Source organism: Bradyrhizobium sp. HKCCYLRH3073, assembly GCF_051167995.1.
Classification (GTDB): domain Bacteria; phylum Pseudomonadota; class Alphaproteobacteria; order Rhizobiales; family Xanthobacteraceae; genus Bradyrhizobium.
The window spans coordinates 1-111369 of the sequence record NZ_JBNPUD010000011.1 but is presented as its reverse complement, the minus strand read 5'-3'; the positions used below and the strand labels follow the sequence as shown (position 1 = coordinate 111369).

Annotated in this window: 111 protein-coding genes and 1 riboswitch (1 of these 112 only partly in view); of the genes, 58 read left to right on the top strand and 53 right to left on the bottom strand. The window is 66.2% G+C overall.

Annotation, left to right across the window (positions count from 1 at the left end):
- Positions 1-1051: the 3' portion of a GGDEF domain-containing protein gene (locus tag ACQR1X_RS24380; RefSeq protein ID WP_316182569.1), read on the top strand. It extends 161 nt beyond the left edge of the window; the window shows 1051 of its 1212 coding nt (coding positions 162-1212); its start codon lies beyond the left edge, outside the window; the stop codon is at positions 1049-1051.
- A gap of 135 nt (positions 1052-1186) precedes the next feature.
- Here the strand turns inward: ACQR1X_RS24380 and ACQR1X_RS24375 are convergent, their stop codons facing one another.
- A complete protein-coding gene (locus tag ACQR1X_RS24375; protein WP_316182567.1) occupies positions 1187-2590 on the bottom strand; it encodes a M20/M25/M40 family metallo-hydrolase in 1404 nt (467 codons plus the stop codon).
- A 158-nt stretch (positions 2591-2748) separates the two neighbouring features.
- Entirely contained in the window at positions 2749-4356 is a 1608-nt protein-coding gene (locus ACQR1X_RS24370) for a helicase HerA-like domain-containing protein (RefSeq protein WP_434899720.1), read from the bottom strand.
- Positions 4357-4691: 335 nt separating this feature from the next.
- Here ACQR1X_RS24370 and ACQR1X_RS24365 point away from each other — a divergent pair, with 335 nt between their 5' ends.
- From ACQR1X_RS24365 to ACQR1X_RS24300, 14 genes are all read left to right on the top strand, one after another.
- Positions 4692-4898, top strand: coding sequence for a hypothetical protein (locus tag ACQR1X_RS24365; protein WP_315804223.1), 207 nt, complete (start codon positions 4692-4694; stop codon positions 4896-4898).
- Positions 4899-4965: 67 nt separating this feature from the next.
- Positions 4966-5373: a DUF4332 domain-containing protein gene (locus ACQR1X_RS24360; RefSeq protein WP_316182561.1), complete on the top strand. Its 408-nt coding sequence runs from the start codon at positions 4966-4968 to the stop codon at positions 5371-5373.
- Between the two features lie 75 nt (positions 5374-5448).
- Positions 5449-6306, top strand: coding sequence for a dihydropteroate synthase (gene folP, locus ACQR1X_RS24355; protein ID WP_434899719.1), 858 nt, complete (start codon positions 5449-5451; stop codon positions 6304-6306).
- Positions 6303-6671: a dihydroneopterin aldolase gene (gene folB / locus ACQR1X_RS24350; protein WP_315804226.1), complete on the top strand. Its 369-nt coding sequence runs from the start codon at positions 6303-6305 to the stop codon at positions 6669-6671. Before folP ends, folB begins: the two co-directional genes overlap by 4 nt.
- A gap of 5 nt (positions 6672-6676) precedes the next feature.
- Complete coding sequence (gene folK / locus ACQR1X_RS24345; protein ID WP_316218106.1) at positions 6677-7168, top strand: 2-amino-4-hydroxy-6-hydroxymethyldihydropteridine diphosphokinase; 492 nt, start codon at positions 6677-6679, stop codon at positions 7166-7168.
- Positions 7169-7270: 102 nt separating this feature from the next.
- Positions 7271-9139, top strand: coding sequence for a methylmalonyl-CoA mutase family protein (locus tag ACQR1X_RS24340; protein ID WP_434899718.1), 1869 nt, complete (start codon positions 7271-7273; stop codon positions 9137-9139).
- Positions 9136-9600 carry a GFA family protein gene (locus ACQR1X_RS24335; protein WP_316218108.1) on the top strand — a complete coding sequence of 155 codons (465 nt, stop codon included), beginning with the start codon at positions 9136-9138 and terminating at the stop codon, positions 9598-9600. Before ACQR1X_RS24340 ends, ACQR1X_RS24335 begins: the two co-directional genes overlap by 4 nt.
- Positions 9601-9619: 19 nt before the next feature.
- Positions 9620-11776 (top strand): methylmalonyl-CoA mutase, encoded by a 2157-nt coding sequence (gene scpA, locus ACQR1X_RS24330; RefSeq protein ID WP_434887699.1) that lies wholly within the window; start codon positions 9620-9622, stop codon positions 11774-11776.
- A gap of 125 nt (positions 11777-11901) precedes the next feature.
- The gene (locus ACQR1X_RS24325) at positions 11902-12678 is read left to right on the top strand and encodes a DUF3298 domain-containing protein (protein WP_434899717.1); all 777 of its coding nucleotides are present in this window, start codon (positions 11902-11904) and stop codon (positions 12676-12678) included.
- 50 nt (positions 12679-12728) lie between these two features.
- Positions 12729-13043, top strand: coding sequence for a nucleotidyltransferase family protein (locus ACQR1X_RS24320; protein ID WP_434847190.1), 315 nt, complete (start codon positions 12729-12731; stop codon positions 13041-13043).
- 1 nt (position 13044) lies between these two features.
- Positions 13045-13386, top strand: a complete 342-nt coding sequence (locus tag ACQR1X_RS24315) for a HepT-like ribonuclease domain-containing protein (protein ID WP_434899716.1) — start codon at positions 13045-13047, stop codon at positions 13384-13386.
- Position 13387: 1 nt separating this feature from the next.
- Positions 13388-14371, top strand: coding sequence for a methylmalonyl Co-A mutase-associated GTPase MeaB (gene meaB / locus ACQR1X_RS24310; RefSeq protein ID WP_434899715.1), 984 nt, complete (start codon positions 13388-13390; stop codon positions 14369-14371).
- Positions 14368-15018, top strand: coding sequence for a pyroglutamyl-peptidase I (locus ACQR1X_RS24305; RefSeq protein WP_434899714.1), 651 nt, complete (start codon positions 14368-14370; stop codon positions 15016-15018). Before meaB ends, ACQR1X_RS24305 begins: the two co-directional genes overlap by 4 nt.
- A 111-nt stretch (positions 15019-15129) precedes the next feature.
- Positions 15130-16503: a TIGR03808 family TAT-translocated repetitive protein gene (locus ACQR1X_RS24300; RefSeq protein WP_434899713.1), complete on the top strand. Its 1374-nt coding sequence runs from the start codon at positions 15130-15132 to the stop codon at positions 16501-16503.
- A gap of 4 nt (positions 16504-16507) precedes the next feature.
- On the opposite strand, the gene ACQR1X_RS24295 is transcribed toward ACQR1X_RS24300, so the two are convergent.
- From ACQR1X_RS24295 to ACQR1X_RS24280, 4 genes are all read right to left on the bottom strand, one after another.
- Positions 16508-17134, bottom strand: a complete 627-nt coding sequence (locus ACQR1X_RS24295) for a TIGR03809 family protein (protein WP_434863779.1) — start codon at positions 17132-17134, stop codon at positions 16508-16510.
- A gap of 469 nt (positions 17135-17603) precedes the next feature.
- The gene (locus tag ACQR1X_RS24290) at positions 17604-19241 is read right to left on the bottom strand and encodes a S8 family serine peptidase (protein WP_316182540.1); all 1638 of its coding nucleotides are present in this window, start codon (positions 19239-19241) and stop codon (positions 17604-17606) included.
- Between the two features lie 33 nt (positions 19242-19274).
- Positions 19275-20105: a hypothetical protein gene (locus tag ACQR1X_RS24285; RefSeq protein ID WP_434899712.1), complete on the bottom strand. Its 831-nt coding sequence runs from the start codon at positions 20103-20105 to the stop codon at positions 19275-19277.
- On the bottom strand, positions 20102-20671 hold the full coding sequence (locus ACQR1X_RS24280; RefSeq protein WP_008961196.1) for a sigma-70 family RNA polymerase sigma factor: 570 nt from the start codon (positions 20669-20671) through the stop codon (positions 20102-20104). Before ACQR1X_RS24280 ends, ACQR1X_RS24285 begins: the two co-directional genes overlap by 4 nt.
- A 322-nt stretch (positions 20672-20993) precedes the next feature.
- On the opposite strand from ACQR1X_RS24280, the gene ACQR1X_RS24275 reads away from it, so the two are divergent.
- Together ACQR1X_RS24275 and ACQR1X_RS24270 are read left to right on the top strand one after the other, a co-directional pair.
- The gene (locus ACQR1X_RS24275) at positions 20994-22157 is read left to right on the top strand and encodes a GGDEF domain-containing protein (RefSeq protein WP_315804239.1); all 1164 of its coding nucleotides are present in this window, start codon (positions 20994-20996) and stop codon (positions 22155-22157) included.
- Entirely contained in the window at positions 22154-23263 is a 1110-nt protein-coding gene (locus ACQR1X_RS24270; RefSeq protein WP_434837897.1) for a DUF2336 domain-containing protein, read from the top strand. Before ACQR1X_RS24275 ends, ACQR1X_RS24270 begins: the two co-directional genes overlap by 4 nt.
- A gap of 5 nt (positions 23264-23268) precedes the next feature.
- Here the strand turns inward: ACQR1X_RS24270 and ACQR1X_RS24265 are convergent, their stop codons facing one another.
- On the bottom strand, positions 23269-23907 hold the full coding sequence (locus tag ACQR1X_RS24265; protein WP_434863778.1) for an NrsF family protein: 639 nt from the start codon (positions 23905-23907) through the stop codon (positions 23269-23271).
- Between the two features lie 2 nt (positions 23908-23909).
- Positions 23910-24455 carry a sigma-70 family RNA polymerase sigma factor gene (locus tag ACQR1X_RS24260; protein WP_434863777.1) on the bottom strand — a complete coding sequence of 182 codons (546 nt, stop codon included), beginning with the start codon at positions 24453-24455 and terminating at the stop codon, positions 23910-23912.
- Between the two features lie 336 nt (positions 24456-24791).
- Here ACQR1X_RS24260 and ACQR1X_RS24255 point away from each other — a divergent pair, with 336 nt between their 5' ends.
- From ACQR1X_RS24255 to ACQR1X_RS24230, 6 genes are all read left to right on the top strand, one after another.
- Complete coding sequence (locus ACQR1X_RS24255; protein ID WP_315804243.1) at positions 24792-25181, top strand: hypothetical protein; 390 nt, start codon at positions 24792-24794, stop codon at positions 25179-25181.
- A gap of 83 nt (positions 25182-25264) precedes the next feature.
- Positions 25265-26044 (top strand): enoyl-CoA hydratase, encoded by a 780-nt coding sequence (locus ACQR1X_RS24250; protein WP_315804244.1) that lies wholly within the window; start codon positions 25265-25267, stop codon positions 26042-26044.
- A gap of 471 nt (positions 26045-26515) precedes the next feature.
- On the top strand, positions 26516-27928 hold the full coding sequence (locus ACQR1X_RS24245; protein ID WP_434899711.1) for a TolC family outer membrane protein: 1413 nt from the start codon (positions 26516-26518) through the stop codon (positions 27926-27928).
- Between the two features lie 116 nt (positions 27929-28044).
- Positions 28045-28332 (top strand): DUF3303 domain-containing protein, encoded by a 288-nt coding sequence (locus ACQR1X_RS24240; protein ID WP_316182532.1) that lies wholly within the window; start codon positions 28045-28047, stop codon positions 28330-28332.
- Entirely contained in the window at positions 28329-28736 is a 408-nt protein-coding gene (locus tag ACQR1X_RS24235; protein ID WP_434887706.1) for a hypothetical protein, read from the top strand. The genes ACQR1X_RS24240 and ACQR1X_RS24235 overlap by 4 nt, the downstream gene beginning before the upstream one ends.
- A 127-nt stretch (positions 28737-28863) precedes the next feature.
- On the top strand, positions 28864-29871 hold the full coding sequence (locus ACQR1X_RS24230; protein ID WP_434899710.1) for a hypothetical protein: 1008 nt from the start codon (positions 28864-28866) through the stop codon (positions 29869-29871).
- Between the two features lie 36 nt (positions 29872-29907).
- On the opposite strand, the gene ACQR1X_RS24225 is transcribed toward ACQR1X_RS24230, so the two are convergent.
- Positions 29908-31107, bottom strand: a complete 1200-nt coding sequence (locus ACQR1X_RS24225; protein ID WP_315804249.1) for an adenylate/guanylate cyclase domain-containing protein — start codon at positions 31105-31107, stop codon at positions 29908-29910.
- Positions 31108-31302: 195 nt separating this feature from the next.
- Entirely contained in the window at positions 31303-32649 is a 1347-nt protein-coding gene (locus tag ACQR1X_RS24220) for a carbohydrate porin (protein WP_434899709.1), read from the bottom strand.
- 390 nt (positions 32650-33039) lie between these two features.
- Between ACQR1X_RS24220 and ACQR1X_RS24215 the strand changes: the two genes are divergently transcribed.
- Positions 33040-33546, top strand: coding sequence for a hypothetical protein (locus ACQR1X_RS24215; protein WP_434887708.1), 507 nt, complete (start codon positions 33040-33042; stop codon positions 33544-33546).
- 14 nt (positions 33547-33560) lie between these two features.
- Here ACQR1X_RS24215 and ACQR1X_RS24210 read toward each other — a convergent pair whose 3' ends face one another.
- The 4 genes from ACQR1X_RS24210 to alaS form a co-directional block, all read right to left on the bottom strand.
- On the bottom strand, positions 33561-33818 hold the full coding sequence (locus ACQR1X_RS24210; protein WP_434887709.1) for a hypothetical protein: 258 nt from the start codon (positions 33816-33818) through the stop codon (positions 33561-33563).
- Positions 33819-34152: 334 nt separating this feature from the next.
- Positions 34153-34359: a hypothetical protein gene (locus ACQR1X_RS24205; protein WP_434887710.1), complete on the bottom strand. Its 207-nt coding sequence runs from the start codon at positions 34357-34359 to the stop codon at positions 34153-34155.
- A gap of 764 nt (positions 34360-35123) precedes the next feature.
- Positions 35124-36353 (bottom strand): cyclic nucleotide-gated ion channel, encoded by a 1230-nt coding sequence (locus ACQR1X_RS24200; RefSeq protein WP_434848778.1) that lies wholly within the window; start codon positions 36351-36353, stop codon positions 35124-35126.
- Positions 36354-36355: 2 nt separating this feature from the next.
- Entirely contained in the window at positions 36356-39049 is a 2694-nt protein-coding gene (gene alaS, locus ACQR1X_RS24195; protein ID WP_434899758.1) for an alanine--tRNA ligase, read from the bottom strand.
- Positions 39050-39230: 181 nt separating this feature from the next.
- Positions 39231-39342, top strand: a riboswitch (glycine riboswitch).
- 146 nt (positions 39343-39488) lie between these two features.
- Here alaS and gcvT point away from each other — a divergent pair.
- The 3 genes from gcvT (at position 39489) to gcvP (ending at position 44043) form a co-directional block, all read left to right on the top strand.
- The gene (gene gcvT / locus ACQR1X_RS24190; protein ID WP_315804255.1) at positions 39489-40637 is read left to right on the top strand and encodes a glycine cleavage system aminomethyltransferase GcvT; all 1149 of its coding nucleotides are present in this window, start codon (positions 39489-39491) and stop codon (positions 40635-40637) included.
- A gap of 9 nt (positions 40638-40646) precedes the next feature.
- On the top strand, positions 40647-41012 hold the full coding sequence (gene gcvH, locus ACQR1X_RS24185) for a glycine cleavage system protein GcvH (protein WP_316238711.1): 366 nt from the start codon (positions 40647-40649) through the stop codon (positions 41010-41012).
- 157 nt (positions 41013-41169) lie between these two features.
- Positions 41170-44043, top strand: a complete 2874-nt coding sequence (gene gcvP / locus ACQR1X_RS24180) for an aminomethyl-transferring glycine dehydrogenase (RefSeq protein WP_434899708.1) — start codon at positions 41170-41172, stop codon at positions 44041-44043.
- On the opposite strand, the gene ACQR1X_RS24175 is transcribed toward gcvP, so the two are convergent.
- Together ACQR1X_RS24175 and recA are read right to left on the bottom strand one after the other, a co-directional pair.
- The gene (locus tag ACQR1X_RS24175; RefSeq protein ID WP_434899707.1) at positions 44022-45101 is read right to left on the bottom strand and encodes a DUF1835 domain-containing protein; all 1080 of its coding nucleotides are present in this window, start codon (positions 45099-45101) and stop codon (positions 44022-44024) included. The two genes, gcvP and ACQR1X_RS24175, sit on opposite strands and share 22 nt — an antisense overlap.
- A gap of 287 nt (positions 45102-45388) precedes the next feature.
- Complete coding sequence (recA, locus tag ACQR1X_RS24170; protein WP_315804259.1) at positions 45389-46477, bottom strand: recombinase RecA; 1089 nt, start codon at positions 46475-46477, stop codon at positions 45389-45391.
- Between the two features lie 574 nt (positions 46478-47051).
- Here recA and ACQR1X_RS24165 point away from each other — a divergent pair.
- Positions 47052-47345, top strand: a complete 294-nt coding sequence (locus ACQR1X_RS24165; protein WP_315804347.1) for a hypothetical protein — start codon at positions 47052-47054, stop codon at positions 47343-47345.
- Between the two features lie 1267 nt (positions 47346-48612).
- A complete protein-coding gene (locus ACQR1X_RS24160) occupies positions 48613-48852 on the top strand; it encodes a DUF6894 family protein (RefSeq protein WP_012045383.1) in 240 nt (79 codons plus the stop codon).
- A gap of 338 nt (positions 48853-49190) precedes the next feature.
- On the opposite strand, the gene ACQR1X_RS24155 is transcribed toward ACQR1X_RS24160, so the two are convergent.
- Both ACQR1X_RS24155 and ACQR1X_RS24150 read right to left on the bottom strand, forming a co-directional pair.
- Positions 49191-49436 (bottom strand): hypothetical protein, encoded by a 246-nt coding sequence (locus ACQR1X_RS24155; protein ID WP_315804260.1) that lies wholly within the window; start codon positions 49434-49436, stop codon positions 49191-49193.
- Between the two features lie 111 nt (positions 49437-49547).
- Positions 49548-49844 carry a hypothetical protein gene (locus tag ACQR1X_RS24150; RefSeq protein WP_316182504.1) on the bottom strand — a complete coding sequence of 99 codons (297 nt, stop codon included), beginning with the start codon at positions 49842-49844 and terminating at the stop codon, positions 49548-49550.
- A gap of 272 nt (positions 49845-50116) precedes the next feature.
- Here ACQR1X_RS24150 and ACQR1X_RS24145 point away from each other — a divergent pair, with 272 nt between their 5' ends.
- Both ACQR1X_RS24145 and ACQR1X_RS24140 read left to right on the top strand, forming a co-directional pair.
- Positions 50117-50557, top strand: coding sequence for a PaaI family thioesterase (locus tag ACQR1X_RS24145; RefSeq protein WP_315804262.1), 441 nt, complete (start codon positions 50117-50119; stop codon positions 50555-50557).
- Between the two features lie 147 nt (positions 50558-50704).
- Positions 50705-50956: a PilZ domain-containing protein gene (locus ACQR1X_RS24140; RefSeq protein WP_315716061.1), complete on the top strand. Its 252-nt coding sequence runs from the start codon at positions 50705-50707 to the stop codon at positions 50954-50956.
- A gap of 15 nt (positions 50957-50971) precedes the next feature.
- Here the strand turns inward: ACQR1X_RS24140 and ACQR1X_RS24135 are convergent, their stop codons facing one another.
- Both ACQR1X_RS24135 and ACQR1X_RS24130 read right to left on the bottom strand, forming a co-directional pair.
- Positions 50972-52945: a pyrroloquinoline quinone-dependent dehydrogenase gene (locus ACQR1X_RS24135; protein WP_434899757.1), complete on the bottom strand. Its 1974-nt coding sequence runs from the start codon at positions 52943-52945 to the stop codon at positions 50972-50974.
- A 279-nt stretch (positions 52946-53224) separates the two neighbouring features.
- The gene (locus tag ACQR1X_RS24130) at positions 53225-54709 is read right to left on the bottom strand and encodes a caspase family protein (protein ID WP_434899706.1); all 1485 of its coding nucleotides are present in this window, start codon (positions 54707-54709) and stop codon (positions 53225-53227) included.
- Positions 54710-54951: 242 nt separating this feature from the next.
- Between ACQR1X_RS24130 and ACQR1X_RS24125 the strand changes: the two genes are divergently transcribed.
- The 3 genes from ACQR1X_RS24125 (at position 54952) to ACQR1X_RS24115 (ending at position 57973) form a co-directional block, all read left to right on the top strand.
- Positions 54952-55341: a hypothetical protein gene (locus ACQR1X_RS24125; RefSeq protein WP_316182498.1), complete on the top strand. Its 390-nt coding sequence runs from the start codon at positions 54952-54954 to the stop codon at positions 55339-55341.
- A 210-nt stretch (positions 55342-55551) separates the two neighbouring features.
- Positions 55552-56598, top strand: coding sequence for an HD-GYP domain-containing protein (locus ACQR1X_RS24120; RefSeq protein ID WP_316182497.1), 1047 nt, complete (start codon positions 55552-55554; stop codon positions 56596-56598).
- A 139-nt stretch (positions 56599-56737) separates the two neighbouring features.
- The gene (locus ACQR1X_RS24115; RefSeq protein WP_434896030.1) at positions 56738-57973 is read left to right on the top strand and encodes a GNAT family N-acetyltransferase; all 1236 of its coding nucleotides are present in this window, start codon (positions 56738-56740) and stop codon (positions 57971-57973) included.
- Here ACQR1X_RS24115 and ACQR1X_RS24110 read toward each other — a convergent pair.
- Together ACQR1X_RS24110 and ACQR1X_RS24105 are read right to left on the bottom strand one after the other, a co-directional pair.
- Entirely contained in the window at positions 57951-58616 is a 666-nt protein-coding gene (locus tag ACQR1X_RS24110) for a DsbA family oxidoreductase (RefSeq protein ID WP_315804267.1), read from the bottom strand. The two genes, ACQR1X_RS24115 and ACQR1X_RS24110, sit on opposite strands and share 23 nt — an antisense overlap.
- A gap of 66 nt (positions 58617-58682) precedes the next feature.
- On the bottom strand, positions 58683-59501 hold the full coding sequence (locus ACQR1X_RS24105; protein ID WP_315804268.1) for a helix-turn-helix domain-containing protein: 819 nt from the start codon (positions 59499-59501) through the stop codon (positions 58683-58685).
- A gap of 100 nt (positions 59502-59601) precedes the next feature.
- On the opposite strand from ACQR1X_RS24105, the gene ACQR1X_RS24100 reads away from it, so the two are divergent.
- From ACQR1X_RS24100 to ACQR1X_RS24090, 3 genes are all read left to right on the top strand, one after another.
- On the top strand, positions 59602-59832 hold the full coding sequence (locus ACQR1X_RS24100) for a hypothetical protein (RefSeq protein WP_316218128.1): 231 nt from the start codon (positions 59602-59604) through the stop codon (positions 59830-59832).
- Between the two features lie 27 nt (positions 59833-59859).
- Positions 59860-60258 carry a hypothetical protein gene (locus ACQR1X_RS24095; RefSeq protein WP_316218129.1) on the top strand — a complete coding sequence of 133 codons (399 nt, stop codon included), beginning with the start codon at positions 59860-59862 and terminating at the stop codon, positions 60256-60258.
- A 118-nt stretch (positions 60259-60376) separates the two neighbouring features.
- Positions 60377-60994 carry a class I SAM-dependent methyltransferase gene (locus ACQR1X_RS24090; RefSeq protein ID WP_316182487.1) on the top strand — a complete coding sequence of 206 codons (618 nt, stop codon included), beginning with the start codon at positions 60377-60379 and terminating at the stop codon, positions 60992-60994.
- 26 nt (positions 60995-61020) lie between these two features.
- On the opposite strand, the gene ACQR1X_RS24085 is transcribed toward ACQR1X_RS24090, so the two are convergent.
- The 3 genes from ACQR1X_RS24085 to ACQR1X_RS24075 all read right to left on the bottom strand — a co-directional run bounded on the left by ACQR1X_RS24085 (position 61021) and on the right by ACQR1X_RS24075 (position 62970).
- On the bottom strand, positions 61021-61686 hold the full coding sequence (locus ACQR1X_RS24085) for an SET domain-containing protein (RefSeq protein WP_434883468.1): 666 nt from the start codon (positions 61684-61686) through the stop codon (positions 61021-61023).
- 237 nt (positions 61687-61923) lie between these two features.
- Positions 61924-62208 carry a hypothetical protein gene (locus tag ACQR1X_RS24080; protein WP_316218132.1) on the bottom strand — a complete coding sequence of 95 codons (285 nt, stop codon included), beginning with the start codon at positions 62206-62208 and terminating at the stop codon, positions 61924-61926.
- Positions 62209-62253: 45 nt separating this feature from the next.
- Entirely contained in the window at positions 62254-62970 is a 717-nt protein-coding gene (locus tag ACQR1X_RS24075; protein ID WP_434899705.1) for a TetR/AcrR family transcriptional regulator, read from the bottom strand.
- A 121-nt stretch (positions 62971-63091) separates the two neighbouring features.
- Here ACQR1X_RS24075 and ACQR1X_RS24070 point away from each other — a divergent pair, with 121 nt between their 5' ends.
- From ACQR1X_RS24070 to ACQR1X_RS24055, 4 genes are all read left to right on the top strand, one after another.
- Entirely contained in the window at positions 63092-64516 is a 1425-nt protein-coding gene (locus ACQR1X_RS24070) for a carotenoid oxygenase family protein (protein ID WP_434899704.1), read from the top strand.
- A 114-nt stretch (positions 64517-64630) separates the two neighbouring features.
- Positions 64631-65215, top strand: coding sequence for a hypothetical protein (locus tag ACQR1X_RS24065; RefSeq protein WP_434899756.1), 585 nt, complete (start codon positions 64631-64633; stop codon positions 65213-65215).
- A 25-nt stretch (positions 65216-65240) separates the two neighbouring features.
- Positions 65241-65792: a septation protein IspZ gene (locus tag ACQR1X_RS24060; protein ID WP_315804277.1), complete on the top strand. Its 552-nt coding sequence runs from the start codon at positions 65241-65243 to the stop codon at positions 65790-65792.
- A gap of 119 nt (positions 65793-65911) precedes the next feature.
- Entirely contained in the window at positions 65912-66208 is a 297-nt protein-coding gene (locus ACQR1X_RS24055) for a hypothetical protein (RefSeq protein ID WP_315804278.1), read from the top strand.
- Between the two features lie 800 nt (positions 66209-67008).
- Here ACQR1X_RS24055 and ACQR1X_RS24050 read toward each other — a convergent pair.
- The 3 genes from ACQR1X_RS24050 to ACQR1X_RS24040 are packed head-to-tail and all read right to left on the bottom strand — an operon-like array spanning position 67009 to position 69995.
- Complete coding sequence (locus tag ACQR1X_RS24050) at positions 67009-67707, bottom strand: DUF429 domain-containing protein (RefSeq protein WP_434837876.1); 699 nt, start codon at positions 67705-67707, stop codon at positions 67009-67011.
- On the bottom strand, positions 67701-68336 hold the full coding sequence (locus ACQR1X_RS24045; protein WP_434899703.1) for a hypothetical protein: 636 nt from the start codon (positions 68334-68336) through the stop codon (positions 67701-67703). The genes ACQR1X_RS24050 and ACQR1X_RS24045 overlap by 7 nt, the downstream gene beginning before the upstream one ends.
- Before the next feature lie 3 nt (positions 68337-68339).
- On the bottom strand, positions 68340-69995 hold the full coding sequence (locus tag ACQR1X_RS24040; RefSeq protein ID WP_315753126.1) for a fumarate hydratase: 1656 nt from the start codon (positions 69993-69995) through the stop codon (positions 68340-68342).
- 116 nt (positions 69996-70111) lie between these two features.
- On the opposite strand from ACQR1X_RS24040, the gene ACQR1X_RS24035 reads away from it, so the two are divergent.
- The 5 genes from ACQR1X_RS24035 (at position 70112) to ACQR1X_RS24015 (ending at position 73567) form a co-directional block, all read left to right on the top strand.
- Positions 70112-70792 carry an alpha/beta fold hydrolase gene (locus ACQR1X_RS24035; RefSeq protein ID WP_434899702.1) on the top strand — a complete coding sequence of 227 codons (681 nt, stop codon included), beginning with the start codon at positions 70112-70114 and terminating at the stop codon, positions 70790-70792.
- A 103-nt stretch (positions 70793-70895) separates the two neighbouring features.
- Positions 70896-71213: a Kazal-type serine protease inhibitor family protein gene (locus tag ACQR1X_RS24030; RefSeq protein WP_315804281.1), complete on the top strand. Its 318-nt coding sequence runs from the start codon at positions 70896-70898 to the stop codon at positions 71211-71213.
- A gap of 144 nt (positions 71214-71357) precedes the next feature.
- Positions 71358-71837, top strand: coding sequence for a hypothetical protein (locus ACQR1X_RS24025; protein ID WP_316238728.1), 480 nt, complete (start codon positions 71358-71360; stop codon positions 71835-71837).
- A 163-nt stretch (positions 71838-72000) separates the two neighbouring features.
- On the top strand, positions 72001-72225 hold the full coding sequence (locus ACQR1X_RS24020; protein WP_315804283.1) for a hypothetical protein: 225 nt from the start codon (positions 72001-72003) through the stop codon (positions 72223-72225).
- Between the two features lie 229 nt (positions 72226-72454).
- Positions 72455-73567, top strand: coding sequence for an IS4 family transposase (locus ACQR1X_RS24015; RefSeq protein ID WP_316216447.1), 1113 nt, complete (start codon positions 72455-72457; stop codon positions 73565-73567).
- Between the two features lie 305 nt (positions 73568-73872).
- Here the strand turns inward: ACQR1X_RS24015 and ACQR1X_RS24010 are convergent, their stop codons facing one another.
- The 9 genes from ACQR1X_RS24010 to flgB form a co-directional block, all read right to left on the bottom strand.
- Positions 73873-74577, bottom strand: coding sequence for a glutathione S-transferase (locus ACQR1X_RS24010; RefSeq protein WP_434899701.1), 705 nt, complete (start codon positions 74575-74577; stop codon positions 73873-73875).
- 107 nt (positions 74578-74684) lie between these two features.
- Positions 74685-75668 carry a Tim44 domain-containing protein gene (locus ACQR1X_RS24005; RefSeq protein ID WP_434899755.1) on the bottom strand — a complete coding sequence of 328 codons (984 nt, stop codon included), beginning with the start codon at positions 75666-75668 and terminating at the stop codon, positions 74685-74687.
- 166 nt (positions 75669-75834) lie between these two features.
- Complete coding sequence (gene cckA / locus ACQR1X_RS24000) at positions 75835-78402, bottom strand: cell cycle histidine kinase CckA (RefSeq protein ID WP_434899700.1); 2568 nt, start codon at positions 78400-78402, stop codon at positions 75835-75837.
- 155 nt (positions 78403-78557) lie between these two features.
- Positions 78558-79637 (bottom strand): flagellar biosynthesis protein FlhB, encoded by a 1080-nt coding sequence (flhB, locus tag ACQR1X_RS23995; protein WP_434848770.1) that lies wholly within the window; start codon positions 79635-79637, stop codon positions 78558-78560.
- A gap of 12 nt (positions 79638-79649) precedes the next feature.
- Complete coding sequence (gene fliR / locus ACQR1X_RS23990; RefSeq protein WP_315716025.1) at positions 79650-80417, bottom strand: flagellar biosynthetic protein FliR; 768 nt, start codon at positions 80415-80417, stop codon at positions 79650-79652.
- A gap of 218 nt (positions 80418-80635) precedes the next feature.
- Positions 80636-80899 (bottom strand): flagellar biosynthesis protein FliQ, encoded by a 264-nt coding sequence (fliQ, locus tag ACQR1X_RS23985; RefSeq protein WP_008965881.1) that lies wholly within the window; start codon positions 80897-80899, stop codon positions 80636-80638.
- Between the two features lie 133 nt (positions 80900-81032).
- A complete protein-coding gene (fliE, locus tag ACQR1X_RS23980; RefSeq protein ID WP_315738761.1) occupies positions 81033-81389 on the bottom strand; it encodes a flagellar hook-basal body complex protein FliE in 357 nt (118 codons plus the stop codon).
- Positions 81390-81405: 16 nt separating this feature from the next.
- Positions 81406-81831, bottom strand: coding sequence for a flagellar basal body rod protein FlgC (gene flgC, locus ACQR1X_RS23975; protein ID WP_315716023.1), 426 nt, complete (start codon positions 81829-81831; stop codon positions 81406-81408).
- Positions 81832-81861: 30 nt separating this feature from the next.
- Positions 81862-82269, bottom strand: a complete 408-nt coding sequence (gene flgB / locus ACQR1X_RS23970) for a flagellar basal body rod protein FlgB (RefSeq protein ID WP_315804287.1) — start codon at positions 82267-82269, stop codon at positions 81862-81864.
- A 356-nt stretch (positions 82270-82625) separates the two neighbouring features.
- On the opposite strand from flgB, the gene ACQR1X_RS23965 reads away from it, so the two are divergent.
- Positions 82626-83693 carry a flagellar biosynthetic protein FliO gene (locus ACQR1X_RS23965; RefSeq protein ID WP_315804288.1) on the top strand — a complete coding sequence of 356 codons (1068 nt, stop codon included), beginning with the start codon at positions 82626-82628 and terminating at the stop codon, positions 83691-83693.
- Complete coding sequence (gene fliP / locus ACQR1X_RS23960; RefSeq protein WP_316238731.1) at positions 83690-84445, top strand: flagellar type III secretion system pore protein FliP; 756 nt, start codon at positions 83690-83692, stop codon at positions 84443-84445. The genes ACQR1X_RS23965 and fliP overlap by 4 nt, the downstream gene beginning before the upstream one ends.
- A 131-nt stretch (positions 84446-84576) precedes the next feature.
- Here the strand turns inward: fliP and ACQR1X_RS23955 are convergent, their stop codons facing one another.
- The 5 genes from ACQR1X_RS23955 to fliL form a co-directional block, all read right to left on the bottom strand.
- Entirely contained in the window at positions 84577-88371 is a 3795-nt protein-coding gene (locus ACQR1X_RS23955) for a tetratricopeptide repeat protein (RefSeq protein WP_434899699.1), read from the bottom strand.
- Positions 88372-88474: 103 nt separating this feature from the next.
- On the bottom strand, positions 88475-89245 hold the full coding sequence (locus ACQR1X_RS23950) for a flagellar protein FlbB (RefSeq protein ID WP_315804291.1): 771 nt from the start codon (positions 89243-89245) through the stop codon (positions 88475-88477).
- On the bottom strand, positions 89242-89727 hold the full coding sequence (locus ACQR1X_RS23945) for a DUF6468 domain-containing protein (protein ID WP_434848764.1): 486 nt from the start codon (positions 89725-89727) through the stop codon (positions 89242-89244). The genes ACQR1X_RS23950 and ACQR1X_RS23945 overlap by 4 nt, the downstream gene beginning before the upstream one ends.
- Positions 89724-90926: a flagellar motor switch protein FliM gene (gene fliM, locus ACQR1X_RS23940; protein ID WP_315804293.1), complete on the bottom strand. Its 1203-nt coding sequence runs from the start codon at positions 90924-90926 to the stop codon at positions 89724-89726. Before fliM ends, ACQR1X_RS23945 begins: the two co-directional genes overlap by 4 nt.
- A 20-nt stretch (positions 90927-90946) precedes the next feature.
- A complete protein-coding gene (gene fliL / locus ACQR1X_RS23935) occupies positions 90947-91441 on the bottom strand; it encodes a flagellar basal body-associated protein FliL (protein WP_434899698.1) in 495 nt (164 codons plus the stop codon).
- Positions 91442-91817: 376 nt separating this feature from the next.
- On the opposite strand from fliL, the gene flgF reads away from it, so the two are divergent.
- From flgF to flgH, 4 genes are read left to right on the top strand one after another with little or no spacing between them, the layout of a single operon-like run.
- Positions 91818-92582 (top strand): flagellar basal-body rod protein FlgF, encoded by a 765-nt coding sequence (flgF, locus tag ACQR1X_RS23930; RefSeq protein WP_316238734.1) that lies wholly within the window; start codon positions 91818-91820, stop codon positions 92580-92582.
- Between the two features lie 22 nt (positions 92583-92604).
- On the top strand, positions 92605-93393 hold the full coding sequence (flgG, locus tag ACQR1X_RS23925) for a flagellar basal-body rod protein FlgG (RefSeq protein WP_315804296.1): 789 nt from the start codon (positions 92605-92607) through the stop codon (positions 93391-93393).
- A gap of 22 nt (positions 93394-93415) precedes the next feature.
- Positions 93416-94480 carry a flagellar basal body P-ring formation chaperone FlgA gene (gene flgA / locus ACQR1X_RS23920; protein ID WP_316180435.1) on the top strand — a complete coding sequence of 355 codons (1065 nt, stop codon included), beginning with the start codon at positions 93416-93418 and terminating at the stop codon, positions 94478-94480.
- A 5-nt stretch (positions 94481-94485) separates the two neighbouring features.
- Positions 94486-95265, top strand: coding sequence for a flagellar basal body L-ring protein FlgH (gene flgH / locus ACQR1X_RS23915; RefSeq protein WP_315804298.1), 780 nt, complete (start codon positions 94486-94488; stop codon positions 95263-95265).
- A 358-nt stretch (positions 95266-95623) separates the two neighbouring features.
- On the opposite strand, the gene ACQR1X_RS23910 is transcribed toward flgH, so the two are convergent.
- The 5 genes from ACQR1X_RS23910 to ACQR1X_RS23890 all read right to left on the bottom strand — a co-directional run bounded on the left by ACQR1X_RS23910 (position 95624) and on the right by ACQR1X_RS23890 (position 101194).
- Entirely contained in the window at positions 95624-96415 is a 792-nt protein-coding gene (locus ACQR1X_RS23910) for a 2-keto-4-pentenoate hydratase (RefSeq protein WP_434899697.1), read from the bottom strand.
- Positions 96416-96557: 142 nt separating this feature from the next.
- Positions 96558-97595 carry an SDR family oxidoreductase gene (locus ACQR1X_RS23905; protein ID WP_434899696.1) on the bottom strand — a complete coding sequence of 346 codons (1038 nt, stop codon included), beginning with the start codon at positions 97593-97595 and terminating at the stop codon, positions 96558-96560.
- 97 nt (positions 97596-97692) lie between these two features.
- Positions 97693-99750: a sensor histidine kinase gene (locus tag ACQR1X_RS23900; protein ID WP_434899695.1), complete on the bottom strand. Its 2058-nt coding sequence runs from the start codon at positions 99748-99750 to the stop codon at positions 97693-97695.
- A 238-nt stretch (positions 99751-99988) separates the two neighbouring features.
- Entirely contained in the window at positions 99989-100354 is a 366-nt protein-coding gene (gene dksA / locus ACQR1X_RS23895; protein ID WP_170323279.1) for an RNA polymerase-binding protein DksA, read from the bottom strand.
- 228 nt (positions 100355-100582) lie between these two features.
- On the bottom strand, positions 100583-101194 hold the full coding sequence (locus ACQR1X_RS23890; RefSeq protein ID WP_434899694.1) for an NAD(P)-dependent oxidoreductase: 612 nt from the start codon (positions 101192-101194) through the stop codon (positions 100583-100585).
- Positions 101195-101337: 143 nt separating this feature from the next.
- Here ACQR1X_RS23890 and ACQR1X_RS23885 point away from each other — a divergent pair, with 143 nt between their 5' ends.
- Positions 101338-101712, top strand: a complete 375-nt coding sequence (locus ACQR1X_RS23885) for a winged helix-turn-helix transcriptional regulator (protein ID WP_315804303.1) — start codon at positions 101338-101340, stop codon at positions 101710-101712.
- A gap of 16 nt (positions 101713-101728) precedes the next feature.
- Here ACQR1X_RS23885 and ACQR1X_RS23880 read toward each other — a convergent pair whose 3' ends face one another.
- Complete coding sequence (locus ACQR1X_RS23880; RefSeq protein ID WP_316180422.1) at positions 101729-102142, bottom strand: flagellar assembly protein FliX; 414 nt, start codon at positions 102140-102142, stop codon at positions 101729-101731.
- Positions 102143-102413: 271 nt separating this feature from the next.
- Between ACQR1X_RS23880 and ACQR1X_RS23875 the strand changes: the two genes are divergently transcribed.
- From ACQR1X_RS23875 to ACQR1X_RS23860, 4 genes are all read left to right on the top strand, one after another.
- A complete protein-coding gene (locus ACQR1X_RS23875; RefSeq protein WP_315738786.1) occupies positions 102414-103538 on the top strand; it encodes a flagellar basal body P-ring protein FlgI in 1125 nt (374 codons plus the stop codon).
- Positions 103538-103924: a flagellar assembly peptidoglycan hydrolase FlgJ gene (gene flgJ / locus ACQR1X_RS23870; RefSeq protein ID WP_316180420.1), complete on the top strand. Its 387-nt coding sequence runs from the start codon at positions 103538-103540 to the stop codon at positions 103922-103924. The genes ACQR1X_RS23875 and flgJ overlap by 1 nt, the downstream gene beginning before the upstream one ends.
- Positions 103925-103980: 56 nt before the next feature.
- Positions 103981-104466 carry a hypothetical protein gene (locus ACQR1X_RS23865; protein WP_316180418.1) on the top strand — a complete coding sequence of 162 codons (486 nt, stop codon included), beginning with the start codon at positions 103981-103983 and terminating at the stop codon, positions 104464-104466.
- Positions 104467-104678: 212 nt separating this feature from the next.
- Positions 104679-105065: a hypothetical protein gene (locus ACQR1X_RS23860; RefSeq protein WP_316180416.1), complete on the top strand. Its 387-nt coding sequence runs from the start codon at positions 104679-104681 to the stop codon at positions 105063-105065.
- Between the two features lie 91 nt (positions 105066-105156).
- Here ACQR1X_RS23860 and ACQR1X_RS23855 read toward each other — a convergent pair whose 3' ends face one another.
- The 4 genes from ACQR1X_RS23855 to ACQR1X_RS23840 all read right to left on the bottom strand — a co-directional run bounded on the left by ACQR1X_RS23855 (position 105157) and on the right by ACQR1X_RS23840 (position 109628).
- Positions 105157-105447 (bottom strand): hypothetical protein, encoded by a 291-nt coding sequence (locus ACQR1X_RS23855; protein ID WP_434899693.1) that lies wholly within the window; start codon positions 105445-105447, stop codon positions 105157-105159.
- Positions 105448-105543: 96 nt separating this feature from the next.
- A complete protein-coding gene (gene flaF, locus ACQR1X_RS23850; protein WP_315715999.1) occupies positions 105544-105909 on the bottom strand; it encodes a flagellar biosynthesis regulator FlaF in 366 nt (121 codons plus the stop codon).
- 371 nt (positions 105910-106280) lie between these two features.
- The gene (locus tag ACQR1X_RS23845) at positions 106281-107852 is read right to left on the bottom strand and encodes a flagellin (protein ID WP_316218152.1); all 1572 of its coding nucleotides are present in this window, start codon (positions 107850-107852) and stop codon (positions 106281-106283) included.
- Between the two features lie 231 nt (positions 107853-108083).
- Positions 108084-109628: a flagellin gene (locus tag ACQR1X_RS23840; RefSeq protein WP_434899692.1), complete on the bottom strand. Its 1545-nt coding sequence runs from the start codon at positions 109626-109628 to the stop codon at positions 108084-108086.
- Between the two features lie 388 nt (positions 109629-110016).
- On the opposite strand from ACQR1X_RS23840, the gene flbT reads away from it, so the two are divergent.
- Positions 110017-110442, top strand: a complete 426-nt coding sequence (gene flbT, locus ACQR1X_RS23835; RefSeq protein WP_315715996.1) for a flagellar biosynthesis repressor FlbT — start codon at positions 110017-110019, stop codon at positions 110440-110442.
- Positions 110443-110619: 177 nt separating this feature from the next.
- Here the strand turns inward: flbT and ACQR1X_RS23830 are convergent.
- Positions 110620-111369, bottom strand: a 750-nt coding sequence (locus ACQR1X_RS23830) for a flagellin (RefSeq protein WP_434899691.1), incomplete at its 5' end; no start/stop codon positions are given.

Here is a 111369-nt window from a genome sequence, read left to right as displayed (position 1 = left end):
CGTTGCTGCTGCGCTTGCGCTGCGCACGCCGAGCCCGCTGTTCATCACCTGGTTCGTGCTCGAGGTCGCGGTCTGCCTGTCGCGGCTGGTCGTGATGATGATCGCCTACCGCCGCGCGCGCGAGCGGCTGGCGACGCCGACCGACATCCACATCCTGCTGTCGGTGGCCTGGAGCGCCAGCGTCGGCTTCGGCGTCGGCATCAGCCTCGCGTCCGGCGACTGGGTGGCCGCGTCACTGACCTGCATCTCCTCGGCCGCCATGGTGGGCGGCATCTGCTTTCGCAATTTCAGCGCGCCGCGCCTCGTCGGCACGATGATCCTGTTCAGCATCGGCCCCGTTATCCCCGGCGTCGCGACGTCGCATGAGCCGCTGTTGTTCGCGATGTATCTGCAGATGCCGGTCTACTTCCTCGCCATGACCGGCGCGGCGTTCCGGCTCAACAGGATGCTGGTGGCGGTGATGCAGGCCAAACGCGAGAGCGACGAGCGGGCGCGGCTCGATCCGCTCACGGGTCTGTCCAATCGCGCCGGCCTGATCGATGCGCTGCAGAGCAGGCTCAACGCCGGCGGCGATCGCAGCTTTGCCGTCCTGTATCTCGACCTCGATGGCTTCAAGCCGGTCAACGACACCTTCGGTCATGCCGCAGGCGATGAGCTGCTGAAGATCGTCGGCCGGACGCTGCGGCAGACCGCCGCTCCCGACGACGTCATCGCCCGGATCGGCGGCGACGAATTCGTCGTGCTCGCCGGTGATCCGGCGATCGACCACGCGCTGGCGCTCGGCGAGCGCATCATCGAGGTGATGACCGCGCCGATGGCCATGCCGGGCGGCGCGCATGTCCAGATCGGCATCAGCATCGGCATTGCCGTCGCGCCCGAGCACGGCACCGATCCGGAAGCCCTGCTGTTCGCGGCGGACGCCGCATTGTATGAAGCGAAGTCGAGCGGCAAGTCCTGCTGGCGGCTGGCCTCCGCCGAGGCCAACCTCGCAGCGCTGCGCAAGATCGCCGGCAGCGACCCGACCGCGAGCTCGGTCGCCAGCGCTGCGTGAGCTCAGCCTCAGGACAAGGACCAGCGCCATCGTGGCCCGGATGAGCGAAGCGACATCCGGGTTCTCACACCCTGCTGCGTTGACCCCGCATGGCGCTTCGCTCATGCGGGCGACGGACAGCGAGCCCCTGTCGCCCTACCGTGGCATCTCCGCGAGCGCGGCGAGGATGCGGGCCCAGGAGCGGATGCCCTTGTGGTAGCTCTTCAGGTCGTACTTCTCATTCGGCGAATGAATGTTGTCGTCGTCGAGGCCGAAGCCGACCAGCAGTGAATCGAGACCGAGCGTCCTCTTGAAATCGGTGACGATCGGGATCGAGGCGCCCGATCCCATCAGAATGGTCTCCTTGCCCCACTCCTCGGTCAGCGCCTGCTTGGCAGCCGCCAGCGGCTTCATGGTCCAGTCGAGCGCGATCGCAGCGCCCGCCGAATGATCGCCGAACTCGACCGAGCAGTCGCCGGGAATGCGCGCCGAGACGTAGTCGCGGAACGCCTTGCGGATCTTCAGCGGGTCCTGGCCCTCGACGAGGCGGAACGAGACCTTCGCATGCGCCAGCGACGGGATCACGGTCTTGGAGCCCTCGCCGATATAGCCGCCCCAGATGCCGTTGATGTCGCAGGTCGGTCGCGACGAGATCTGCTCGATCAGCAGACGATCCTTCTCGCCGGCGGGAATCGACAGGCCGATCGGCTTGAGAAAGCTCTCGGGCGTCAGGTTCAGCTTCTTCCACTGCTCCAGCACCTCAGGCGGAACGTCCTTCACGCCATCATAGAAGCCGGGAATGGTGATGCGGCCGTCGGCGTCGAACAGGCCGCCAAGCACTTCGGTCAGCACGCGGATCGGATTGCGCGCGCCGCCGCCGAACACGCCGGAATGCAGGTCGCGATTGGCGGCCTTGATCTTGATCTCCTCATAGAGCAGGCCGCGCAACGAGGTGGTGATCGCCGGCGTGTTCGGGTCCCACATGCCGGTGTCGCAGACCAGCGCGAAATCGGCCTTGAACTCGTCCTTGTTGGCCTCGAGGAACGGCACGAAGTTCTTGGAGCCGACCTCCTCCTCGCCTTCGATCAGCATGGTGATGTCGAGCGGCAGCGCGCCCGTCACCTTCTTCCAGGCGCGACAGGCCTCGACGAAGGTCATCAGTTGGCCCTTGTCGTCCTCGGCGCCGCGCGCGACGATGATCTTGCGGCCGTCGGCGTGATCGGCGACCACAGGCTCGAACGGCGGCCGGTGCCACAGGTCGAGCGGATCGACCGGCTGCACGTCGTAATGACCATAGAACAGGACATGCGGCTTGGCGGCGCCATGACCGTTGCTCTTGCCGACCACGGCCGGATGGCCAGCGGTCGGGCGCACCTCGGTCGCAAAGCCGAGCGTCGCAAGATCCTTGGCGAGGTGGTCGGCCGCCACCCTGCAATCGTCAGCAAAGGCCGGATCGGCCGAGATCGACTTGATGCGGATCAGCGCAAACAGCCGTTCCAGGCTGTTGTCGAAATCGGCATCGATGTGATCGAGAACGGATTGAAGCTGCGCATTGGCCATGGCCACCGGATCCTTCGCATGTAACGGCTATTGGCCCGCTTGTAGCTCCGTTGCGCGGTCCGGGCCAGCCTCATGCAAAGGCAGTGAATGCCGCCTGCGTCCCAAGTCGGCCGATGACATGGCAAGGCCATCACGCCGACCGGAAACACGACATCATCTCAACGCCGCAGCAGTCCACCGAGCGCGCCACGCACGAGGGATCGGCCGATCGAACTGCCCAAGGAGCCACCGACCTGCTTGCCGAGATCGGCCGCGATCCCGCCCACCACCTTGTCGGAGACCGAGCGGGCGACGTTGCGCGCGATCACCTGCGTGGTCGAGAGCTGGCCGCGCTTGACGTTGGTGCCGAAGATCGTCGCGGCGATGTCGCCGATCTTGCCGAGCACGCCGCCGGAGGAGGCTGCCGTCGTCACGGCGTTTCCCGCGATCCGCTTCTGCAGCAGCTCGTAGGCGGACTCGGCGTCGATCGCGGTGTCGTATTTGCCCTTGACCGGGCTCGCGGCGATGACCGCCTTGCGTTCCTCCGGCGTCACGGGTCCGATCCGCGCCGAGGGCGGCCGGATCAGGACGCGCTCCACCATCGCCGGTGTGCCGTTGCCCTCCAGGAACGACACCAGCGCCTCGCCCTTGCCGAGTTCCGTGATCACCTTCGCGGTATCGAGCTTGGGGTTGGGACGGAAAGTGTCGGCGGCGGCGGCCACCGCCTTCTGGTCGCGCGGCGTGAAGGCGCGCAGCGCGTGCTGCACGCGATTGCCCAATTGCCCGAGCACCCGGTCCGGAACATCGAGCGGATTCTGCGTGACGAAGTAGACGCCGACACCCTTCGACCGGATCAGCCGCACCACCTGCTCGATCTTGTCCATCAGCGCCTTCGGCGCATCATTGAACAACAGATGCGCCTCGTCGAAAAAGAAGACCAGCTTCGGCTTGGCGACGTCGCCGACCTCCGGCAGTTCCTCGAACAGCTCGGACAGCATCCAGAGCAGGAACGTCGCGTAGAGTCGCGGGCTCTCCAGCAGCCTGTCGGCGACGAGGATGTTGATCATGCCGCGGCCGTCGCGGTCGGTCTTCATGAAGTCGGTGAGCGCCAGCGCCGGTTCGCCGAAGAACTTCGTGCCGCCCTGGTTCTCGAGCACGAGCAACTGCCGCTGGATCGTGCCGACGGTCGCGCGCGTGACATTGCCGAACGACTGCGCCGCCTTCCGGATCGGCGCCAGAGGGTCGGCGTCCGCATCCGCGCCCTTCTTGGCTTCCGGAATGATGGCGTCGAGCAGCGCGCGCAGATCCTTCATGTCGATCAGGGCGAGGCCGTTCTCGTCGGCCACGCGGAACGCGACGTTAAGCACACCTTCCTGGACATCGTTCAGGTCGAGCATCCGCGCCAGCAGCAGCGGTCCCATCTCGGTGACGGTGGCGCGCACCGGATGCCCCTGCTCGCCGAACACATCCCAAAATACCGTCGAGAACTGATCGGGTTGATAGGTGAGGCCGAGCTCGGTGGCGCGCTTGAGGATGAAGTCCTTCGCTTCGCCGGTTTGCGAAATGCCCGAGAGATCACCTTTGATATCGGAGGCGAAGACCGGAACACCGGCACGGGCAAAACCTTCGGCCATCACCTGCAGCGAGACCGTCTTGCCGGTGCCGGTCGCGCCGGTGACCAGTCCATGGCGATTGGCAAGCGCCAGTGTCAACCAGGCCGGCTGCTCGCCGGCACCCACGAAGATCTTGTCGTCGGTATCAGCCAGGGGTTTTCCGGATGGTGCCATGATGATCCATCTTTCGAGAGAGAATGTTTCGCATCACACGTGGTGCGGAGCATCGCGTACGATAACATAGTTGAGTTTCGCGAGCTGGAACCAGCGTCAGGGTGCCTCACCTCTTCGCACGGCACGCACTTTTCTTAGCATTGGTGCCGCGCGATGCGCACGTTTGGTACGTAGATTCAACATCCGGTCTTGCATCGCTGCAACAGTTCATCGTCGATCGCGAATCGATTCGCGCACCAAGCCGGCTCCTCGCTTGTAATTCACGGATCGTCCGATCAAGATGAATTCAGCGAGAGGACGTCCGGTCGTGGGGGACCGGATGAGACGGGGTTCACATGAGCGAGTTGATTGAGCCGCTGGCCAGAACGGCCGGCATCAGTAAAGTCGTGGCTGAAATCATCGGCATCGGGCCTGACCTCCTCAGCGATATTGGATGGCGACGGCAGGGGCAGCAGCCGTCAGCCGGTGAACTTTTTGCGTTCGGCCGCGACCAAATCGAAGCCGATCAGTTGGCACGATCGCGACAGGCACACCCGGCCTGAGCCGGTTGCCCCAAGCCCGACCGCCTGGGCCAGATCATCTGAAGCACCTTCGCGCGCGCCGAGTATCATGACATATCCGATCACCGAACTCGAAGGCATGACGACCTTCTATGCCGCCAAGCTGAAAGCTTTGGGCATCCGGACCACCGACGCATTTCTCGAAGCCGCCCGGACCGTGAAAGGGCGCAAGGCGCTGGCCGCCAAGACCGGCATCAGCGAGCAGCAACTGCTCGATTGGGCAAACGCCGCCGATTACATGCGCATTCCCGGCATGGGCAAGGCCAAGGTCTGCCTCGTCCGCGCAGCCGGCGTGACCACCGTGCGCGAGCTGGCGCACCGCAATCCGGCCCGGCTGGCGCAGAACATCAAGGAAGTGAACACCCGGCGGAAGCTGGTTCGCATCCTGCCGTCGGAGAAGTCGGTCGGCCAGCTCATCGAAAAGGCGCGGCGGCTGGAGCCGAAGATCAGCTATTGATCGCCCTCTGGATTGACCGCGCTTGTGCAGTGCGACACCTTGACTTGACGGTGCCAACCGCGCAAAGCGGCGCCCATGAGCGCCATTTCGCCGCACTCCGCCCCGGACCTCGCGTCGAGCCACCCGCTGCTGCGGCCGTGGCTTTCGCGTCCATTCCCGGCGGTGATGGGCATTCTCAACGTCACACCGGATTCGTTCTCGGACGGCGGCCGTTTCGATGCGCCGGAACGGGCGATCGCGCAGGCCGAGCGCATGATCGCGGCCGGCGCCGACATCATCGACATCGGCGCCGAGTCGACCCGCCCCTACAAGGGCGCGGTGCCGGTCACAGCCGAGGAGGAACTGGCGCGCCTGCAGCCGATCCTGCCTGCGATCGTCGCACTCGGCGTGCCCGTGTCGATCGACAGCATGAAATCTCAAGTTGCAGGTTACGCGCTGGACCATGGTGCCGCAATCGCCAATGATGTGTGGGGCCTGCAGCGCGATCCCGCGATGGCCGCGGTCGTCGCCGCGCATGGCGCGCCGGTCGTGGTGATGCACAACCGTGCTGCCGTCGATCCGGAGATCGACATCATCGAAGACATGCTGGGCTTCTTCACGCGCTCGCTGGACATCGCGGCCAAGGCCGGCATCTCCATTGGGAACATCGTGCTCGATCCCGGTATCGGCTTCGGCAAGACGCCGCAGCAGAGCATGACGGCGCTGGCCCGGCTCGATGCATTCGCACGCTTCGGGCTGCCGCTGCTGGTCGGCGCATCGCGAAAACGTTTCATCAGCACCGTGGTGGCGTCGGAGCCGCAGGAGCGGCTCGGCGGCTCGATCGCGGCGCATCTGATTGCGGCTCGGCGCGGTGCTGCAATCATCCGGGCGCATGACGTCGTCGAGACGGTTCAGGCCGTGCGCGTGACCGCGGCAATCGAGGCACTGCGATGACCGATACGATCTTCATCAAGGGCGTTCTCATCCACGCGCGTCATGGCGTGATGGAGCATGAGAGCGAGGTCGGCCAGCGCTTCGTCATCGACCTCGAACTCTACACCGATCTGTCGGACTCCTCGCGCAGCGACCGCCTCGCCGACACCGTGTCTTATTCCGACGTGGTGGAGACGGCGACGGCGGCGTTCAAGGACACCAACTACCGCCTGCTCGAACGCGCGGCCGGCGCGGTCGCCGATGCGATCCTGTCGACCTTCGCCCGCATTCGCGCCGTCAAGGTCACGGTGCACAAGCCGCATGCGCCGATCGCCGCCATCTTCGAGGATGTCGGCGTCGTGCTGACGCGCTCGCGACATCCGTGACGGCGATGGCAAGCGCGCTGGTTGCTCTCGGCGGCAATGTCGGCGACGTCAGGGCGACGTTCCGGCGCGCCATTCCGGAGATCTGCGCGCGTGCCTCGGCTGCGCTCGTTGCGCGGTCGTCCGACTACACCACGCCGCCTTGGGGCGAGGAGCAGCAGCCGCCCTTCATCAATGCCTGCATCGAGATCGCAACCGCGATGCCCCCACGGCGGCTGCTCAGCGCTCTGCACGCGGTCGAACGCATGTTCGGCCGCGATCGCGCGCAAGAGACGCGTTGGGGTCCGCGGACGCTCGACCTCGATCTGATCGCCTATGACGACATCGCGGTCGACACGCCCGATCTGACGCTGCCGCACCCCCGGCTGTTCGAACGCGGCTTCGTGCTGGTGCCGTTGTCCGAGATCGTGCCGGCGCGACGGATTGCCGGGCGCCGCGTCGACGAGGCCGTGCTCGCCGTTTCGCGCGACGGAATCCGGCCGCTGCCGTCAGCCGAATAGCTGACATCTCCGGCCAAACAACCGTTTGGCTTGGCCGCCCTGACGTGGCATTTTGCGCCACAACAATCGCGATAACAGACGCCCCGGGAGACGCGTGCCGACATGACGACCGAGACCGACGATCTGCGACTGGCGGCCGATTTCGCTCCGGCCGGCGAGGCGGACTGGCGCAAGCTGGTCGATGGCGTGCTGAAGGGTGCGGCCTTCGAGAAGCTGGTTGGCAAGACCTATGACGGGCTCGAAATCCAGCCGATCTATCCGCGCGCCAAGCATGCCGCGCCGGTCGCGGGCCGCGCACCATCAGCGCCGTGGCAGATCATGCAGCGCGTCGATCATCCCGATCCGGCCAAGGCCAATGCGCAGGCGCTGATCGACCTCGAGAGCGGCGCGACCGGTTTGTCGCTGGTATTTGCCGGCTCGAATGCCGCGCATGGCTTTGGCCTCGCCGCCAACGCCGACGCGGTGGCGCGCGCGCTCGACGGCGTGCATCTCGATGCTGCGATTGCAATCGAATTGCAGCTCGGTGACTCGCTCTCGCCCGCCTCGCTCGTCGCCGATATCGTCAAGCAGCGCTGCATCGCGGCCGCGGCCTGCGACATCCGGTTCGGCCTCGATCCGATCGGGGACGCCGCTGTTCGCGGCGCAAGCACGCATGACGCATCGACGCTCGGCGGCAATTCGGGCGCGCTGGTCAGGCAGCTGCACGAGGCCGGCTTCAAAGGCCCGTTCTTCGCCGCCGACGGCCGCGTCGTGCACGACGCCGGCGGATCGGAGGCGCAGGAGCTCGCCTTCGTGCTCGCCTCTGGTGTCGCCTATCTGCGGGCGCTCGAAGCCGAAGGCATCGCGCTCGAGACCGCGCGCGGCATGATCTATGGCCGGCTCGCCGCCGACACCGATCAGTTCCTCACGCTGGCGAAATTCCGCAGCCTGCGCCGGCTGTGGGCACGCGTCGAGGAGGCGTGCGGGCTGGCACCGAAGCCGCTCTTCATCTCGGGCGAGACGGCGTGGCGCATGCTCACCCGGCGCGATCCTTACGTGAACATGCTGCGCGCCACCATCGCCGTGTTCGCGGCCGGGCTCGGCGGCGCCAACGCCGTGACGGTGCTGCCGCATACGACCGCGCTCGGCCTGCCCGACGCGTTCGCGCGCCGCGTCGCCCGCAACACGCAACTGGTGCTGCTGGAGGAAAGCAACCTCGCCCGTGTGGCCGATCCGGCCGCCGGCGCTGGCGGCGTCGAGGCGCTGACCAGCGAGCTGTGCAGCGCCGCCTGGGCCCTGTTCCAGGAGATCGAGAAGGCCGGCGGCGTGGGCGCGGCTCTGCAGACCGGGCTGATCCAGTCCAAGGTCGCCGCGGTCAAGGCGGTGCGGGATGCCAACATCGCGAGGCGCCGCGACGTGCTGACCGGCGCCAGCGAGTTTCCAAATCTCAACGAGGCCGCGGTCGCGGTCGAAGCGCTCGCACCGGTGGCGCCGCAACCGATCGACAAGGCTTCGCTCACCTTCGCCGCGCTCGCGCCGATCCGTCTCGCGGACGGTTTCGAGAAGCTGCGTGATCGCTCGGACGCGCTGTTGGAGCGCCAGGGACAGCGCCCCTCGGTGTTCCTCGCCAATCTCGGCACCGCCGCCGACTTCACCGCGCGCGCCACCTTCGCCCGCAGCTTCTTCGAGGCCGGCGGTATCGCCGCGATCGACGGCCAGGGCGGCGCCGATCCGGCCGCGCTCGCAGATGCCTACCGCGCCTCCGGCGCCGCGATCGCCTGCCTCTGCTCGTCCGACAAGGTCTATGCCGACGCCGCGGTTCCCGCTGCCAAGGCCCTTCAGGCCGCCGGCGCGCGACATATCTATCTGGCAGGCCGCGGCGGCGAACAGGAAGCTGCGCTGCGCGAGGCCGGCATCGGCAGCTTCGTCTTTGCCGGCGGCGACGCATTGAAGACGCTCGCGGACGCCTACGCGCATCTGGAGTCAGCATGACCGACGAAAGCAAACCCGTCCTCACCGGCGGCTGCCAATGCGGCGCGATCCGCTACGCGCTGATGTCGGCGCCGAGCAAGGTCAGCATCTGCCATTGTCGGATGTGCCAGAAGGCTTCGGGCGCGCCGTTCGCGTCGTTCGCCGAAATCAACAATGAGAGCTTCGCCTGGACCCGCGGTCAGCCGGCCGCGTTCCATTCCTCCTCGATCGCGATGCGCGACTTCTGCAGCCAATGCGGCACGCCCCTGAGCTTTCGCCGTATCGACGGACCGCGCATCGAGATCATGACCGGGACCTTCGACCGGCCGGACCGGGTGGTGCCGACGCGGCAATATGGCTCGGAGTCGCGGCTCGGCTGGGTGGTCGCGATCGCCAACCTGCCGAGCCAGACCACGCAGCAGAACTACGGACCGGAGAAGATGGCTGGTATCGTCAGCCATCAGCATCCGGATCATGACTAAGCGATGAGGACACGAGGCCATGAGCCGCATTCCTGATTTCAGCGCCATCGCATTCGAACCCATCGCAGCTCCCGCGCCCGCCGGCGCCGCCGAGCCGTGGCTGACGCCGGAAGGCATCCCGGTGAAACCGGCCTATGGCGAGGCCGATCTCGCCGGCATCGACTTCCTCGATACCTGGCCCGGCATCGCGCCCTATCTGCGCGGTCCCTACCCGACCATGTATGTCAACCAGCCCTGGACCGTCCGGCAATATGCCGGCTTCTCCACGGCCGAGGATTCCAACGCCTTCTACCGGCGCAACCTCGCCGCCGGCCAGAAGGGCCTGTCGGTCGCGTTCGATCTCGCCACCCATCGCGGCTATGATTCCGATCATCCGCGCGTCGGCGGCGACGTCGGCATGGCCGGCGTCGCGATCGACTCGATCTACGACATGCGCACCTTGTTCGCCGGCATTCCGCTCGACCAGATGAGCGTGTCGATGACCATGAACGGCGCGGTGCTGCCGATCCTCGCGCTGTTCGTCGTCGCCGCCGAAGAACAAGGCGTGCCGCCGGAGAAGCTGTCGGGCACCATTCAGAACGACATTCTGAAAGAGTTCATGGTGCGCAACACCTACATCTATCCGCCCTCGCCCTCGATGCGGATCATCTCCGATATCTTCGCCTTCACCTCGCAGCGGATGCCGAAGTTCAACTCGATCTCGATCTCCGGCTATCACATGCAGGAGGCCGGCGCGACGCAGGACCTCGAGCTCGCCTACACGCTCGCCGACGGCGTCGAATATCTGCGCGCCGGCATCGCGGCCGGGCTCGACGTCGACCGCTTCGCGCCGCGGCTGTCGTTCTTCTGGGCGATCGGCATGAACTTCTTCATGGAGGTCGCCAAGCTCCGCGCCGCGCGGCTTCTGTGGGCCAAGCTCCTGAAGCCGTTCAATCCGAAGGACGCGCGCTCGCTGTCGCTGCGCACGCACAGCCAGACCTCGGGCTGGTCGCTGACCGCGCAGGACGTCTACAACAACGTGGTGCGCACCGCGGTCGAAGCGATGGCCGCCACGCAAGGCCACACCCAGTCGCTGCACACCAACGCGCTCGACGAGGCGCTGGCGCTGCCCACCGACTTCTCCGCGCGCATCGCCCGCAACACGCAATTGTTCCTGCAGCAGGAGAGCGGCACCACCCGGATCATCGATCCCTGGGGCGGCTCGTACTACGTCGAGCGTCTCACCCGCGATCTCGCCGCGAAGGCCTGGGGCCACATCCAGGAGATCGAGGAGCTCGGCGGCATGGCCAAGGCGATCGAGGCCGGCGTGCCGAAGCTGCGCATCGAGGAGGCCTCGGCCAAGACCCAGGCGCGGATCGACACCGGCCGCCAGTCCGTCATCGGCGTCAACAAGTACAAGCCGACCGACGAGCCGCCGCTCGACGTTCTCAAGGTCGACAATTCCACCGTGCGCCGGCTGCAGATCGACAAGCTGTCGCGGCTGAAGTCCGAGCGCAAGCAGGCCGAGGTCGACGCGGCGCTGGCGGCGCTGACGCGCTCGGCCGGCGACGGCAACGGCAACCTGCTGGCGCTCGCGATCGACGCCGCGCGCGCCAAGGCCACCGTCGGCGAGATCTCCGACGCGCTGGAAAAGGTGTTCGGCCGCCACCGCGCCGAGATCAAGTCCATCACCGGCGTCTACAAGCGGGAGATCGCCGCCATGTCCGGCAAAGCCGAGAAGCTGCAGGCGCTGATCGAGGCGTTCGAGGAGGCGGAAGGCCGCCGGCCGCGCATCCTCGTCGCCAAGATCGGCCAGGACGGCCACGACCGCGGCCAGAAGGTGATCGCGTCCGCTTTCGCCGACATCGGCTTCGACGTCGACATCGGGCCGCTGTTCGCCACCGCCGACGAGGCGGCGAGGCAGGCCGTCGAGAACGACGTCCACATTCTCGGCGTGTCGTCGCTCGCCGCCGCGCATCTCACCGCGGTGCCGGAGCTCAAGGCCGCGCTCAAGAAGCAGGGCCGCGAGGACATCATGATCATCGTCGGCGGCGTGGTGCCGCCGCAGGATTACGACGCGCTGTACAAGTCCGGCGCGGAAGCGATCTTCCCGCCGGGCACCGTGATCGCCGACGCCGCCGAGGAACTGATCCACAAACTCAACGCGCGGCTCGGCCACAGCCAGGCAGCGGAATAGTCTTTCGAATCCGCGAGCGCAGTTCTCCGGCGTACGATCGTCAGATCGTGCGCCGCTACGTTTTTGCAGATGAACCTCAGCATTCCCTGGCGATACGCATCTTCATCCGCTGGATATTGATAGCCATGACCCGTTCGACACTTTGCGTTGCTGCAATCCTTGGCCTGTTTTCGTTCGCACCCGCCCTTGCCGCCGATCCCAAGCCGGACGCCAGCATCAACACGAAGGCGGTCGAGGCGAACGTGACGCTCGATGCCCGGATCAGGGCGGACGCGCCGCTCGCCGCCTACTGCCTCGCCGACGGCAAGAAATGGATCGACAAGAACGCCGCCGACGCCGCCAAGGAGCGCAAGGAAGATCCGGAAACGTTCCGCGACGGCAAGTGGTCGTTCGAGCGCAGATATTCCGTGCGCTCGGTGGTCGCCGACCGCTACGTCAGCATCCTCCGGGACGACTACATGGACACGCGCGCCGCGCATCCCAACAGCGACGTCAACACCATCCTTTGGGACAAGTCCGCGGCCAAGCCGATCAGCATCCGCCCGTTCTTCACCGACACCGCCGACAACGGCCCCACGATGAAGGCGATGCTGAATGCGGTGATCACGTCGCTGAAGGCCGAGAAAAAGAAGCGCGACGCCACGGAGACGGCGACCGCCGAATGGTTCAAGGGGCTGGAGCCGAAGCTGCTGAAGATCGGCGCCGTGACGCTCGCTCCCTCCACGGAGGCCGGAAAGAGCTCCGGCCTGACCTTCCACTACCCGCCTTACGCGGTCGGCCCCTACGCCGAAGGCCAGTACGTCGCCTTCGTGCCGTGGGAGACGCTGAAGCCGTATCTGTCACCGGAGGGCCAGGCGATCTTCGGCGGCGCCAGGCCGAAGGGGGATGCGGAAGACCAGTGAAGCCAACCGGCGGCCGTGCAGCCGATGGCTGGATATGCTAGACTGTCCTCATGAACGACGTCGCTGACATTCGCCTCATGACGATCATCGGCCGGCTGCAGGCCCTTGCGCCGGCCCTGCGAAAGGCCGGCATCACGCGACTGTCGCTGTTCGGTTCGCGTGCGCGCGGCGACGCCCGTCCCGACAGCGACCTCGACGTTCTCGTTGAAACCACGCCCCCCGGATTCCCTCCCGCCTTCGATCACTTCAAGGCCCAGCACCTCATCGAGGACGACATCGGACTGCGCGTCCAAATCACGCAACGAGCGCGGTTAAAGCGGCGGATCGTCGATCGAATTGCCGATGACCTGATCGAGGTGTTTTGAGATGCCTCCGACCGTCGAAGACCGGCTACGGGACATTGCCGAAGCCATTGCGGAAATCGAACAGCTTGTCGCCGGTGTCGATCTCGCGGCCTTCAGCTCTGACCGCCTGTTGCGCCTGGCGACAGAGCGCCTGCTCGAGATCATTTACGAGGCCTCCCGCAACATTCCCGACAGCATCAAGAGCGAGAGTCCGACTATCCACTGGCGGAAAATGATCGACTTCGGAAACCTGCTGCGGCATGCCTATCACACCACCGACGTTGCCGTCGTTTGGGATGTCGTCGCCGGTGAGCTTCCGGCTTTGAAAACGTTCGTCAGCGGCAAGCTCACCGACTTGAAGTAGAATGATCTCGCGGGGCACCGACACCACCTCATTGGCCGATGCCATCCGCACCGGCAGCCGCGCCGCGCTGGCGCGCGCGATCACGCTGGTCGAGAGCCGGCGCGCCGATCATCAGGCCGCCGCGCGCGATCTGGTGCAGGCGCTGCTGCCGCAGACGGGGCACGCGATCCGCGTCGGCATCACCGGCTCGCCCGGCGTCGGCAAGTCGACCACGATCGATGCGCTCGGCATGTACCTGATCGGACAGGGCCACAAGGTCGCGGTGCTCGCGGTCGACCCGTCCTCCGCGCGCACCGGCGGTTCGATCCTCGGCGACAAGACGCGGATGGCGCGATTGTCCCATCACGAGCACGCCTTCATCCGCCCCTCGCCCTCCTCCGGCACGCTCGGCGGCGTCGCCGCCAAGACGCGCGAGGCGATGCTGCTGTGCGAGGCTGCGGGCTTCGACGTGATCCTGGTCGAGACCGTCGGCATCGGCCAGTCCGAGACCGCGGTCTGCGACATGACCGACTTTTTCCTTGCGCTGATGCTGCCCGGCGGCGGCGACGAGCTGCAGGGCATCAAGAAGGGCCTGGTCGAACTCGCCGACATGATCGCGATCAACAAGGCCGATGGCGACAACATCAAGCGCGCCAACATCACCGCCGCCGACTATCGCGGCGCGCTGCATCTGCTCAGCCCGCGCTCCGAGCACTGGCATCCGCCGGTCGTCACCTACTCCGCGATATCAGGCACGGGCATCGCCGAGCTGTGGCAGAAGGTGATCGATCATCGCAAGGCGATGGTCGCGTCCGGCGAGTTCGCCGCGCGCCGCCGCGACCAGCAGGTGAAATGGATGTGGACCATGCTGGAGCAGCGCCTGATGGCCCGGCTGCGCACCGACCCGTCGATCCGCGCGAAGGTGAAGAAGCTGGAGAGCGATGTCGCCGAGGGCCGCGTCGCGCCGGCGCTGGCCGCCGAGCAGCTCGCGGAGATGCTGAGTTGAGCGAGCGAACGCGCATCCTGATCACCGGATTCGGCCCGTTCCCCGGCGCGCCGTCCAACCCCACCATGCCGCTGGTGAGGCGGCTGTCGGAGCTGCGGCGCCCGGCGCTGGACGACGTCGACATCACCAGCCACGTCTTTCACGTGACCTACGACACCGTCGATCGCGAGCTGCCCGCATTGATCGCCGAGCGGCGCCCGCATGCGCTGTTGATGTTCGGCCTCGCGGGACGAACATCCTATCTGCGGATCGAGACCCGTGCCCGCAACGCAGTCACCACCACCTTTCCCGATGCCGACCGCCACGTCGCGCGCAAGGGCCTGATCGTCCCGGGCGCGCATCCGATCTCCTTCGGCCCGCACATGGCGCGACTGCTGCGCGCGGCACGCGCTACCGGCATCGATGCGCGGGCTTCGCGCGATGCCGGCAGCTATCTTTGCAACTATCTGAGCTGGCGCGCGATCGAGGCGACCAGGGCCGCCGACGGCCCGCGGCTCGCCGCCTTCATCCACATCCCGCCGCTGCCGCGCTCCGGCACGGTACTGCCACAAGGCAGCCCCCGCATCACGCTGGACGCGCTGGTCGATGCCGGCGAAGCCATGCTGATGGAGCTGGTGAAGCTGGCGCGGCATCCAGGCCAAGCGTAAAGATTTAACCCTACCCGCAACAAACAGCTCCTGCGACCGTCCGCCAAAGCCGGCCGTGAGCGCTTTTGCGTTATCTCGGCAACGAGAGCTGACCAACGCGAGCCTGACATCATGCACGTCAACCGCCGCAACCTGCTCGGAGCTTCCGCGGCCGGCGCCGCCGGCGCGCTGGCGCTGCCGAGCGAGCCCGCGCAGGCTGTCCCGCTGATCTCCACGCTCGGCCGCGACGCCACCCAATTTGGCGTCAAGCCCAACAGCCCGGATGACCAGACCCGTGCCCTGCAGCGCGCGATCGACGAGGCGGCGCGGGCGCAGGCGCCGCTGGCGCTGCCGCCGGGCACCTACCGGACCTCGATGCTCAGGCTCGCCAAAGGCAGCCAGTTGGTCGGCGTCCGCGGCGCCACGAAGCTCGTGTTCACCGGCGGCGGCCCGTCGCTGCTCTCGGCAGAAGGCGCCGATGGCCTCGGCATCAGCGGCATCGCGCTCGACGGCGGCGGCATCGCCCTGCCCCAGCGGCGCGGCCTGCTTCACGTTGCAGCCGGCAACGATGTCAGGGTCCAGGACTGCGAGGTCACGCGCTCCGGCGGCAGCGGCATCTGGCTCGAGCAGGTCTCCGGCGATGTCAGCGGCAACGTCCTGACCGATGTCGCCGTCACCGCGATCGTGTCGTTCGATGCCCTCGGCCTGATCGTGTCGCGCAACACCATCAAGGGCACGCGCGACAACGGCATCGAGATCCTGCGCACCGCGATCGGCGACGACGGCACCATGGTGCTCGACAACTTCATCGCGGACATCAAGGCCGGCCCCGGCGGCTCGGGCCAGTACGGCAATGCCATCAACGCCTTTCGCGCCGGCAACGTCATCATCAGTGGCAACCGCATCAGGAATTGCGACTACTCGGCGGTGCGCGGCAACTCGGCCTCGAACATCCAGATCGTCGGCAACAGCGTCAGCGACGTGCGCGAGGTCGCGCTCTACTCGGAGTTCGCGTTCGAAGGTGCCGTGATTTCGGGTAATACGGTGGACGGCGCCGCCTTCGGCGTCTCCGTCTGCAACTTCAACGAAGGCGGCCGCATCGCCGTGGTCCAGGGCAACATCATCCGCAACCTCATCTCGAAGCGGCCGATCGGCACAGCACCCGACGACGATGCCGGCATCGGCATCTATGTCGAGGCGGACTCCGCGGTGACCGGCAACGTGGTCGAGAACGCCCCGTCCTACGGCATCGTCGCCGGCTGGGGCCGCTATCTGCGCGACGTGGTCATTTCCGGCAACGTGATCCGCAACGCCCTGGCGGGCGTGGGCGTGTCGGTCGTCCCAGGCGCAGGCACGGCGATGGTCGGCAACAACGTTATCTCCGGTACGCCGCGGGGCGCCGTGATCGGGCTCGATCACATCAAGCCGGTCACCTCAGACCTGACGCAGGACGGCGCGCAGCGCTTTGCGCAGCTGACCGTCAACGGCAACGCCGTCACACGATGAGAAACTAGTACGCGACCGCCAGCGCCGGATAGCGGCGCTCGATGGCGTCGAGATCGACAACGGGCTCGTCATACTCCGCATCGGATTCGATGCCGATGCTCAAGGCCTGCTCCAGCGCCGACATGTCGATACGCGGCGCCGCGAGGGTCAGTTCCGCGGCGAGGTCGTCTGCGGCGACATGGTCCGGTTCGACAACCTCATGGGGCTCCAGATCCTCTGTGCCGAGTTCGACCTCGGACTCGACGATGATCTCGGACGCCGCGAGGATGGTTTCGAGCGAGCGCGGCAGCGCGATCGGCCGGTGCTCGTGCGGATGGACGTCAATGGGGCGGCGCGCGATCGGCTCCGGCTCGGCGAGACGCACGGGAGCCGGTGGCGCGGCCAACACCGGGGCCGGCCTCTGACTCGGCACGATGCTCACCCTCTCGGGTTCGGCGCGGGACAGGGCCTGCCAGGTCTGCACCGCAGCCTTGGCGTGCCGGAGATCGTCGAGAAACGACTGCTCGGTGTAGTAGCGGCGCCAGCGGCCGCTATCGAACAGCTCGGTGAGATGGTCGAGGCGCCGTTCGGCAAGCGCGCACCAGCGCGCGGCCAGTTCGCGGCTGCAAGCCACGTCCGGTCGATGTGTCATAGGGGAGCCCGTGAGAGAAGGGGACGGACGCACTCGGCACGAATCAACGCAACGTGACGTGAATATTTTGTGGAAAAGGTTAACAAAGTCTAGCTAATGCCATGTTGTTTGGCGGCCAAACCGTAGTCGTGCGGAAATTTTGTCCGTGTTTTTTCGGGCATTGGCCAGGCGCGGCAACACGAAAGCGACCAACGGCATCCCTAAACAACCCAAAGATGTTCCCCTCAGGGGCGCGAGACACTGCCGGATATCGACGTTGCCGGGCTTCGACTTCGCCCAAAATGAAAGACCCGTCCGGGGGGACAACCGGACGGGTCGAGCCATATGGGCGCTTGGGGTGGATGGGCGCTCGCGCCGTATATAGCCTTGGGGAGGGGATCACCGCTCCCACATGCTTTCTGTCGTGACCGCCCCACTGCACGTTCAAAGCGAGCGGGAGAATTTCGGAACGTTCACGAAAACGTTGGCGTCATTGCTGCGCGGGCCGGAGCGCGGCGCCGGCTGGAGATGCCTCCGTCACTGCGGCCGGGCGCAACTCGCGGGCCGGTGCCGGCTCCGCTTGCAGCCCCGCGGACGGCACAGCAGCAGCAGGCGCATCCTGCGGCGGGACCACGGCCTGGACCGCCGCGAGGGCATCCGCCTCCCCTGCTCCGAACAGATCGTCACGTCCGGGCGTGCCGAGATCGCGCGCTGTGCGCGTCAGCACGGTCCGCACCGTCTCGGGCTTCAGCGCCGGATTGCGCTCCAGCACCAGCGCCGCAAGCCCGCTGACATAGGCCGCGGAAAACGAGGTGCCGGAGATGATCTGATATTTTCCGTCGGGCGCCGGCAGGAATATCCCGGCGCCGGGCGCGGCCAGCGCGATGTAGTTGCCGCGGTTCGACGCCGGCAGCAGCTGGTCCCTGTCGTCGGTGGCGCTGACGGCGATGACGTTTGGATTGCCCGCGGGATAGAGCGGCGGCGACTTGGCGCCGGCATTGCCGGCGGCCGCGACCATCACGACGCCCTTGGCAGCGACGGCCGCGATCGCGCGCTCGATCACCGCATCCTTCGGGCCGGCGAAGCTCATGTTGACGATCTGGGCGCCGTGCAGGGCCGCGTAGTCCAGCGCCTTCAGGATTACATAGGAGCTGCTCTCCGGCCCGCCGCCCTTCTTGCCGACGCCGAACGCACGGATGGCGATGATCCGCGCATAGGGCGCGCTGCCCATCAACCGCTTGTGCGATACGATCACGCCGGCGATGCCGGTGCCATGCACATCCGGCCCCTCGTCGCCGCCGAGCGCGTCGAACACGTCGAACGACGCGTCGGCGAATTCCGGGTGCCTGAGATCGACCCCAGAATCGATCACTGCGATGGTGACATTGGAGCCCTGGGCCAGCCTGTGCGCTTCCGGCAGCCGCAGCTTCGCCAGCGCGTATTGCGCCGGATCGCCCTCGACGGGTGCTGCGCTCTGCTGCTGCAGCGTATAGCGATAGTTCGGCTGCACCGAACGCACCCTCGCATCTGCCGCGAGCGCACGGCTGACCGCCTGCACCGAGCGGCGATCGGTGATCCTGAACAGACCGATGGTGGCGCCGATCAGCGGAAAGCGCTGCGAGCTGATGCGCTGCAGGCCATGGCGACGCGCCAGCGCATCGGCCTGGTCGGTCGAGAGAGAGTCATCGATTTCGGCGACGATCTCGTTGGCGATGGTCCGTAGATCGACCGCGGCCGCAACCTTCGGCTCGCGCCGCTGCGTCACCCTGGCGGAGCTGCCCTTGTCCAATTTTCCCTGGGCTCGCCGACCCTGCCCATCCCCCGTCACCGACGGGTGGTCGAGACATTCGCCCGAGACGCTGCGATCCGCCGGGTTGCAGGACGCCTGCAGGTTCGGTGCAAATCGCGCATTGGGCAAGGCCGGGCGCGGCGCCATCCCGGTCGGCGGCGGCGCGCGCAGCGCGGTGCCCGGGTTGATGCTCGGCACCCGGCTCGGGATGTTGATGGTGGGCGAACGCATCATCGCCTGGGCATGGGCACTGAGGTCGCCACCTGCGAAAGCAGGCATTGTGACGACGATCAGCATCGCAACCGATCTGGCGAAGCGTAGCGGCGAACTCGACGACATGAAGCCTCCGAATGAATTTCGGACGGCGCGGGCCTATTGCGCGGCCACCGCGAGGCTGACGATCTTCTCCCGCGCCAGACGGCCGATCAGGCTGTCGGCCTCGGCCTTCGACAACGGCCGGTCGCCGAGTTGCAGCTTGAACAGGCCGCCCTTGGCGCCCTCGACGATCGAGGCCTGGTAGCTGTCGAGCAGCGCCGAGATGTCCGCCATGCGCGCCTCCGGCGTGAACCGCACCAGCGCATAGGCGGGCGCGGTCGATCCGGCGACCTGCGGTCCAAGGCCGCGGATCAGCGGCGCGGGTGCTTCGGCCATCCGCGACCGCGTCATGCTCTCGGGCGCCCGCTCCGCCGGGGCCGGCGCAGCGGCGCTCGGCGGCGGCGCGGCCATCGGCTTGCTCGCGGGCTCGGGCGCGGCAGTCTTGTCCTGGACCGAGGCGGTCTGATAGGTCGCGGTCTGCGAGCGCATCAGCACGGCGCCGATCACGCCGGCCTGCGCCAGCACCAGCAGCGCGCCGAGGCTGACGGTCCACGCCAAGGTCCGCGGCGACAGGCTGTCGAAGAAATCCATCAGCCGCGCGCTGAAGCCGCGCGGCGCGGCAGGCTTCTGCACCGGATCCGCCTCGATCGCCGCGAACAGCTTCTGCATCGCACGCATCGACGGCGCGCCGAGGCTTTCGTTCAGCGCGATGGTCTCGGCATATTCCTTCTGGATTTCCGCATACTGCCTGGCGAGATCGGCATCGTTGGCGAGAGCCTCCTCGACCCGGCGCATGTCGCGCGCATTCAGCGTGCCGGCGGCATACCACGGCAGCAGGAGTTCGATCTCTCCGGGCTCTTGCTCCAGCATCTTGCTCAAAGCCATCATGGCCAGCCTCTCTCAATGCCGGCCGCTTTCAGGAGTTCGGCCAATTTCTTGCGCGCATAGAACAGGCGCGTCTTGACGGTGTTCTCCGGAATTCCGACGATCTCGGCCACCTCCTCCACGGACTTCTCGTGGTAGTAGACGAGATCGACGATCTCCCGGTGATCAGGCGAAAGCGCCGTCAGGCACTTGCGCAAGGCTTCGCCGGTATTCTTCTTCTGGACCGCGACCTCCGGATCGTCGGACGTATCCTCGATCGCGTTCGCGGCCTCGTCTTCCAGCTCAACGTCCTTCCGGCGCCGAAGTGCCGACAGGGCCTTGAACCGCGTGATCGCCAGGAGCCAGGTGGAGACGGCAGAACGGCCTTCGAACTTGCCGGCCTGACGCCACACGTCGAGAAAGACCTCGCTGATGAGGTCTTCCGCGACCTGCTCGTCCCGCACGAGCCGGAGCCCGAAACGGTACACCCTGACATGGTGCCGTCCGTACAGCACCTGCATGGCGAGCCGGTCGCCTTGAGCGATCCGGGCAATCAGGGTTTCATCTGACGCCGCTGCTGTCACGCTCAATGGCCGTCTCGCAAGATTGGTCTGGAGGATTGACGTCGCGGTTCGAACACAACCGCAAAAATCTTCAAAATACCGGAAAGATACGTCCCGAAATGTGAGTTGGCGCACAGACTTGCAGATTTCGCTGCAGCGCCCAGGTCGATCGCGACCAGCGGGTTCCCGCCTACCATGTTCCGCCCGTTCCCGCCAACTACCCGCCCTGAAAGCCGTAGATTCCCGGTCGCAGCACCACGGCGGCGGCCTCTTCGTCCATGCCCATAGATACCAAAGTTAAATGCTTTCCCACGTAGATATTAAGCCAACGACGAAGAATCGCGAGCACATGGGCACGACGGCACCGCCTTTTCCCAGTCCTGATATCGCTGAGGCCGGGGACGCGCAGCCGTCTCCGTCCAGCGACCTGCGCGCGCGTCGAGCCGGACGGCGCCGGCAGATGCTGGCGCTGGTCGCCGGATGCTACCTGATCGATGCCGTCATCCTGCTGATCTACGCCCAGGCGGGAACCGTCCCGGTCACGATCGCGCCAGCCTACGCAGCGATCGGCATTCTCACCGTCGCGCTGTGGACCGTCCTGTCGGAGAGCGGTTTCAACGACCGTTTCCGCGACCACTACCTCGTGGTGCCGCAATCGCTCGCCAGCATGATGCTCACGGTCGCGTTCTGCTACATCGCGCCCGAAGTCAGCATCCTGTTCCTATGCACGCTGTACATCGTCGTCGCCTTTGCCTCGCTGCGGGCGACGCCGCGCCAGAGCGCGATCTGCTGGACGTTCCTCGCGATCGGCCTGGCGGGATTGTTCCTGCTCACCGACAAGCCGCTCGGCATGCCGCACGGCAGCGGCCTCGAGCGGCTCGCGACGCTGCTGGTCTTCCTGCTCACCATCGCCTGCTGCATGTTCCTCGGCATCTTCTCCAGCGCGCTGCGCGAGACGCTGTACCAGCGCGGACAGAAGCTCAAGGAAGCCTATCGCCGCATCGAGGAGCTGGCCGAGCTCGACGAGCTCACCGGCGCGCTGAACCGGCACTCGATCATGCATGTGCTGGACGAGGAGATGGCGCAGGCGCAGCAGGGCGGCCAGCCTTGCTCGGTGGTGCTGATCGATCTCGACTGGTTCAAACGCATCAACGACACGCATGGCCATCCGACCGGCGACGATGTGCTGCGCACCTTCGCCATCACCATCTTCGCCAACATTCGCGGCAGCGACCGCTTCGGCCGCTACGGCGGCGAGGAATTCCTGCTGGTGCTGCCGGGCGCGCCGGCCGACGCCGCGGCGCGGCTCGCCGAACGATTGCGCCAGATCATCGCCGGCCTCGACTGGAGCGCGTTTTCGACCGGCCTGCAGGTCACGTTCTCGGCCGGCGTGGCCACCCCGCGCGGCGACGAGACCGCCGATTCGCTGCTCGCCCGGGCCGATCGCGCGCTCTACGACTCGAAGGCGCAGGGCCGCAATCGCGTCACCAGCGCCTGCGCCATCCCGGCATGACCCCGAAACCCGCCCCGAACGAAAGCCTGCTCGACGAGCTCGAGGACACGCTCGCGCACGGCACCGTCGCCCGGCGGGTCGAGACCCTGCGCAAGGTAACGGACCTGTTCGTCGACGGCGCGAGGGACTTCGCCGATGATCAGGTCGCGCTGTTCGACGACGTGTTCGAATGCCTGGTCGAGCACATCGAGATCTCGGCCCGCGCCCTGCTCGCGCGGCGGCTGGCGCCGCTGGCGTCGGCGCCGCCGCGGACGCTGCACCGGCTGGCCGATGACGACGCCATCGATGTCGCAGGTCCCGTGCTGTCGAAGTCCGACCGGCTCGATGAGGCCGCGCTGATCCGCACAGCCGAGACCAAGAGCCAGGCGCATCTGCTCGCGATCTCGCTCCGGCGCGTGCTCAGCCGCGCCGTCACCGACATCCTGCTCAGGCGCGGCAACGACGAGGTCGTTCACAGCACCGTCAGCAATCCCGGCGCCGACGTCTCGGAGGCCAGCCTCGACACGCTGGTCGATCGCGCCGCGCTGGACGAAAACCTCGCCGCCTGCCTCGCCATGCGGCCCAATCTGCCGCGCCACCTCTATCTGAAGCTGGTCGCCAAGGCGTCGGCCACGGTCCGCACGCGGCTCGAGGCGGCAAATCCGAAGCTCGCGCAGGAGGTCCCCTCGGCAGTGCGCATGGCGGGCCGGCGGGCGCGATCGAGCGCGGTGGCGCTGACCAGCCAGACCGAGATCGCGCACGCGCTGGTGCGCTCGCTGCATGCCGAGGGCCGGCTCGACGACCGTCTCGTCGTGCAGTTCACCGAGCAGCGCAAGTTCGACGAGGCCAATGCGGCGCTTGCGGCCATGGCCAACGTGCCGGTCGCGGTCGCCGAGAGCATCATGATCGAAAGCCGCGCCGAGGGCGTCATGATCCTCGCCAAGGTCGCAGGCCTGTCATGGCCGACGGTGAAGTCGATCATCCTGATGCGCGATGAGCTCGCCACCACCGCGACCGCCGATCTCGACGCCTGCAAGGCCACCTATGAACGGCTCCGGCGGTCCACCGCGCAGCAGGTGCTGCGCTTCCATCGCGTGCAGGACGCCGCGACGCCGGTGCAGGCGTAGCGCGCTCAATAGCGCAGCACCCTCGCGCCGATGAGCGCGCCGAGCCCGGCCACGATCAGCGCCGCCACCGTGTACCAGGTGGCCACGAAAAATGGCGAATCGTCGGTGCAATGCGCGGCATAGAGCGTCGCCGCCATGCCCGCCGAGACCAGCCCGGCGATCGCGCCGGTCATCGCCGGACGCGACGGCGCGCCATGGCGCAGGCCGAACAGCGCCGCGCCCAGCAGCGGCAGCGACAGCACGGGGATGGCGCTCATGCACACCATCGAATTGTGGCCGACCAGCCGCGCCATCATCGGCGTGCGCTGCGGCAGCATCATCTCCGCCGCCATGCCGCCGACGAGGACCACGATCGGCGCGATCAGGAGCCAGCTCCAGCCCTGCAGCGAGGCCTCGGGGCGCGACAGATGCAAGCTGATGATCAGCGCCGGGATCGCCAGCGCCGTGGTGACGACGAACTTCAGGTCGAAGAACGGATTGCGCACCGCGAGCCAGATGTCCGGCCGCACGCCGAGGCCGATGAGCAGCATCGCGGTCGAGACCGGCGTTGCCGCCATCAGGGCCAGCGCCAGCACGATGCCGACCGGCTGCGCGCGCTGCGCATTGTCGGCCGCGAGGGTGCGGATGAGCTGATCGGTGTCCATGGTCAGGTATCCCGTAGCTTGGCCGTGAGGCTTGCGAGTGCCCGGTGCAGCGCCACCCGCACCGCGCCCTCGCTCATCGAAAACTTTTCCGCGGTCTGCTTGATCGAGGCGGCCTCGACCGCGATCGACTGCAGCACGTCGCGCTGGCGCCGCGGCAACGTCTTCAGCTGCGCCTCGACCTCGCCGGCCGAGACGGTGGGTGCCGGCGGCTCGTCGGCCAGCGTCTCCGAGAAATCGTCGATGTCGACGAACACCCGGCGGCCGCGCCGGCGCAGCATGTCGATCAGCTTGTTGCGCGCGATCGCGAACAGCCAGGGCGCGAACGGCGCATCGACGTCCCAGGTGTGCCGCTTGAGATGAACCGCCAACAGAATTTCCTGCACGATGTCCTCGGCCTGGTCGGGGGGCTGGCCGGCGCGCGCCAGCCCGCGCCGTGATGCTGCGCGCAACACCGGCGTGACCGCCCTCAGCAGGCGATGATAGGCCTCGTCGTCACCGGCGACGGCCTGGCGCATCCAGCCCGTCCACTCGTCGTCACGCTCCCGCAATTCCGCTCCACCCCCAGCAATTCGCCCGAATCGTCAGCTTGTTACTCTCGCGGCATAATGATCACTAATTCGTGATGCGGACATTGGCCTCGGAAGCATCCGAGTTACGCCACACCGAGAGCACGCCACCGGGCAAGTCTTGGAACAGTTCCTTGGAGCCGCTCCATAGCACCGAATCGAAAGGTGCATGATCAGGTTTAATGGGCCGCGCCGCAAAGTGCGGCGCCGCCCAGCTTTTGCCGTGAGCGGCAGGAAGATACCCATTTTCTGCCCCGTTCTCGACATCTGTCGGGGTCTCACTCCGGCTTGGGCTGGCGGGATGGGGAGAAGCCGACGATGACGATCCAAGCCAGTGGACGTTCAGCATTGATCATTGCCGCCGCGTTCGTTCTGGGCCTCGTTGGCACTGGATTGGCGCGCGCGGCCGAACAGCAGAGCTACAGTCCGTTCCTGCCGGTGGGGGCCGAGAGCGCCCCGGCAGCGAAGCAGGACGGATTCCCGGCGCCGATGCCGGCCGAGGCCCAGGCTCAGGCCGCGCCTGCGGCGGAATCGGCCGACGCCGCGCCGAGCGATGCGCCGGCGGCCTCGGACGTCACCGTGAACATGGTCACGGTCAGCAATGACGACAGCTCGGGCTGGGACAAGGCCTCGATCATCGGCAAGATCTTCATCGCCTGCGGCACCCTGCTCACCCTGGGCTCGGCGGCGCGGATGTTCATGATCTGAGGCGCCGCGCGGCGCCCCACCTACTTGATGCGTAACGATCCAGCGGGCACATTGCCCGCTGTTTTGATTTGCGGGGTGGGATCATGAGCGTTTACGAGCACATCATCGTCGAAGGCAAAGGCGCGGTCGGAATCATCACCCTGAACCGGCCGAAGATGCTCAACGCGCTGTCGTTCGGCGTCTTCCGCGAGATCGCCGCAGCCGTCGACGATCTTGAGGCCGACGATGCCATCGGCTGCATCGTGATCACCGGCAGCGAGAAGGCGTTCGCCGCCGGCGCCGACATCAAGGAGATGCAGCCCAAGAGCTTCATCGACATGTTCTCGAGCGACTTCACCGCGATCGGCGGCGACCGCGTCGCGCGCTGCCGCAAGCCGACGATCGCCGCGGTTTCGGGCTATGCGCTCGGCGGCGGCTGCGAGCTCGCGATGATGTGCGACTTCATCATCGCCGCCGACACCGCAAAATTCGGCCAGCCCGAGATCACGCTCGGCACCATCCCGGGCATTGGCGGCACCCAGCGCCTGACGCGCGCGATCGGCAAGGCCAAGGCGATGGACCTCTGCCTCACCGGCCGCATGATGGATGCGGCCGAGGCCGAACGCTCCGGCCTCGTCAGCCGCATCGTGCCGGCCGACAAATTGATGGACGAGGTGATGGCCGCGGCGGAGAAGATCGCATCGATGTCGCGCCCGGCTGCGGCGATGGCCAAGGAGGCCGTCAACCGCGCCTTCGAGACCCCGCTGTCCGAAGGCATGAATGTCGAGCGCAACCTGTTCCACGCCACCTTCGCGCTGGAAGACCGCGCCGAGGGCATGGCCGCGTTCATCGAGAAGCGCAAGCCGGTGAACAAGAACCGGTGAGATTGGCAGTGCGCTCAGTTCGACTGAGTTGATATTTTTCGAAGTCAGTTCATCGATAGCCGTGGACGCGGTGCGCTCCCTCACCCCGTTCTTCACGGGGTGAGCGTTGGGATGAGGGCAGACGCTCGGGAAGCGTACGTCGTTGGACCTGTCCCCCCTCACCCGAATGGCATCCGCGATGCCATTCGACCTTCCCCCGCAAGCGGCGCGAGGTGGACCGAGCGAGCCGCGAGTTACTCGCATATCACCGACGCGATTCGCGGTGCGCCCGTGCGCTGTCGTCCGCGCACGCCCACCCACCGGCCTACCGCACGACCGTCGCGCAAGCGCCTGACAAACGGTCTGTGGCGAGCACGCCACAACAAATCATGGAAAAGCCCGCCGTATTCCACATCCGCGGTTTGTGTGTGGCCGCCATCCGCCCTAAACAGGTAAACAACTGGTTAAGACAGTGAGACGCGGCGGAGTCGGATGGTGGGTCGAGCCAAACAATTTGGCGTCGGCAAGGTGCATGCGCGGCGGATCGGCCTGATCCTGGCCGCCAGCCTTGCCGTCATCTGCTCGCCCGCGCGCGCCGAGGATCTCGCGGCCGCGCTCGTCAAAGCCTATCAGACCAACCCGGCGCTGAACGCCGAGCGCGCGCGCCAGCGCGCCACCGACGAGAACGTGCCGCAGGCGCTCGCCGGCTATCGCCCGCAACTGATCGCGAGCCTCGGTGCCGGCCTGCAGGCCGTGCGCAATCTGCTGCCCGGCAACACGATCCAGACCGCGACATTGAAGCCCTGGACCATCGGCGTGACCGTGACGCAGACCCTGTTCAACGGCTTCCGCACCGCCAACAGCGTGCGCATGGCCGAGTTGCAGGTGCAGTCGGGCCGCGAGGCGCTGCGCAATGTCGGTCAGGGCGTGCTGCTCGACGCCGTCACGGCCTACACCAACGTGCTCGCCAACCAGTCGCTGGTCGAGGCGCAGCGCTCCAACGTCGCCTTCCTGCGCGAGACGCTCTCCGTCACGCAGCGCCGCCTCAATGCCGGCGACGTCACGCCGACCGACGCCTCGCAGGCCGAGGCGCGGCTGGCGCGCGGCCAGTCCGACCTCAACGCCGCCGAGGTCAACCTCGCCATCAGCCAGGCGACCTATGCCCAGGTCATCGGCATGGCGCCGGGCCAGCTGCGCGCGGCCGACCCGATCGATCGCCTGCTGCCGCGCAGCCGCGAGGACGCGATTGCGCTTGGCAACAAGGAAAATCCAGCGGTGGCTGCGGCGAGCTTCGACGTCGACGTGGCCTCGACCTCGATCAAGGTCGCCGAGGGCGCGCTGCTGCCGACCGTGACCCTGCAAGGCAATGTCAGCCGCAGCCGCGATTCGGATCAGACGCTCGGCACCTTCGGCACCGACCAGGCCTCGATCGTCGGCAGCGTCACCGCGCCGATCTATGACGGCGGCACCGCCGCGTCGCAGACCCGCCAGAGCAAGGAGCTCGCGGCGCAGAGCCGCCTCGTGCTCGACCAGGTCCGCAACCAGGCCCGCACCGCGGCGGTCAGCGCCTGGGTCGCCAATGAAGGCGCCAAGGTCGCCGTCAGCGCCTCCGAGGCCGAGGTGAAGGCCGCCACCGTCGCGCTGCAGGGCGTCTCGCGCGAGGCCCAGGGCGGCCAGCGCACCACCGTCGACGTGCTGAACTCGCAGGCCGACCTGATCCAGGCCAAGGCGCGGCTGATCGGCGCGCAGCGCGACCGCGTCATCGCCTCCTACACGCTGCTCAGCGCGGTCGGCCGGCTCGACGTCAAGAACCTCAATCTGAATACGCCGGACTATCTGCCCGAGGTTCACTACCATCAGGTGCGCGACGCCTGGCACGGCCTGCGCACGCCGTCGGGACAGTAGAGCTCCCTCACCGCCGGTGCCGCAGCCGGTCTTTCAGACCGCGAGGCCACGCGCGAGACCTGGAACACCTGCTCGATTCCGTCCACACTCTGCGCCGGACCCAGGCGGAGGCGCGCATGCTGTTCATGGTGATCGAGCGTTTCAAGGACCGCGATCCGATTCCCGTCTACCGTCGCGTTCGCGACCCCGGCATCACCTTTCCCGACGGGCTGAAATATCTCGGCAGCTGGATCGAGCCGAATTTCGACCGCTGCTTCCAACTGATGGAATGCAACGACGCCCGCCTGCTGCAGCAATGGATCCTGTCCAACGCCCGCGACACCGGCATGACGTTCGAGATCGTCCCGGTGGTCACCAGCGCGGAGACGCGCGAGGTGGTGGCGCCGTTCCTGGATGAGAGTTGAGTCGCGCGACGATGCTCGACGTCCTGACGCAGATGCTCGCCGTCTGCCTGATCTCCTATGCGATCGCGGTGCTAATGCCATCGTGGCGGGCGCTGCTGGCGGCGACGCTGCTGCTCGCGCTGGCGACAATGATCGGCGGCCTGCGGGAATGGTGGACGCTGGAGCAAGGCAGCTGCAGCCGCGCTTGTACGCTCGAAGATCTGCTCGACATCCCGATGCTGCCGATCGCAAGAGCGGGCTTCATCACCGGAGCGATCGTCCGGGCGCTCACATTCCTGCCGCAGGCCCGCGGCCTGTCGCCGCGCACCATCGTCACGATCTGTATTGCCGGGGGCGCATCTGCGCTCGCTGTGGCCTTGTTCGCGCCGAGCCTCGTCTGGTGGCGGCCGCTGCGAATCCTCTAGGCACGGCGACAGAGTCGTTCATTGCTGCGGCGAGCTGCGATGGCCTACACTGCGTCTCGCGCGAACGTCAGACGCCGAGGCGATTTCGCCGCATCTTGTCGGCTAGCAAAAACGAAAGGCTGATGTCGTGGACTGGTTCGAACGCCTGACCGGCTTCAAGGAGACCGACTATGCCTCGACGCGCGCCAGACTGGCCTGCGAAGACGGACGGCTGACGTCTCTGGTCAATGGCAAGAGCTACCAGACCGGGCGGCTGGAGCTTCCGAAATTGTCGGAGCTCCGGACCAGGGTCCAAGACTCGGCCTGTCGAACCGGGCGGCTCCGCGTGAGTCTCGTCAGCGGCGATGTCCGCACCCTTCATCTGGTCCCGGAGTTCGCCGGCGCCCTGTTCCAGGTCGCCTCGCAGTTCAATCTGCTGGAGATGATCGGCCCCCACGCGACCCCGGAAGACGGCGTGACGATCTACCAGCATGATCCGACGCAGGGGCCGGCCTGCGCGATCGCCGCCGGCGCCGCAACGATCTATCGCAACTACTTTGCCCCGGTCGGCGGTGAATCGGGCCAGACCCGCGACCGTCAGCTCGACGCGCTCGCAGATGTCGGGGCGGCTCTGAAGTCCCGTCTATCCCGCGGCGGCGAGCTTTGGGCGATGACGAACGGGTACGCCCTGTGCACGCGGACCGGACTCGAGACCATCACGGCCATCCTCGACGCAAGCGATGGCGATGAGATCGACGCATTGCGCGGACACCTTCGGATCGGCCTGCATTCCGGCGTCGAGCTGACCGACGCCGGCGAACCGCGACCGACGGTGTCGCAGGCCTTCTGCTCCGCGCTCCCCGTGGCCTACTGCTCCCCTGCCCCCCGATATTGGCAGACATTCGCCCGCCTGATCCTGGAGGCCAGCTACGAGGCGACGATCTGGGCGGCGGTCCTCAACGCGACACGCGGCTCGAACATTGCCCTGCTCACCAGCGTCGGCGGCGGCGCATTCGGCAATGAGGAGACCTGGATCGAGGACGCGCTGCGCCGCGCGCTGCTGCTGGCGTCGAGCTTCGACCTCGACGTCAGGCTCGTCAGCTATGATCGCCCGACCGAGACATTCCTGCGGCTTCAGGACGAGTTCGGCCGCTGAGCCATGCCGTGAGCACGGCACAGCTCGTACGACGCCCTACCCCTCGAACGCAAACAGCTCGATCGGGTCGTTGAAGCCGCGCACCGGGTATTCGCCGACGCGTTCGAGCGCGAACGGGCCTTCGACGAGTTCGGCGAAGGCGCGCGACATCAGCACGGGACGACCGACCTGCTTGGTCAGCGCCTCCATGCGCGAAGCCATGTTGACCGCGGGTCCGATCACGGTGAAATCCAGCCGCGTGCGCGAGCCGATGTTGCCGTACATGACGTCGCCGACGTGGATGCCGATGCCGTAGCGCAGCGGCGCACGGCCGCCTTCCGCATGCCGCGCGTTGAGCGCCGCCATCGCCTGCCTGGCGCCGGTGACCGCGTGTAGCAGGTTCTCGCAGGCGCCGGGCTGGCTAAGCGGAAAGATGGCGAGCAGGCCGTCGCCGATGAACTTCAGGATCTCGCCTCCATGCTCTGTGATCGGCTCGACCATCGCGTCGAAATAGCCGTTGAGGAGATCGATCACGTCGTCGCGCGGCCAATTGTCGGAGATCTTGGTGAAGTCGCGGAGATCGCAGATCATGATCGCGGCGCTCACGGTCTCGCCGCTGCCGCGTCGGGTCGCGCCGGCCAGCACCATCTCGCCGGCATGCGGCCCGACATAGGTCTCGAGCAGGGTGCGCGCCAGCCGGTTCTTGATGCGGATCTCGCTGACCAGCGCCAGCACCGGCAGCAGCCGCTTCAGGGCGCCGATCTCGGCATGATCGAAGCCGCCGCGCTGGTCGGTCGCGAAGGTCACGCAGTGGCGCTTGCCGAGCGTGTGAAAGATCGGCCAGGCGACATAGTCGGTCAGCCCCTGCGCGCGCATGTCGTCATAGATGCCATGCTGCCGGCCGAGCGCGGGATCACGCGCCAGGTTTTCACGGATCTCGTCGGCGCCGTTGTAGACCTCGCTCACCGGGCTGCCGATGAACTCGGAACGCGAGCCGACGTCATAGTCGACGCGATTGATCTCGGAGCTCTCCATCCCGTCGCTCCACAGGATGCGCGCGCCGAGCCATTGCGGATGGTTGATCTGCACGTGCAGCGACGCGCGCTTCACCGGGATTCCGGCGCGCTGCAGGCGGATGCACATCTGCGCGAAGATGTTGTCGATGAAGCGTTCGTCGCGGGTGCCGCTGGTGAGCCAGTCCACGACCTCGTCGCCCAGGCGCTGGCCGGCGGCGAGACGGACGTCGGTTGCTGTCATGGCGGTCTCCTGGGCCGGCGCGGCAATGCCAGGGAGATGTCGTGTCGCAGCGCAAAAGAGTCAACCGATACCAACGCATCGCGCCCCTACCCCGATGGGCAGGCCCACCAGGTTCGGCGTCGGCAAAGGACGGCTCATCGTCTCAGCCCAGCGAGGGACGGATGCTGCACATCCGCCCCTCGCCTGACAGGCTTCTCAGAAATGCACCACCGTCCGCAGGCCGAGCACCACCGCATTGCCGGTCTTCAGGCCGGCGGCGTTGAAGCCGCGTCCGCCCGGATTGATGACATACTGGGCGTCGAACTTCAGGTTCATCCAGCCGGTCGCCTGCCAGCCATACCAGGCTTCGATCGGCACTTCGTTGCCGCCTGCATTCGGCGTCAGCGCCGCCGAGTTGACATGCGTGGTGCCGACCGCGAAGCCGACCTCGTCGTCGGGACGGAACGAGAAGGTGCCGGTGTGCTTGACGCCCCAGGAGATCTGGTAATCCTGATAGGACGTGCGGTGATCGGCCACGCTGGTGTTGAGGAAGGTGTACCAGCCCTGCGCCTTCGGACCCTCGACGGTCAGCCGCTGCAGGATCGATTCGTAGAAGCCGTAGCGGCCGCGCTGGCTGCTGAGGTTCTGATCGCCCACGCCGGGACCGCCGGCGTAGACCCCGGTGATGCCGGGCAGACCGCCGTCGATGGTCGAAGCGCTGTCATACCAGCCGCCGAAGCGCCAGGTGCCGTTGAGCGGACCGCTCGGCTCCCACACCACTTCGACCGGCACCAGGACGCCCGAGGCCGGATTGGAGCGCGCGATGCCCGGCGCGAGATACACGCCCGCGTCCGACGTCGTCAGGTAGTTCGGATTGGCATCGTAGACGCCGACCGACAGCTTCCACTCCTTGGTGAAGTTGTAGTGCACGACGCCGGCCCACTGGCTGACCGGCCAGTTGTAGATGTAGCCGCCCTGGATGTTGCCCGGCTGGCCGCCGCAGAAGGTCAGGTTGATGAACTCGCACTGGCCGAAGAAGAAGTCGGAGCCGACCGGCAGCCGGCCGCCCTTGAGCACGAGGCGATCGTCGAACAGCTTCTGCTGATAGTAGAACTCGGTCAGGCGCAGGATGTTGCCGCGGCCGAACACCTCGTTGGTCAGCTGCAGCGCCGGAATGCCGGCCTCGCTGTTGAGGTTCTTGCCGAAGCGATCGACCAGCGTGACGCCGATCAGGCCGCCCTGGATGCCGGCGAGCTTGGCCATGTCGAACTTGGCCTCGAACCACAATTGTCCGGCATTGGCCGAGGTGTTGCGCGAGCCGCCCGACAGGTTGGTGACGGCCTCGTCGCCCAGCGTGAGCGCGAGCGAGATGCCCTGCTCCTTCAGCCTGGTCCGGCCGAGATCACCGAACAGATACGGCCGCGTCCAGAAATCATCGACACCGGCATAGGGAACCGGCGGCGCCTTCATCGGCAAATCGGCAGCGAGCGCACCGCCGCCCAACAAACAAGACAAAGCAACCCCTACGCCGCACATGCGTGCGGTCGTCGCAAACCCACTCATTTTTCCTGCTCCTCGCAGCGTCCCCAGGCTCTGGCTGTTGTTCTGTCGCGTCCGGCCCAGAGCCTCCGTCCCGGCACGCGCTTCCCCACGGCTCAATCCCGGCCGCCGCCCATTCGAGGAGCGCATTCGTCAACCTGAGATTGGATGGCAATCCTAGCAAGCGCCGAGGTGCCTTTGAATAGTCATATTATATTGGGGAGTCGGTATAACCGTAAGTGTGACATGAGTGTCACATGCCGCATTGCGGAATATTGTGTTCCGCGCCGTTGCGGCTCTCGGGATGCGTCGGACGCACGACAAGGCAACCAATTTGGAGAACCGTGGCGTGGCTGTTGACCTGCGCCTTTCAGCTCGCATGAGATCACGCCCAAGCTGGACGAGACTTGCTGCATGAAAGTGTCAGACCCCGATTTGTCAGAAGCACGCTGGGCCAGCCTCCTCGGCGGCTATCGCGTTCCCTACGACCCGCGCCCAGCCCTGCAACGCCTCGAAGGTGGCGATAGCTCAGCCTGGGACGAACTCTGGAATGAGCTGCACCACCAAGGTGACGTCGGCGAAGCATCCTTCGCCGCCGTACCCGGTCTGGTCCGAATTCGCGAGCGCCGCGGTGTTGCCGACTGGCAGACCTACACGATGATCGCGATCATCGAGCTTGCGCGAGACGGCTCTCGCAATCCGGCGATGCCGGCTGACCTGCGCGAGAGCTACGAAGCGGCGTGGGGCCAATTGCTCCACATGGCACTCCGCGACCTCACCACGGCGCAGGATGCCGACGTTGTCAGCCAACTCCTCGGCGTTATAGCGATCGCGCGCGGCCAACGCGCGCTGGGACGCATTGCGATCGAATTCACGGAAGATGAACGGGCTGCAATGCTGGCCGGCGAATGGCCTCCATGAATCGCAACGCGACCTCACGGGTAGAATCGCTTTAGGAAGGCATCGATCTCGTCGTCATCTGCCTGCCAGTCGGCGCCGCGCTCCATGTACATCAACGCAAGTCCAAGCAGCTGCAGGGGGCTCTCGGCGACGAGTTGAAGCGTCCCCTTCGTTGCGCTCCAGAGTTCGCCGTCGCTCTCATAGCGACGATCGATTTCGTATCCGAGCTTGATCAGCGTCAGATATGCCGGAATTTCGGTATTGCCTGCCGCCGCGATGGTTTGGGTAAACACGGAGTTCTCCCGTTCTGGATGGAGTCCCCGGCCTGCCGACTGCGTCAATCAAACAGACTGGATCTGATTTGGCACGCGTGGAGCACTACACCCCGGATCTCGACCACATCAGCCGATATCGTGTAGTAGACGACATGCGCCTGGAATCGAAACCGTCGTAGCCCGCGCCGGAAGTCCTCGGCTCATTGACCTTTGGCCGGGAATCTGAGAGCAGCTCGAAGGTCCGGATCAGCCTGGACGCGCGTAGGCTTCCGCCTGGTAAGCACCAAATTGCAGTTCGGTGTATTCGTAGATCTGAGCGAGTTGATCGCGTGCTCGAATGGTGAGGCGATAGCTACCCACGGCGCGCAGCAACACGCTGCCGAGCAGCCGCGATGATGTCCTCAGCAGTCTCGGCAGTGAACGTCTCGCAATCAGGGTGCGCGAAGAACTCTTTGAAGCGAGCGATCTGCTCCTCGCGACTCAATGCCTGCCAATCCGCAAGCTCGGCTTCACTGGGCGGCAGCGCCGACGGGACGACCCGAGACTTGATTTGCGACATTGGTCCTTTCCGAGAGAACGGAGCCTGAAACATAAAGGTAGCACCTCCCGGTGGAATTGCGAGATCGGCCGCCATCTTCGACGAGGCATCGAGCTTGGCCGATTTTGCCGGGCGGGCATTATCGCGCCGACGAAAGCACGGGACCGTTCCTGATCACGGGTCAAAATCGCCTGCGTCAATGCTTCCATTTTCCCATTCCGTTCAGCCACATCTTTCGTTTCAAGAGCTTCGCGCAAAAATAAATCACTTCCGAAAATCAGCAAATCATGTCTATTCTATCCGCGTTCCGGTCCGGATGAGGGGCGTACGCGTCGTCACGAGACGTTGGGCCGGCAATGCGGTGGACGTGAGGACATCAGCGCGCTTTCGGGTGCGGACGAATGATGCGCTCGCGGACGTGAAGTCGCGTGGTCCTGGCATCCCGATGCTGAAGTCCCGCGCGATGCGCTTGAAGCGCATTGTCGCGAACGGTGGCCAACAAGCCCGGTGCACCGAGGAGATCGCGTATAAGCGTTAAAACCGCCGCGCAGGGAATGCCGGATGATCCGGCTTTGCCTGTGGTACCTGCCGCCTGCATTTTTTCAGCAGGCGGGCCATGGGTGAGGCCCTCACCCGGCATTCCCTGCGCCCTCATCGTCTTTCGAGGGCGAGTGCTTTCCGCATCCCCCGGGCGCGACCGCGCCGCGGGACCGTGTGTGCACGCCCGGCTGTTTGACTGGTTGGAAGATGGGACGGGGGACTGCGAGCGATCCGGGAGCAGCGTCCTACGCGTCCGGCTGGTCGTCGCGTTCGGCCTGCGACAGCTCGGCGAGGGCAAGATCGCCGGAATCGGCCATGCGCGCCTTGGCGATGGTCCGGACATGCGCGGCGAGCGCCGGCATGCGCGCGATCAGCGCATGGAAATCCTGCGCGTCGAGCACCAGCAGCCGGGTCTTGCGCGTCGCCGTCACGGTGCCCGAGCGTTTGGTCCGGTGCAGCAGCGCGATCTCGCCGAAGAACGTACCGTCGGCGAGCTTGACGCATTGCGTCGGCAGCTCGATCTCGACCTCGCCCGTGGTGATGAAATACATCGAGGACGCCGGATCGCCACGCCGCACCAGCACCTCGCCGGCTTCGATCGTACGCGCACGCAACAGCCGCATGATGTCGGCGATTTCGGACGCCGAAAGATGCGAGAACAGCGGCACCCGCGCCAGCATGCCCCAGGTGACGACGAAATCGCGCCGCTTGATCTCCTCGGCGAACGCGGTGGAGATGATCGCGACCGGCAGCGCGATCATGGCAAAGCCCCAGATGATCGCGAACACCGTGATGATGCGGCCGAGCGGCGTCACCGGCACGACGTCGCCATAGCCGACGGTGCCGAGCGTCACGATCGCCCACCACATCGCATGCGGGATGGTGCCGAACTTGTCGGGCTGGACGTCGCGCTCGACCGCGTAGAGCAGTGAGGCGAACAGCAGCACCGCGCCGGCCAGGATGACGAGGCAGCCGATCAAGATGCGCCGCTCGGCCTGCACCGCCGACAGCAGCGAGCGCAGCGCCGGCGAATAGCGCACCAGCTTCAGGAACGGCAGCACGATGCACAGCGCTTCCAGCGTGCGATCGCCGAGCACGAGCGCGATGGACGCCGGCACGAAGGACAGGAGATCGATCAGGCCGAGCGCGGACAACGCGTAGGCGAGCCGCTCGCGGTGCGGCGACTGGCGCCGCGGCATGTGCCCCGCCACGCTCCAGAGCCGAGCGACATACTCCGCGGCAAACACGATCAGCGAACAGACCTTGATCGCGCGCAGCAGTCCGCCAATGGCGGCCGCGATGTCCGGGTCCGAGGCCAGCACCACCGCCAGCACGTCGAGCGTGATGACGAGCACGATGAACTGGACGACGCGCGAGCCGTGCGTGCTCGGCAGATGGTCGTGCTCGAGCAGCTCGTACAGCCGGTCGCGCAGATCGGGATCGCGAACGCTCTCGCCCGGCCCGAGCGTCGGCACGATCAGCCTGCCTTGCCGATCGCACTCTCGATCGCGGCCAGCGCAGCCTCCGCCTTGGTGCCGTCCGGGCCGCCGGCCTGGGCCATGTCAGGACGGCCGCCGCCGCCCTTGCCGCCGAGCGCCTCGGACGCGGCGCGCACGAGGTCGACCGCATTGAAGCGCGCGGTGAGATCGGCGGTCACGCCGACCACGACGCCGGCCTTGCCGTCCTCGGTGACGCCGACGATCGCGGCGACGCCCGAGCCGAGCTGCTTCTTGGCCTCGTCGGCGAGCGACTTGAGATCCTTCATCTCGATGCCCGAGACCGCGCGCGCCATCAGCTTGACGCCGCCGACCTCGCGGACGCCGGCGGGAGCGCCGTTGCCGGTCTCCTGGCCGCCGCCCATCGCGAGCTTCCTGCGCGCGTCCGACAGCTCGCGCTCGAGCTTCTTGCGCTCCTCCATCAGCGCGGTGATGCGCGCCGGCACCTCGTCGACCGTGGTACGCAATTCGGCCGCGGCGGCCTTGGCGAGCGAGAGATTGTGGTTGGCATGCGCCCGCGCGCCGCGCGCCGTCAGCGCCTCGATGCGGCGGACGCCGGAGGCCACTGCGCTCTCCGAGGTGACCGCGATCAGGCCGATGTCGCCGGTGCGCTTGACGTGGGTGCCGCCGCACAGCTCGACCGACCAGCCCAATGTATTAGAACCTTGGGCATTCGAGCCCAGCTCGCGCGCGGCATTGCCCATCGAGACGACGCGGACCTCGTCGCCATATTTCTCGCCGAACAGCGCGCGGGCGCCGGCCTCGCGGGCGTCGTCGAGCCCCATCAGCCGGGTCGTGACCTCGGCATTCTCGAGCACGACGTCGTTGGCGATGTCCTCGACGCGGGCGAGCTCATCCGGGGTGATCGGCTTCGGATGGACGAAGTCGAAGCGCAGGCGGTCAGGAGAGACCAGCGAGCCGCGCTGGGCGATGTGGTCGCCGAGCACCTGGCGCAGCGCCTCGTGCAGGATGTGGGTCGCCGAATGGTTGGCGCGGATGGCCGAGCGCCTGCCGTGATCGACGTCGAGCTGCAGCGCGGCGCCGAGCTTGAGCGTGCCCTGCTCCACGGTGCCGATATGCGCGAACAGGTCGCCAGCCTTCTTCTGGGTGTCGGTGATGCGCACGCGGACGCCGTCGCCGGTCATGAGGCCGGTGTCGCCGACCTGGCCGCCGGACTCGCCATAGAACGGCGTCTGGTTGAGCACGATGACGCCGCTCTCGCCGGCCTTGAGGCTGTCGACCTCGGCGCCGTCCTTGACCAGCGCGGTCACCGCACCCTCCGCGGTCTCGGTCTCATAGCCGAGGAACTCGGTGGCGCCGAGCTTCTCGCGCAGCGGGAACCAGACGGTCTCGGTCGCCGCCTCGCCGCTTCCGGCCCAGGCCGCGCGGGCCTTGGCGCGCTGGCGGTCCATGGCATCGGTGAACGAGGCCTGGTCGACGCTGATGCCGCGCGACTTCAGCGCGTCCTGGGTGAGGTCCAACGGGAAGCCGTAGGTGTCGTACAGGGTGAAGGCGACGTCGCCGTCGAACATGTCGCCCTTGGTGAGCGAGGCCGACTTCTCGTCGAGGATGGCCAGCCCGCGCTCCAGGGTCTTGCGGAAGCGGGTCTCCTCGAGCCGCAGCGTCTCCTTGATCAGCGCCTCGGCGCGGATCAGCTCGGGATAGGCCTGGCCCATCTCGCGCGAGAGCGTGCCGACGAGCTTGTGCATCAGCGGCTCACGGGCGCCGAGCAGCTGGGCGTGGCGCATCGCGCGGCGCATGATCCGGCGCAGCACATAGCCGCGGCCCTCGTTGGACGGCAGCACGCCGTCCGAGATCAGGAACGACGAGGCGCGCAAATGGTCGGCGATCACGCGAAGCGACGCCTTCTGCGGCCCCTGCGGGTCGGCATTGGTGAGGTCGGCGATAGCGCGGATCAGCGCGACAAACAGGTCGATGTCGTAATTGTCGTGCTTGCCCTGCAGCACCGCGGCGACGCGCTCGAGGCCCGCGCCGGTGTCGATCGACGGCTTCGGAAGGGGATTGCGGACCCCGCCCTCGAGCTGCTCGTACTGCATGAACACGAGGTTCCAGATCTCGATGAAGCGGTCGCCGTCCGCCTCCGGCGATCCCGGCGGGCCGCCCCAGATCTTGTCGCCGTGGTCGTAGAAGATCTCCGAGCACGGGCCGCACGGGCCGGTGTCGCCCATCTGCCAGAAATTGTCCGAACCGGCGATGCGGATGATGCGCGATTCCGGCAGGCCGGCGATCTTCTTCCAGAGCCCGAACGCCTCGTCGTCGTCGATGTAGACGGTCGCGGTCAGCTTGTCCTTCGGGAGGCCGAACTCCTTGGTGACCAGCTTCCAGGCGAGCTCGATGGCGTTCTCCTTGAAGTAATCGCCAAAGGAGAAGTTGCCGAGCATCTCGAAGAAGGTGTGGTGCCGGGCGGTGTAGCCGACATTGTCGAGGTCGTTGTGCTTGCCGCCGGCGCGGACGCACTTCTGCGACGTCGTGGCGCGGTTGTAGGGCCGCTTCTCGACGCCGGTGAAGACGTTCTTGAACTGCACCATGCCGGCGTTCGTGAACATCAAAGTCGGGTCGTTGCGCGGCACCAGCGGCGAGGACGGCACGATCTCGTGGCCGTTCGCAGCGAAGAAATTGAGGAAGGTCGACCTGATCTCGTTGACGCCGCTCATAGCAATCCAATCGAAGAAGTCCGGGAATTCGGCGGCAATGCTTTTAGACAAGGCGACTTCGCGTGTCCAGAAACTGTGCAGAAACATCATGGGCTTGCTGCACGGCTCCTAAAGCTGGTTGAAAGCCGCCGTGACGCGTTGACAGCTTGCGCGGGCTGGTGTTTGGTCCCGGACATAGACGACAGTCGCGTCGGGAGAGACTGGCCTTCTGAGGTTCTGGTTGAACGTCAAGGGCCGGCGCCGAAGGAGCAACCGCCCCGGAAACTCTCAGGCAAAAGGACCCTCGCGACTGCAACTGCATCTGGAAAGAGACGCTGGCCGGGCCTGATCCCGGGACGCGTCCGCCGACGGGATAATACTCTCAGGCACAGCGACAGATGGGGCTTCGGTGGCGTTTTTCGGGACTGGTCCCGAGGAACCGCGCGAGGACCCCTGATCGATGGCTGAACCGGCTGCCCCCCTTTCTTTGAAGCGAACGCCGCTGCATGCGCTGCATGTCAGCCTCGGCGGCAAGATGGTGCCCTTTGCGGGCTATGAGATGCCGGTGCAATACGCGCCCGGCGTACTCAAGGAACACCTCCATACCCGCAGCGCGGCCGGGCTGTTCGACGTCTCCCACATGGGCCAGGTCGCGCTGCTGCCGAAATCCGGCAACGTCGCCGACGCCGCGGCGGCGCTGGAGCGGCTGGTGCCGCAGGACGTCATCGGCATCCCGCCCGGCCGGCAGCGCTATGCCCAGTTCACCAACGCCGAGGGCGGCATCCTCGACGACCTGATGGTGGCGAATTTCGGCGAGCACCTGGTGCTGGTGGTCAACGCCGCCTGCAAGGAGGCGGACATCGCGCTGCTGCGCGACGGAGTGTCCGACGTCTGCGAGGTCCAACCGCTGACCGACCGCGCGCTGCTGGCGCTGCAGGGGCCGAAGGCGGCGTCCGTGCTGACGAAATTCTGTGCAGAGGCCGAGGCGATGCGGTTCATGGACGCGGGGCCGCGCAGCGTCGATGGGCTCGCCTGCTACGTTTCGCGCTCGGGCTACACCGGCGAGGACGGCTACGAGATCTCGGTGCCTGCCGATCAGGCCGAGCGGCTCGCCGAGGCGATGCTGTCCGACAAGGACGTGCTGCCGATCGGGCTGGGCGCCCGCGACAGCCTGCGGCTCGAGGCCGGGCTCTGCCTCTACGGCCACGACATCGACACGGCGACAACGCCCGTGGAAGCTGCGCTGGAATGGTCGGTGCAGAAGGTCCGCCGCACCGGCGGCGCGCGCGCCGGCGGCTTCCCCGGCGCTGACAAGATCCTCGCGCAGTTCGATGGCGGTGCGACACGCCGCCGCGTCGGTTTGCGGCCCGAGGGCCGCGCGCCGGTGCGCGAGGGAGCAGCGCTGTTCGCTTCGGCCGATTCAGGCGAGCCGGTCGGCAAGGTCACCTCTGGTGGCTTCGGCCCGACGCTGAATGCGCCGGTCGCGATGGGTTACGTGCCGACCACTCTCTCTGCGCTCGACACCCCGTTGTTCGCCGATGTGCGCGGCCAACGCCTGCCGCTGCGGGTCGCCGCCATGCCCTTCGTTCCCAACACCTACAAGCGCTGAAGGACGTCCATGACTACGCTCTACACCTCCGACCATGAATGGCTCAGCATCGATGGCGACACAGCCACCATCGGCATCACCGACTATGCGCAGGCCCAGCTCGGCGACGTCGTGTTCGTGGAGCTGCCGCAGGTCGGCCGCGCGCTGAAGAAGTCGGAAGCCGCCGCCGTGGTCGAATCGGTCAAGGCCGCCTCCGACGTCTATGCGCCAATCACCGGCGAGGTGGTCGAGGTCAACCAGGCGATCGTCGACGAGCCTGCGCTCGTCAACACCGACGCCGGCGGCAAGGCCTGGTTCTTCAAGCTCAAGATCGCCGACAAGAGCGAGCTCGGCGGGCTGATGGATGAGGCCGCCTACAAGGCGCACACGGCGTGAGACGCGCGGTGCGTAGCCCGCATGAGCGGAGCGATATGCGGGACCGGCGGTCCCGGGGTCGCTGCGCTCGCCCGGGCTACGGCCTACCGATCTCGCCGTCGCTGTTTACTGGATGCCCCGCCGTCGCGGGGCATGACGAGGCATAGAGGATTTGCTCATGACCACGCCGCTCAAGCCGCTCGATGATGCCGCCGCCAGCTTCGCCCGCCGCCATATCGGTCCCTCGCCGCGCGACGTCGCGGCGATGCTGGAGACCGTCGGCGCCAAGAGCGTCGCGGAGCTGATGGCGCAGACGCTGCCCGGCACGATCCGGCAGGCGGCGCCGCTCACCCTCGAGCCGGCGCTGAGCGAAACTGAAGCCTTGTCGCACATGCGCGCACTGGCGACGCGGAATCAGGTTTTCACCTCGCTGATCGGCCAGGGCTATTCCGGCACGCTGATGCCGGCGGTGATCCAGCGCAACATCCTGGAGAACCCGGCCTGGTACACGGCCTACACCCCCTATCAGCCGGAGATCAGCCAGGGGCGGCTGGAGGCGCTTTTCAACTTCCAGACCATGATCTGCGATCTCACCGGGCTCGACGTCGCCAACGCCTCGCTGCTGGACGAAGCCACGGCGGCGGCGGAAGCGATGGCGCTGGCCGAGCGGTCGGCACGGGCGAAGACCAAGGCATTCTTCGTCGATCGGAACGTGCATCCGCAGACGCTGGCGGTGCTGCGCACCCGCGCGGAGCCGCTCGGCTGGCAGCTGATCGTCGGCGATCCCGCCAAGGATCTGGACGGCGCCGAGGTGTTCGGCGGCCTGCTGCAATATCCGGATACGACGGGCGCGCTGCGCGATCCGCGCGCCGCGATCGCCAAGCTGCACGACAAGGGCGCACTGGCGATTCTGGCCGCCGACCTGCTGGCCGTGACCGTGATTGCCTCGCCGGGCGAACTCGGCGCCGACATCGCGATCGGCTCGCCGCAGCGCTTCGGCGTGCCGATGGGCTATGGCGGACCGCATGCGGCCTACATGGCGGTGCGCGATGCGCTGAAGCGGTCGCTGCCCGGCCGCATCGTCGGCCTGTCCGTCGATTCGCGCGGTGCCCCCGCCTATCGGCTGGCGCTGCAGACCCGCGAGCAGCACATCAGGCGCGAGAAGGCAACGTCGAACATCTGCACCGCGCAAGTGCTGCTGGCGGTGATCGCCGCGATGTATGCGGTCTATCATGGCCCGGATGGGCTGAAGGCGATCGCCCGCACCGCGCATCGGCGGACCGCGGTGCTGGCTGCGGGGCTGCGCAAGCTCGGCTTTGCGCCGGAAAGCGAGACCTTCTTCGACACGATCACCGTCGAGGCCGGCGCCAAGTCCGAGTCGATCATCGCCCGCGCCGAAGGCGAGCGGATCAATCTTGGCCGCGACGGCAGCAGGCTGCGGATCGCGCTCGATGAGACCACGACGGCCGATGTCGTCGAAGCCGTCTGGCGCGCATTCGGCGGCGACCTCTCCTACACGACGATCGAGGCGGAAGCCCGCGAGGCGCTGCCGGCCGAGCTCAAGCGGCAGCGGCCGTACCTCGCGCATCCGGTGTTCCACGCGCATCGCTCCGAGACCGAGATGCTGCGCTATTTGCGCAAGCTTGCGGACCGCGACCTCGCGCTCGATCGTGCGATGATTCCGCTTGGCTCGTGCACGATGAAGCTGAACGCGACCACCGAGATGATCCCGCTGACCTGGCCGGAATTTTCCAGCCTGCACCCGTTCGTGCCGCGCGCGCAGGCGGCCGGCTATCACACGATGTTCGCCGATCTGACCGACTGGCTGTGCCGCATCTCCGGCTATGACGCCGTGTCGCTGCAGCCGAACTCGGGCGCGCAGGGCGAATATGCCGGGCTTCTGGCCATTCGGGGCTACCATGCCGCGCGTGGCGAGGGCCACCGCACGATCTGCCTGATTCCCTCGTCCGCTCACGGCACCAACCCCGCCTCCGCGCATATGGCCGGCATGGAGGTGGTCGTGGTCGGCTGCGATGCAGGCGGCAATGTCGATCTCGCCGATCTCGCGGCCAAGGCGGAAGTGCATAGCGCCAAGCTCGCCGCCATCATGATCACCTATCCCTCGACGCATGGCGTGTTCGAGGAGCACATCCGTGACATCTGCGACATCGTCCATGCCCACGGCGGACAGGTCTATCTCGACGGCGCCAACCTCAATGCGCAGGTCGGCCTCTCCAGACCCGGCGATTACGGCGCCGATGTCAGCCATTTCAACCTGCACAAGACGTTCTGCATTCCGCATGGCGGCGGCGGCCCCGGCATGGGTCCGATCGGGGTCAAGGCGCATCTGGCGCCCTTCCTGCCCGGTCACCCAGCGACCGACGGCGCGAGCGCGCATCCGATCGGGCCGGTCTCGGCCGCCCCCTACGGCTCGGCCTCGATCCTGACCATCTCCTACATCTACATGCTGCTGATGGGCGGCGACGGCCTGACCCGCGCCACCGAGATTGCGATCCTCAACGCCAACTACGTCGCGGCGCGGCTCGATGCGCATTTCCCGGTGCTCTACCGCAATGAGCGCGGCCGCGTCGCGCATGAATGCATCATCGACCCGCGGCCGCTCAAGCAGAGCAGCGGCGTCACCGTCGACGACATCGCCAAGCGGCTGATCGACTACGGCTTCCACGCGCCGACGATGAGCTTCCCGGTGGCGGGCACCCTGATGATCGAGCCGACGGAATCGGAGTCCAAGGCTGAGCTCGACCGCTTCTGCGACGCCATGATCGCGATCCGCAAGGAGATCGCCGAGGTCGAACAGGGCCGCTTCGGAATCGAGGCCTCGCCGCTGCGCCACGCGCCGCACACGGTGCACGACATCGCCGACGACGATTGGAACAGGGCCTACCGCCGCAGCGAGGGTTGCTTCCCCGCGGGCACCTCGCGCACCGACAAGTACTGGTGCCCGGTCGGCCGCGTCGACAACGTCTACGGCGACCGCAATCTGGTGTGCTCCTGCCCGCCGGTGGCGGACTACGCCCAGGCGGCGGAGTAAGCTTCCTCACGCATGTTCCGAGCGATCGGGCGCCACGGCTCGCGGCAAACAATGACGTCAGACGTGCCCGGATCCGGAGCGATGAGCACCGCATGCCAACGCCAGAGATTGGCGTTGATCAATTCGGTGCCGCCCCACCAGCGCCGGATCGGATTATGGCTGCTGAAATCCTCCTCGCCGGCGAGGATTGCCTTGCCGAGCGGCGTCAGCGACAGCCTGCTGGCCTTGTAGCGCTCGAGGCGTTCACGGCTGTCGTGCATCTCGACCGAGAACGGCCATTCGTCGAGGCCCGAAATTGCCGGCACCGGCGCGAGTGCCAGACCGTCAAGCAACGTGCCTCCTTCCCAATAGTCATAGACGCGGCGTTGAAAGCGATCCCGATGATGCGGCAACAGGTCGAAGGGGTGCTGATAGCCGGCTGACAGCAATTCGAGGATTCGCAGTTCCGATGCTCCCAGGCCCGTGGCAACACCGGGAAGCTCATCGAGCATCTCCTGCACGCAGCGGCGAAGCTGCGGCAGTGCACTGAGATCCTGATTCAACAGATCGAACCAGGCCTGCGGCGTCGGCGTCCGAAACGCCTGCCATGCCAGATGGCCCAGGTCGAGATGCTCACGCGCGAGCGCCACGCCGGCAATGGTCCGGCCGGCGGGTTGTCTGGCCAAGGCGTCGAAGACTGGCGCATCGAGGTGTCGCAACACGATCTTCGTCGCGATCTCGGCGTAATCGCGCAGATAATCCAAGAGCCAGATCAGCACCAACTGATCGTTCGGACGGGTCCCCATCCACAGTTCGACGCTATCGCAACGGTCGACAAGTTCGAGAAAACTCTGACTCCGCCCGCCGACCGCCATGAAGTCGACGCGCGAGGCGAAATCCAACCAATGCCCCCGCTTCCGTCGCACGGTGCGCTGGACGAGATAAGCCGATAATTCGGCATCGGATGGCAGCGGTCCCCACACGAAACGATGGAGAATTGGCACCACCAGGTCGGCAAAGCCGCCCCTCCGAAGCGCTCCGGCGCTGGGATCATCGGCCGCTAAAATCAAACGTGTCATGCTGTTGGCTCCGGCACGACCTGATTGGCTCAAGGCGCTATCAACACGTTCGCAATCGGCTCCCGGCGCCCAGGACCGGCGCCGGAAACGTCGGTGCCGCCGCGCGGATCCGGTCCGCTCGCACGCTTTCGATTATTCGCGCTGAAGATCGTATCCGGCGCTCAGAAACCCGGGCTCACTGCATTGGTCATGCAGCAACGCAGATTTCGGCAGAACACTACACATCTGCAAACGGGCGCCGGAACGTCGGCAACACGACGTCCATGGCACCCGCCGCCGTCGTAGCTCTACTCCTCCGCCGGCTCCTCGCCGTCGGCGTCGCGCTCGGCATTGCCGGCCAGGATCTGCTCGGCGATCAGGCCGGAGTTCTGGCGGATCGCGGCTTCGATCTTGGCGGTCATGTCCGGATTGGTCTTGAGGAACGATTTCGAATTCTCACGTCCCTGCCCGAGACGCTGGCTATCGTAAGAGAACCAGGCGCCGGACTTCTCGACGATGCCGGCCTTGACGCCGAGATCGAGGATCTCGCCCATCTTGGAGACGCCCTCGCCATACATGATGTCGAACTCGACCTGCTTGAACGGCGGCGCCAGCTTGTTCTTCACCACCTTCACACGGGTGGAATTGCCGATCACCTCGTCGCGCTCCTTGATCGCGCCGATGCGGCGGATGTCGAGGCGGACCGAGGCATAGAATTTCAGCGCATTGCCGCCGGTGGTGGTCTCCGGCGAGCCGTACATCACACCGATCTTCATGCGAATCTGGTTGATGAAGATCACCATCGTGTTGGACTTGTTGATCGAGGCCGTCAGCTTGCGCAGAGCCTGGCTCATCAGGCGGGCCTGCAGGCCCGGCAGCGACTCGCCCATCTCGCCTTCGAGCTCCGCCTTCGGCACCAGCGCCGCCACCGAGTCGACCACCAGCACGTCGACCGCACCGGAACGCACCAGGGTGTCGCAGATCTCCAGCGCCTGCTCACCCGTATCCGGCTGTGAGATCAGGAGCTCATCGATGTTGACGCCCAGCTTGCGCGCATAGACCGGATCGAGCGCATGCTCGGCATCGATGAAGGCACAGATGCCGCCCTTCTTCTGCGCTTCCGCCACCGTGTGCAGCGCCAGCGTGGTCTTGCCCGAGGATTCCGGACCGTAGATCTCGACGATGCGCCCTTTCGGCAGCCCACCGATCCCCAACGCGATGTCGAGCCCGAGCGAGCCGGTCGACACCGTCTCGACATCCATCGAGCGGTCGTTCTTGCCCAGCTTCATCACCGAGCCCTTGCCGAACTGACGTTCGATCTGGGACAGCGCAGCAGAGAGCGCCTTACTCTTATCCATTGAGGAACCTTCGACGATACGCAGGGCGGTGGCGGACATTGGCGCTCCTTATGGCGGGGATTCGCGAGATGGACAAACGGTTAACGAGGTCGGCCAGCAATCTTGAGGTGAATGTACTCCATCCGTTCTTTGTTCGCAATATGTTCTTCTCGACAATCACGCCTCTTCTCTTCGCAAACCCCTGACAGCCGCGGGGACACGCCTGCCGCTCGAGGGGCCGAGGGCCGGCGCCAGTGCACCGAGCACCGCTGAGGAAGCGCTGCCCGACGAGCGGGCCCACAAGCGAAGTAAAGGGATGCTGGATGACGGCGACCGCGAGAGGATCCTGGCTCGGCTGAAGGCGGAGGCCATGCGCGCGAGCGGCGCAGCCGCCGACCGGCGATCATGCGAATTACGACCGGCCTGTCCGAGCGCTCCAACCTCGCCTCTCGCGCCAGTGACAGACGCCACTTCAATTATAAGTTGTTATTGTGGTCTCGACCGTGCCCTATCATCCTGCTGGTCCTTCTCTGTGAGCCCCCTACCGCTTCCAATTTTCGGGACCAGCATGACCGGATCCAACAAGGAACAGACCCTCACGCTGTGGCGCCCGGTCGGCCCAAAGGAGTTCGCCTTGATCGCAGCCTCGGGCATGCGGGCGTTTCCGCCGCGCCTTCCGGAGCAGCCGATCTTCTACCCGGTGCTGACCGAGGCCTATGCCGTGAAGATCGCGAGGGACTGGAACGTACCGGCGAGCGGCTGCGGCCATGTGCTGCGCTTCGCGATCCTGCGACGCTTCATCGACGCGTACGAAGTGCATGAGGCCGGCGGCCGAGAGCATCTCGAGTACTGGATTCCCAGCGAAGACCTCGCCGACTTCAATGCCGCGATCGTCGGGCCGATCGAGCTCGTCAAGACTTTTCCTTGAAACTACCAAACTCCTACACGCGTGCGTAGATCGCACGGTCCGTGGTTCTCCTGAGAAGAACGAAGTTCCCTCGCCTCTTCTGCTTTTGTTCGGCTCACCGTGCGTGCAGACGCACGATTTCGATGCAGACGTGCAGCCGCCCTGCAAGCAGAGTCCGGCCATGAAGTTCCGCACCAAGCGGCATCCGAGCAGCTCGACGACCGCCATATGACGAGCGACAGATGAAACGACGAACCTCGAACGCCCCTGTGTCGGACCATGCCCGAGGATGGGCTAGCGCGCCATTCGCGCAGCTCCTGATGCCGGCCTGAGGAATGGCCCGGACAAGACCCGCGTGATCCGCATCACGCGGCACGCCGGCGCTCACGACATCTTCAAGCCACAAACCATTGTCATAAACTTTGGGTTGCGTTATAGGATCGTGGTTGTCGTACGTCTGAGCAAATTTTTGATCAGCCCCGGATTTGTTTGTTCGTTGCGATGATGGCTGACCCGTATTGTCCGTGATGTATTGTCAGTGATGCGGCGTCGACCGATCCCTTGCAGCCTGCCAGCTCCAACATTTGCAGGCTCCGTCACCCGTAGGCGCACGGCCCTGAAACCATCCGCGCCGAAAGAAAGCCCCGGACGACGTCCGGGGCTTTCGACGTTGATAGCTCCGCTCGGGATGCATCTCCCTCCGTCATTGTCGTGATGTCGGGGAACGGATTGCGGGCGCTGCGCTTCATATCGGCGATGACAAGAGATGACGTGACGTGTCCGTCCTGCAGGGCCGGCCTTCAAAGGATCGAGCTTCACTCGCAGCAAGGCGCCGCGGGAGAGAGGCGTTGTCCGGCCTGCGACGAACTCCTGGAAATGGTCGACGGCGCGACGCAGATTGCCTACCGACTGACAGTCGTGCCGGAACGGATCTTCGACCGCAGCCAAGTGCGTCCCGCGGCGGTTGATCGAGATTGCAACCTTGATCTGACGCAAGGCACGCCGACAGGTTTCGTACTAATTTAATTGTGTCATTGCCGAACTGCCCTTGCTGGGAAGCTACGACGTTGACGCCGAGCCTCGGACCGCGGCGGTCCGAGGCTCATTCGTCGGCCTTCGCTGTGCCCGGTTGCGCCGCACATCACCAACGGCAATCAGCCTAACCGAAGCGAACAGCGCGACCGACCGTATTTTACCGGAATTGATCCGAGTGGGTTTTGCGCTTCCATTTGTGGTGCGTACATCAAACCCAGCGGCCTGGGGCGGTCAGGGCTCACCGGTTTTGGCAATGCCGCTCTATTTCTTTCGTATCCGCAACGGCCACTTCTCAGGCGCGTCCGAGTATGGGACCGAGTGCGCCGACCGCAACGCAGCCTGGAAAGAGATGACCACCGTCTGCGCCGACATGGCCAGCAGCATCTCGCGCAAGCTCGCCGAAAACTCCGAATGGCAGATGGAGCTGCTCGACGAGGCACGGCAGCCGGTCTTCCGCATCCGGATCGTCGCCGAGTCGCTGGATCAGGCCTGACGGCTCGCCAGGCCTCTTGTGGATTGTCACCGACGAGAACCACAACCTCAGCCTGTGGCCGCGAGGTCGACTGCGCGTCATTTCGGCAGCCGAGCTTGATCGAGATCAAAATGCCTGTCTGCATCCTGGCAGACATTTAAATTTGTATGGGTAATCTGATCTTCAAATGTCCGCGAACGGGGATGAACGTGCAGCATTGGCTGGAAGAGCCGAAGCCAGGCGATCCCACGTGCTCCTATGAAACCGTGGTCTGCAAGGCCTGCACGCGGCTTCATTTCATCAATCGCGACACACGCAAGCTTCTTGGCGAAAAGGAATGAGGCGCTTGCCGGAATCGTTCAATCGGCGCTGGGAAGCCGCCGCATCGTGAACTCGATCGCCCCGTCGGGAAGCTCGCGCCAGCTTTCGACGGCGCTCATGTAGCCGGCCTTGGGATAGCGGGTCAGATAGTCGCGGGCCTTGGCGCGCGCTTGCTCGCGCGGCAGCGTGAACGTGTCGCGAACGTAGCCGTCGCGAGCCTGTGCGGCGCCCTTCTGGCGCCGGGCCGCCATCCGGCTGGCAATGTCCCGGGGCCGCATCCCCATCGACGAACTCCAACGCGCTGCCACACCGTCAATATAGACGGGGCCGCGAGGAATCCGAGTCCGCAATCGGCCCGGAGGGTCAGAGCCCGCCCGACCCGAACGCGATAAATCTCAATTGGTGCTGCCGACAGCCTTCGGCTTCTTGGCCGCGGTGGTCTTCATGGCAGGCGCCGCCTTGGGCTGCTCCGCCGCGCGGACGTTGCCCCAGGGATCGGCGCTCGTCTTGGCGTCCGGAATCTTGCGCATGGTGTCCTTGTAGGCCTGCTCCCGCGCCGCTTCAGCTTCCTTTTCCTCGGGCGTCTTCGAGGGACCGTCGGCGAGAAGGTTGATATTGGGCATTTGCGCCATCGCGGGAACCGCCCAGCCTGCCAGCACGGCGACCGCCATCGTCACGATCAGCTTCTTCATTGGTTACTCCCCGGTAGAGGCGCCTTATACCATCGCCTCGCCATGCGCCAAGCCCGCGGCACTGTGCCGAAACGGTGGACCGCAGGCCGGGATGTTCGCGGCCGCACCGTCTGCGCGCACCTGCCGTCTGTTCCACGGTGTGCCATCATCATAGTTTTCCAACTCCGGCCTTTTCAAGCCGCCGCTCTGCGGCAACATTCCGGCGGCTCCGCCGATCGCGGCGACAAAAGTCGACGAGACAAATCGACAAGACCATGGGAGGACCTCCGCGCGTGCCGAATGAGACCCCGAACTTCACCATCGACGACGCGAGGCGAATCCTCGATGACGTGTTCGCTCCCTGGATCAAGGATCTTGGCCTGATCGTCGAGGACATCGCGCCCTCCCCGCTGGGCGAAGCCGGCGCCATCCTGCGCATGCCGTTCTCGCCGCGGCTCTGCCGCGACAATGGCGTTGTCTGCGGCCAGGCGCTGATGGCTTTTGCTGATACCGCGATGGTGATCGGGATGGTCACCGCCAGCGGCGGCTACCGGCCGATGACCACTGTCGACCAGACCACGCATTTCATGCGCGCCATTGCATCCGCCGACGTGCTGGCGGATGCGCGCGTGGTGCGGATGGGCCGCACCATGAGCTTCGGCCGGGTCACACTGACCAGCGCCGGCGATGGCAAGCCGGTGGCCATGGTGTCGAGCGCCTTCGCGATGCTCTGATCCGCGCGGCCCGGCCGGGGTTAACGAAACGTGAAGGCGACGGCCCGGGCCTCGCGGGCCGGATTCATCTGATCGAAACGCGAGCGTGATTTATTTTAGGTGCTTTTGACGCGAAAGGTGACGCCATTCGGCACCGGGTTACAGGCCATGAGCGAGACGAGTGACAAGCGCATTGCACCGAGGCATCGGGTGCTGAAGCAGGGCAGGCTGGCGTTCGACGGCGGCGGCGCGGTCGATTGCATGGTCCGCAACATGTCCGATACCGGCGCCAGGGTCGAGGTGGTCAGCCCGGTCGGTCTGCCCGAAGCCTTCACGCTGGTGATCCCGGCCGACAAGTTCACGCGGCGCTGCCACGCAGTCTGGAGCCACGACAAGCGGATCGGCGTCGCATTCGACTGATGGCGGTGCGGAGGGCTAGGCCCGCCGCAGGCGCCATCGCCACAACGCCACGAACAGACCAACCAGCACAATGGCCGCGAGCAGCACACCGGCGGCAAACCGTCCGCCGGGGCGATCAATCGTCCGTGGCCATAGCGAGGGCCCTTCGCCATCCCGCGCCAGCCGAAACGCCACGACGCTGTCGCCGAGCGACGTTCCCGCCTCCGAATGGCCCCCCGCTGCGATCACCACGAATTGCTCGCCCTTCCATTGATAGGTCATCGGATTGGCGACGCCCGGCGCGGGCAACCGGCCCTGCCAGAGCTCCTGACCTGAGACAGCGTCGAAGGCGCGCAGATAGGCGTCCATCGCGCCGGTGAAGACGAGGCCGCCGGCTGTGACCACGACGCCGTTGACGAGCGGCGTGCCCCACTTGAACGCCAGCCCGAGCGGCGCGCGATCCTCGGTGGTGCCGACGGTCGAGCGCCACAGGATCTTGCCGGCCTTGAGGTCGACCGCAACCATTTCGCCCCATGGCGGCCGGTTGCACAACAGGCCGAGCCTGGACATCGCGACCGCCCGTGTCACCGCGAACGGCGCTCCGCGCTGCAGTCCAAAATCAACACCGCGCGGCGCCTTCATCCGGTCGGCTTCCGCGCGCGGGATCAGCCTGACGATGTGGATGGCGCGGCTGACATTGGCGTAGAGGATCTGGTGGACGGGATCGAACGCCGCGCCGCCCCAGTTCACGCCGCCGCCGGTCATCGGAAACAGCAGCGTGCCCTGAGTCGTCGGTGGCGTGTAGAGACCCTCATTGCGCAACGGCGCGAGCTGATCGTCGCAGGAGGAATCCAGGACGCGCGGCACGGCCCTGAAAATATCACCCGCCCCGAAGCGCTGATCGAGCAGCGGCGGCACATGGGTCGGGAACGGCTGCGTCGGCGACAGAACCTCACCCTCGACCGCGCCTTGCGGCACTGCGCGCTCCTCCACCGGCCAGACCGGCGCGCCGGTGTCGCGGTCGAGCACGAACACGAAGCCTTGCTTGGTCGGCTGCATCACTACGTCACGCGCCCCCTGCCCGGTCTCGATCCGCGCCAGCATCGGCTGCGCCGGCAGATCGTAGTCCCAGACGTCATGATGGGTGGTCTGAAACGACCAGGCCAGCGCGCCGCTTTCGATCCGCAAAGCGACCACGGAATCGGCGTGCCGGTTGTCACCCGGACGCGCACCACCGAAGAAATCCGGACTGGGCGAGGAGGTCGGAAGGAACACGAGGCCGCGCGCCTCGTCGACCGACATCGGCGCCCAGACGTTCGCATGTCCCGCCACGATGCCGTCATGGATCAACGGATCGAAACTCCAGCGCAGCTCGCCGGTGCGGGCATCGAAGCCGCGGACTGTGCCTCTGGGCGCATCGACCCGCACATTGTCGCCGATCGATGAGCCGACCACGACGACGTCCCTGCCCGTCACTGGCGCCGAGGTGATCTGGAACTCGCCCGGCCACAGCAGGTCCTTGCCGATGTCGATCCGCACTTCGCCGTCCGCTCCAAAGCCGGCGCAGGGCTGCCCCGTTTGCGCGTCGAGGGCGATCAGCCGCGCATCGACCGTACCCATGAACAGCCTGCTGCGGCATGCCGTGCCGGCGGGCGCCCGCTGGTCCACCCAATAGGCAACGCCGCGGCAGGCATAGCGATTGGCCGGGCGCCGCCCGTCACCGACCTTGGGGTCGAAACGCCAGCGCTGCGCGCCGGTGCCGGGATCGAGTGCGACCACCTCATTGAACGGTGTGCAGAACACCACGCTGTCCTCGACCAGGATCGGCGTCGCCTCGAACTTGGTGCGCAGGGCCGCTGCGGGCGGCCGGCTCTGCAGATCCCCGGTGTGATAGTCCCAGGCCGGCACCAGCCGATCGACATTGGAAGGCGTGATCTGCGCCAGCGGCGAGAACCGCGTTCCACCGGCATCGCCGCCCCAGTGCTGCCAGCCAAAGGCCGGCACGAACATCAGCTGGCTCCAGACGAGGCCCGCGCAAACACCCGCTCGACGCAACGACATGACCCTTCCCTCCCTCAGACGGCATCCGAAGCGACGCACCGGCACGATGAAAGCAGCATTCGCGGACGGATCGAGCGGGATGGGACGGACGGCAGCATCCACGGGACGAGTGGTGAGGAGCGATGACGAATGGCGGAACCCAGAGGATGACCCGAACGAACGCCCCCCGCCCAACGTCAATGGCCGCCCCTGCGGGCGGCCACATCGATGCACGGATGTCAGCAAGCTTCAGTAGCCGTAGCCGCGCCGTGCCGGATAGTTCTGAGGCACCCGTCCATAGCCGCCGCCGATCCCGATGCTCACCGGCGGCGCCACGCGTACCGGCGGTCCATAATACACGCGCGGCGGAGGCGGCGGCGCATAGACGACGACATCGTCGCCAGGGTCGCGCCGGGGCGTGCGGCCGGCGCGCTTGGGCGGGTCCTCGTCGCGCTTCCTCGCCGGCTTCTCCTCGACCCGCTTCTCCGACTTCCGGGCCGGCGGAGGCGTCTGCGAGCATGGGCAGGTGGGGCCTGCCGCGGCCACGGCCGGCACGACCGGCGGGGCTGCCGAAGCGGCCGGGATCGCCGCATTGGCGGCCGCCACGACCGGCGTCACCACCGGCCGGTTGCGCAGGCGCTCGATCAGCTTGCGCGCGGTCGGGGTCAGGTCGCTGTTCGGATAGCGGTCGAGAAAGCCCTGATAGGACGCCACCGTATTGATCAGCACCGCCTCGTTCCAGGCGGCCATCCTGTTGTGGAGGTCGAGCCATTCCCGCGCCTGCGGGCCATAGGGCGGCGCGGTGTAGAGCGCGACGAACGCCTCATAGGCCTCGACGCTGCCGTCGCCGACGATGATTTCGTTGGCGGCCTCGATCGGCTTGCCTTCCAGGCTGCGCTTCCATTCGTCGACGCTGCGCTTGGCGACGGCCGGCCGCAGGCCCGCATTGGCAGCGCCCGCATCCGTCGCCCCGACGAAGCGAAAATCCTCCGTCAGGGACGACGAATCCCATGGCGTCTGACGGCCCTCAGTGACCTTGTTCACCGCGACGCGCACGCGCTTGAATGCCTGCTCGATCGGGAGGCCCGGCTCCCGCGCCGCCTGCAGCAGTGCCGTGGTGTAGGGGCTGTTGGCGCCGGTGCCATCCTCGGCTTCCGCGCCGGGCGAGGTCGAGTAGGACAGGAAGGTGCCCGGCGCTCCGGTCTTGGTGTCGACCAGCGCAAGGCCGCGGCCCGCGTTCTGGCTGATGGCGGGAAACGGATTGTTGCGGCAGGCGTCGAGCAGCAGGATGCGCATCCGGCTCGGCACCGAATTGAGCGTGTTCAGGAGATCGTTAAGACGCACGGCCTGCAGCGGAATGTCGGCTTCACGCCGCGGATCGACGTCGACGGGTACGAGATAGTTCTCGCCATCGATCTGCAAGCCGTGGCCGGCATAGAACACCAGCGCCACCGTGTCGGGTCCCTTGGCCGCGATCTTGGCAGCAAAGTCGCCCACCTCCCTGTTGAGGTCCCGCTGCGACAGATCGGCGGCGGTCGTCACGTCGAACCCCGCTTCACCCAGCATCTTCGCCATTGCCTTGGCGTCGTTGGCGGGGTTCGGCAGCGGCGTCACCGAACGATAGGCCGACTGCCCGATCACCAGCGCCAGCCTGCTGCCTTCGGCCAATGCGGGAGCAAGGCCGGCAAACAGGCCGCCGGCGAGCAATGCAGCCCTGAGAGCGTGCCGAAACATGGGATCTCCAATCTGCTCATGGCGTGCCCTGTTGGTCGAGCCGGTTCGCGGCCCGGTTCATGCCGACGGGCACAATCCGGTGGGCACGATGCCGCACGGCAGGCGCCGTTCGCGCGCATGACGGCCTCCGGCCGCGACCGGACATCGTTGCTTCACGGGATCCCCGCAGCAATGCCGCGATCAACCGCTAGCGTCCGCGCCGAAACGGGGGGCGAGGCGACATGCGGCGGATTGCGTCACACGTGGGGCTGCTCTCGGCCCTGCTTCTGACCGGCTGCGCCGCCGACAGCAATGCGCGCCTGCCGGCCTTCATGCGGGCCAAGGCGCCCGAGCCGCCACCGCCCGAAGCCGCGCCGGACGTCGCGCTTCTCGTGCGCAAGAATCTCGACATGATCTTCGTCGCAACGACGCTGCCGCGCGATCTCGAGGCCACATCCGCCCGACATTCCGATGGCGGCGATACATGGACCGCCTGCGTGCGGGCTCAGATCACATCCGCCAGTGGAACCGCGCTTCGGCGCCAGACCTATCGGCTCATGATCAGGCACAACGAGATCATCGACCGGCGGCGCGCGGCGGCCAGCAACGACTGTGTTTCTGAAGATTACAAAGCCGTCCTGCCGACGAAGTAATTCCCTCCGAAGACGAGCTGGATCCGCCAACTCGACTGGAACTCGCCCTGTCGGCGGGCGTGCAGGAACGGACTACCGCACCGGTCGCAGATTGTTAGTTCTTAGCTAACGCAAATCCGCAACCGCACAGCGAACGAATGGCTCAAATTTAACGATTCCTGCGGAACATCGGGGCCCACAAACGCGGAATGACCCTGGACCTGGTTTTCCATGAACGTTCACCTCGTCGGCGATGACACGGCCAAGCTCGCTATGCTTCGCGGCATGCTGGCCGAACGCTGCTCGCTCACATCTGAACTGATCGGTGATGCCGACTTCAAAGGCGGCGACATCGACGCGATCGTCGTGGCCGCCGATCTGCGCCACGTCGACAACATCACCGCATTGAAGGAAATCTCCGACCGGCTCTCGCGTATTCCGCGGCGGATCTTCCTGACCAACAACAAATCCCGTCTGTCGACGGTCCAGGCCTATGCGCTCGGTGCGACCAGCGTGCTGTCGAGCACGCCGAGCCGCAATCAGTTGCTCGGAAAGCTGCTCGATGCGCGCCCCGGTTCTGCAGCCAAGAGCATCGCGACCGACGACCGCCAGGCTGCATTTGCGGGCGCGTCCTGCATCGCCTCGATGTTCGCAGCCGTGCTGGGCGGTACTGCGATCGACGTCGAGGAGACCCGGCGGGCGGGCAAGCGGATCGCCGACTGTATAGCGGAAAACGGTCTGTCCGACTGGCTCGCCACCGTTCGCCGCCATCACGAAGGCACCTATCAGCACTGCCTGCTGGTGACCGGCATCACCGTGGATTTCGGCTTGAGCCTCGGCGTCCACAGCTCCGATCTGGAGCGTCTCTACATGGCCGCGATGTTCCACGACATCGGCAAGGCCAAGATCCCGCTCACCATTCTCGACAAGCCGGGCCGGCTCGACGTCAAGGAACGCACGCTGGTGGAAACCCATCCCGTGGCTGGTTACGATGCACTGAAGGACAACGCAGCGATCACCGACGAAGTGCTGAAGGCGGTACGCAACCATCACGAATTTCTCGACGGCAGCGGCTATCCCGACGGGCTGATGGCCGACAACATCCCGGACCTGACGCGCATCCTCACCATCTCCGACATCTTCTCGGCGCTGATCGAATATCGCAGCTACAAGCCGGTGATGACGCGCGAGAAGGCCTATGAGATCCTCCAGGGGATGGAGGGCAAGCTCGAGAAGCCGCTGATCGGCGCCTTCCGCGAGGTCGCGCTGATCCGCTGACCGCATCCAGCGACATGCTGAACCGGCCGTTAACGCATCGATTCGAATTGTTGGCCGGCGGCAAGCGTCTCTTGTCAGCTTTGCGCTAGTGTCGCCCACGCGGTGCGGGTTGTCCGCCTCGCGAGGGGATTATCGGGACGTGGCCGAGATCATCGATCGCGCGATGGCGACTGCTTCATCGACGTCAGGGAACCAGCAGGCCGGTCCGCTCGCGCGCGAGCGCGCCGCCGACCTGGTGCCGTTGGAGACCGTTTCACCGCAGGCATGGCAGGATCTGGCGGAGCGTGCGCGCGAGCCGAACGGCTATTACCTGCCCGGCTGGGAACGCGCGGTGAACGCCACGGCGCGCGGCCGCACCGGAACATCGGCGCTGTGCGCATGGGATGACGATCAGCCCTCGCGTCTCATCGGCCTGATGCCCACGACCTCTTTATGGCATGCCTGCAGGCTTCCCCTGCCTGCGCTCGCCAGCGGCCATCCCTACGGCACGCTGTGCACGCCGCTGCTCGACGCCGGGCGCGCGGAGCGGGCTGCGGCGCAACTGCTCGATGCCGCGCGACGAACGGGCGCTCGGGCCCTGCTGCTGCGCGACATGTCGCTGGCAGGCTCCGTGATGCAGGCGTTCGAGGCGGCGCTTCGTCGCGGGGATCTGCGCCCGCGTGTGCTGCAATCCTATGAAAGAGCCTTTCTCGATGCGACCGGCGTCGGCGACCAGGTGCTGCATGACGCGCTTGGCGCCAAGAAGCTGAAGGAGCTGCGCCGCCTGCGTCATCGGCTGGCCGAGCATGGCGAGGTTCGCTTCGAGGTCGCGCGTTCTCCCGGAGACGTCTCCACTGCGCTGGAAACGTTTCTGGTGCTGGAGGCGAGCGGCTGGAAGGGACATCGCGGCACTGCGCTGATCCAGCACGACGGCGACGCGACGTTCATCCGACGCGCTGCACCGGCGCTGGCGCGGCACGAGGCCTGCGAGATCATCAGCCTCATGGCGGGCGACACCACCGTTGCGGCGGGCGTCGTCTTGCGGCATCAGGATCGCGCCTTCTTCTTCAAGCTCGGCGTCGACGAGCGCTTCGCGAAATACTCGCCCGGTGTCCAGCTGACACTTGACCTGACGCGGCACCTTTGCGCGGATCCGAAGATCAACGCCGCCGACTCCACCGCCGGTCCCGACCATCCCATGATCAACCCGATCTGGCGCGAACGCCTCGCCATCGGCGACGTGATGATCCCGCTTTATGCGCGCGATCCGGTCGTCGAGCTTATTCACGGCGCGTTGACTGCGCGACGCGAAGGCCTGGCCATCGCGCGCCGAGCGGTGCACGGGATCCGCGCCCTCCGAAAGCGCCGGCCGACTACTCAGCCGCCTCGGCGTTGACCTCCGCCGACACCTGCCGGATGGCGCGCGCCAGCATCTGCGGATCCTGCGCGCCGGAGACGGCGTATTTCTGCGCGAAGACGTAGGTCGGCACTCCGGAGATGCCCTTCTCTGCGGCCTCCTGCGCCTGGGCCGAGACCAGCGCCACATCCTCGTCCGTCGCCAGCATCTTGCGGACCACCTCGGCATCGAGCCCGCAATCCGCTGCGGCCTGTACCAGCACCTCGACGTCGGTCAGATCGCCGCCGTCGCGGAAGTACAACTCCATCAGCCGCTGCTTCATCTCCGGCGCCTTGCCGATCTCGCCGGCCCAGCGGATCAGGCGATGACAATCGATCGTGTTGGGCTGACGGGCGACACGATCGGGATGATAGCTCAGCCCCTCCTGCTCCGCGGCCGCGACCACGCGGCCTGCGATTCCCTTGTAGGCTTCGACCGATCCGAACTTGGTCGTGAGGTACTGCTCGCGGCTGATGCCCTCGCGCGGCACCCAGGGATTGAGGAAGAACGGCCGGAAGTTCACCTCGACCGGCACGTCAGGCACGAGCTTCAGCGCCTCCTCGATGCGCTTCTTGCCGATGTAGCACCAGGGACAGACGACATCGGAGACGACATCGATGATCAGCGGCTTCAAGGTGCTCATGCGCGTGCCTCCAAGTTCCCATGGCTGCGCCCAACATAAGCCCACGCGCGGCCAACACAAGCGGGGTCACGGCGAGGTAACCATCTCCTTCAGCCTGAGCGCAGTGAGCTCATCGGCGGGAAAGAAGGTCTCCAACGCCAGCTCCGACAGCGTGATGTCGACCGGCGTGCCGAACACCATCGTCGTCGAGAAGAAGCTCAGCACGTCATCGCCGACCCGAAGCCGCAATGGGATCGCGACGCTGTCGGCCGCGAGCGGCGCCGATCGCGCGGGGAATGGATAGGACTTCAGCTCCTCATAGAGCTTCAGCAGATCCGCATCCGCGGTGGCCTCGCATTGCCGGTGCAATCGCTCCAGCAGATGGCCGGCCCATTCGGCGAGGTTCACCGTCCGCGCCGCGAGCCCCTCCGGATGCAGCGCCACCCGCAGCACGTTGAGCGGCGGCGCAAGCAGCCGCTCGGAGACCCCTGTCAGCAGCGGCGCGATCATGCGGTTCGCCGCGACCAGGTTCCAGTGCCGGTCGATCGCCAGCGCAGGGTTGGGCTCGTGCGCCTTGAGCACGAGGTTCATCGCCTCGCGCGCGGGCTTGAGCGCCGGATCATCCAGCGGGCGCTGCTGGAAGGCGGGCGCGTAGCCGGCCGCCACCAGCAAAACGTTGCGTTCGCGCAATGGCACGTCCAGTCGCTCCGCCAGTTTGAGGACCATGTCGCGCGACGGCGCGGAGCGGCCGGTTTCCACGAAGCTCAGATGTCGTGCCGAGATCTCGGCATCGAGTGCGAGATCGAGCTGGGACAGATGCCGGCGCTGCCGCCATTGCCGCAAGTGCTCGCCGACATGAGCGGGTCTGGCGCGGTCGGCGCGCGCCGAAGCTAGCTGTGCATTCATGATCCGAGACCTATCACGCTGACGTCAGCGCCTCCATGATCTGCCAGGTAATCGAAATGCCTCCCGGCGCAGGTCATCGTCCTCACCACAGGAGATGACGATGAGCAGGCAGCGCGATCCCGAGACCCTTTCCTTCCCCTTCACCGCCGCCAGCCAATGGCTGGCGGGTCTCGCGACATCGCTGCTGGCGCGCTCGCTCAACATGCCGGAGTCGCTGCTGCACGTCACGGGCAGCCTCGTCTTCGCACAGGTGTACGCGATCGAGACGAGAGCCGCGCGCTCGCTGCGCCCGGCGCGGCTGCGGCGTCAGCTCCTGGCCTGGTTCCGTTGAACCGCCCCCAACTGAAGGAGACCCGACATGATCACCTCGTCCGCCCTGCTCCGCCGCGCCCTGCTCGCCGATGCCGCCTTCAGCGGCGTTGCCGGACTCGCGCTCACCTTCGGCGCTTCGCCGCTGGCGACGCTGCTGCAACTGCCTGACGCGTTGCTGCTCGAGACCGGGCTGTTCCTGATCGTCTACGCGGGCTTCGTCGGCTGGCTGGGCTGGCGGCAGATGGCTCCAAGGCCGCTGATCCTTCTGGTCATCGCCGGCAATGCGGCGTGGACGGTCGGCAGCATCGCGTTGCTGTTCTCGGGCGTCGTCACACCGAACGTGCTCGGCGAGATATTCGTCGCGGTGCAGGCGGTGGGCACCGGCGTCTTCGCCGAATTGCAGTATATGGGCTTGCGCCGGAGCACCGTCGCGGTCACGGCCTGACCGGTGGTGAGCGCCGGGCTTCATGATCGAGCGGCCCGGCGCTCGCGACCGAACCGAGATTGACATGCGCGGCGAATGCATCTTCTGCATAATCTGAGATCGACAGGGGATCGCAGTGATGCAGCCGCAGGTGATCGGAACGGAAGGCTACGCCACCGAGGCCGACAGTCTCTTCGTGCGCTACGAGAGCATTCCGTCGGAACAGGTCCATTCCGCCGTGCTTCACCTGCTGCCCGCCGCGCCAGCGCGCGTGCTCGACATCGGTGCGGGCACGGGCCGCGACGCCGCCTGGTTTGCGAGCCTTGGACATCAGGTGGTGGCCGTCGAGCCGACCGAGGCACTACGCGTCGGCGCCATGCAACTGCATCCCTCCCCCGCCATCACCTGGATCGACGACAGCCTTCCCGATCTGGCCGCACTGGCCGCTCGTGACGAGCAGTTCGACCTGGTGATGCTGACCGCCGTTCTGATGCATCTCGACGAGGCGCAGCGGCGACGCGCGCTGCCCAACATCGCGGCACGGGTCGCCCCCGGCGGACTGCTGATCATGACGCTGCGGCATGGGCCGGTGCCGCCGGGCCGGCGGATGTTCGAGGTCGCGGCCGAAACGATCATCGAGCCGGCGCGCCAGCTCGGGCTGACGCTCCGGCTCAACCGCCTCGGCGAGTCGCTCGGCGCAGAGAACCGGGCGGCCGGAATCACCTGGACGACGCTGGCCTTCGGCAAGCCGTCCTGAGAGATCCCGGAAACGGGCCCGCCAGATCAGGCCGCCTTGGCGCGGCTGGTCAGCGTCTTTGCGGGAGTGGATTTGGTCTTGCCGCGACTGCCGGCAGCCGGCCGCCGGGACTTGGCTTTGCCGCGAGCCGCCTCGCCCGATTGGGCTTTTGCCTTGGACCGCTGCTTGGCCTTGTCCTTGACCAGTTTCTCGGCCTTTTTGTTCGCCTTCTTCTCGGCCTTGCGCTCGTCCTTCGCCTTCACCCGCGCCCGCTCGGCGCGCGCCTCGGCCTTCTTCTTCGCCCGCTTCTTCTCGCAAGCATCGCATTTGCAGCCGATCGGCTTCAGATAGGCTTTGAAGTAGTCCGTGCCGTAGTCGTAGTTGATCTCCTCGCCGGGCTCGATGTTCTTGATGGCCCGGATGAAGATCTTCTTCTTGCGCGGCTTGACGTCGGACTCGGCGTTCGGCTTGCAGGAATGATTGATGTAGCGGGCGACGTTCTCGCGGATCGAGCCGTCGATGGTCCAGCGCTTGTCGAGCTCGAACAGATATTTGTTCTCGATCGCATCCTCCTCCGCCTTCTTCGAATCCAGGAGCGGTCCGAAATAGCGGATGATCTTGGTGCCCTTCTTGATCGGCTGGGTGGCAAACAGGCCGAGCCCCGTCTTGGAGCGGCCGATGCGATAGGGTTTGGATTGCGGGATGACAGGCATGAGTGATGAGAAGACTTGGACCTCGCGAGGCCGCCGTTCTAGGATAAATTCGCGACGCTGTCAGGTGTTTCCCGCCGCCGTTTCGCGCCGTCCCCAGCTTGCAGCGTCCTGCGCAGGACGAGTTCCGGTCATCAGGGGCCCTGCCGCTCGAAATCCTTCGACATCGCGACGTGGCGCGAATCGGCGCCGCGCTGATGCTCTAGGCTGCGTCCGTCGGCCGGGCGGCCGCAGCGAGCGTCACTTCGCGGTCTTGCGCACGGCGGATGTGCGCCTGCTCGCTGGCTTCGATGCGCTCTTCCCGGTCTTCGATTTCGCCGCCCGCTTGCGGCCGCTGGTCTTGGTCTTTGCCGCCTTCTTGGCCAAGACGCGCATGTTGTCGACCAGATTGGGATAGCGCCGTCCGGCGCGCCGGGCGCGGGCCTTGGCCGTCGCCTTCTCGGCCGGAGTGAGATGGGTGGAGGCCTTGCCGGCGCGCTTGCGCGGATTGGCCTTGCTCCAGGGAGCGCGTGGGGTTCGTGCCATGCATTGCCAACGCATGATCCCCCACCCGGTTTCCGGTGCGTCGACCTACGCGCCCGGCGGCAGCTTCGGCACCGTGGCCCTGAGCATCGCCTCCAGCAGCTTTTCGGCCGTGGTGCCCGGCGGCGAGCGGCGCAGGATGTCGGCAAGGCGGCCGTCGAGCAGCAGCATCGTGTAGCCGTGCACCAGCGACCAGGCGCGGGCGATCGCCGCCGACTGATCGAGCGACAATTCCTCGTCGCCGACCGGGCCTTCGCTGCGCGCGGCGACCGAGCCCGCGAGTCCGGCAAACGAGGCTTCCGCGGCCTCGTGCAGCGCGGGGCGGGAATAATCCAGACGCTCCGTCCGGAACATCAGTCCATACATGCCGGGATTGGCCTGCGCATAGGCGACATAGGCGCGGGCCCGCGCCATCGCCCGCTCGATCGGCGTGCCCGGCTGCTCGCCGGCCGCTTTCATCGCCGCATTGAACCGCGTGAATCCGATCGCCGCGAGCTCGCTGACCAGCCCGGTGAGATCGCCGAAATGATGCGTCGGCGCCGCATGCGACACGCCGGCCTCGCGCGCCACCGCGCGCAAGGTCAGTCCGGCCAGCCCGTCGCGCTCCAGCACGCGCTCGGCCGCTTCGAGCAGCGCATCGCGCAGCGCGCCGTGATGATAGGGGGCGGCCGGCTCGCCCGCGCTCACCGCGCGCCGCGATCGCGTCCGGGCCGCCTCCGTCGTTGTCCGGTGCCTGCTCAGTCTTGCCTGTTCGATCTTCGTCATGCTTCTCCTTATACAAGCAATTTTGACAGCGTAAAGATTAGCCTTGACCTCGGGCTTCTCGGCCGGTAGCTTTATCTTTACATCGTAAAGATAAAGCTGGCATCGAGGGGAAGGACACGCCATGAATGGACCGTCGAAAGAAACAGTCCAGCGCCGCACTCCGCGCGACAACATCGCGCCGATCCCGTTCGAGGCCGACGCGCCGTTCCTCGCCATCACCGGCGAGCTGCCGCGCGAGCTGAACGGCACGCTCTATCGCAACGGCCCCAACCCGCAATTCTCTTCGCCAGGCTCGCACTGGTTCGTCGGCGACGGCATGCTGCACGCGTTCCATCTGGAGAACGGCCGCGCGTCTTATCGCAACCGCTGGATCCGCACCCCGAAATTCGAGGCCGAGCGCAAGGCCGGCCGCGCCCTGTTCGGCGGCTTCGGCCGCAGGCTGCCGGATGCGCCGGCCGACGTCACCGATGGCGGCGTCGCCAATACCAACGTCATCGCCCATGCCGGCCGCCTGCTCGCACTGGAAGAGGCGCATCTGCCGACCGAGATCGAGCCGGGCACGCTCGCCACCCGCGGCTATCACGATTTCGGCGGCCGCCTCCGCGGCGCCTTCACCGCGCATCCGAAGACCGATCCGGTCACCGGCGAATTGCTGTTCTTCGGCTACAACGCCGCCGGACCGCTGACGCCGGCGCTGTCCTACGGCACGGTCGATGCGGCCGGCAGGCTGATGCGCCTCGATCGTTTCGAGGCGCCCTATGCCAGCATGGTGCACGACTTCATCGTCACGGCGAACCACGTGCTGTTTCCAATCCTGCCGCTCACCGGCAGCATCGAGCGCGCAATGTCCGGCAGGCCGCCTTATGCCTGGGAGCCCGACAAGGGCGCCTATGTCGGTGTGATGAAGCGCAGCGGCGACATCAAGGACATCGTCTGGTTTCGCGGTGACGCCTGCTACGTCTTCCACATCATGAACGCCTGGGAGGACGGCAACCGCATCGTCGCCGACGTGATGCAGTTCGAGGAAGCGCCGCTGTTTCCGCATCCCGACGGGCGCCCGACCGATCCGGCCAAGTCGGTCGCGCGGCTGTGCCGCTGGAGCTTCGACCTCGCCGGCAACACCGACCGCTTCTCGCAGAGCTATCTCGACGACCTCACCGGCGAATTCCCCCGCATCGACGACCGCCGCGCCGGTCTCGCCAGCCGCCACGGCTGGTACGCCTGCGCCAATCCCGACGGGCCACAGTTCGGCGCGCTGTCCGGGCTCGCCCATGTCGACGGCGCCGGCACGCGCCGGGCGACGCACCTGCTGCCCGCTGGCGACACCCTGTCCGAGCCGGTGTTCGTGCCGCGCAGCCGCGATGCGGCCGAAGGCGACGGCTGGCTGCTCACGGTGGTCTGGCGCGCCGAGAGCAACACGTCCGACCTCGCGGTGTTCAACGCCACCGACATCGGCAATGGGCCGGTGGCACTGGTGCATCTCGGCCATCGCGTGCCCGACGGCTTCCACGGCAATTGGGTCGGGACTGACGATCCAAGACATTGAAAAGCCTTGGGTAAATTGCGAAGTCACAAGATTTTGACACTGTCAAGATTTGCTTGACCCGACGCCGTACGGACTCTAAGTATCTTGGCAGTGTAAAGATTGGCCGGCGAACTTATGACGATCTTCCTCATCCTTGCGCCCTACGGCGTCTATGCTGCGCTGATGATGGTGGTCTCGGCCACGCTCAGCCTGGCCGTCGGCGCCGCGCTGTGCCTTGCGGTGGTGGCGCTGGATGTGATCAAGGGCCGGTCGATCAAGATCCTCGGCCTCGGCTCGGCCGTCGTGTTCACCGCCGTAGCCGCCTACCTCCAGCTCATCGATCCCACGCCGAGCGCCTCTATGGTGCGTCTTGCGGTCGACTGCGGCATTTTCGCGCTGTCGCTGGGCTCGATGCTGCTGCGCATGCCGTTCACGCTGCAATATGCGCTCGAGGCCGTCCCTCCGGAAACCGCGGCGATTCCGGGCTTCCTGCGCGCCAATTACGTCATCACCGGCGCCTGGACTGTTTCCGCGCTGCTGATGATCGTCGGCAACCTGATGACGCTCTACGTGCCCGGCCTGCCCTATTGGACCGGCCTCGCCATCGCCTTTGCCGCCCGCAACAGTGCACTTTATTTCACGCGCTGGTATCCTGACTACCGCCGAACAAAGGACGTGGCAGCGCAGACTGCCGCCGCAATGTCCGGCCAAGATTCGTGACCGGGGTCTGCTGCAGGAGACGTGCGTGAAAGTCGTGTTTGCCAAGCTGATTGCCGACTTCCTGTCGGCCGCAGTGTTCTTCCTCCTTTACATCGCGACCGACGACGTGGTGCTGGCGACCGCCGTCGCGGTGGCCGTCGCCGTGGTGCAGGTGGTCTGGGCGCGCATCAAGGGCGTGCACCTCAGCTTCATGGCCTATGCCAGCGTCGGCCTCGTGATCGTGCTCGGCGGCGTGACGCTCCTGACCAACGATCCCCGCTTCATGTTCGCCAAGCCCGCGATCGGGCATTTCGCCATCGGGCTGATCATGCTGAAGCGCGGCTGGATGCTGCGCTACGTGCCGCCGATCGTGTCGGAGACCATCCCGGAATACGTCACCATCGCCGGCTATGCCTGGGCGGCGCTGATGTTCGCGCTCGGCCTCGGCACCATCGCGGTCGCCATGACCGGCGACATCAAGCTGTGGGTGCTCTACATCACCGTGGTTGCGGGCGGCGCCAAGGTCGCGGCCTTCGCGCTGCAGTTCATCGCCTTCCGCTTCGTGGTCGCCAACCGCCTCAGGGCGGCCCGGGCCTGACCGCTGCATCCGATCGCCGCAATGGGCTTACGCGCAAAGATGCGCTATAGGGGCGGCCGAACGCATCCTCGAGGCCGCCGCCTCGAGGTCCGCAAAGCGCAACGCCAGGAGAACGATCGATGGCTGTGGACGGCAACTGGAATCTGACCTTGAACACGCCGATGGGCGAGCGCAGCGCGACCCTGAGCGTGAAGAGCTCGGGCGCGACGCTGACCGGCACCCAGGCCGCCGAGGGCGATTCCGCCGAGATCTTCGATGGCACCGTCAACGGCGATGACGTCGCCTGGAAGGTCTCCATCACCAGCCCGATGCCGCTGACGCTCGACTTCAAGGGCAAGGTCGCCGGCGACACCATCTCGGGTGAGATGGGCATCGGCTTCATGGGCAGCTTCCCGTTCACCGGCGCGCGGGGCTGAATCCGTAAGGTGGGCAAAGGCGCGCCCACGCCGCCACTCGATGGCGATGTGCTCTCCCGCGCCGTGCCCACCATTCGCTCCGCAATGCTCCGACTGACGGTGGGCACGCGACCGCCTTGCGGGCGGCCGCTTTGCCCACCCTACCGCCGCGCCGCTCGGGCTTGTTCCGCTTCACATCTCAAACAGCATGGACAAGCGCGCGCGCACTCGCGGCGAACATCGCCCGAGGGATACATCGGCATGTCCCTCTCCAAATGCAGAGGGCGCAGGGAAGGCCAGGCGTCGGCTGACGCCTGCGGCCCGCCTGCGAAAGAAATGCAGGCGGCAGGTACCACAGGTGCAGCCGAGAACACCCGGCCTTCCCTGCGCGATGGTCTTCACGCTTATACGCGATCTCCCCGGTGTCCGGCTTGTTAGCCACCGTCGCCCGAAGGATCATCATCCTCCGGACTTGGCGCCAGCTTCGGGGCGCCAGGACCACGCGACTTCGCGTCCGCATATCGCCGTTCGTCGGCACACCCCGAGGGCATGCTGCGACAATCCGCGGCCATCGCCTCCCCGCCTCGCGTGTCGTGACGATCGCGCGCAACGCCCCTCCGCAGTGAGGCGGGATGGCGAGAGAGAACCACGATTTCCGAAATTTGGCAAGTGATTTATTTTTTTCGGAAATAGGAGCCGCCATCTCGCCTCCCCGGCCGGGCATCACGCAACACTCTGTCCTCCGTCATTCCGGGGCGTGCGCAGCACGAGCCCGGAATGACGGCTGAGTTTGTAGCGGCCGTCGTGCCCATATGCCTCGTTCAAAACCAGATCTGCATCGGCACGCCATGCGCGTCGCGCGGCGGCTCGCCCTCAGGGACGCTGCCGACGCAGTCGCAAGCGGCGAGTGCGACGGCGCAGGCGTCGAGCACGTCGTCTTTCTTGGCGCCGGTGCCGCGACGCGCGATGCCGATCCAGTCATCGATCTCGGCAAAGCCCCCGCCGATCAGCAACTCGCGCCGCAGCGCGGCGCCCTGCTCCGTCTTCTTCGACGGCAGCGGCGCGCCGTGGAGGCGCAGGAACACGAGCTCCGGATGCACCTCGCGGATGTCGAGATCGCGATGCGCGCGCACGAAGGCATCGACCTCCATGATCTTGCGGCCGAGATGCCAGAGCTGGCGCGAGGCGCGCGGCTGGCGGCGGCGCGAGGCCTCGATATTCGCCTCATCGGGATCCGTGTACTCCTCCCACAGCCAGCGCCGCGCGCCAGTGAAGACGCGGGAGCGATGCGGCGTCAGCTTGTCGCGGGCGAGCTGGTCGCAGTCGCGATTGCCGTCGTCGGTCATGCCAATCGGCATATCGATGGCGGCACGGGCGAAGGGGGCTGCAAGCGCGGTCGAGATATCAGCCGGGAAGCTGATCGCGTGATCATCGCCATCGATCGAGACAGCGACCCAACCGTTGCGGAATCCGTCGAGCCCGACGACCAAGGGCCGCGAGTGGAAATTCCCGCCTAGCACGTTCGCATAAGCTTGTGACGCGGAGAGCAGCCACAAGACTGCAGCTGCGGCTCGGGATATGTGCGCTTGTTAGGTACTTGGACGCCACTTTCTCTAAACCACGCGAGAAGCGCCCTTTTTGATGTATCACCTATTTCGCTTCGGCGATGACCACGTCGAGCACCGATCTCGATGCGAAATTTCAGAAATTTCGCGGGCAATACAACGCCGTTCCGGCCGAAATGCCATGCGGCCTTCATGACCAAAACATTGCGCCCACCGATATCCCGAGACTGGTCTCCCAGCTGATGGACAGAGTTCCGAACCTGAATATATCCGCCGGCTCTAGGGCGATAGATATTGTCAGGACGCGAACTCCGGTCGGGCTTTTTTGTCTGAAAGCGCGAATCCCGCCAATATTGATCGAAGCTCAAGATTTCGCCGACCTCTCCAGCCCAAATGACTGCATCAGGATGCCACTTTCCATCCTTTCCTCTTAGCAGCGAGCGCCCCGCGAATGCCATCACGAGGTCGCCCACCTCAGCCAGCCTGCGTATTTCCGGCTTGCATATGGCGAGCGTTACGGAGGGCGGACCATAGTTCGGTGCGCTACCGTGATCCACTGTGATGACGTATCGCCACAAGTGCATGATCTAGCCGAGGTTCAGCTCCTTGAAGAAGTCGTTGCCCTTGTCGTCGATGATGATGAAGGCCGGGAAGTCGACGACCTCGATGCGCCAGATCGCTTCCATCCCGAGCTCGGGATATTCGACGACCTCGACCTTCTTGATGCAGTGCTCGGCGAGGTTCGCCGCGGCGCCGCCGATCGAGCCGAGATAGAAGCCGCCGTGCTTCTTGCAGGCTTCGCGCACGGCCGGCGCGCGGTTGCCCTTGGCGACCATGACCATCGAGCCGCCGGCCGCCTGGAACTGGTCGACGAAGGAATCCATGCGGCCCGCGGTGGTCGGGCCGAACGCGCCGGAGGCGTAGCCGTCCGGGGTCTTGGCGGGACCGGCGTAGTAGACCGGATGGTTCTTGAAGTAGTCCGGCAGCGGCTCGCCGCGATCGAGACGCTCGCGCAGCTTGGCGTGCGCGGCGTCGCGGGCGACGATCATGGTGCCGGTCAGCGACAGCCGGGTCTTGATCGGGTTCTTCGACAGGGTGGCGAGGATGTCCTTCATCGGCTGGTTCAAGTCGATCTTCACGACCTCGCCGCCAAGCGCCTGCTCGACCTCCGGCAGATACTGCGCCGGATGGTGCTCGAGCTCCTCGAGATAGACGCCGTCCCTGGTGATCTTGCCGAGCACCTGGCGGTCGGCCGAGCAGGATACGCCGAGACCGATCGGCAGCGACGCGCCGTGGCGCGGCATGCGGATGACGCGGACGTCATGGCAGAAATACTTGCCGCCGAACTGCGCGCCGACGCCGAGCGACTGCGTCATCTTGTGGATTTCCTGCTCCATCTCCAAGTCGCGGAAGGCATTGCCGTCCGGGGAGCCCTGGGTCGGCAGCGCGTCGAGATAGCGCGCAGACGCCAGCTTCACCGTCTTCATGCACAGCTCCGCCGACGTGCCGCCGATGACGATCGCCAAGTGATAAGGCGGGCACGCCGCGGTGCCGAGCGTCAGGATCTTCTCCTTCAGGAACGCCAGCAGCCGATCCTTGGTCAGCACCGAGGGCGTCGCCTGGAACAGGAAGCTCTTGTTGGCCGAGCCGCCGCCCTTGGCCATGAACATGAACTTGTAGGCGTCCTCACCCTCCGCGTAGATCTCGGTCTGCGCCGGCATGTTGTTGGCGGTGTTCTTCTCCTCGTACATGGAGAGCGGCGCGACCTGCGAGTAGCGCAGATTCCGGCGCAGATAGGCGTCGCGTGCGCCCTGCGACAGCGCCGCCTCGTCGTCGCCATCGGTGATGACGTTGCAGCCCTTCTTGCCCATGATGATCGCAGTGCCGGTATCCTGGCACATCGGCAGCACGCCGCCCGCGGAGATGTTGGCGTTCTTCAGGAAGTCGAGCGCGACGAACTTGTCATTCGGGCTGGCTTCCGGATCCTCCAGGATGCTGCGCAGCTGCTTCAGATGGCCGGGCCGCAGGAAGTGGTTGATCTCGCCGAACGCCGCCTCCGACAGGGTCCGCAGCGCCTCGCGCGACACCACCAGCATGTCGCGGCCCAAGACCTTCTCGACGCGCACTCCGTCGGTGGTGATCTTCTTGTAGGGCGTGGTGTCCGGCCCGAGCGGAAACAGCGGCGTGTGCTTGTAGGGCGGGACGGGCTTGGACTGGTCGGGGAAGGCGGTCGGCGCGTTCATGGCGAGCTCGTGGGGTTCTAAAGTTGGCCGCCCAAAGCGGTCTTGACAGGTCTGATACGCTACCCGTCGGAAGCCTTGCAAGACATGTCTCCGTACAGCAGCCGAGGAGTAAGATCATGGCGACTTTTGTCCTGATTCCAGGAGGTTGGCACGGCGGCTGGATGTACGCCGCGCTCTCGGCCAGGCTCCGGCAGGCCGGTCATGACGCCTATGCCTTGACCCTGAGCGGATTGGAGGAAACGCCCGCCCGCACCCATGCCGTCAATCTCGAGACCCACATCACCGACGTCGTCGAGCTGCTGGCGACCGAGGACCTGTCCGATGTCATCCTGTGCGCGCACAGCTATGGCGGCATGGTCGCGACCGGCGTCGCCGACCGCGTGCCGGAACGGCTCGCCGCACTGATCTATCTCGATGCCTTCGCACCCGAGAACGGTCAGTCATGGTGGGATCTCGCCGGTGACGCGTATCGCCGGTTCGTGATCGAACGCGCCGGGCATGACGGGCTGACGGCGCTGCCGCGCGAGGGCTCCGATCCGCGCCGCCGGCCGCATCCGCTCGGGACCTTCATCCAGGCCCTGAACCTCCGCAGTCCGGCGCCGCCTACTCTGCGCCGCACCTTCGTCTACGCCAGCGGATGGAGCGCGACGCCGTTCACCGCGCAATGTGAGCGGCTGCGCAACGATCCCGCGTGGCGCGTGCAGGCATTTGCGTGCGGGCACGATGTCGTGCAGCACGCCCCCGACGAGACGTTCGACCTGCTGATCGAGACGGCCCGCGAGGTCGCCGCAACATGATGCCGCGAGCAGTGCAGTGTCGCACGACGAGATCGATTGCGATCGGTTGCCGAATTATGTAACCTTAGATTGTTGACATATTCATTTTCTTCCTGGAGGCGTCATGACACGAGGTCTCGTTTCCATCATCGCATTCGTCCTTGCCCTGATCACCCTGCTCCCGAGCTCCGCTGGTGCCGTCGGTCCCGGCCGCGCGTGCGGCGGCTTCGCCGGCATTCGCTGCAATGCCGGTCTCTATTGCGAATTCCCAGCCGGCCAATGCGGCCGGTTCGACATGATGGGCGTCTGCCGCCGAAAGCCGACGCTCTGCCCACGCATCTACATGCCGGTCTGCGGCTGCAACTTCCAGACCTACGGCAACGACTGCGAGCGCCGCGCAGCCGGCGTCTCGCTCGCACATCCGGGCCGCTGCTGGTTCTGAGCAAGCGATCGCGCCGCTGCCGCCGGCATGTGACCGCCGTCCCGTCAACACGCGGCCACACCCGCTGATGATCTTGTGCGGCTGCGGCGCATCGCGCTTGCATGCCCCCCTCGCGCAGGCTTCAATGGCGCGGGGGTATTTGGAATGCAGTCATCGCTTTGCTCATTTGGCCGCTTGGCCGGTTTTGTTTTTCTCGTTGCGTTGAGCAGCGCGCTGCTGCCGCGGGCGGCACGGGCCGATCGTTGCGATGACGTTGCCAAGGAACTGAAGAACGGCATCGACGGCATCAAGATCGGCCAGACCGCGGCCGGCACGGTCTATCTCGCCCATCCCAAGGCACGCGAGATCACGCTCGGCTGCTCATCGAAGAATGTCAGCAACCAGTTGTTCGGTAAATCCGAACGCAAACCGACACCGGCCTTCATCGAGCTGATGGCGAGCGCGGCGGCGATCGTGTTCACCTTGCCGAAGGACGACATGCAGCGCGGCGTCACACGCTGTTACCGCCGGCTCGGGATTTTCCGCGGCGACGACGTCGCCAGCCGCTACCGCCGGCTCGACATGCGTTGCGCCCGAACCAAGACCGAGTCCTCGATCACGATCAGCCGCAGCAAGGACCAATAGGCCGAGGGCGAAGCGATAGCCCTGTCGTTTCTGCGCCGGCGGCAGCGACCCGTTCACTATTCGCCGCGCCACCGACAGTTGCAGACAATTCGAACGATCTGCTTGACAAAGTTTTCGTCAGGGATGGCCACGCTTGTCGCAACACCAAGCGAGGAGCTGGACCATGTCCGTTTCGAGCGTTTCGTCGTCATCGCCGCCGCCCTCACCGCCGCCGGTCTCGACCGAGACGACCAAGCCGCAGACCCAAGACACCCAGGCGCGGAACCAGACGCAGCAGAGCCAGGCCGTGAATCCCGCCAAGACCGGCGACGAGGCGGCCGCGGAGAAGCAGGCCTCGCGTCCGCCGTTGCCGCCCGGCCAGGGCACCCGCGTCGACATTCTCGCCTGACGATCCCACACCCTCAGGCCAACTTCGTATAGCGGCGGCGCCTCAGGCGCCTGCCGCTATACGTGTGAGCTGGGCCGTGGCGGCGCGGCGATCCACGTGGTTTTGGAGCACGCGCGCGGCTCGCTCGGGTGAGGCGTTACAGGTCTACCGACACCCACTTCCCGTGCGGCCGCCCCCATTGGCGCTAACTTACCATTTTGCTGCCGGAAATGGATGATTCCTCGGTCGAGTGACTGACGAATCGCTTTCGAACGCCGAATGGCTGCGCACTATCGCTCGGTTGGGCGGCGCTGACCTGCTTGAGCATGAGGCTCGGGAATTTGGGGCTTTCAAACGAGCCCGCAAGGTCGAATGTGCCGTGGATCAGCTGCGGCTGGTGCTCGCGTATTGTTGGGGGACGCGCGGGCTGCGATTGACCGCCGCATGGGCTGAGGCGATGGGACTTGCCTCATTGTCGAATGTCGCGCTTCTCAAGCGGCTACGCAACTCGGCGGATTGGCTCGAACAACTGGTCAGCCGGCTGCTCGTTGGGAGCGCAGGTGAGACCTGCCTGGCCGCGGCGAAAGGCCGACCGGTCCGTCTTGTGGATGCCACGGCGGTGGCAAAAGCCGGCCGCAATGATCGCGAATCCGGCGGCGTATGGCGGATACATTCAGCCTTCGATCTGGCGAGCGAACGCTTTACCGCCTTCGAACTGACGGATGAGAGCGAGGGCGAGGTCATCGATCGCGCCGGTGTCGTGCCGGGCGAAATTCGCGTCGGCGATCGTGCCTATCTGCAGCCCGATCGGGTCGCCAAGGTGCTTGCTGAAAGCGCTGATATCGTAGTGCGCGCCAAATGGAATGGCGCTCGTTGGCTCGACGCCGACGCGAACCGTCTCGATCTCATTGCTCTGCTAAAAAAGTCGCGTGGCAAGGGACTGGTTGATCGGCCCGTCTGGATCAAGGCTTCGGCGAAAGAGCCTATCGCATTACGTCTGGTGGCGATCCGAAAGCCGAAGCAGGCGCGCGATGCCACGATCGAAAAGATCACGCGCCGGGCACGAGACATGGGCCGCAAGCTGCAGCCCGAGACGTTGGTCGCGGCCGAATGGGTCATCATCATCACCTCGCTCGATCGCGATGAATATCCACTTCCAGCAATCAGCAGCCTCTATCGATTGCGGTGGCGCATCGAGATCGCCTTCAAGCATCTCAAGAGCAGTATCGGCCTCGCGCGACCACCGGGCGAGGATCCCAGGAGTGCGAGAGCGCACATCCTCTGTCATCTTCTGCTGGCGCTGCTGACCGAGCCGCTCATCGCGGAACATCTCGGGGACTCTCCCCGCCGGGAGGCCGCGTGAAGAACGGCGTCTGGCGCCTATTGCGCTTGATCGTCGAGGCCCTCGTCGACGCCGTCATCCCCAAACCCGACGTGCAAACGTTGCAGGCCGCTGCGCGGAACATTCAACGCCATCTCCGAGAGCCGCCAAGAAAACGAGAATACCAAGCGCTAATTTGGTAAGTTAGCGCCAATGGCGGCCGCCCCTCACCCCAACCCTCTCCCCGTGAAGAACGGGGAGAGGGAGCGCAGCGCCGACGAGGCGCCAGCGAGGCTCTCAGAGGAGCACGCGAAGCTCGCTTCAGCATGACTGCACGCCCTCAGCCCTCAGGCATCCAGCGCCTTGTAGTGGCGGAAGATGCCGTCTTCGTTGAAGGGGATGCGGCGGTCGCTGGCCAGATAGGCCGAAATGTTCGGCCTGGCGGCGACGCGGTCGTGCAGCGCGACGAGGCCTGGAATGTTGCGCTCGAATGCCGTCATGCGATGGGGAAAGGCGTAGCGCAGGCCGGCGACGATCTGGAACAGCGACAGGTCCACATAGGTGAGCCGACGCCCGGTGACGTAGGCGCCACCGCTATTCGATAGGAGCTGCTCGAAATAGCCGAGGAATTTCGGCACCCGCTCGCTCCAGAACTCGGCGGTGCGCTTTTTGGCCGGCGCGCGCTGGTCCTCGTAGTACAGCGTCGGCCCCAGCGGATGATGCGTGTCATGGATCTCGACGACGAAGTCGGTCACTGTGAGCTGCAGCTGATGCACCCAAAGTTGGCCGGCTTCGGTCTTCGGTGCGAGGCCATGGCGGCTGCCGAGAAACAGCAGGATGTTGGCGGTCTGGCCGATGACGCGGCGGCCCGCTCTCAGGAACGGCGGCGCGAACGGCGGCGTGTCGCTGTCCGCCGCCATCATCGCCGTCATCGTACCGATGCCGTCCTCGCGCGCGACATCGCGATAGGCAGCGCCCGCCTCCTCCAGCGCGAGACGCACATATTCGCCGCGGCCCTGGATCATGGGCCAGTAGTAGAGCTCGTAACGCATGGGCCATCCTCATTGCCTGTTCATCGCGGCACGCCACTATAACCACGCGCAAAGCAAAAGCGCCGCGGATTGCTCCGCGGCGCCCGATGATCGTTCGACCTATGGCGTCAGCCGACCTGCTGGATCGCCGACAACTGCCAGTCGGCGCCGGGGTGACGCAGGAAGGTCCAGATCTCCGTGACCTCCTGCGGCTGGTCGGAGCCGTCGACAACGCGGCCCGAGGCGCGCTCGATGGTCTTGTCGGCCAGGGTGAAGCGCATCGCGACCGTGGCGTAGTCGGCGCCATTCTCGCGCCAGGCTTCGGCGAGGTCGCCCTGCAGCAGCTTCACGGCGCTGACCTTGTTGACCACGCCGCGGGCCTGGTTCTGCTCGAGATCGCGCTCGAAATACGAGGCCATCTCGGGCGTCGAGAGCAGGCGCAGGCGGCCGACATCCTCGTTCGACCAGGCGGACTGGATCTCGCCGAGCAGCCGCTCGAACGCCTCATAGTCGGCCGGCTGGATCTGCAGCGGCGGCTGATTGCTGCCGCCGCCGAAGCCGCCGAACCCACCCAGACCACCACCGAGACCGCTCAGGCCCGAGCGGAAGCTCTGCTGGCCGTCATTGGGGCCCGGCGACGGGCCGGCCGCATAGGCCGGCTGGTTTCGGCGCTGCCACCAGGCCATCGCGAAGCGCACGGCGACCACCACCAGCAGGATCTGCAGGATCAGGCCGATGAACGAGGCGAAGCCGCCGAGGCCGGAGAACAGGCCGCCGCCGAACAGCATGCCGAACAGGCCGGCGCCGAGGAAGCCGGCGGCGAGGCCGCCGAGCAGGCCACCGGCGCGACCGCCGAACAGGCCGCCACGCGAGGGCGCAGCCGTGTTGAAGCCGCCGGGCTGGCCCGGCTGGGTGATCGTCCTATTGAACTGCGACGCCGATCCCGGCGCGGTCGTGGTCGAAGGCGGCGCCGAGAAGGTGCGCGTGCCGCGGGAGCCCGAGCTGGAGCCGCCGCCGATCCGGGCGTCGGCCGCCGAGACGGCGAGCACCGTCGGCAGCGCCAGTGAAAGGGCCACGGCCATCGCCTTGAGGAGGCCGCTTTTGCGCTGCATGAAGCTCATCTGTGTTTCCCATAATCCCCGGAATGGGGATGCCCGTAAGATGGGCACAACCCACGAAAAAGGAAGGCGGCACGAGGCCGCGCGGCTGCGGCGCTGGGTCGCGGGATGAACCCGCTCGGCCGGCTCGCCAAGGAATCTGCCAAGGAACTCCGGTAACCTATTGTGGCGCCATGGTTTCCTTGACCGCCGCCACGAGCTGGCTGAGCGTGAAGGGTTTTGGCAGGAAGGCGAATTGCTGGTTCTCCGGCAGGCTCTTCTCGAACGCATCCTCGGCATAGCCGGAGACGAAGATGATCTTGATCTCCGGATTGCGCTCGCGCATCGCCTTGAGCAGCGTCGGCCCGTCCATCTCCGGCATCACGACGTCGGACACCACGAGATCGAGGACGCCGTCACACTCGTCCAGCGCCTCCATCGCCTCGACGCCGTTCGACGCCTCGATGACGCTGTAGCCGCGCGAGCGCAGGCCGCGCGCGTTCAGCGCCCGCAGGCCCTCCTCGTCCTCCACCAGCAGGATGGTGCCCTGCCCGGTCAGGTCGGCGCGCGGCTTCGGCGCATCGGCGGCAGCCGGCTCCTTGGCGGCGCCGTTGACGGCCTGCGGCTCGACCTGGACCTCCGGCACGACGATGTGGCGCGGCAGGAAGATCTGGAACGAGGTCCCCTTGCCGACCTCGCTGTCGACATAGATGAAGCCGCCGGTTTGCTTGATGATGCCGTAGACGGTCGAGAGCCCGAGGCCGGTGCCCTTGCCGACCTCCTTGGTCGAGAAGAACGGCTCGAAGATCTTCTCGCGGATCTCGGCCGGAATGCCGGTGCCGGTATCGCTGATCTCGATGCGGACGTAGTCGGCGACCGGCATGCCCTTGTAGGCGGCCTGCGCGACCTCGTCGGCCGAGACGTTGGCGGTCCGCACCGACAGCTTGCCGCCATCGGGCATCGCGTCGCGGGCGTTGACCGCGAGGTTCACGACCACCTGCTCGAACTGCGAGACGTCGACCTTGACCGGCCAGAGGTCGCGGCCGTGAACCAGGTCGAGCTTGACCTTCTCGCCGATCAGCCGGCGCAGCAGCATCGTCAGGTCGGACAGTGCATCGCCGAGATCGAGCACCTGCGGCCGCAATGTCTGCCGGCGCGAGAAGGCGAGCAGCTGCCGCACCAAGGTCGCGGCGCGGGTCGCGTTCTGCTTGATCTGCATGATGTCCTGGAACGACGGGTCGGTCGGCTTGTGCGCGTTCAGCAGGAAATCATTGGCCATCATGATGGCCGAGAGCACGTTGTTGAAGTCGTGGGCGATGCCGCCGGCGAGCTGGCCGACCATCTCCATCTTCTGCGACTGGTTGATCTGGTTCTCGAGCGCGCGGCGCTCGGTGGTCTCCAGCATGTAGACGATCGCAGCTTCCGTCTCGCGCTCGTCCTCGTCGACCGCGGTGACGAAGAACTGGCCGAAGCGCTCCTTCGGCCCGTCCAGCATCACCTCGACCGGCGGAATGTCCGCCTGCCCCTCGGCCGCCTGGTTGATCGCGGCGATCAGCAGATGCCGGTCGCGCTGACTGACGGCGCGGAAGATCGACTTCGCCGCCGCCGCATCGCCGCTGACGCTCTGCGCGAGCTTGGCAAAGCGGGCGTTGGCGCGCACCACGGCGCCGCCGCGGTCGACGGTCGCGATCGCCATCGGCGTATGGTCGAAGAAGCGCATGAAGCGCACCTCGGCGGCGCGCTCCGGATCGGAGCGCTCGTCGCGGGCGCGGCTGATGACGAGCGTACGCGAGGCGCCCGGCTTGCCGTCGGCGCCGAAGGCGAGCTTGTGGTAGAGCCGCGCCGGCATGGTCTTGCCACCGCGCATCTTCAGGTCGATGTCGAACACCTCGGTGCGGACCTCGCCGGGCACCGCGACGATCGAGCTGAGCAGCGAGGCACCGTCGCCCGAGACGACGTCGGCGAGCTTCAGCCCGCCCGAGCCGATCTCGGCGAGATCATAGTCGAGCCAGTTGGCGAGCGTGGCATTGACGTAGACGAGGCTGCCTTCCGGATTGACCGAGAAGAAGCCGCACGGCGCATGGTCGAGATATTCGATCGCGTGCTGCAGCTCCTGGAACACGTCCTCCTGGCGCTCGCGATCCCTGGTGATGTCGGCGATCGACCACACCGCGTAGCGGGCATGGCGCTTGGTCTGGCCGAGCGGGCGCACGCGCATCCGCAGCCAGCGCCCCTGCGCGCCTTCGGCCGCGGTGATGCGGACCTCCTCCTGCTGCCGCTTGCCCTCGCGCGCCGCCTTGAGCAGGCGGAACACCGCTTCGGAGACATCGGGATTGCCGATGAAGACACGCTCGACGGGACGCGCCTCCTGCGCGGTCGCTGCTCCCGTCATGTTGAGATAGGCGGCGTTGGCGTAGACGACATGGCCGCGCGGATCGGTCACCGCGAGGCCATCGAAGGCATGATCGGCGATCGCGCCCAACACCGGATCGTCGGTCGACTTGTCGGCGAAGCGGACGATGCCGGCGGCGAACGCGAACAGATTGAACAGGCCGACGGTGGCGAGCAGCGACAGCAGGCCGAGAATGTAGGGCTGCGCCTGGGCGCGGCCGATCGTCATCAGCGCGATCGCAACCGCGACGAGGCCGAACGCCACCAGAAGGATCAGCAGAATGCTGCCGCTGCGGCGCGGCCGCTCCGGCAGGCCCGCCTGATCCTGTAACCCATCATTGTCGGAATCGGCGCTCATGGCTCGGGGACGCGACCTGTCGGCTGGGAGCCCCAGCCCGTTCGCGCGGCTCCCCCTTCCACCTGCCTGAATCGACGGGTCAAGCGCAAGCCCGTCAAGCCGATATTCCATGATTTATCCGTATTTTGCGGTCCGTCCGGGGACCTGCTCGGTTGTCATTGCGGGCGCCCCGAGAGGTTGCGCCGCAGCCCCATCACGTAGCCGATGATCTCAGCAACCGCGTGATAATGTTCCACCGGGATCTCCTCGTCGATCTCGACCGTGGCATAGAGCGCGCGCGCCAGCGGCACGTTCTCGACGATCGGGATGTCGTGCGCCTTGGCGACCTCCCGGATCTTGAAGGCGATGTTGTCGACGCCCTTGGCGACGCAGACCGGTGCCGACATGCCGCGCTCGTAGGACAGCGCGACCGAGTAGTGCGTCGGGTTGGTGATGATCACGGACGCCTTGGGAACCGCGGCCATCATGCGCTTCTTCATGCGCTGCTGGCGGATCTGCCGGATGCGTCCCTTGACGTGCGGGTCGCCTTCCGACTGCTTGAACTCCTCCTTCATCTCCTGCACCGACATCTTCTGGCGCTCGTACCATTGCCGGTACTGGAACAGGTAGTCGCCGATCGCGACCAGGGCGAGCAGCGCGACCACCGAGCCCATCAGATGCGTCGTCAGCGAGATCGTGACGCCGAGCAGCTCGCCGATGTCCATATGCAGCAGCGATTCCAGGCGCAGCCGCTCCGGCCACAGGATCATGACCATGACCGTGCCGAGCAGCACGAGCTTGAACAGGCCCTTGGCGAAATTGGCCGCGGCCTGCTTGCCGAACAGCCGCTTGGCGCCGGCCAGCGGCGAGATCTTGCTCAGGCTCGGCTTCATCGGCTCGCCCGACCAGACCAGGCGATGCTGCATCATGTTGCCGGCGATCGCCGCCAGCATCACCATCAGGATCGGCACGCCGATCGCCGCGATCACGGCGAACGACAGGCCGCGCGCCAGCGACAGCAGGCCGGCGCCGTCGGTCTGGATCATCCAGGAATTGGCGATCAGGTTGCGCATCGGCACCAGCACCGCGGTGCCGATCGAGCCCGAGAAGGTCGACATCACCAACGTCGCGGAGGCGATCACGAACCAGGTGTTGAGCTCCTGGCTCTTGACGACGTCGCCGCGTTCGAGCGCCTGATCGAGCCGTTTTTGCGTCGGGTCTTCTGTTTTGTCTTCGGAATCGGCTTCATCGGCCATCGGTCAGGCCCCTCACCGCGGCATCATCTCGTGCATGACGCCTTCGAAATAGCCGAGAAACGTTCCCATCATCGCGGTCAGGACCAGCGCGAAGATCAGGAAGCCGATCAGGATCGAGAGCGGCGCGCCGACGAAATAGACCTGCATCTGCGGCATCAGCCGCGCCAAGACGCCGAGCCCGATGTTGAAGACCAGACCGAACACCAGGAACGGCGCCGACAATTGCAGGCCGATCTTGAAGGCCGCGGCAAACGCCTTGGTCGCCAGCGAGGCGACGTCGCCGCTCGGGATCAATTCGCCGGGCGCGAAGATCTTGTAGCTGTCGCTGAGCGCGGCGATCACCAGGTGATGGCTGTCGGTCGAGAACAGCAGGGTCACGCCGAGCATGGTGAGGAAGTTGCCGATCAGGACGCCCTGCTGTCCCTGCGTCGGATCCACCGCGGTGACGAAGCCGAGCCCCATCTGCTGCGCGATCACGGAGCCCGCGACCTGCAGCGCCGACAGCGTCACCCGCGCCGTCGCGCCGAGCACGATGCCGATCACGATCTCGTGCACCATCATCACCAGCAGCGGCGACAACGCCTGCAAATCGACCTGATAGGCCTGACGGTGCAGCGGCAGCACGATCATCGTGAGCAGCAGCGCGGTCGCGAGCTTGATGCGGACGGGGATGTTGACCTCGCCGAGGCCCGGCAACAGCATCACCATCGCGCCCACGCGCGCGAAGGCCAGCATGAACACGGCGGCCAGCGCCGGAAGGAAGGAAATATCGATGCGCATCGTCCGCCGTCACGGCCCTTTCGACCGCATGCTGGTGCGGCACGGCGGTCTTTGAAGAGACAACCTGCGAATAGACAGCCTCAGACGAGTCAGCCTGCGAAGAGCTCGCCCGAAAGACTGACCGCGCACGGCCGAAAGCAGCAGCGCCCCCCGCACTGCTCCTTGCGACCGCTCGCAGCGCCCTCACGCAGGCCTGCCCTGCCGCCCCGGACATTGCCTCATCCGCCGATGATTCGCGACGAGATCCGCATCATGTGCGAATGCAGCGCATCGGCCATGAACGGCAGCGCCAGCAGCAGCGTCACGAAGATCGCGATGATCTTCGGCACGAACACCAGCGTCTGCTCCTGGATCTGCGTGAGCGCCTGGAACAGCGAGACGACCACGCCGACCACGAGGCCGACCACCATCAGCGGCGACGACACCAGCACGATGGTCCAGATCGCATCGCGCGCCACATCGAGCGTTTCAGCTCCCGTCATGTCCTGTCGTTCCTCACTGTCGATCGGCTCCGGTCCGGCCCCCGTCTCAGCGCGCATCGCGCGCAGTCGCGGCAGACGGCAAATCCCCTGGGCGCATCAGGCACGTGACGGCCTGAAGCGTTGCGAGCTGCGCCTAGATCGTCATCTTCATCACGTCTTCATAGGCCTGGATCACACGGTCGCGCACCGACACCAGCGTCGACACCGCGACGTCGGTTTCGGCGACCGCCGTGACGACATCCATGACGTTTGCCTTGCCCGCGGCCATCGCGACCGCCTGACTGTCGGACTTGCGTCCGGCCTCCATCACGCTGCCGATCGCGTCCTTCAGCACCGCGCTGAATGACGGACCACCCTTGTCGGCGCCGTTGCCGCTACCGAGCACGTCGCGCACGCGCCCAAGGCTGCCGAAGGCACCGCTCGAGCCGCCGGCGTCGAGCACGCGGGCGGAATTCGCATAGGCATTCGCTGCGGAGATTGGGGAGGCCATGACTTTCGTTCCTGTCCTAGGTCTTCAGAATGTCGAGTGTGCGCTGGATCATGCGGCGCGTGGCGCCGATGATGTTCAAATTCGCCTCGTAGGACCGCTGTGCATCACGCATGTCGGTCATCTCGATGAGCGGATTGACGTTGGGGTACTTGACATTGCCGGACGCGTCCGCGGCCGGGTTACTGGGGTCGTATTTGACGCGGAACGACGATTGATCGGGCACCACCTTGCCGAGCGCCACCACCTTGGCGTCGAGCGCACGGTCGAGCGCCGAGGTGAATGTCGGGACCTTGCGGCGATACGGATCGCCACCTGCCTTGGCGGCGGTCGAATCGGCATTGGCGATGTTCTCGGAAATGACGCGCATACGTCCCGCCTGCGCACGCAGGCCGGAGGTCGCGATGCTCATCGAGCGCAGGAAATCGCTGGAGTCGTTTGCCATGCTTGTCGGTCTCCGTCCTTAAACCCGAGCTCAGCCCTTGCCGATCGCCGTCTTCAACAGATGCAGGCTCTTGCCGTACAGCGAGGTCGCCGCGGCGTAGTCCATCTGGTTGGCGGAGACCTTCAGCATCTCCTCTTCGAGGCTCACCGCGTTGCCGGCGGGCCTCGTCTGAAATCCGACCTTGCGGTTCTGGTCGAAGCTCGCGCTCTCGCCCGACGACGGTGCGATGTGCGCGGTGCTGGTCCGGGTCAGCGACAGCGGCGCAAAGCCGCCGACCGCCTGGCCGGTTGAATCGAACTTCGGCTCAACCAGATCCTTCGGCTTGAAGTTGGGCGTATCCGAATTGGACACGTTCTCGGACAGCACGCGCTGGCGCTCCTGATGCCATTGCATCTTGGTCCGCAACGCCGACAACACGGGGATATCGTTGATGGACATGGCGCTGCTCGGTTGTGTCCGACTACCGGACGGTTTGGGTAGGTAGAAATTGCCGTGCATATGGTTAACAGGGAGTTAAGAAACGGTGCGGCGACCCCCGGGATGATCCCGGTGTTTTGACGATTTCTTAGGAAAGTGCCGGGCTCCCGGCCGACCGATGCATCATTCCGGGACGGCACGGCTCGCCAAGAAGTCGTTTTGGCCCGGCCGATTCATGGGTTATTAAGAGGCCGAGCGGCAGTTCCTGCCGTCATGCGTTAACAGGTTGGTTCCGGTTCTGAAGCTCCGTTCGCTGCCGGCGATGCGTTGGACAGACGAGAGACTTCGAAAGGACGCGGTATTTGCCGGGGACAGAGATGCAGGCACTGACGTTCTTTTTTGCATTCGTAGCGGTGCTGGCGCTGATCGGCCTCGCCGCGTGGCTGGTTCGTCGATTCGCGGGGAATCGTCTCGGCACCAACCCGAATCGCGGCCGCATGCCCCGGCTCGCCGTGATCGATGCCGCCGCCGTCGATGGCCGCCGCCGTCTCGTGCTCGTGCGCCGTGACAACATAGAGCATCTTCTGATGATCGGCGGGCCCACCGACATCGTGGTCGAGTCCAACATCGTGCGCGCCATGCCGGCGCGCGAGCAATTGCCGCAGCGGCCGGGCATCAATGCCGAGCCGCCGGCGGCGCGCATTGCGCCACTGCCGGATGCGCCGTCCTGGGCCGACAACGAGCCGAAGACCGAGGCCGCCGAGCCTGCCGAGCTGCAGATGCCGGAGCCGCCGCAGCGCCCGATGCGGCCGTCGTTCATCGATGAGGTTCGCCGCACGGCGCCGGCTGCCGCAGAGCGGCGTGAGCCGGCACCGGCATTCCCGCCGGAACCACCGCTCCCTCCGCGCCGTCCCGATCCCCGCCAGGACCTCCGGGCGGACGTCCGTGGAGAACCGCGCGGCGGAGACGAAGCCCGCCTGGAGCCCCGCCCTGAGCGGGTGATCCGCGGCGAGCCGGGAATGCCACGCCCGCTGCGCCCCGCCGAGCCGCAACGCCAGGCCGAGGCGCCGCGCGCTTCCGAGGGGCCCCGGCTGCCGCCGGTGCGGAATGCTGAGCGCGCAGCCGAGCGCGTCGAACGCGTGGCGGCGCCGCCGCTGCCGCCGGTGGCCCAGATGCCGCCGCCACCGCCCCCGGCTGCCCCGCCGCCCGCAGCGGCCGATTCGAGCGCCGAAGCCAATCTGGCCGAGATGGCGCAACGGCTCGAGGCCGCGCTGCGGCGTCCGTCAGCCGATCCGTCGGCTGCTCCGGCCTCGGGTCCCCCGGCGCTCCGGGCGGCCGCGCGCAACGAGCCGGCTCCGGCGCAAGCCGCGCCGGTCAAGACCAGCTTCGAGAATCTGGAGGACGAGATGGCCTCGCTGCTCGGACGTCCGAAGTCGTCGCAGTGAGATCGCTGCTTCCCCCGCGTAGAGTTGTCTTCATCGCTGTTCTGACTGCCGCCGGTTTACTGGCGGGACCTGCTGCTGCGCAGGACATCAGCATCAATCTCGGCGGCGGTGGTGGCGGCGGCGTCACTGAACGCGCGGTCCAACTGATCGCGCTGCTCACGGTGCTGTCGATCGCGCCGTCGATCCTGATCATGATGACGTCGTTCACGCGCATCGTGGTCGTGCTGTCGCTGCTGCGCACGGCGATGGGCACAGCGACCGCGCCGCCCAACTCGGTCATCATCGCGCTCGCGATGTTCCTCACGGCCTTCGTGATGGGCCCGGTGCTGCAGAAATCCTATGATGACGGCATCCGGCCGCTGGTCGAGAACCAGATCGGCGTTGAGGACGCGCTGCAGCGCGCCTCGGTGCCGCTGCGCGGCTTCATGCAGAAGAACGTGCGAGAGAAGGACCTGAAGCTGTTCATGGACCTCTCCGGCGAGCCGCCGCCGGCGACGCCCGACGAGTTGTCGCTGCGCATCCTGGTGCCGGCCTTCATGATCTCCGAGCTGAAGCGCGCCTTCGAGATCGGCTTCCTGCTGTTTCTGCCGTTCCTGATCATCGACCTCGTGGTCGCCTCGGTCTTGATGTCGATGGGCATGATGATGCTGCCGCCGGTCGTGGTGTCGCTGCCGTTCAAGCTGATCTTCTTCGTGCTGGTCGACGGCTGGTCGCTGGTGGCAGGCAGCCTGGTGCAGAGCTATGGCGGGTAAGAAGAACCATGGCGCCCGATCCGGGCCCCGCCCTTCGAGACGCCCGCCGACGGCAGGCCCTCAGGGTGAGGGGAAGTAGCTTTCCCTGGCCGGCTTGGTCATCTGATTGGATCTCCCGCTCTGCGCTGAGATCAACGGCCGGCGATCGCCTGCTTGACACCCTGGATGCGCGGCAGGGCGCCGGTCGCCTCCGACGGGGCCTTCGCAGCATCCTTGCCGCCGTCCGGTCCTTTGCCGGTGGCATCCGGGAAGCGCGCGCGCATGTCGCGAAGGAAGCCGTCCAGCGTATCGACGCTCGCCGCCATCTTCGCGATCTGGGCGAATTCGGCGCTGGAGCCGCTCGCCGGCTTGCTGGCGACGTCGAACGCGATCTTGTCCGCCTCGCCGGTCATCAGCGGCGCATATTTCTCGCGGAAGCGGGCGAGGCCGATGGCGTCGTCGGCGAGCGCATAGCCGACCACGGCGCGCAGGATGTCGCCGCGCTCGGCCGGATTGAGCGGGCGGAAATCGCGCCAGCGATCGCCGTAGTAGAGCTCGATCTGCTCGGACGCCTCGCGCCAGCGCCGCGACGCCCAGTAGATGTCGGAGCGCAGCCGGATCGCCTCGCGGCCGCCGATGTTGCTGATGATATCCAGCCCGAGGTCGTAACGACCGATGTCGCTGTTGGCGCGCGCCTCCAAGAGCAGCCGCTGCTGGCGCAGCTCGCCCGCGAGATCGGCGATGCGGGTGGTGCGCAGCGCCTCGATGGCACGGTCCGGCTTGCGGTTGGTGAGGTAGACCATGGCGAGACGCGCGGCGACCTGGGCGCGCGCCGCACCTTCGAGGCGATGGTCGACCTGGTATTGCAGAAGCTCGGCGGCCTGGTCGAGCAGGTCGATGCCGACCAGGCGGTCGGCGAGCTTGCGGATCATCTCGTCGCCGCGGCGGCCGATCGGAGTCAGCTCGCGAAACCCGTAGAAGATGCTGAGCGCATCGACCGGCGGAAGCTCGTCGGCCTTGCCGCTCAGGAACAGCTGCGAGAACAGGCGGGAGGCTGCATCCTGGGCCTGCCGCGCCAAGTCGGAGTTGGGCATCAGGCGGGTGGCCTGGCGCGCGGCCTCGAGCGAGTCCGCGTAGCGCCCGGCCTCCTCATAGAGCTGCGCCATCATCTGCAACGTCTGCACCTCGATCGCATCGCCGCGCCAGATCGCCTGCAAGGTCTCCAGCTCCTTCAGCGCGTCGGACGGCTTGATCTCGCCGCGCTTCTGCAGGAGCTTGATCTCCAGCAGCTTGGCCTCGGCGGCTGCCGGGCGGTCGTCGGAGTTCACGGCGAAGCGATAGTCGTCGAGCGCGTCCTTCTCCTGCGCCATCGCCTCGGCGAGCCGGCCGCGCAGCACGGCGATGTCGGGCTTCATGTCCGCGGGCACGCCGATCACGTCGATCTCGGCGCGCCGCTTGGCGGCACCGGCGAAATCCTTGATCTCGAGCGCCGACTTCATCGCATCCGCGATCACGATGCGCTGCAGGTCGAGCGGCAGCGAGGCGATGGCGAACTCGACGTTCTTCAGCTTCTCGCGCGCGTCCGCAAACTTGCCCTGCCGGGCGAAAGCGAGGCCCTTCCACATCTGGGAGTCGAAATTGTTTCCGATCGACGGCGTGGCGAGATCCTTGAGGCCCTGGTCCGGCCGGCCCATCAGGATGCTTGCCACCGCGTGGATCATCAGCATGGCGGTCTCGTCGGTGCGCGGATCGGCGTCGGAGATCATCAGATTGGTGACACCGCGCGCTTCCGGATACATCGCTCGCGCCATGTAGAAGCGCGCCAGCGCCAGCCGCGTCTGCGCCCGCCGCTCCGGCTCGGCGTTGGCCGCGGCCTTGATCAGGAGATCCTCGCGCGGCACGAACGGCTGGGTCTGGTTCTGCTGCCATTCGTCGATGTCGAACATCGGCCTGACAGCGGTCGGCGCCCGTTCCGGCGAAAAGCCGATCGACGACAGCGTCAGCCCGCCCGGCCGGCCCAGGATCACCTTGTCAGGCGCGATCTCGACGGCGATGTCATCCGAATTCGGACGCACGGCGATGCCGTGGATGGAATCGAGCAGCGACAGATCGACGAAATCCTGGCGCTTGATGAAGCCCCGGATCGGCGGCGGCGCCGTCACGACCAGCAGCGTGTCGCCGGCATCCGGGTCGGTCAGGCGGTGCAGCATGCCGGCTCCGGGATTGGCGAGCGGCACCATCACATTGGCAAGCGCGGGATCGGTGACGTTGCGCATCACCATCAGCGGCTGCTGATTGGCCTGGCCCTTGTCGGCGAACGACAGCGTCCAGCTGCGCCCGCCATCATCGCTGCCGAGCGAATGCATCTGCGGGCGGTTGAGCCGGATCCGGATCGCCTGCCCGTTATCGAGCGGCATCCTGTTGACCTCGCCGATGATGGCGCCGCCCTTCGCGCGGATGGGCTCGACGTCGACGGGCTTGGTCGAATCGAACACCATCCATACCGTATCGCCGCGGCGGAACAGCGCCGCCGGCGTGACCTGGCCGAAGCCGAAGGTGAGCCGCAGGCCCTCGCTGTCGCGCAAGGCCTCCAGGGTGGCGGCTCCATTGGCTGCCTTCTCGGCCGGCTTGGTTTCGGCAGGCTTGGTTTCGGCCGACTTGGTTTCGGCCGACTTGGCCTCTACAGCCTTGGCTTCGGCCGACTTGCTCTCGACGGGCTTGGCGGCTTCGGCTTTGCCGGCCTCCGGCTTCATCGCCTCGGGCTTCGCCGGTTCGGATTTGGCCGCCTCGGATTTGACAGCTTCAGGCGCAGCAGCTTCAGGCTTGGGAAGCTCGGGCGCGGCTTCGGCCTTCGCGGCGGCCGGCGCGGCAGCAGCAGCTGCCGACGGCGCAGGCTCGGCCGCGGGCTCCGTGGCTGGCGCCGCGACCGCAGGCGCCGGCTTGGCCTCCGTCTTCATCTCCTTGGCGATGGTGTCGGAGGTCGGCGGCACGATCTCCGGCTGCGCAGCCTGCTTCGGCTTGTCACCATTGGGCTTGCTGCCGTTGGGTTTCTCGGCCGCGGCCGCCTTGGCGCCCGGCAGCGTGTCCGAGGAGACTGCGGAAACCTTCTTGTCCGGCTGCTGATAGGCGACGTCGATGTTGTAGTTCTTCTCCTCGCGGAAGGCGCGAACGTCGACCTCGCCGATCAGGCCGATCTCGACGACGGTCCTGCTGCCGTCGATGCGCTGGTTGATCGCGGCGACGTTGGGCGGCGAAACGATCTTGGCGTCGGCGAGATCGAAGGACAGCGGCGCGGTGAAGAACAGCGACAGCTTCTGGTCGTTGAGCACCGAGGAGATGCCGACGCCGTCGGGGATCTCGAACACGAAGCGCACGAAGGTCGGCTGCACCAGCGCGCGCACGCGGATCGGCGGCCGCTTCTTCGATTCCGCCTCGGCGCGCTGCAGCCGCAGCGCCTTCTCGGCGGCGCGCGCGCGCTCGGCGAGCTCGCGCACGACCTCGGCCGGCAGCGGCGGCGGCGGGCCGGTCCAGCTGTCGGGCAACAGGTCGATGAAGACGCGCTCGCCCGCGGTCATGGTGTTGACGCGGACCTTGCGCGACAGCGACAGCCGCAGCGCCGAGCCGTCGGGGTCGCCGCGGGCCGACGAGATGTAGTCGGGCGCCGCATCGACCCAGCGGTCGATCGGAACGGTGGCGGGGCGATCGAACCTGATCAGCAGAATCGAGCCGGCGGTGGTGACGTCGGCGCTGACGTCCTCGGCGAATTTCAGCACCAGCCGCGCATAGCCGTCCTGAGCCGACAGGCTCGCCTCGCCCGGCACCGGTGCAGCGCCCGCCGCGACCGTGGACAGCACCAGGCCGATGACGATGGCCGACAGCAGCGCGAGGCCGGCGCGCGCCCGTGCGCGGGCCTTCGACCGCAATCCAATGGGAGTCGTGCGCGCCATGGTCACAAGCTTCCGGTTCGACATCCGCAACTTGACGGATACGCCTGCCCCGCCATGCCGCAAATCTAGGTGCCGGCGTTTAAGGGCGCATTAAACATGCGGCTCAATTGCTCTTCACGGGCACGATCTTGCCCTCGATCTTCGGCAGCTCGGCGCTCGCCTCGGGCCGTTCGGCGCCGGCCCGGCGGGCGAGCTCGACCGTGAGCCGTTCGGCCGCCTCCGGCGTCATCAGGCCGAGAATGTCGGACATCTTGCGTGGCGCGATCTGCGAGGCGATCTCGATCAGCACCGACATCTCGAGCCGGTCGAACACCTTGGCGGCGTCCTTCGGCTTCATGCCCTCGTACATCGTGACGATGCTCTTGAAGCGGGCGTTGTCGGCCTCGGTCTTGGCGGCCTGCGCGCCGGAGATGCGGCCCTCGATCGCCTTCATCTCCTCGGTCTTGGACTGGATGCGCTGCTCGGCGGCGCGCAACAGGCTCTCGCGGATGTCGATCTCGCGCGCGCGCGCGTCGAGCTCCTGGCGGCGCGACTGCAGCCGCTCGAGGATCGCCTTCTCCGCCGGCGACACCTGCTGCTGGTTCTCCTCGGGCTTGATCACGACGCCCTCGGGCTTGGTGTCCGGAGCGGCGGGCTTGGGCGCCTCCTCCTTCTTCTCCTTCGGCGCGCCGTGCGTGGAGCCGGTGACGATGTCATTGTCCTCGCGGCCTGGATAGCCGAGGTTCTCCTGAGCCCAGGACCGCTTGGTCGGGTGAGGGTCGTAGTCGAAAACGTAGCCGCCATCGATCACCAGGCCGGCCACCTTCAGGACCGCGAGGCAGGCCACCGCGATCAGGACGACGGGAATGACGCGGATGTTACGAAACGCATTCATGCGGCAAGGCCACCAGTCCTTCGACGTTCGGAGAATGCCTGGGCCGCGGCGGCAACCGCCTTGGCACCGGAGACGCGCACCGGCTCGGTCGTGATCGCCGGCACAGGCGCTGGCGCCGGCGCCGGCTCGGGCGCGGCGTCAGGCGAGGTGATGGGTCGCGCGGCGCTGGCGATGCGCGACAGGCGGCGCACCACGCCGTCGCTCTCGGCGAGCTGCTTGCGCAACTGGTCGGACATCTGCGTCGCGGCGGCGAGCTGATTGCCGAGATTGTCGTTGACGTCACGCACCGCGAGCTTGAGGCCGCCGATCGCGCGCTCGGCGATCTCGGTCGCGGTGATCAGCTCAGCGATCACGGCCTTGAGCGAATGCTCGTCGGCCTTCAGCCGCTTCAGCCTGGAATTCAGCAGCATGCAATAGCCGATGGTCAGCACCAATAGGACCGCCACCAGGCTTTCGATGATCAATCCGAGGGAGTGGTTCATTGGGCCTCCATCAACTTGTTCTGGCCTTCGGCGCCTTCGAACATCGCAAGCGTCGTATTCGGCTTGCGCAAATTCTTGGTGACACGGATCGCGACGCGGTCTCCGACCCGCCCCATCCGCCCCTCCGTCAGCATGGTGCTGCCGCAGCGGACCGCGACCAGCGCATCGGGACGGATGTCGAGCGGCAGGGTGTCGCCGACCTTCAGCTTCATGAGCTGCTTCAGCGGCACGTCGGCCTCGTAGAGCACGGCGTCGACGGCGATCTCGGCCTTGGTGATCTCGGTGGCGAAGTGGCCTTCCCAGACGGGATCGCGGCCGAACTTCTCACCCATGAACATCTGCAACAGCACCGGCCGGATCGGCTCGATGGTCGCGTAGGGCAGCAGCAGCTCGATGTTGCCGCCGCGGTCTTCCATGTCGATCCGCAGCTTCACCAGGATCGCGGCGTTGGCGGGCCGGCTGATCGCGGCGAAGCGCGGGTTGGTCTCGAGCCGGTCGATGGTGAAGCGCACCGGCGACAGCGGCCGGAACGCCTGCTCGGCATCGCTCAGCACCACCTCGATCAGGCGCTTGACCAGGTTGGTCTCGATCGTCGTGTAGGGGCGGCCCTCGACGCGGAGCTGGGTGTTGCCGCGGCGGCCGCCGAGCAGCACGTCGATGATCGAATAGATCAGGGTCGAGTCGACGGTGGCGAGCCCGAAATTCTCCCACTCCTCCGCCTTGAACACGCTGAGCACGGCGGGCAGCGGGATCGAGTTCATGTAGTCGCCGAAGCGCACCGAGGTGATGCGGTCGAGCGAGACCTCGACGTTGTCGGAGGTGAAGTTGCGCAAGGACGTCGTCATCAGCCGCACCAGGCGGTCGAAGACGATTTCGAGCATCGGCAGACGCTCGTAGGAGACCATCGCCGAATCGATGATCGCGCGAATGCCGGAATGGTCGTCGAGACTGACCTCGCCGGCGGTGAAGCCGAGGAGGTTGTCGATCTCCTCCTGCGACAGCACCCGCTCGCCGCCGTTCTTGGTGGCGCCGAAATCGCGGCTGCCGTCCTCGACCATCGCGGCCCATTGCAGGGCCATCGATTCGGTGAGTTCGTTGGCTGCTGCGGCTTCCGCGGCCTCTGTGGGATCCTCCGAGTCGAGCGAGGCTTCCCATTGCGCGGCTATCGCATCTTGGTCGACTTGATCGTTGCCAGCCATGATCGTTGCGCTTCTTTGCCTTACTGGACCACGATTTCCTTGAACAACACCGCGTTGACCTGGTTGGGCGCCAGCGCGACGTTGACCCGCTTGGTGAGCTCCTCCTTGAGCCGGAACAGGCCCGCCGAGCCGTTGAGGTCGCTCGGCCGGAGCTCGCGCAAATACGTCTGGAAGATGTCGGTGACGCGCGGAAGCGTCGGCTTGATCGTCTCGACCTGCTTCTCCTCCTTCACCTCGAGCACGATCTTCACTTTCAGATATTGGACGCGGTCACCGGGATTGCCGACCAGGTTGACGAGAAGGTCCGGCACCTCGACGAAGGCCGGCGGCTTCGGCGGCGGCGCCGCCTCGGCGTGATGCTCGTCGTTCTTGTGGCTGAAGAAGAAGAAATAGGCCGCACCGCCGACGCCGAGCAGCGCCAGCGCGCCGACGACCATGATGATCAGCTTGAGCTTGCTCTTCGGCGAGCCTGCTCGCTCCTCGCCTTCGCCTGCTCCGGCTTCGTTCTCGGCCATAGCTTTCGGATCCTTCCGGAAAATCGAGCCGATGCCGCCAGAAAGCTTAATGACGCGAAACCAACGCTCCCAGCGCATCTGCGCTTTGTTGAGGGAACGCTACGGTAACAATGGTTAACGGAAGCTTTCTTTTGCCGAGGCGGTGGGAAAAACTTGCCGGGCAATTATGGTTAGCGAGACGTTATTGCCGGGTGTTCCGAACCCGCACTGAAATACAAACCGTTGATTTATCGATAGTTTCAGAGTTGGCACGGCTTTCGCTGTACCCCTTGCGAACCCGCCGGCTTGGGAGAGCTGAACGGTTCTGGAAGACCCGGTCGAGACCGCCTTGGGAGAGGTGCCGCGAACGGGATTCGTTAAGAGGGGAGATCGACCGGTGGAGAATGCGCTTCTCATCGGATTGTCGCGGCAGATGGTGCTGGAGCGACAACTCGACGTCGTTGCCAACAACGTCGCCAACGTCAACACCAACGGCTTCAAGGCCGATCAGCAGCTGTTCGAGGAGTATCTCTCCTCCGGCGCGCATGAGGACAATTTTCCGGGCGCCGCCCGCAGGGTGTCCTATGTCCAGGACCGCGGCACCTATCGCGACTTCTCGCAGGGCTCGATGCAGCGCACCGGCAACGCGCTCGACGTCGCCGTCACGGGCGACGGCTTCCTGACGGTGCAGACCGCGGCCGGCGAGCGCTACACCCGCGATGGCAATCTGCACATGAACAACCTCGGCCAGCTCGTCACCGCCGCCGGTGACCTCGTGCTCGGCACCGGCGGTCCGATCGTGTTCCAGCAGACCGACCACGACATCAACATCTCGCCCGACGGCACCGTGACGGTGGTCGAGGGCCTCAACCGCACCGACTCGATCCGCGGCAAGCTGCGCATCGTCAACTTCGCCGATCCGCAGGCCGCGCAGAAGCAGGGCAACAACCTCTACGCCGCCGCCGCCGGCGCCACCGCGCAGCAGGACACCAAGTCGACCGTGCAGCAGGGCTACATCGAGAAGTCGAACGTCAGCGCGGTCGGCGAGATGAGCAAGATGGTCGAAGTGATGCGTGCCTACACCCAGGTCGCCAACATGCTGCAGGTCCAGAGCGACCTGCGCAAGAACGCGATCGAGAAACTCGCCGACGTTCCGGCCTGACAGATCTTGAAGGAGACGTGACATGCAGGCGCTTCACACCGCTGCGACCGGAATGGCGGCACAGGAACTCAACGTTCAGGTGATCTCCAACAACATCGCCAACCTCCGCACCACCGGCTTCAAGAAGCAGACGGTGGCGTTCCAGGACCTGATCTACGAGCACATGCGCCGCGTCGGCGCGCAGTCGTCGGACCAGGGCACGATCCTGCCCGTCGGCATCGACATCGGCGGCGGCGTCAAGACCGTCGGCACGCCGCGCTCGATGACCCAGGGCACGCTGTCGCAGACCGGCAACGACCTCGACCTCGCGATCTCGGGCGAGGGCTTCTTCAAGGTGCTGATGCCCGACGGCACCTTCCAGTACACCCGCGACGGCACCTTCCAGATGGACAATCAGGGCCGCATCGTCACCGCCCAGGGCAACCCGGTGCAGCCGACCATCACGATCCCGCAGAACGCCTCGGGCATCACGGTCAACGCGCAGGGCCAGGTCTCGGTGACGCTGCCGGGCTCGACCACCTCGAACATCATCGGCCAGCTCCAGATCACGCGCTTCATCAACAAGGCCGGCCTGCAGCCGGTCGGCAACAACCAGTTCACCGACACCCCCTCCTCCGGGCCGCCGCAGGACGGCGTCGCCAACCAGGACGGTCTCGGCAGCATCACCCAGGGCAGCCTGGAGCAGGCCAATGTCGACGTCGTCAGCGAGATGAGCGAGCTGATCGCCGCGCAGCGCGCCTACGAGATGAACGCGAAGGTCATCTCGGCCGCGGACCAGATGCTGCAGTCGACCACGGCGCTGTTCCGCTGAGGTTCGAAGGGAGATCACCGTCATGACCCGTACCGTCCGTCCCTTCCTTCTTGCGGCTGCCCTGCTCGCCTCGACTGCGCTCTCGGCGCTGGCCGGCGAGGCCGACGACCAGATCAAGGCGCCCGTGCTGCGCTCCACCGTGAACGTCACCGGCGACATCGTTCGCGTCGGCGACCTGATCGACAATGCGGGCGTCGCGGCCAACATCGCCGTCTACCGCGCGCCCGACCTCGGCACCACCGGCGTGCTGCCGGCCGCGCAGGTGATCGCGACCCTGCGCACCCACCAGGTGATCGGCGTCGAGGTCCGCGACATCAAGGAGGTCGCGGTCACGCGGCTGGCGCGCGCCGTCGATGCCAAGGAGATCGGCGCGGCGGTGGCCCAGGCGCTCGATCACCGCAACGGCCTTGGCGATGCCGCGAACCTCAGCATCAGCTTCGACCAGCCGGTGCAGGACCTCAAATTCGAGGCGTCGATGTCGGGCACGCTGGCGCCGACCAGCGTCCGGTTCGACCCACGCAGCGGCCGCTTCGACATCACCTTGGAGCTCGGCCAGGCCAATGGCGCTGGTACGACCAAGCTGCGCTACACCGGCACGGCGATCGAGACCGTCGAGGCCGTGGTGCTGACCCGCAACATCGATCGCAACGAGATGATCCGCTCCGGCGACCTGCAGACCGAGCGACGGCCGCGTGCCGAGCTCGGCGGCGGCGAACCCGCCTCGCGCGAGCTCGCGGTGGGCATGCAGATGCGCCGCCCGGCGCGCGCGGGCCAGGCGCTCAAGACCACCGACCTCGCCAAGCCCGACCTCGTGCAGCGCGACCAGGCGGTCACGCTGATCTTCCAGACCGCCGGCATCTATCTCACCACGCGCGGCAAGGCGCTGGAGTCGGGCACCGAAGGCGATGTCGTCAGCGTGCTCAATCTGCAGTCCAAGCGCACCGTGACCGGCCGCGTCTCGGGTCGCGGCCAGGTCTCCGTCGACATCGCCGTCGCCAAGCCGGCGCAGACCTCCGAAGCGGACATCGCCGCGCCCGTGGCCGTCGCCAGCCGCCTTCCCACCTCCGCCACCCCGAAAGCCGAGTAAGTTTCATGTCGAAGTTCAAGTTTGATGATCGGGGCGCATCGAGCCTGCGCCGGGTCGCGCTGATCTCGGTCTCCTTCGCGGTGCTGTCGATCGCCGGCGGATGCTCCTCGATCGACCGTCTCAGCCAGATCGGCGAGCGGCCGAAGCTGACGGAGATCGACAATCCGACCACGCAGCCGGGCTACAAGCCGGTACAGATGCCGATGCCGAAACCCGAGACCGTGTCCTACGCGCCGAACTCGCTATGGCGTAACGGCTCGCGCGCCTTCTTCAAGGACCAGCGCGCCCGTCAGGTCGGCGACCTCCTGACCGTCACGGTCAGCATCTCCGACAAGGCCAATTTCGCCAACGAAACCCAGCGCAGCCGCACCAACAAGGAGGATTCGGGCATCACCGACTTCATCGGCGCGAAGACGCTCGGCGTGCAGGCGCAGAAGGTGCTGCCCGGCCGCATCCTGACCGCCGACGGCACCTCGTCCTCCGACGGCAAGGGCACCATCCAGCGGTCGGAGTCCCTGACCACCAGCGTCGCCGCGGTCGTGACCCAGGTGCTGCCGAACGGCAACCTCGTCGTCGAAGGCAAGCAGGAGATCCGGGTCAACTACGAGATCCGCGAGCTGATCGTGGCCGGCATCGTCCGCCCCGAGGACATCCAGAGCGACAACACCATCGACTCCACCAAGATCGCCCAGGCCCGCATCTCCTACGGCGGCCGCGGCCAGATCACCGACATCCAGCAGCCGCGCTACGGCCAGCAGGTCATGGACATCCTGCTGCCGTTCTGAGGCAAACCTCAGCATCAAGGACCGGGCGGAGCGCCGCCCGGTCGCACTGGAAGCCGCCCATGCGATGACCTCGCAAGGCGCAAATCGAAACGAGGACCAGGACACACGACCGAAATCCCTCCCCAGGCGGGAGGGTCGGACAAGGGATTGGCCGAGCGCGATATGGGTCATGGCGCATGACCCCGCAGCCGCCGCCCTTCTCTGAAAACGAGCTCCCACATTGCCCTATGCGAACCTAGGCGCGGCGGGTGATGTATACGCGGCCTCCGGTAGCTCCCCTGCCGGAGGCCGTGTTCGTTTTAGTTGTCACACCCGAGCTGATGGACGCCAGCTCAAAGCGTTCCAGCGCCACCTCGGCTCACACGAACGCGGCCTCGACCACGCCGAGGCCGTCCAGCTCCATCCGTACCCGGTCGCCCGCGCCCAGCCAGATCGTCTTGACCAGGCTGCCGGTCAGGACGAGCTGCCCGGCCTCGAGCCCGTCACCACCCGCGGCGAGATGATTGGCAAGCCAGGCCAGCGCATGGACCGGATGTCCCAGCACATCCGCGCCTGTGCCCTCGCCGACCAGGGTGCCGTTGACGATGGCACGGCCCTGCACAGCGGCCAGGTCCGCCACGGCAGCGCGTGGGAGCGCCGGGCCGAGGACACAGCCGGCAGCAAAGAAATCGTCGGCGACCAGCGTCGGCGCTCCCAGCGTCTGCCATTGCACATAACGGTCGTCGACGATCTCGATCGCCGCATGACAGTCGCCGATCGCCTCGATGACCCGATCCATGGTGAACGGCGCGTCCAACGGCGGCAGGTCGTGCTCGAGTCGCACGGCGATCTCGCATTCGACGCCCACGCGGACGAAGTCGGCCGTGCGCAGTTCGACACCTGTCTGGTGAATACCGGACGCGAACACTCCGCCGGAACAGGGATGCGGAATGCCAAGATAGTCCTGCATCACCTTGCTGGTGCAGCCGATCTTGTAGCCGGCGAAGTCACCGGCCTGCTCGGCGAGCAGCCAATGGACTTCGCGCTGGATATCATAGCCGGCCGCTTCATCCTTCGGCCGAAGCTGAGGCGGCAGAGCCCCCAGGGGCGCCCGCTGCTTGCGGGCATCCACGATCAGTCGCGCAGCGGCAAGGATCTCGTCTGCTCCCATGGCCCTTCAACTCCCCTGGCCCGCGGCCCGAACCGGCATCGCAGGATCTATGGTGAACGGATTGTTTATAAACGAGTTTTGGACTCCCATCTCAGCTTCATCAACAATTTGAGACGGCGCGGCCGCGGCGCAAGCGGCTCGTTCAACCGATTTCACGTTTCACGATACCGAGTTCGAGCAGACTTTCCGCAGTGGCGACGATCGCGTCCTCGTTGGAGCGTGGACTCCAGCCGAGCAGACGCCGCGCCTTGTCGGCGCTCGCCTCGCAATAACGCCCAAGCAGCGGCTGCACGGCGCGTAGCTGCGGCACCACCACGCCGAGCAGGCGCGCCAGCCAGTCAGGCAGCTCATGCCGTGGCACCCGTCGCCCGCCGACGCCCATCCGCGCGCGCAGGACTTGCGCGATTTCCAGTAGCGAGACGCTCCGGCCCGCCATCGCCAGGAAGCGCTCGCCCTTGGCGGCCGGGTCTGTCATCGCCCGCAGATGCAGGTCGGCGACATCGCGCACGTCGACGAGGCCAAAGCTGATGCGAGGCACGGCGGGGGCCTGGCCGGCCAGCAGCGCCTGCACCATCGCGATGGAGGTCGAGAAATCCGGGCCCAGGACAGGGCCGAGCACGGCGACCGGATTGATCGTTGCAAGCTCCAGCGCGCCGCCCTCGCGGGCGATGAACTCCCAGGCCGCGCGCTCGGCGAGGGTCTTGGACTTAGGATAGGGTTGAATGCCCGGACCATCGAGCCGGCTCCAGTCGGTCTCGTCAAACGGCCGGCGCCGCCCCTCGTGGCCGTAGCCGATCGCGGCGAAGGATGAGGTCACCACCACGCGCCTGACACCGGCATCGCGCGCCGCCCGCAGCACCCGCAAGGTGCCCTCGCGGGCCGGCACGATGAGCTCATCCTCATCCTTGGGCACGGAGGCCGGCAGTGGCGAGGCGACGTGCAGAACATAGTTGCACCCATCGACCGCCGCCGCCCAGCCCTCGTCCGAGGTGAGATCTGCGGCATGAAACGACAGCGGCCCGGTGTCGGTCGCCCCGCCGCGCCGGAGCATTGTCAAAACCTCGCTTTGCCGATCGGGACTGCGCAAGGTCGCGCGGACACGGTGACCCGCGGCCAGCAGCTGCAGGATCGCATGCGCCCCGATGAAGCCGGAGCCGCCGGTAACCAGAACCTCGCTCATCAGAATTGCGTTCTCCGGGCAGGACTCCTGGGCGCAAGGATGGCAGTGCGCGATGGCAAGGCCATGTCGGGACCCGCTGCGCTTCGCGCGCCGGCGCTCAGCTCGCTTCCGTTGCGGCCACCGAACTCTCGCCAGGCGTCCTGAGCCAGGGCAGCTCGAACTGGCAGGTCAGCCCGCTCTCGGCAAACGTCCGCTGCAGATGCCTGACGGTGCGGGTCAGCAGCCGGCTGCCGAAGCCGACCACCGGCGGCTCTGTTGCCGGCGGGCCGCCGCTCTCCTGCCAACGGACATGCAGCGCGTCCTGCGCCAGCGACCAGCTGACATCGACGTGACCGTCGGGCGTGGTGAGCGCACCGTATTTGCTGGCGTTACAGGCCATCTCGTGGATGACGAGCGCCAGCTGCGTCGTCAGCTCGACTGGCACCAGGATGGCGGGGCCGCTGGTCGCGAGCTGATCCAGTTTGCCGGCGAACGGCGCGACCTGGCTCCTGATGAGCGCGGCGAGATCGGCGCCCTGCCAGTCGTTCTCGGCGAGGCTGGTGTGCACCGTCGCCAGCGCATGCAGGCGCGAGGTGAAATCGCGGACCTTGGCGTCGTGGCGCGGCAGCAGCTGATGCGCCAGCGACTGCACCACGGCGAGGCTGTTCTTGACGCGATGGGCGAGCTCATGCACCAGCAGCTCGCGCTTGCGATCGGCTTCCTTCGCGGCCGTGACGTCGATGTTCACGCCGATCATGTACGGATCGCCGCCGCCCTCGCCGCCCAGCATGCGGGCGCGCGCCTCGATCCACCGGATCGAGCCGTCGGGCAGCGGCACCCGCCATTCCGAATCGAGCTCCCCGGTGATCAGCGCCTGCTTGTTGTCCCGGTCGGCACGCGCCTGATCCTCGGGATGCACCAGCGCCAGCCAGGCGTCATAGGTCCCGGGGAACGTGCCCGGCGCAAGCCCATAGAGCTCTTCGATCTCATCGGACCAGTGGCTGGCGCCGGATCTGCCGTCCCAGGTAAAGGTGCCAAGCCGTCCGTATTTCGCGGCGAGCTTGAGCTGCCCGGCCGTGCGCGACGCATCGTCCCTGGCCTGCGCGAGCATCCCGAAATTCTCCTGGATGACGCGTGCACTCTCCGCCTGCGCCCTTTCGGCCGCAGCCAGTCGGGCGTTGAGCGCCCGGACCTCCGGGGGATCGGCGGGCGCGGCCTCACCGGGGATGGCGCTCTTGACGGCGATGCTTTCGAGCGGCCGGGCGATGCTTCGGCCGATGCCGGCCGCCAGCAGCAGCGCCAAGGCACAGATCGTCGTCGCCACGATGGTCGCGGTCTGGACCGTCGAGGAGATCGCCTGGGCGAAGGCCGCCTGCTTGATGCCGACCCCGACCGTCCAGTCGCTCAGTTGGGGACGCGCATTGGCGTTGATGACCCGATCGCCCTCGATCGACGGAAACTCCGCAATCCCCTCGGTCTTGGCCGTCGCCCGCCAGCCGGCCGACGCCGGCTGCCCGGTCGTGGTCGCGTTCTTCGGGATGCGCGAAACGTAGCGGCCCTGGCCGTCCATGATGCCGACCAGCCAGTCGGCCGGCAGCTGCTGCTGGGCCAGCAGCCGGGTGTAGCTCGCAGCCGGCATGGCAATCGAAAGGCAGCGGAACGGCTTGCCGTCCTTGAAGACGGGGACATCGACGGTCGCCACCCACGCGCCGGAGTTGGGGCCGGTAAAGATGTCCGAGATCGACGGCCGCCCCGACTGAAACGCCCGCTCCTGCGAGCGCCGGCCCTCGGGAGTGCGCTCGCCGAGCGGCTTGCCCGGCGTTGCGATGGTGTTGAGCAGCAGCCGGCCGCTGGCGTCGGACACGATGATCCAGCCTTCGCCGCTGACCGCACCGACACGGCGCGCCTCTGCCTCGAAGCTGCTGAGATCGGCAGCGCTGAGATCAGGCGACTTCGCCAGCACCTCCGCGAGCGCGATGTAGCGCCGCAGTTCGGCGTCGACGGCACCGGAGATCGTTTGCGCGGCATAGGACAGGCCGCGCCGGATCGAGGCGTCGGCAGATTGCGCCATCGACACGATGACATAGGCGATCAGCCCGACGCAGGGCAGGAACAGAATGCCGGCCAGCAGAAGGAGGCGTCCCTTGATGCTCAGGGCGCCGTAGGAACGCTGCATCGTTGCCAGCGCGCCTCTGGCTATGTTCGGCTCGCCCATGATTCCCCGCGGCGTTCCGAGATGGAACCGCAGATAATTCAGCAGACGCCGAAAAGTTCCGGATGTTTGGAGAACAAAGGCGCTTGCGTTCGCTCCCGCACAGCCTGTGCGGACCGCACGAACACGTCTCGGCCGTCAACACTGCGGCCGCACCCGGCAAGCGGCCGCAATCCCTGCTCGTTCAGGTCAGCGTCGCGATCTACTCGTCGCGATAGACCTTTTCACGCTTCTCGTGGCGTTCCTGCGCCTCCACCGACAGCGTCGCGATGGGACGGGCCTCGAGCCGCTTCAGCGAAATCGGCTCGCCGGTCTCCTCGCAATAGCCGTAGGTGTTGTCCTCGATACGCTGGAGCGCCGCGTCGATCTTGGAGATCAGCTTGCGCTGGCGGTCACGGGCGCGAAGCTCGATCGCCCGGTCGGTCTCCGACGACGCGCGGTCGGCGAGGTCCGGATGGTTCACGTTCTCCTCCTGCAGAGCCTGCAGGGTGAGCTTCGATTCGCGCAGGATCTCCTCCTTCCATGCCAGCAGCTTGGCGCGGAAATAGTCGCGCTGGCGTTCGTTCATGAAAGGCTCTTTTTCGGAAGGTTTGTAGTTCTTCAACTTTTCCAAGGTCAGCCCATCTGTACGTGCTGGCGCCGGTTTCGGCACCGGCGGACGGAATACGCCCGTTCGCGGCCGCGTTATATAGCGGCCTCATGTGACAGACAATATTTCCATCGGCACGGGCGCCCCGCCGTTCGGGCCGTTGCACAGGCAAATTCGACCCCGGCCGGCGGGACGCCGTGGATGGCCTCAGTAACCGACCGTGAAACGGGCCCGCCGGTGCGCCGGACGCTCGATTTCGTCGGCCATCGCGACCGCGAAGTCCTCGAAGGTGATGAAACTCTTGCCGTCGGCATCGACCAGCAGCTGGTCCGTTCCGAGCCGGAACTTGCCGGTCCGGGCGCCGAAATCGATCATTGCCGAGGGCGACAGGAAGGTCCAGTCGAGCTCCTTTTCCTGGCGCAGACGGTCGAGGAACGCGGCGCCCTTCACCGCTTCGGCCTTGTAGGCGGCCGGAAAGCCGGGCGTCGTCACCAGCCGCACACCCGGCGCGACCTCGAGCGAGCCGGCACCACCGACCACGAGGTAACGCGATACGCCGGAGTCCTTGGCGGCTCCGATCAGGGTCTCGACATCGCTGACCAGGAAATGGATCGCGCTGATCGCGACATCATGGCCGGCCCACAGTTTCGCCAGCGCGGCGCGGTCGTTGGCATCGCCCTGCACCGCCGTGACGTTGGCGCGCTTCTCGATCTTGTTTGGGTTGCGGGCGATGCCGGTGACCTGGTGGCCGCGGCTGGCCAACTCGGCGGTGATACGGGATCCGGCACGGCCGGACGCGCCGGCGACGGCGATCTTCATGGGGCAGCTCCTATGTTCGAGATCACGAGGTCGGATCCGAGACTGGACGCAGCCACCTCGGTATCCGATAGTGACTAGATAGCCGAACGAATGCTGGTGTTAAGAGCGCACTTTAAGATCACCTGGTCACGCCGGAGTAACCGATGAGAGCCGCGAACGTCTACGCCGCCGACTGCCCGACCCGCCAGATTCTGGATCGCGTCGGCGACAAATGGGCCGTGCTGATCCTGATCCTGCTGCGCAACGAACCGTTGCGCTTCAATCAGTTGCGGCGGACGATCGAAGGCATTTCGCAGAAGATGCTGTCCCAGGTTCTGAAGAGCCTGGAGCGCGACGGCCTGGTGCGGCGGCGCGCGATCGCGACCGTTCCGGTCACGGTCGAATATTCGATCACGCCGCTCGGGCTGACGCTCGCCGCTGCGGTCGATCCGCTGCGCGACTGGGCCGAGCGCCATCTCAAGGAGGTCACCGCGGCGCAGCGCCGCTACGACGCGCAGCAGCCGTCGAAGGCGGCTTGAGCGCGCGCGATGCGTCTCAGCCCCGCCCGGCCTTGGCGAGCTCGACCTCGACGCGCAGCTCGATCTCGGAGAGGATCGCATCCAGTCCCGGGTCGCCCGAGGTCTGCTTCAGGTCGGCCGCGGCATCGCGCAGCCGCAGCGCCATCGCGGTGTCGAGCCTGCCGGACAGCAGCGACAGCTTGAGATCATCGAGCACGTCGAGCGCGCGCTTGCCGCGCTGGACCGAGCGCTTGCGGCGCTCCGCCGGCTCCTCCTCGATGCCCTGCAGCGCCAGCAGCGCATCGATGTTCGCAGTCTGCTTCGGCGCGAGCGTCGCGCGCGTGTCCTGCGTGGTGCCGGCATCAGGCAGCCTGAAGCCGCCGGACGAGGTCTTCCGCGTCGCGCTCGTCGACGAGCCCAGCGTCGTGCCTTTCGGTCCGTAGATGCGCATCGATGGCTCCCGCAAGCTTCCGCCTCTCGACGGGGAGATTGGCTCCGTCGTGGTTAACGGTGCGTAAACGGCCCGGCAAATTCTGCCGGGGCGGCAGCTTCGTTCCCCCGGCGCGCCCCGGGATCGCAACAAGGCTCGCGACTGATTTCACACTCTTTCAAGGAGTTAGCCCGGAGCATCGCCCTGGCACGGCGCTCGCATAGTTGAACGTCGATCATGCGGTCATGGGAGTGGCCGAGTGATCACTTGAAGAGTTCGAGGGGAGCATAGGATGCGACGCGTCCGAACTACGCGCCTGTTTCAGGTCGCCTGCGCCGCCGTGCTGGCGCTGGCATCTACCGTCATGTCTGCGAATGCGACCTCGCGGATCAAGGATCTCGCCAATATCGAGGGCGTGCGCCAGAACCAGCTGATCGGTTACGGCCTCGTGGTCGGCCTCAACGGCACCGGCGATACGCTGAACAACATCCCGTTCACCAAGCAGTCGCTGCAGGCGATGCTCGAGCGCATGGGTGTCAACATCCGCGGCGCCACCATCCGCACCGGCAACGTCGCCGCAGTCATGGTCACCGGAAACCTGCCGCCATTCGCCACACAAGGCACGCGCATGGACGTGACGGTCTCCGCGCTCGGCGACGCCAAGAACCTGCAGGGCGGCACCCTGCTCGTCACTCCGCTGCTCGGCGCCGACGGCAACGTCTATGCGGTGGCGCAGGGCTCGCTCGCGATCTCCGGCTTCCAGGCCGAGGGCGAGGCCGCCAAGATCGTGCGCGGCGTGCCGACCGTCGGCCGCATCGCCAACGGCGCCATCATCGAGCGTGAGATCGAGTTTGCGCTGAACCGGCTGCCGAACGTACGGCTTGCCCTGCGCAACGCCGACTTCACCACCGCCAAGCGCATCGCCGCCGCGATCAACGATTTCCTCGGCGTCAAGACCGCCGAGCCGATCGACCCGTCGACGGTGCAACTGAGCGTCCCGGCGGAGTTCAAGGGCAACGTCGTCGCCTTCCTGACCGAGATCGAGCAGTTGCAGGTCGATCCTGACCTTGCCGCCAAGATCGTCATCGACGAGCGCTCCGGCATCATCGTGATGGGCCGCGACGTGCGCGTGGCGACCGTCGCGGTGGCGCAGGGCAACCTCACCGTCACGATCTCCGAAAGTCCGCAGGTCAGCCAGCCCAACCCGCTGTCCCGCGGCCGCACCGTGGTCACGCCGCGCACCAGCGTCGGCGTCACCGAGGAAGGCAAGAAGTTCGCGGTCGTCAAGGACGGCGTGTCCTTGCAGCAGCTGGTCGACGGCCTCAACGGCCTGGGCATCGGTCCCCGCGACCTGATCAGCATCCTCCAGGCCATCAAGGCGGCCGGCGCGATCGAAGCCGACATCGAGGTGATGTGATGGCGACGTCCTTCATCGACTCCTATCATGGCCGCGTCGCCCTTAGCATGCCGACGGCGGCGGCGGTCACCGCGCCGCGCACCGATCTCGATCTCGCCGAGGCGCTGACCAAGGTCTCGCCCAAGGCGCAGGCCAGGGCCAAGGCGACGGCGACCGACTTCGAAGCGATGTTCCTCAACAGCATGTTCTCGCAGATGACCAGCGGCGTGAAGGGCGAAGGTCCGTTCGGCGACACGCCGGGCACGGGCGTCTGGCGCTCGATGCTGACGGAGCAATATTCCAAGAACTTCGCCAAGGCCGGCGGCGTCGGCATCTCAAACGACGTCTTCCGCACTCTCATCCTGCAACAGGCCGGCAGCAGCTCCGGCGCCAACGGCAAAGCGTAGATGTTCGCGTGACAAGCGCGTGGGCGGCAAACGCTCGCGCCGAAGGGAGTTATGAAATGACCGCACAGGGCCAGGCGAAGAAGACGACCTACACCGCCGCCACCAGCGCCGCCGAGGCACGCGCGCTCGCCGACGAGATGGTGAGCGTCATGAGCGAGCTGATCGCCGTCATCGAGCAGGAGACCGAGCTGGTCCGCGCCGGCAAGCTGCGCGAAGGCATGGCGTTCGGCCCGAGGAAGACCGAGCTGTCCCGTCACTACGTCACGGCCGTCGGTCGTCTGAAGGCGAGCCAGAATTTCATGAAGCAGACCGCGCCGGAGCTGCTCGCCACCCTGCACCGTCACCACGACACCTTCCGCGCCATGCTGCAGGTGAACCTGACCGTGCTGGCCACTGCGCACGCGATCTCGGAAAAGATCGTGCGCGGCGTCAATGCCGAGGTTCAGCGCAAGAACATCCCCAGCACCTATACCGCCGGCGGCCGCCGCGCCGCCCCGGGGGCGCGGCACCTCACCCCGCTCGCCGTCAGCCGGACGCTCTGAGCCTCACCGCCAGACCCCCATCTGCATCGCAGCGCCGCGCCGCCTCACGGGCCGCGCGGCCATCGCCGCTTAACGCTCGGATAAGCTTAAAAGGCCCGGGCGAATCACAACGCGCCGTTCATCCTATTTCCTAACATAACGTTGATTGGTCATCGGCATAGTTGCAAGCGGGATGGGTTGGGAATTGACTCGATGGCCATGAGGAGGCTGCCATGAGTTCCGATTTCAGCGTAAGACCGGTAGGGACGCCAGCGTCCGTTCCGATAATTCCACCGTCGAGCCAGGCGGTGGTGAGCGCTGTTCCAACGGACCTTCCTCCCAGCCAGACCGTGACCGCGGCCGAGCCCGGCGCCCCCGTGCGCAACGACATCCCGGTCAACATCGCGAACGATCTGTCGGTGTCGCGCCAGGCCTATTACGATCGCGCCGCTGCCGCTCTGGTGTTCCAGGTGGTCAACCGCAAGACCGACCAGGTCGTGACCCAATATCCAGATGAGGCCGTGCTGCGCCGCCGGGCCTACTTCAACACGCTCGATCTGCAGAAGGATCTGCAGAAGGCGGACGTGCCGCGCGTCGTGGCGACCGATCGCACAGCCTGAGCCCCCCGCGGGATCGAGCCGCTTCATTCCGCCGCCTGCACGCCGCCCCACCGGGCGGCGTTGCCGTATCGAGCGGCGCAGCTCTGGCGGATCAACTGCTCCGTATCGCGTAGGCGGTGTCGAGATAGGTCTGGCCCGAGGCGGCGTCGGTGACCACGTTCTTGATCTGGGCCTTGCCGTTGCCGGTCAGCGTGAACTTCGTATCGCCGATCCTGAACGCATTGTGCTTGATCAGCACGTCCTGATACTGGTTCACGCCGTCGCGCTGGTAGCGAAGCTTGGCGTGAAAGCCCTCGACGTTGGCGATCGAGACCGTGAACGACGTCCCGTTGGCATATCTTCCGCGCCAGCCGCCCTGATGGAGCGTCTGATCGACGGCCACGTATCTGCTGTTGCTTCGCGCCGTATTGAACAGGTTCGACTTGTCGGACGCAGAGGGGATGCTGCGATGACGCGCCTCCCGCCCCTGCCCCTGTGGTCAGCTCCGCCCGGACAATCCCGCGGCGATGTGGCAGTTGATGTCGATCAGCGACTTGAGCTTCGCCGGATCCGGGTCCATCTGCATCTCGATCGTCTGCTTCATCACGAACACGCCGATGTTTGCGATGTTCTGGCGGATGTCGAGCGGATTCGGATTGTCGTCCGCCTCCATCGCGCTCATGAAGATCGTCCACAGGCGACGATTGAAGAGCAGAGCCTTGTACATGTTGCGATCGGGGCCATTCCAATTGGCCTGGACTTCCTGCAGCTGCCGTGCCGCCTTCAACAGAGCCTGAGCTTCGATCTCCCGTGGTGATGCCGTCGTCTGCGACGTGCGGGCATAGGCTTGAGCGGCATATGACATCAACTACTCCGGACTGACGCAGGGACACGACCAAACTGCCCAGGTTTTGTACTTTGCGTGCCTTTAAAATATGGTTAGCGGCCGTTAGCGGAATTTGTTTCGTAGCGTCACGGAGCACCGCAAATCGCTTTGTTTGGTGCACCTCTTAATTTCTTGCGAACCGACTTATTCAAAATGTCCGGACGAAGATCGCGTGTAGTTCATCCCGCCCTGGCGGCTTGAACTACACGAACAATGGCGTTCTCACCGAGCTCATCCACTGTCCCCGGCGTTGACCTGAGACCAGCGCCGGCACGCGCGGCATGGCCCAACGCAGAAGCGGCGGGCATGGCCCGCCGCTTCGATGAGATACTATTCCAGCGCGTTCGCGCTCAGCGCAGGAGCTGCAGCACGCTCGCCTGCGACTGGTTGGCCAGCGCGAGCGCGGAGACCGCGATCGACTGGCGGGTCGACAGCGCCTGGCTGTTGGCCGCTTCCTCGTTGGTGTCGGCCAAGGTCAGGTTCGACGAACCGGTCTGCAGCACGTTGATCAGGTTCTTGTTGAAGTCCTGACGGACCTGCACGATCGACAGGTTCGAACCGAGCGACGACGCCTCGGAGCGGATCGCCGTCGATGCGCTGTTCAACGTCGACAGCACCTTGTTGGCCGAGTTGCTGTCGAGGAAGTCGGTGCCGACCACCAGCGCCGACAGGCCGAGACCGGTGCTGTTGAAGGTCACGCCGGTGATGTTCAGCGTGGACCGTCCGGTCTCGTTGAACACCAGCTTGAGCGTATCGCCGTTGAGCAAATTGATGCCGTTGAACGAGGCGTCCTGCGCCGTGGTGTCGATCTGCGCCAGCACGTTGTTGTACTGGGCGATCAATCCGGCGCGTGTGGTCTGCGAGTTGGTGTCGGCCACCGGCGTGGATGCGGTCACACCATTGAAGGCCTGGCTTGCCGCCGTGGAGGAGCCGGCCACCGCGCCGATCGTCGACGACGCCGATTCGTTGGTCGTCAGGATCGTGAGCTGGCCGTTCGTGCTGAGGCTTGCCTGCAGATTGTTCGCCGCAAGCGCGGTGTTGAGCTGCGCCAGAGTCGATATCTGCGAGGCGCCGGTGCCGAACGTTATGTTCGTGGCGACACCGCCTCCTGTCGAGGCTATGGTCAGTGTCTGTCCTGACAATGCAGGCGGATTGCGCGTCGTGGTTGCGGCCGTCAATCCGAGCTTGGCCAGGGCCGTGCCCGAGACTGTCAGATCCTGCGCCGTGCCTGTCGCGAGAGTTATCTGGCCGCCGCTCACAGTGGACGGCGTCGCAGTCGCACCGGTCACGGAGTCGATGGCTGCAAGAAGGTTGCTGACGGTGTCGCCGACGCCGATATTGGTGCCGGCCGAGACCGAACCGGCCACGAAGGTGAACACCACGCCGTTGACCACGAGCGTGTCGCCGGTCGTGACGCTGCTCGCCAGGTCGTTCGAGGTGGAGCTCGCCGTGCCGGACAGCCTGGTGGAGCCGGTGATCGCGACCGCCGCGCTGGTGTTGTCGTTGTTGACCACGGAGCCGGTCACGAACTTGTTCGAGGAGCTGCCGAGCAGGTTGTTGGCCGTCGCCCCCGGAATGACCGCGGAGGTCACGCTCGACTTGGTCGTGTAGCCCGTGGGAGCCTGGAGCACCTGACTTGCGATCGACTTGGCGCTGTCGACCAGCTTCTGCAGCGAGGTGAGACCGGTATTCGCAGCCTGGAGAACCTGGACACCGTTACCGATGCTGTCGAGCAGGTTCGCAATGTCGCTCGCGCGGTTGTTGAGCGATTGCGCGGTGAAGAATTCGGTGGGGTTGTCGAGCGCCGTGTTGACCTTGTTGCCGGTGGCCAGGTTGTTTTGAGTGGTGGCCAGCAGCGATGCGGTGTTTTGCAGCGCCAGCAGGTTTTGGCGAACCGAAGCCGAGAGAACGATACCGGACATGTGTGTGAAACCTTCCTAGTTATTCACCAGGAGGTTCTAGTCCATCCACTTTTAAAACATGGTTAATGGCGCTTTAAATTTCTTGCTTAACGACTGGTTGCGATCCCTCAGCTCCACTCGCGTCCGGTTCCAGACCAGTATTGATACGGATCGGGCGGCCGAACCAGGCGAAAAAAAGCGGCGGGGTTGCCCCCGCCGCCTTGGTTTTCGAGAGATGCCGATGCTTGCGGATCAGCGCAGCAGCTGCAGCACGCTCGCCTGCGACTGGTTGGCGAGCGACAGCGCGGACACCGCGATCGACTGGCGGGTCGACAGCGCCTGGCTGTTGGCCGCTTCCTCGTTGGTGTCGGCCAAGGTCAGGTTCGACGAGCCGGTCTGCAGCACGTTGATCAGGTTCTTGTTGAAGTCCTGACGGATCTGCACGACCGACAGGTTCGAACCCAGCGTCGAGGCTTCCGACCGCAGCGTCGAACTCGCCGAGTTCAGCAGGGTGATCACCTTGTTCGCCGAGTTGTTGTCGAGGAAGTCGGTGCCCGAGGTGAGGTTCGACAGGCCGAGACCGCCGGTGTTGAAGGTCACGCCGGTGATCGAGAGCGTCGACTTGCCGTTCTCGTTGAAGGTCAGCTTCAGCGTGTCGCCGTTCAGCAGGTTGACACCGTTGAACGAGGCGTCAGCCGCGGTCGTGTTGATCTGCGCCAGCACGTTGTTGTACTGCGAGACCAGGCTCGCGCGCTGCGTCTGCGCGGTCGCATCCGCCACCGGAGCCGCCGCCGTCAGGCCGTTGAAGGACTGGCTGGAGGCCGCCGCCGTACCACCGATCGCGCCGATCGTGGCCGAAGCCGCGTCGTTGGTCGTCGTGATCGAGATCTTGCCGGTCGTATCGATCGAGGCCTGCAGGTTGTTGGCCGCGAGCTTGGCGTTGAGATCGTTCAGCGACTTGACCTGCCCTGTCCCGAGGCCGAACGTGACACTCGTCGCCGTGCCACCTCCTGTGGCGCCGATCGTCAAGGTCTGTCCCGACAAGCCGTCGCCGACGGCAGTCAGCCCGAGCTTGGCCAAGGTGCCGGTGCTGCCCGAGAGCGTCAGTCCGGACGCCGGCGGCGTCAGGGTGATCGCACCCGCGGTGATCGACGCGGTCACGCCGGTCTGGGTCTGGATCGCCGACAGCAGGTTGCTGACGCTGTCGCCGATGCCGATGTTGGTGCCGGTCGAGGACGTGCCGGTGACGAAGGTGAAGGTGGTGCCGTTGACGACCAGCGTCTCACCCGACGTGATGCCGGTGGCGAGGTCGTTCGACGAACTGCCCGACGTACCCGACAGCTTCGTCGAGCCGGTGATCGCCGCCGGAGTCGTGTTGTCGTTCTGGACGACCGAACCGGTCACAGCGGTCGAGCTGGAGCCGAGCAGGTCGGTCGCGGTCGCACCGGTCAGAGCCGCCGAGGTCACGCTGGACTTGGTCGAGTAGCCCACGGAGCTCTGCAGCACCTGGTTGGCAATCGACTTGGCGCTGTCGACGAGCTTCTGCAGCGAGGTGATGCCGGTGTTGGCGGCCTGCAGCACCTGCACGCCGTTGCCGATGCCATCGAGCAGATTGGAGATGTCGGAAGCGCGGTTGTCGAGACCCTGGGCGGTGAAGAAGTTGGTCGGATTGTCGAGAGCCGAGTTGACCTTCTTGCCCGTGGAGAGGTTGTTCTGGGTGGTGGCGAGGAGCTGAGCCGTCGACTGAAGCGAGAGCAGATTCTGACGCACCGACGCCGAGAGAACAATACCTGACATTTTCATACCCTTCTGGTGTGAAACAAACTGCCCGATCCATTCAGGATCAAGGCGAAGCCCGCGGGTGACTGCACCACTGGGCGACGTGCGTTAAGGTAAATGCGAGCGGCTAACAAACAGTGAAGTGACGACCGCTCGCGTTGCCCGACGCGCCGCCCCGGCACGGCCGCGCCGAGGTGATTCGCCGCGGATCACATTGAAAACACCGCATATTCGCCGGGCACGCGCGGCCATTTACCGTCCGTTAACCATGATCGGAAAGGATTGCTGCGCGCCGACCGATCGAGCGCGCAGACTTCCCGCGCGATTGAGACTGGCAGCTGGACCGGTCATCGGCCTCGACGCGGCAGGTTCGGCGCCACGCCGATTGCGGCAACGGAGAATGAGAATGGCCCTGAAAGTCGAACTGAAGCCGCATGAGCGCATCATCATCGGCTCCTGCGTGATCACCAACACCGACCAGCGCGCGCGCCTCCTGATCGACGGCGAGAACATTCCGATCCTGCGCGAAAAGGACATCCTGACGCCGGAGACGGCCGACACGCCGGCCAAGCTCGTCTATCTTGCGGTCCAGCTGATGTACATCTCGCCGGGCGCAGATGCGGATCACGGCACCTATTTCAACCTGCTGCGCGACATCATCACGACGGTGCCGAGCGCCTGGCCGATCATCGAGGCGATCAACGGCCATATCCTGAACGGCGATCTCTATCAGGCCCTGAAGGAAGCCAAGAAGCTCGTCGCCTACGAGAAGAAGCTGATCGAGCAGGCTGAAGCCGAACAGCAGGACAAGCCGGTGAGCTCGGCGGCCTGAGCTTTTCCTCCTCACATCGGAAGGCCCGGCTCGCCAGTCGCGAGGCCGGGCCTTCCGATTTTTGCGCGCTCGCCAGGCTCCGCCGCCAGCAACGTCGGACCTTCCATGTCGTCCGATGAAAAAGCGGCGGGGTTTCCCCCGCCGCCTTGGTTTTCAAGAGATGACGATGCCTGCGGATCAGCGCAGCAGCTGCAGCACGCTGGCCTGCGACTGGTTGGCGAGCGACAGCGCGGACACCGCGATCGACTGGCGGGTCGACAGCGCCTGGCTGTTGGCCGCTTCCTCGTTGGTGTCGGCCAGCGTCAGGTTCGACGAACCGGTCTGCAGCACGTTGATCAGGTTCTTGTTGAAGTCCTGACGAACCTGCACGACCGAGAGGTTCGAACCCAGCGTCGAGGCCTCGTTGCGCAGCGTGGAGCTCGCCGTGGTGAGCACGCCGATCACCTTGTTCGCCGAGTTGTTGTCGAGGAAGTCGGTGCCCGAGGTCAACGTCGAGAGGCCGAGGCCCGCGGAGTTGAAGGTCACGCCGGTGATCGACAGCGTCGACTTGCCGTTCTCGTTGAAGGTCAGCTTCAGCGTGTCGCCGTTGAGCAGGTTGACACCGTTGAACGACGCATCGCTCGCGGTCGTGTTGATCTGCGCCAGCACGTTGTTGTACTGGGAAACCAGGCTCGCGCGCTGCGTCTGCGCGGTCACATCCGCCACCGGAGCCGCCGCCGTCAGACCGTTGAAGGACTGGCTGGAAGCCGCCGCCGTACCGCCGATCGCGCCGATCGTGGCCGACGCCGCGTCGTTGGTCGTGGTGAGGGTGATCTTGCCGGTCGACGAATCGATCGAGGCCTGCAGGTTATTGGCTGCGAGCTTGGCGTTGAGATCGTTCAGCGACTTGACCTGCCCTGTCCCCAGGCCGAACGTGATGCTGGTCGC

Excerpts from the sequence above, each read along its gene's own strand:
- ACQR1X_RS24375 (WP_316182567.1), bottom strand. The coding sequence starts at position 2,590 with ATGGCCAATGCGCAGCTTCAATCCGTTCTCGATCACATCGATGCCGAT.
- ACQR1X_RS24370 (WP_434899720.1), bottom strand. The coding sequence starts at position 4,356 with ATGGCACCATCCGGAAAACCCCTGGCTGATACCGACGACAAGATCTTC.
- ACQR1X_RS24365 (WP_315804223.1), top strand. The coding sequence starts at position 4,692 with ATGAGCGAGTTGATTGAGCCGCTGGCCAGAACGGCCGGCATCAGTAAA.
- ACQR1X_RS24360 (WP_316182561.1), top strand. The coding sequence starts at position 4,966 with ATGACATATCCGATCACCGAACTCGAAGGCATGACGACCTTCTATGCC.
- folP (WP_434899719.1), top strand. The coding sequence starts at position 5,449 with ATGAGCGCCATTTCGCCGCACTCCGCCCCGGACCTCGCGTCGAGCCAC.
- folB (WP_315804226.1), top strand. The coding sequence starts at position 6,303 with ATGACCGATACGATCTTCATCAAGGGCGTTCTCATCCACGCGCGTCAT.
- folK (WP_316218106.1), top strand. The coding sequence starts at position 6,677 with ATGGCAAGCGCGCTGGTTGCTCTCGGCGGCAATGTCGGCGACGTCAGG.
- ACQR1X_RS24340 (WP_434899718.1), top strand. The coding sequence starts at position 7,271 with ATGACGACCGAGACCGACGATCTGCGACTGGCGGCCGATTTCGCTCCG.
- ACQR1X_RS24335 (WP_316218108.1), top strand. The coding sequence starts at position 9,136 with ATGACCGACGAAAGCAAACCCGTCCTCACCGGCGGCTGCCAATGCGGC.
- scpA (WP_434887699.1), top strand. The coding sequence starts at position 9,620 with ATGAGCCGCATTCCTGATTTCAGCGCCATCGCATTCGAACCCATCGCA.
- ACQR1X_RS24325 (WP_434899717.1), top strand. The coding sequence starts at position 11,902 with ATGACCCGTTCGACACTTTGCGTTGCTGCAATCCTTGGCCTGTTTTCG.
- ACQR1X_RS24320 (WP_434847190.1), top strand. The coding sequence starts at position 12,729 with ATGAACGACGTCGCTGACATTCGCCTCATGACGATCATCGGCCGGCTG.
- ACQR1X_RS24315 (WP_434899716.1), top strand. The coding sequence starts at position 13,045 with ATGCCTCCGACCGTCGAAGACCGGCTACGGGACATTGCCGAAGCCATT.
- meaB (WP_434899715.1), top strand. The coding sequence starts at position 13,388 with ATGATCTCGCGGGGCACCGACACCACCTCATTGGCCGATGCCATCCGC.
- ACQR1X_RS24300 (WP_434899713.1), top strand. The coding sequence starts at position 15,130 with ATGCACGTCAACCGCCGCAACCTGCTCGGAGCTTCCGCGGCCGGCGCC.
- ACQR1X_RS24295 (WP_434863779.1), bottom strand. The coding sequence starts at position 17,134 with ATGACACATCGACCGGACGTGGCTTGCAGCCGCGAACTGGCCGCGCGC.
- ACQR1X_RS24290 (WP_316182540.1), bottom strand. The coding sequence starts at position 19,241 with ATGTCGTCGAGTTCGCCGCTACGCTTCGCCAGATCGGTTGCGATGCTG.
- ACQR1X_RS24285 (WP_434899712.1), bottom strand. The coding sequence starts at position 20,105 with ATGATGGCTTTGAGCAAGATGCTGGAGCAAGAGCCCGGAGAGATCGAA.
- ACQR1X_RS24275 (WP_315804239.1), top strand. The coding sequence starts at position 20,994 with ATGGGCACGACGGCACCGCCTTTTCCCAGTCCTGATATCGCTGAGGCC.
- ACQR1X_RS24270 (WP_434837897.1), top strand. The coding sequence starts at position 22,154 with ATGACCCCGAAACCCGCCCCGAACGAAAGCCTGCTCGACGAGCTCGAG.
- ACQR1X_RS24265 (WP_434863778.1), bottom strand. The coding sequence starts at position 23,907 with ATGGACACCGATCAGCTCATCCGCACCCTCGCGGCCGACAATGCGCAG.
- ACQR1X_RS24255 (WP_315804243.1), top strand. The coding sequence starts at position 24,792 with ATGACGATCCAAGCCAGTGGACGTTCAGCATTGATCATTGCCGCCGCG.
- ACQR1X_RS24250 (WP_315804244.1), top strand. The coding sequence starts at position 25,265 with ATGAGCGTTTACGAGCACATCATCGTCGAAGGCAAAGGCGCGGTCGGA.
- ACQR1X_RS24245 (WP_434899711.1), top strand. The coding sequence starts at position 26,516 with ATGGTGGGTCGAGCCAAACAATTTGGCGTCGGCAAGGTGCATGCGCGG.
- ACQR1X_RS24240 (WP_316182532.1), top strand. The coding sequence starts at position 28,045 with ATGCTGTTCATGGTGATCGAGCGTTTCAAGGACCGCGATCCGATTCCC.
- ACQR1X_RS24225 (WP_315804249.1), bottom strand. The coding sequence starts at position 31,107 with ATGACAGCAACCGACGTCCGTCTCGCCGCCGGCCAGCGCCTGGGCGAC.
- ACQR1X_RS24220 (WP_434899709.1), bottom strand. The coding sequence starts at position 32,649 with ATGAGTGGGTTTGCGACGACCGCACGCATGTGCGGCGTAGGGGTTGCT.
- ACQR1X_RS24215 (WP_434887708.1), top strand. The coding sequence starts at position 33,040 with ATGAAAGTGTCAGACCCCGATTTGTCAGAAGCACGCTGGGCCAGCCTC.
- ACQR1X_RS24205 (WP_434887710.1), bottom strand. The coding sequence starts at position 34,359 with ATGTCGCAAATCAAGTCTCGGGTCGTCCCGTCGGCGCTGCCGCCCAGT.
- alaS (WP_434899758.1), bottom strand. The coding sequence starts at position 39,049 with ATGAGCGGCGTCAACGAGATCAGGTCGACCTTCCTCAATTTCTTCGCT.
- gcvT (WP_315804255.1), top strand. The coding sequence starts at position 39,489 with ATGGCTGAACCGGCTGCCCCCCTTTCTTTGAAGCGAACGCCGCTGCAT.
- gcvH (WP_316238711.1), top strand. The coding sequence starts at position 40,647 with ATGACTACGCTCTACACCTCCGACCATGAATGGCTCAGCATCGATGGC.
- gcvP (WP_434899708.1), top strand. The coding sequence starts at position 41,170 with ATGACCACGCCGCTCAAGCCGCTCGATGATGCCGCCGCCAGCTTCGCC.
- ACQR1X_RS24175 (WP_434899707.1), bottom strand. The coding sequence starts at position 45,101 with ATGACACGTTTGATTTTAGCGGCCGATGATCCCAGCGCCGGAGCGCTT.
- recA (WP_315804259.1), bottom strand. The coding sequence starts at position 46,477 with ATGTCCGCCACCGCCCTGCGTATCGTCGAAGGTTCCTCAATGGATAAG.
- ACQR1X_RS24160 (WP_012045383.1), top strand. The coding sequence starts at position 48,613 with ATGCCGCTCTATTTCTTTCGTATCCGCAACGGCCACTTCTCAGGCGCG.
- ACQR1X_RS24155 (WP_315804260.1), bottom strand. The coding sequence starts at position 49,436 with ATGGGGATGCGGCCCCGGGACATTGCCAGCCGGATGGCGGCCCGGCGC.
- ACQR1X_RS24150 (WP_316182504.1), bottom strand. The coding sequence starts at position 49,844 with ATGAAGAAGCTGATCGTGACGATGGCGGTCGCCGTGCTGGCAGGCTGG.
- ACQR1X_RS24140 (WP_315716061.1), top strand. The coding sequence starts at position 50,705 with ATGAGCGAGACGAGTGACAAGCGCATTGCACCGAGGCATCGGGTGCTG.
- ACQR1X_RS24135 (WP_434899757.1), bottom strand. The coding sequence starts at position 52,945 with ATGTTCGTGCCGGCCTTTGGCTGGCAGCACTGGGGCGGCGATGCCGGT.
- ACQR1X_RS24130 (WP_434899706.1), bottom strand. The coding sequence starts at position 54,709 with ATGTTTCGGCACGCTCTCAGGGCTGCATTGCTCGCCGGCGGCCTGTTT.
- ACQR1X_RS24120 (WP_316182497.1), top strand. The coding sequence starts at position 55,552 with ATGAACGTTCACCTCGTCGGCGATGACACGGCCAAGCTCGCTATGCTT.
- ACQR1X_RS24110 (WP_315804267.1), bottom strand. The coding sequence starts at position 58,616 with ATGAGCACCTTGAAGCCGCTGATCATCGATGTCGTCTCCGATGTCGTC.
- ACQR1X_RS24105 (WP_315804268.1), bottom strand. The coding sequence starts at position 59,501 with ATGAATGCACAGCTAGCTTCGGCGCGCGCCGACCGCGCCAGACCCGCT.
- ACQR1X_RS24100 (WP_316218128.1), top strand. The coding sequence starts at position 59,602 with ATGAGCAGGCAGCGCGATCCCGAGACCCTTTCCTTCCCCTTCACCGCC.
- ACQR1X_RS24095 (WP_316218129.1), top strand. The coding sequence starts at position 59,860 with ATGATCACCTCGTCCGCCCTGCTCCGCCGCGCCCTGCTCGCCGATGCC.
- ACQR1X_RS24090 (WP_316182487.1), top strand. The coding sequence starts at position 60,377 with ATGCAGCCGCAGGTGATCGGAACGGAAGGCTACGCCACCGAGGCCGAC.
- ACQR1X_RS24085 (WP_434883468.1), bottom strand. The coding sequence starts at position 61,686 with ATGCCTGTCATCCCGCAATCCAAACCCTATCGCATCGGCCGCTCCAAG.
- ACQR1X_RS24080 (WP_316218132.1), bottom strand. The coding sequence starts at position 62,208 with ATGGCACGAACCCCACGCGCTCCCTGGAGCAAGGCCAATCCGCGCAAG.
- ACQR1X_RS24075 (WP_434899705.1), bottom strand. The coding sequence starts at position 62,970 with ATGACGAAGATCGAACAGGCAAGACTGAGCAGGCACCGGACAACGACG.
- ACQR1X_RS24070 (WP_434899704.1), top strand. The coding sequence starts at position 63,092 with ATGAATGGACCGTCGAAAGAAACAGTCCAGCGCCGCACTCCGCGCGAC.
- ACQR1X_RS24065 (WP_434899756.1), top strand. The coding sequence starts at position 64,631 with ATGACGATCTTCCTCATCCTTGCGCCCTACGGCGTCTATGCTGCGCTG.
- ACQR1X_RS24055 (WP_315804278.1), top strand. The coding sequence starts at position 65,912 with ATGGCTGTGGACGGCAACTGGAATCTGACCTTGAACACGCCGATGGGC.
- ACQR1X_RS24045 (WP_434899703.1), bottom strand. The coding sequence starts at position 68,336 with ATGCACTTGTGGCGATACGTCATCACAGTGGATCACGGTAGCGCACCG.
- ACQR1X_RS24040 (WP_315753126.1), bottom strand. The coding sequence starts at position 69,995 with ATGAACGCGCCGACCGCCTTCCCCGACCAGTCCAAGCCCGTCCCGCCC.
- ACQR1X_RS24035 (WP_434899702.1), top strand. The coding sequence starts at position 70,112 with ATGGCGACTTTTGTCCTGATTCCAGGAGGTTGGCACGGCGGCTGGATG.
- ACQR1X_RS24030 (WP_315804281.1), top strand. The coding sequence starts at position 70,896 with ATGACACGAGGTCTCGTTTCCATCATCGCATTCGTCCTTGCCCTGATC.
- ACQR1X_RS24025 (WP_316238728.1), top strand. The coding sequence starts at position 71,358 with ATGCAGTCATCGCTTTGCTCATTTGGCCGCTTGGCCGGTTTTGTTTTT.
- ACQR1X_RS24020 (WP_315804283.1), top strand. The coding sequence starts at position 72,001 with ATGTCCGTTTCGAGCGTTTCGTCGTCATCGCCGCCGCCCTCACCGCCG.
- ACQR1X_RS24010 (WP_434899701.1), bottom strand. The coding sequence starts at position 74,577 with ATGCGTTACGAGCTCTACTACTGGCCCATGATCCAGGGCCGCGGCGAA.
- ACQR1X_RS24005 (WP_434899755.1), bottom strand. The coding sequence starts at position 75,668 with ATGCAGCGCAAAAGCGGCCTCCTCAAGGCGATGGCCGTGGCCCTTTCA.
- cckA (WP_434899700.1), bottom strand. The coding sequence starts at position 78,402 with ATGAGCGCCGATTCCGACAATGATGGGTTACAGGATCAGGCGGGCCTG.
- flhB (WP_434848770.1), bottom strand. The coding sequence starts at position 79,637 with ATGGCCGATGAAGCCGATTCCGAAGACAAAACAGAAGACCCGACGCAA.
- fliR (WP_315716025.1), bottom strand. The coding sequence starts at position 80,417 with ATGCGCATCGATATTTCCTTCCTTCCGGCGCTGGCCGCCGTGTTCATG.
- fliQ (WP_008965881.1), bottom strand. The coding sequence starts at position 80,899 with ATGACGGGAGCTGAAACGCTCGATGTGGCGCGCGATGCGATCTGGACC.
- fliE (WP_315738761.1), bottom strand. The coding sequence starts at position 81,389 with ATGGCCTCCCCAATCTCCGCAGCGAATGCCTATGCGAATTCCGCCCGC.
- flgC (WP_315716023.1), bottom strand. The coding sequence starts at position 81,831 with ATGGCAAACGACTCCAGCGATTTCCTGCGCTCGATGAGCATCGCGACC.
- flgB (WP_315804287.1), bottom strand. The coding sequence starts at position 82,269 with ATGTCCATCAACGATATCCCCGTGTTGTCGGCGTTGCGGACCAAGATG.
- ACQR1X_RS23965 (WP_315804288.1), top strand. The coding sequence starts at position 82,626 with ATGCAGGCACTGACGTTCTTTTTTGCATTCGTAGCGGTGCTGGCGCTG.
- ACQR1X_RS23955 (WP_434899699.1), bottom strand. The coding sequence starts at position 88,371 with ATGGCGCGCACGACTCCCATTGGATTGCGGTCGAAGGCCCGCGCACGG.
- ACQR1X_RS23950 (WP_315804291.1), bottom strand. The coding sequence starts at position 89,245 with ATGAATGCGTTTCGTAACATCCGCGTCATTCCCGTCGTCCTGATCGCG.
- ACQR1X_RS23945 (WP_434848764.1), bottom strand. The coding sequence starts at position 89,727 with ATGAACCACTCCCTCGGATTGATCATCGAAAGCCTGGTGGCGGTCCTA.
- fliM (WP_315804293.1), bottom strand. The coding sequence starts at position 90,926 with ATGGCTGGCAACGATCAAGTCGACCAAGATGCGATAGCCGCGCAATGG.
- fliL (WP_434899698.1), bottom strand. The coding sequence starts at position 91,441 with ATGGCCGAGAACGAAGCCGGAGCAGGCGAAGGCGAGGAGCGAGCAGGC.
- flgG (WP_315804296.1), top strand. The coding sequence starts at position 92,605 with ATGCAGGCGCTTCACACCGCTGCGACCGGAATGGCGGCACAGGAACTC.
- flgA (WP_316180435.1), top strand. The coding sequence starts at position 93,416 with ATGACCCGTACCGTCCGTCCCTTCCTTCTTGCGGCTGCCCTGCTCGCC.
- flgH (WP_315804298.1), top strand. The coding sequence starts at position 94,486 with ATGTCGAAGTTCAAGTTTGATGATCGGGGCGCATCGAGCCTGCGCCGG.
- ACQR1X_RS23910 (WP_434899697.1), bottom strand. The coding sequence starts at position 96,415 with ATGGGAGCAGACGAGATCCTTGCCGCTGCGCGACTGATCGTGGATGCC.
- ACQR1X_RS23905 (WP_434899696.1), bottom strand. The coding sequence starts at position 97,595 with ATGAGCGAGGTTCTGGTTACCGGCGGCTCCGGCTTCATCGGGGCGCAT.
- ACQR1X_RS23900 (WP_434899695.1), bottom strand. The coding sequence starts at position 99,750 with ATGCAGCGTTCCTACGGCGCCCTGAGCATCAAGGGACGCCTCCTTCTG.
- dksA (WP_170323279.1), bottom strand. The coding sequence starts at position 100,354 with ATGAACGAACGCCAGCGCGACTATTTCCGCGCCAAGCTGCTGGCATGG.
- ACQR1X_RS23890 (WP_434899694.1), bottom strand. The coding sequence starts at position 101,194 with ATGAAGATCGCCGTCGCCGGCGCGTCCGGCCGTGCCGGATCCCGTATC.
- ACQR1X_RS23885 (WP_315804303.1), top strand. The coding sequence starts at position 101,338 with ATGAGAGCCGCGAACGTCTACGCCGCCGACTGCCCGACCCGCCAGATT.
- ACQR1X_RS23880 (WP_316180422.1), bottom strand. The coding sequence starts at position 102,142 with ATGCGCATCTACGGACCGAAAGGCACGACGCTGGGCTCGTCGACGAGC.
- ACQR1X_RS23875 (WP_315738786.1), top strand. The coding sequence starts at position 102,414 with ATGCGACGCGTCCGAACTACGCGCCTGTTTCAGGTCGCCTGCGCCGCC.
- flgJ (WP_316180420.1), top strand. The coding sequence starts at position 103,538 with ATGGCGACGTCCTTCATCGACTCCTATCATGGCCGCGTCGCCCTTAGC.
- ACQR1X_RS23865 (WP_316180418.1), top strand. The coding sequence starts at position 103,981 with ATGACCGCACAGGGCCAGGCGAAGAAGACGACCTACACCGCCGCCACC.
- ACQR1X_RS23860 (WP_316180416.1), top strand. The coding sequence starts at position 104,679 with ATGAGTTCCGATTTCAGCGTAAGACCGGTAGGGACGCCAGCGTCCGTT.
- flaF (WP_315715999.1), bottom strand. The coding sequence starts at position 105,909 with ATGTCATATGCCGCTCAAGCCTATGCCCGCACGTCGCAGACGACGGCA.
- ACQR1X_RS23845 (WP_316218152.1), bottom strand. The coding sequence starts at position 107,852 with ATGTCCGGTATCGTTCTCTCGGCTTCGGTTCGCCAAAACCTGCTGGCG.
- ACQR1X_RS23840 (WP_434899692.1), bottom strand. The coding sequence starts at position 109,628 with ATGTCAGGTATTGTTCTCTCGGCGTCGGTGCGTCAGAATCTGCTCTCG.
- flbT (WP_315715996.1), top strand. The coding sequence starts at position 110,017 with ATGGCCCTGAAAGTCGAACTGAAGCCGCATGAGCGCATCATCATCGGC.